The sequence below is a fragment of the Streptomyces sp. NPDC002669 genome, from assembly GCF_042889165.1.
Taxonomy (GTDB): domain Bacteria; phylum Actinomycetota; class Actinomycetes; order Streptomycetales; family Streptomycetaceae; genus Streptomyces.
Genome location: NZ_JBIAQQ010000032.1, coordinates 1 through 103,678, shown reverse-complemented (window position 1 = coordinate 103,678; position 103,678 = coordinate 1). Strand labels below are relative to the sequence as shown.

The following is a 103,678-nucleotide window of genomic DNA, read 5'->3' as shown; positions in this document are numbered from 1 at the left end:
TCGGGGTCCACCTCTCCGAAGAGTTCCAGCTCCACCCCGAACAGTCCACCGACGCGATCGTCATCCACCACCCCGAGGCCAAATACTTCAACGCGCGGTAAGACGATGTTCGACGCGCGGTAGCAGGACAAGTCGTACACTTGTCGGCCCAGTGCAGGCCGGTCGTCCTTTCCACGGGGAAAGGACGACCGGCCTCTCGTCCCTCACGGAGGTGTGCCGATGACCAGTACGGTCCCCGCGTCCTTGACCCGCACGGCCGAAGACGCCGCGCTCCAGGCCGTTCTGCTCGACATGGACGGCACCCTCGTCGACACCGAGGGCTTCTGGTGGGATGCCGAGGTGGAGGTCTTCGCCGAACTCGGGCACCGGCTCGACGAGGCGTGGCGGGACGTGGTGGTCGGCGGCCCGATGACCCGCAGTGCCGGCTACCTCATCGATGTCACCGGCGCGGACGTCACCCTCGACGAACTCACCGTGCTGCTCAACGACCGCTTCGAGAAGCGCATCGGCCGGGGTGTGCCGCTGATGCCGGGCGCGGCCCGGCTCCTGGACGAACTGGCCAGGCACGAGGTCCCCACCGCCCTGGTCTCCGCCTCGCACCGGCGGATCATCGACCGGGTGCTGGACTCGGTGGGCCACCACCACTTCGCCCTCACCGTCGCGGGCGACGAGGTCTCCCGCACGAAGCCGCACCCCGAGCCCTACCTCACCGCCGCCGCCGGCTTCGGCGCCGACCCCGAGCGCTGCGCCGTCATCGAGGACACCGCGACCGGCGTCGCCGCCGCGGAGGCCGCCGGATGCCGGGTGGTCGCCGTGCCGTCCGTCGCCCCCATTGCCCCCGCGTCCGGCCGGGTGGTCGTGAGCTCGCTGGAGGAAGTCGACCTCGCTTTCCTCCGGGAGCTGGTCACGGGAATGCAGTGATTTGCGCACCGAGAGTGTTTCTGTGAACGAAAGGAAAAGCTCTCGGCGGTGAATGTGTGCTTTCTGTCGCGCGCACGTGTGTGAGAGATGTGTGCGCGGCAGGGATTGCATATACAGGAAAGCGTGAGCTTTATCACTCGATAAATCCTGAAAATTGTTCAAGATCCACCTGAGTGCCCGTTTTGTGGTGGTGAAAAGTCCCGATTGCCGCCAGTTCGGAGGAAGCCTTCCGGATGCAGGGAAACGGTGCGTGGTCATTCCCTTCCGCCGCCCGATCATGCGGCGGAACTTCTCTGCGCGGCATTGCCGACCGTGCCTACTAATGTCGCTCTCTCGATACCGGGATGAGGGAGAGCGTCCAAGATGAACCGCAAGACTCTGGTGCTGCCGGCCGTCGTCGGCCTGCTCGCACCCGTACTCGCCGCCTGCGGCGCGTCGGGCGGGGGCGGCGGCGGGGACGCCGTCGTCGTCGGCACCACGGACCAGTTCGTCGCCTCGAAGGACAACCCCGCGCCGTTCGACCCCGCCGTCGCCTACGAGGCCGGTGCGTGGAACGTGCTCCGGCAGACCGTGCAGACCCTGATGCACGTGCCGCGCGGCGGTGGCCTGCCGGTGCCCGAGGCGGCCAGGAGCTGCTCCTTCACGGACACCCAGAACGAGAGTTACCGCTGCGAACTGCGCAGCGACCTCAAGTTCACCAACGGCAGGAGGATCACGTCCGACGACGTGAAGTACTCCATCGACCGGGCCATCCGCATCGACACCCCCAACGGGCCCGGCGCCCTGCTCGCCAACGTCGACACGGTCGAGACGCCGAACGAGCGGGAGGTCGTCTTCCACCTCCGTACGCCGGACGCCACGTTCCCCTACAAGCTCTCCACCCCCGTCGCGGGGATCGTGCCGCGGAGCGAGTACGACGCGAAGTCCGCGCGGACCGGGTTCCAGGTGAGCGGCTCCGGCCCGTACACCATGAAACCGGAGGTCGAGCACGACAGGGTGGTCAAGGTCGTCTTCACCAGGAACCCCCTCTACCGGGGAGACCTGAAGGTGCGGAACGAGGAGATCGAGCTGGCCCTCCTCCCCGACGCGAAGGCGATGGAGAAGGCCTTCGACCGCAAGAAGATCGACATGATGACCCGCACCATGACGCCCGAGCAGGCCCAGCGGATGCTGGAGAAGCCGGAGGAGGGCGTCAGGCTCACCGAGATGCCGGGGCTCGCCATCCGCTACCTCGGCTTCGACACCGACGACGAGACCGTGAAGAACAAGGCGGTCCGCCAGGCCATGGCGCAGGTCGTCGACCGCGGCGAGATCGCGGGCGGGGTGTACGGCGCCACGGCCGAGCCGCTGTACTCGCTGATCCCGTCCAGCATCGCCGGGCACTCCAACTCGTTCTACAACAAGTACGGCGAGCCCAGCACCGCCAGGGCGGCGAAGATCCTGCGGGCCGGGCGCATCGACACCCCGGTGAAGCTCACCCTGCACTACACGACCGACCACTTCGGCACCGGGACGGCCGAGGAGTTCCGGGCGCTGAAGAAGCAGCTCGACGACACCGGGCTGTTCGACGTCACCATCAAGGGCACCCCCTGGGCGAAGTTCCGCCCCGCCCAGGTACGCGGCGACTACGCCGTCTACGGCATGGGGTGGTTCCCCGACTTCCCGGACCCGGACAACTACACGGCGCCGTTCCTCGACAAGAACAACTTCCTCAACTCGCCCTACAAGTCGACCCTGGCGCAGAAGAAGCTCATCCCGGAGTCCCGGCGCGTGGCCGACCGCAGCGCCGCGGCGGGAACCTTCGAGAAAATCCAGGACCTCGTCGCCACCGACGTCCCCGTACTGCCGATCTGGCAGGGCAAGCAGTACGCCGCCTCCCGCGAGAGCCTCACCGGGGTGGAATGGGCGCTCAACTCCTCCGGCGAACTCCAGCTCTGGGAACTGGGGAAGGACACCGGCTGAGCCCCCGCCGCCCGGACACCCCACGGGGGCGTCCGGGCGGCGGCACGTTCACTGGGCGCCGGGGCGCACCAGACCGCTCTCGTACGCGTACACGGCCGCCTGCACCCGGTCGCGCAGCCCCAGCTTGGTCAGCACGTGCCCGACGTGCGTCTTCACCGTCGTCTCGCTGACGAACAGATCCGCGGCGATCTCCGCGTTCGACAGACCGCGGGCCACCAGCTTCAGCACCTCGACCTCGCGGTCGGTCAGCGTGTGCAGCGTGTCGGGCACGGGATCCTCGCCGGACGGCAGGTGGTCCGCGTACTTGTCGAGCAGCCTGCGGGTGATGCTCGGGGCGAGCATCGCCTCGCCCGCCGCGACCACCCGGATGGCCTGCACCAGCTCATTGGCCGGGGCGTCCTTCAGCAGGAAGCCGCTGGCCCCCGCGCGCAGCGCCTCCACCACGTACTCGTCGAGGTCGAACGTGGTCAGCACCAGCACCTTCGCCGGGCCGTCCCGCCCGGGACCGGTGATCTGGCGCGTCGCCTCCACACCGTCCATCCGCGGCATGCGGATGTCCATCAGCACCACATCGGGCTGCAGCGCCCGCACCTGGTCGAGAGCCTGGAGGCCGTCACCGGCCTCGCCCACCACCGCGAGATCCCCCTCCGCCTCCAGAATCATCCGGAAGCCGGTGCGCAGCAACGGTTGATCGTCGACCAGTAGGACGCGGATAGCCACAGGGTCTCCTTCAGGGTCCTTCGGGGGCCGCAGGCCGGCCGGCCTCAGCACGGACCGGATCCATTCTGCCCTGCCCCTCCGGCTCCGACTCGGGCGGGCGGACCGACAGCGGATACACCGGGGGAGTGCCACCGAATTCGGGACAGACCGACTGGTGGTCGCACCAGCCGCAGAGCTTCGTCGGCCGGGGCCGCCACTCGCCCGTCTCCGTGGCCAGCCGGATCGCGTCCCAGAGGGCCAGCAGCTTGCGCTCCACCCGCTCCAGATCCGCCACCACCGGGTCGTACGTCAGGATGTCCCCGCTGCCGAGGTAGACGAGCTGGAGCCGGCGCGGCACCACGCCCTTCAGCCGCCAGATCACCAGGGCGTAGAACTTCATCTGGAACAGCGCGCCCTCCGCGTATTCCGGACGCGGTGCCTTGCCCGTCTTGTAGTCGACGATCCGGACCTCGCCCGTCGGCGCGACGTCGATCCGGTCGATCACCCCGCGCAGCCGCAGCCCGGACTCCAGCTCCGTCTCGACGAACAGCTCCCGCTCGGCGGGCTCCAGCCGCGTCGGGTCCTCCAGCGAGAACCACCGCTCCACCAGGCTCTCCGCCTCCGAGAGCCAGCGCGCCAGCCGCTCGCCCCCGGCGTCCCCGGCGAACAGCTCGGCCAGCTCCGGCTTCGACTCCAGCAACCGGTCCCACTGACCGGGCACCAGCGCCGTGGCCCGGCCGGCCGTGCGCTCCGCCGCGGGATTGTCGAAGAGCCGCTCCAGCACGGCATGCACCAGCGTGCCCCGGGTAGCCGCCTCGCTGGGCTTCTCCGGCAGCTTGTCGATGACCCGGAAGCGGTACAGCAGCGGACACTGCATGAAATCGCTCGCCCGCGACGGCGAAAGGGACGAAGGCGGCTGGGGGGACCGCGACAGGGAGGTCATGTCGAAGACCCTACGACCCGCCACCGACAGTCGGCGGCATACCATCGACCACACACCCTCGAACACTGCATGACCGTGCCGCAGGGCACCGACCGAAGGGACCCCGTGGACGAGAGCGGCGACAGCGGGCGGCCGCAGCCCGGTGCCGGGGGAACGGCACCCGGGACCGGCCCCGACGGAGGCCGGCCGCAGCGCCCCGAAGAGCCCGGAGGCGGCCTTCTCATGGGCCGCCCCTTCGGCGTGCCCGTGTACGTGGCGCCCAGCTGGTTCCTCGTGGCCGCACTGATCACCTGGGTCTTCGGCGGGCAGCTCGACCGGGTGCTGCCGGAGCTCGGCGCGGCGCGCTACCTGGTCTCCCTCTTCTTCGCCATCGCCTTCTACGCCTCCGTGCTCGTCCACGAACTCGCGCACACGGTCATGGCGTTGCGCTACAAGCTCCCGGTGCGCCGCATCCAGCTCCAGTTCTTCGGCGGCGTATCCGAGATCGAGAAGGAGTCCGAGACCCCCGGCCGGGAGTTCCTGCTCGCCTTCGTCGGCCCGCTGCTCTCCCTGGTGCTCGCCGGCCTGTTCTACGTCGGGATGATGTTCGTCGAGCCCGGCACCGTGCCCGGCGTCCTGCTCGCCGGCCTGATGATCTCCAACCTCCTGGTGGCCGCCTTCAACCTCCTGCCCGGCCTCCCGCTCGACGGCGGACGCATGCTCCGGGCCGTCGTATGGAAGATCACCGGACGCCCGATGAGCGGCACCGTCGCCGCCGCCTGGGTCGGCCGCGCCCTCGCCGTCGTCACCCTGATCGGCCTGCCGCTGCTCACCCACAGCGGGTCCTTCGGCAACGACCCCGCCGAGCTCAGCGGCATGGACACCGTCACCGACGCGCTGCTCGCCGCCATCCTCGCCGCGATCATCTGGACCGGGGCGGGCAACAGCCTGCGCATGGCCCGGCTGCGCGAGCACCTCCCCGAACTGCGCGCCCGCACCCTTACCCGCCGCGCCGTTCCGGTGGAGGCGGACACCCCGCTCTCCGAGGCCCTGCGCAGGGCCAACGAGGCGGGCGCCCGCGCCCTGGTCGTCGTCGACGGCCACGGCGAGCCGAAGGGCCTCGTCCGCGAGACCGCCATCGTCTCCGTGCCGGAACACCGCCGCCCCTGGGTCGCCGTCGGCGGCCTCGCCCAGGACCTCACCGAAGGCATGCGGGTCTCCGCCGAACTGTCCGGCGAAGCACTCCTGGACCGGCTCAAGGCCACCCCGGCGACCGAGTACCTCGTCGTCGAGGAGACCGGCGAGATCTACGGAGTGCTCTCCACGGCCGACGTGGAGCGGGCCTTCGTCGCCGCGCTGGCCCGGCCCGCCGCCTGAACGCCCGCCGTCCGCCCCTGGCTCGCGGTCGGAGGCCGGGGAAACACCGGTACGCTGGTCACATGTCTGAACCGACCGGTGCCGCCCGCCGACGCGGGCCCTTCAAGGTCGGGGACCAGGTCCAGCTCACCGACCCCAAGGGACGCCACTACACCTTCACGCTCGAAGCAGGGAAGAACTTTCACACCCACAAGGGTTCTTTCCCGCACGACGAGCTGATCGGTGCCCCCGAGGGCAGTGTGGTCCGAACCACGGGAAACGTCGCCTACCTCGCGCTGCGCCCCCTGCTCCCCGACTACGTCCTGTCCATGCCCCGCGGCGCCGCCGTGGTCTACCCCAAGGACGCGGGGCAGATCCTGGCCTTCGCCGACATCTTCCCCGGCGCCCGCGTCGTGGAGGCCGGTGTCGGCTCCGGCTCGCTCTCCACCTTCCTGCTGCGCGCCATCGGCGACCAGGGCATGCTGCACTCCTACGAGCGCCGCGAGGACTTCGCCGAGATCGCCCGGCAGAACGTGGAGCGCTACTTCGGCGAGCCGCACCCCGCCTGGCAGCTCACCGTCGGCGACCTCCAGGACAACCTCTCGGACACCGACGTCGACCGGGTCATCCTCGACATGCTCGCCCCCTGGGAGTGCCTGGAGGCCGTCTCCAAGGCGCTGGTGCCCGGCGGCATCCTCTGCGCCTACGTCGCCACCACCACCCAGCTCGCGCGGACCGTCGAGTCCATCCGTGAGATCGGCTGCTTCGCCGAACCGCAGCCCTGGGAATCGATGATCCGCAACTGGCACGTCGAGGGCCTGGCCGTCCGCCCGGACCACCGCATGATCGGCCACACCGGCTTCCTCGTCACCGCCCGCCGCCTGGCCGACGGAGTGGAGCCCCCGCTGCGCCGTCGCCGGCCCGCCAAGGGCGCCTACGGCGAGGACTACGACGGTCCCGGCAGCCAGAGCGGCTCCTCGTCGCGCGGCTGACCCGTACAGGGCCGACCCGCCACAACGCACCGGCGCCGCCGCCGAGTTCCCGGAGCGACCCGGGAACCGGACGGCGGCGCCTCTTCGTTGTCCGGGGGGCAACCGCCCGTGGGGGCAACCGCCCCGCGGGTCCGGATCCGTACCGACCCCACCGTTCCTCCGCCCTGTGAGGTGTGGCACGATGCTGGCCCACCCACGCCACCGCAGAAGACCCACCGGCGCACCGCCCGTCCAGGCATCCTCCAACCACAGGAACCACAGGAGACATCCCGCGTGCAGACCTCCGAGCTCCCGGACCTCGCGCACACCGACACCAAGCCGCTGCACTGGCTCGCCACCGCGACGGCCATGGCCGCCGTCATAGCGGCCGCAGGCGCGCTCCAGCCGGACCCCGTGGCCTCGGCATCGGCCTCCACCCCCCACCGCACGGCGACGCAGCACGGCACACCGGCCGTCACCGCCCCCGACCCGGCGCGGGCGACCTTCCCCCTGGACTGCGCGGGACTGGACAGCACCGTGGCCAAGCAGGCCACCGGCGATCTCGACGGCGACGCACGCCCCGAGACCGTCGCCGTGGTCCACTGCGCGGCCGGCTCCGGCACCCCGCCCAGCGGCGTCTACGTCCTCACCAACGGGACCGGGGCCACACCCCGGGTCGTGGCGACCCTGGTGGACCCCGGTCAGAAGATGAGCGTCGGTGATTTCGGGGTGCGTGAGGGAATCATTTCCGCCACTCTGCTCGGCTATTCCTCGACAGAGGTGCCGCGCTGCTGCCCCGACCAGAGGGAAGAGGTCACGTGGCAGTGGCGGGGCGGCGCGTTCGTCCGTGCCACCGTCCCGGCCCCGGCCGGTGCCTGAGCGGTCACCGCGCGTGCCCCCGGGGCCCGATCCACCGGATCAGGCGGCCTCGGGGCCGTACACCTCGACCCTGTCCGAAACGCGACGCACATGGATGCAGTCGCCCGGGCACTCCTTGGCCGAGTCGACGACGTCCTGGAGCAGCGGCAGCGGCACCGGCGTCGTCGCCCCCCTGTCCTGCAGCAACTCGTCGTCGGCGCTCTTCACGTACGCCAGGCCGTCGATGTCCAGCTCGAACACCTCGGGGGCGTACTGGACGCAGATGCCGTCTCCCGTGCAGAGGTCCTGATCGATCCAGACCTCCAGATCCTGTGCGTCGCCACCGTTGGGCGCGTCCTGCTGCACGGTCATTTCTCCTGCCGTTCCCTGCGTATCCGAACCAAAAGAAGCCAGCCCCGACGGGTGTTGGACGGTTCGACGATACAACTGGCCGCTTTCCGATGTTGAAGGGTGGGTATTCCCCTGTACACGAGGGGGAACGCAAGGGTGAAGATCGGACACACCCCGCAGTCTTTGTGATCTAGGGGTTTCAATCATCACCCACCCAGGTAGGGTCAGGAAGCGTCCAGCTCCCCTTGGAGGAGGTGAGGACCGTGGCAGCCCACGACGACGACATCAACCGCGGCATCCGGCCCGGACGGGGGTCCGAAGACCCAGCCGGCCAGGTCGCCTATCTCGAGCAGGAAATCGCCGTCCTGCGACGTAAGCTCGCCGACTCTCCGCGCCATACGAGGATTCTCGAAGAGCGGATCGTCGAGTTGCAGACCAACCTGGCGGGCGTGTCCGCGCAGAATGAGCGGCTCGCCAACACACTCCGTGAGGCCCGCGACCAGATCGTGGCCCTCAAGGAAGAAGTCGACCGGCTCGCGCAGCCGCCGGCCGGATTCGGTGTGTTTCTGCAGGGCAATGAGGACGGCACCTGCGACATCTTCACCGGAGGCCGGAAACTCCGGGTGAACGTCAGTCCCAGCGTTGAGCTCGACGACCTCCGGCGCGGTCAGGAAGTCATGCTCAACGAAGCGCTCAACGTGGTCGACGCCATGGAATTCGAGCGGGCCGGGGACATCGTCACCCTCAAGGAAGTCCTTGAGGACGGCGAGCGGGCCCTGGTCATCGGGCACACCGACGAGGAGCGGGTGGTACGGCTCGCCGAGCCGCTGCTGGACATGACCATCCGCCCCGGTGACGCCCTGCTGCTCGAACCCAGGTCGGGCTACGTCTACGAAGTGGTCCCCAAGAGCGAGGTCGAGGAACTCGTCCTCGAAGAAGTGCCGGACATCGACTACGACAAGATCGGTGGTCTGGGCGACCAGATCGAACTGATCCGGGACGCGGTCGAACTCCCCTATCTCCACCCCGACCTCTTCAAGGAACACGAACTGCGGCCGCCGAAGGGCATTCTGCTCTACGGTCCGCCCGGTTGCGGCAAGACGCTCATCGCCAAGGCCGTCGCCAATTCCCTCGCCAAGAAGGTCGCCGAAGTCACCGGCCAGCCGGCGGGCAAGAGCTACTTCCTCAACATCAAGGGTCCGGAGCTCCTCAACAAGTACGTCGGCGAGACCGAGCGGCACATCCGACTGGTCTTCCAGCGTGCTCGTGAGAAGGCGAGCGAGGGCACTCCCGTCATCGTCTTCTTCGACGAGATGGAGTCCCTCTTCCGCACCCGCGGGTCCGGTGTCAGCTCGGACGTGGAGAACACCATCGTCCCCCAGCTGCTCGCCGAGATCGACGGTGTCGAGGGCCTGGAGAACGTCATCGTCATCGGCGCCTCCAACCGCGAGGACATGATCGACCCCGCGATCCTGCGCCCCGGCCGCCTCGACGTGAAGATCAAGATCGAGCGTCCGGACGCGGAGGCCGCGAAGGACATCTTCGCGAAGTACCTCACGCCTTCGCTGCCCCTGCACGCGGACGACCTCGCGGAGCACACCGGCTCCAAGGAGGCGGCGGCGCAGGCCATGATCCAGTCCGTCGTCGAGCGGATGTACACCGAGTCCGAGGAGAACCGCTTCCTCGAAGTCACGTACGCCAACGGCGACAAGGAAGTCCTGTACTTCAAGGACTTCAACTCCGGAGCGATGATCCAGAACATCGTCGACCGGGCCAAGAAGATGGCCATCAAGGCCTTCCTCGAACAGGGACAGAAGGGCCTTCGGGTCTCCCACCTCCTCCAGGCATGCGTGGACGAGTTCAAGGAGAACGAGGACCTGCCGAACACCACCAACCCGGACGACTGGGCCCGCATCTCCGGCAAGAAGGGCGAGCGGATCGTCTTCATCCGCACGCTCGTCACCGGAAAGCAGGGCGCGGACACCGGCCGTTCCATCGACACGGTGGCGAATACCGGCCAGTACCTGTAGAGCGCGGTCCGGCTGCGGATGCCCGGCCCGGGCATCCGCAGCCGGTTGCTTTTCCGGACAGCTCGCGCGACACCGCGGCAATGACGTAATTGATCTCCCCGTCGGCACAGCGGCGCTCTAGGCTCTTGCATACCGCCCGGTCGCGCAGCGCGTGGGCGGGCCGTGCACGCGCACCGACAAGCAGCGGTATTTGAGCGCCGCCCCCCGAGGGGAGCGCCGCCGGGCAAGGAGGGCCGCATGACCGTACGTCGAGTAATGGGCATCGAGACGGAGTACGGGATCTCCGTCCCCGGCCACCCCAATGCCAATGCCATGCTCACCTCGTCCCAGATCGTCAACGCCTACGCGGCGGCGATGCACCGGGCGCGCCGTGCCCGCTGGGACTTCGAGGAGGAGAATCCGCTGCGGGACGCGCGGGGCTTCGACCTCGCGCGCGAGTCCGCCGACTCCAGCCAGCTCACCGACGAGGACATCGGTCTCGCCAACGTCATCCTCACCAATGGCGCCCGCCTCTACGTCGACCACGCGCACCCGGAGTACAGCTCCCCGGAGGTCACCAATCCGCGGGACGCCGTCCTCTGGGACAAGGCCGGCGAACGGATCATGGCCGAGGCGGCCGAACGGGCGGCCCAGCTGCCCGGTGCCCAGCCGATCCACCTCTACAAGAACAACACCGACAACAAGGGCGCCTCCTACGGCACGCACGAGAACTACCTGATGAAGCGGGAGACGCCGTTCTCCGACATCGTGCGCCACCTGACCCCGTTCTTCGTCTCCCGCCAGGTGGTCACCGGGGCGGGGCGCGTGGGAATCGGCCAGGACGGCCACGAGCACGGCTTCCAGATCAGTCAGCGCGCCGACTACTTCGAGGTCGAGGTCGGCCTGGAGACCACCCTCAAGCGCCCCATCATCAACACCCGCGACGAGCCCCACTCCGACGCGGAGAAGTACCGCCGGCTCCATGTGATCATCGGCGACGCGAACCTCTCGGAGATCTCCACCTACCTCAAGCTCGGCACCACCGCCCTGGTCCTGTCCATGATCGAGGACGGCTTCATCAACGTGGACCTCGCGGTGGACCAGCCGGTGCGCACCCTGCACCACGTCTCCCACGACCCGACCCTGCAGTACCTCGTCACGCTGCGCAGCGGCCGCACCCTCACGGCGGTCCAGTTGCAGATGGAGTACTTCGAGCTGGGTCGCAAGTACGTCGAGGAGCGGTACGGGGCGGACGCCGACGAGCAGACCAAGGACGTCCTGGCCCGTTGGGAGGACACCCTCAACCGGCTGGAGAACGACCCGATGAGCCTGTCCGGCGAGCTGGACTGGGTCGCCAAGCGGGAGCTCATGGAGGGCTACCGCCACCGCGACGGCCTGGACTGGGACGCGGCGCGCCTGCACCTGGTGGACCTCCAGTACGCCGACGTGAGGGCCGAGAAGGGGCTCTACAACCGCCTGGCGGCCCGCGGGAAGATGAAGCGCCTGCTGGACGAGGCCGAGGTCGAGAAGGCCCGTACGAAGCCTCCGGAGGACACCAGGGCCTATTTCCGGGGCCGCTGCCTGGAGCAGTACGCCGACGACGTGGCCGCGGCCTCCTGGGACTCGGTCATCTTCGACCTCCAGGGGCACGACTCGTTGCAGCGGGTGCCCACCATGGAACCGCTGCGCGGGACCCGTGAGCACGTCAAGGACCTCCTGGACCGCTGCCGCACGGCGGAGGAGCTGGTCCAGGTGCTGTCCGGCGGCTGAAAGGGCCGGGATCGGGGAATCATCGGGATGACCCCCGGACGTTGAGGAAAGTACCGGGCCGATGTCGGAGCCCGTGGGTAGGGTCTGATCAAGTGCTTCGAACCGAGCGGGGTGAGCTATATGGCGACCAAGGACACCGGCGGCGGACAGCAGAAGGCGACGCGTTCCACCGAGGAGGTCGAGGAGCAGGCGCAGGACGCGCAGGCGTCCGAGGACCTCAAGGAACGCCAGGAGAAGCTGAGCGACGACGTCGACTCGGTCCTGGACGAGATCGATGACGTGCTCGAGGAGAACGCCGAGGACTTCGTGCGTTCGTTCGTTCAAAAGGGCGGTCAGTAGTTCATAAGTGTGAACGCGGGGGAGTGGAAGGCGGTACGCGCGGTACGGGCCGGTCGGCCCGTACCGCGCGGCCACAAGCGGCACCGCGAGCCGTGCAGCCGCCCCCGCGGTTCATGTGGATCACCGCCACGGGACGGGTAGGGTCCGTGGCGTAACCGCATCAACTGCAATTCGGCCGTCGGCGAGTTGGGAGACGATCCCGACCTCCGGTTCGGGGCCGTCGCTTACCTGGAGGGAAACGCGTGGAAGCCAACACTCGTAGCACCGGGCGTCTACCAGCTGCCTTCCTGACGCCGGGATCCTCTTCGTTCATGGACTTCCTGTCCGACCAGTCCCCGGAGCTGCTCCCGGGCAACCGCAACCTGCCGCCGCTGCAGGGAGCCGTCGAGGCGCCGCACGGGACGACCATCGTCGCGGTGACGTTCCCCGGCGGGGTGGTCCTGGCCGGTGACCGGCGGGCGACCATGGGCAATGTGATCGCACAGCGCGACATCGAGAAGGTCTTCCCGGCCGACGAGTACTCCTCGGTGGGCATCGCCGGCACGGCCGGACTGGCCGTGGAGATGGTCAAGCTGTTCCAGCTGGAGCTGGAGCACTTCGAGAAGGTCGAGGGCGCCCAGCTCTCGCTGGAGGGCAAGGCGAACCGGCTCTCCACGATGATCCGCAGCAATCTGGGGATGGCCATGCAGGGCCTCGCCGTCGTGCCGCTCTTCGCCGGCTTCGACATCGACCGCGAGAAGGGCCGGATCTTCTCGTACGACGTGACCGGCGGGCGCTCGGAGGAGCACGGCTACGCGGCCACCGGCTCGGGATCGGTCTTCGCCCGCAGCTCCATGAAGAAGCTCTACCGCGACGACCTGACGGAGCGGGAGGCGCTCACCCTGGTCGTGCAGGCGCTGTACGACGCGGCCGACGACGACTCGGCGACCGGTGGTCCGGACGTGGGCCGGCGGATCTATCCGATCGTCACCGTCATCACCGACGAGGGCTACCGGAGGCTGGACGACGCGGAATCCTCCGAGGTCGCCCGCTCGGTCCTCGAACGCCGGATGGAGCAGCCCGACGGCCCGCGCGCCGCGCTGCTCTGACCACCGTTCCGCTGCCTCTTCGATGCTCTCGTCACTGACAGAAAGGGACGGATAACCGGTGTCGACGCCGTTCTATGTCTCACCCCAGCAGGCCATGGCCGACCGGGCGGAATACGCCCGGAAGGGCATCGCCCGTGGTCGCAGCCTGGTTGTGCTGCAGTATGCCGACGGCATTGTGTTCGTCGGCGAGAACCCGTCCCGCGCGCTGCACAAGTTCAGCGAGATCTACGACCGGATCGGCTTCGCCGCCGCCGGCAAGTACAACGAGTACGAGAACCTCCGCATCGGCGGCGTGCGCTACGCCGATCTGCGCGGATACACCTACGACCGCGACGACGTGACGGCCCGTGGGCTGGCCAACGTCTACGCACAGACGCTGGGCACCATCTTCTCCAGTGCGGCCGAGAAGCCGTACGAGGTGGAGCTGGTGGTCGCCGAGGTGGGCACCGAGCCCGAGGGCGACCAGATCTACCGGCTGCCGCACGACGGCTCGATCGTCGACGAGCACGGCTCGGTCGCGGTCGGCGGCAACGCCGAGCAGATCAGCACCTTCCTGGACCAGCGGCACCGGGACGGGATGACGCTGGCCGAGGCGCTCAAGCTGGCGGTGCAGGCGCTGTCGCGCGACCCCAACGGCAGCGAGCGGGAGATCCCCGCCGAGCGGCTGGAGGTCGCGGTCCTGGACCGTACGCGGCCGCAGCAGCGCAAGTTCAAGCGGATCGTCGGGCGGCAGCTGGCGCGGCTGCTGGAGGCGGACGGCGGCTCCGCGCCGACGGACGCCCCCTCCGACACCGAGGACGGGGCCGCCGCGGCCCCGACGGACACCACCGGATCCGCCGACTCCGGCGGGGACGTGGAGTCCTCCGAGAAGTAGCCCGTCGCGGTGACGCACGCCCCGGTCCGCCTCCCGGCGGGCCGGGGCGCGGTCATGGGCGGACGGCCGCCGAGGAGCCGCGGGCGACCAGGCGCACCGGCAGGCTGCCGGGCTCGGCCGGGCGGTCGTCCAGGACCGCCAGCAGGGCCGCCATGCCGCGCTCGCCGACCTGCTCGGCGGGCAGCCGCACGGTGGTGAGCTCCGGCTCGACGGCCGTGGCCAGGGCCAGGTCGTCGAAGCCGGTGACCGAGAGGTCGCCGGGCACCCGCAGACCCAGCCTGCGGGCGGCCTTGCAGGCACCCGCGGCCAGGATGTCGTCGTCGCAGACGATGGCGGTGGGCCGGGGCCCCGGGGCGGCGAGGGCCTGCTCGGCCGCCGTACGGCCCGCGTGCACGTCGAGTGCCGCGGGGACGGTCCGCACCGAGGTGCCGGGGACCGCCCGCAGGGTCTCGTGCAACGCCCGGCCGCGCACCACGAAGGTCCAGGAGTCGACCGCCGACGCGAGGTGGACGAAGCGGCGGTGGCCGAGGGCGAGCAGGTGCTCCGCCACCTGGCGCATGCCGTCGGCGACGTCGAGATTGACGTGGGCCGCGACCCCGCCGTCCGCCGGGTCGCTGTCGATCATGACCAGCGGCAGGGCCGCACCGCGCAGCGCGTCCAGGGCGCCGGCGGCCATGGAGGAGGCGATCACGCCGTCCAGGGAGGCGCTCGCCGAGGCGAAGGGGTCCCGGGCCGGGCCGGTGCCCTCGGGGGACGGGTAGAGGACCACCCCGAAATCGTGTTCGGCGGCTACCGCGGCGGCCCCCGTGTAGACACGGGCGAAGAACTCGTTGGTGAGCGCGGGGACGACCAGCAGCGCGGTCCTGGTACGGCCGAGACGGAGGTTGCGGGCGGCGAGGTTGGGCCGGTAGCCGAGCCCGTGGGCGGTGTGCCGAACGCGCTCCGCGGTGGCCGCGGAGACCCGGCCCCGCCACTTGCCGCCGAGCACGAGGGAGACGGTGGCCTGCGAGACGCCCGCGGCCCGGGCGACGTCGCGGCTGGTGGGCCGGGTCGGTACGGGCTGTGGTGCGCTGGTCACTCGGGCCTCCCGGCCGATCGGGGCAGGCGCTGTGCGGTGGACCTGCGGACTGGGCACATGGTACGTATGAGCCTCGAAGTTATACGTAAAACCTCTGGGTGGCCGAAGAGCGCCCGAGGGAGAGGGGCGACGGAACATGGCCGCGGGATATCTGGACATCCTCCGGGCGAAACACGCCGCGCGGCTGCTGGCGGGGACCCTGCTGGGACGGCTGCCGAGCGGTACCGGCCACATCGCGATCGTGCTCTTCACCCGGGCCGAGGGCGGCAGCTACACCCTCGCCGGCGCGCTCGCGGCCGTGTACGGGCTGTCCACCGCCGTCGGCCAGCCGCTGCTGGGCCGCGCCGTGGACCTGTACGGCCAGCCGCGCGTCCAGCTGCCGGCCTCGGTGGTCTCGGCGCTGGGCATGGTCCTGTTGGCCGCGGTGGGCCTCGGTTCGCTGCCCCTGGCCTACGGGGCGGTCGTCGTGGCCGGACTCTTCACGCCGCCGCTGGAGGGCGGCCTGCGGGCCCTGTGGCCGAGCGTCCTGGGCGGCGAGGACCGGGTGCACCGGGCGTACGCCATGGACGCCGTCGCCCAGGAGGTCATGTTCACCCTGGGCCCGCTCCTGGTCACGGTGCTCGTCTCGCTCTGGTCGCCCGCCGCGGCCCTGCTCGTCATCAACGTGCTGGGGGTGCTGGGGGCGCTCTCCGTCGTCCTCTCCGAGCCGTCCCGCACCTGGCGCTCCGCCCCCCGCGAGGCGCACTGGCTGGGCGCGCTGCGCTCGCCGGGGCTGCTGGCGCTGCTCGGCTCGTTCTTCTTCGTCGGGCTGGCGCTGGGCTCGATCACGGTGGCCGGCGTGGCCTACGCCGACGACCACGGCCGCGAGTCGGTGTACGGCTGGCTGATGGCCGCCCTCGGGCTGGGCGCCCTGATCGGCGGCGCGGTGTACGGGGCGCGGCAGTGGGCCGGGGCCCCGGAGCGCCGGCTGCGGGTCATCGTCGCCCTGCTGGCGCTGGGCTACCTGCCGCTGATGCTGACGCCGGGCGTGGTCGCCATGACCGCGCTGGCGGCACTGGCCGGGGTCTTCCTGGCCCCCGCGATCGCCTGCTCGTTCATCGTGGTCGACCGGCACGCCCCGCGGGGCACCGTGACCGAGGCGTTCTCCTGGCTGGTGACGACGTTCGGGGTGGGCGCCGCGGTGGGAACGGCCGTGGCCGGCCCGGCCGTCGAGCTGGGCGGCACGGCGTGGAGTTTCGCCGTCGCTGCGGCCGGTGGAGTGGCGGCACTCCTCGTTCTGCTGACCACCGGACGGGTACTGGCAGTTCCCGGCCGCACCGCAGTTGCAGTACAGGGATCGGAAAATGATCGAAACGGTGCTGTCGAACCCGGTTTCAGCTCAGGCCATCAGGCGTAATGTTCAGTCATGGACCGCCGCATTTTCGGGCTGGAGAACGAGTACGGCGTCACGTGCACGTTCAGGGGACAGCGCCGACTGTCCCCTGACGAAGTGGCGCGCTACCTCTTCCGCCGTGTTGTGTCATGGGGCCGCAGCAGCAATGTCTTTCTGCGGAACGGCGCCCGCCTCTACCTCGACGTGGGATCGCATCCGGAATATGCAACCCCCGAATGCGACAACCTGACCGAACTGGTCACCCACGACAAGGCCGGTGAGCGCATTCTCGAAGGTCTGCTCGTCGACGCCGAACGCCGCCTGCACGAGGAGGGAATCGCGGGCGACGTCTATCTCTTCAAGAACAACACCGACTCCGCGGGGAATTCCTACGGCTGCCACGAGAACTACCTGGTGGCCCGGCACGGTGAATTCTCCCGGCTCGCGGACATCCTCATTCCCTTCCTCGTCACGAGGCAACTGATCTGCGGCGCGGGCAAGGTGCTGCAGACCCCCCGGGGCGCCGTCTACTGCGTCAGCCAGCGTGCCGAGCACATCTGGGAGGGCGTCAGTTCCGCGACGACGCGTTCCCGTCCGATCATCAATACCCGCGACGAACCGCACGCGGACGCGGAGCGGTACCGCCGCCTCCACGTCATCGTCGGTGACTCCAACATGTCCGAGACGACCATGCTGCTCAAGGTCGGTGCGACCGACCTGGTGCTCCGCATGATCGAAGCGGGCACGGTGATGCGGGACCTGACGCTGGAGAACCCGATCCGGGCGATCCGCGAGGTCAGCCACGACACCACCGGGCAGCGCAAGGTGCGCCTGGCCAGCGGCCGCGAGGCGTCGGCCATCGAGGTCCAGCGCGAGTACTACGAGAAGGCCGTCGACTTCGTCGACCGCCGCGGCATCCGCACCGGCACGGTCGCCCGGGTGCTGGAGCTCTGGGGCCGTACGCTCGACGCGATCGAGGCCGAGGACCTCGACCGGATCGAGACCGAGATCGACTGGGTGATGAAGTACAAGCTCATCGAGCGGTACCGGGCCAAGCACAACATGACCATGTCGCACCCGCGGGTCGCCCAGATAGACCTCGCGTACCACGACATCCACCGTCGTCGCGGTCTGTACTACCTGCTGGAACGCAAGGGACAGGCCGCCCGCGTCTGCAACGACCTGAAGATCTTCGAGGGCAAGTCCGTGCCCCCGCAGACGACCAGGGCGCGGCTGCGCGGCGACTTCATCCGCAGGGCGCAGGAACAGCGGCGGGACTTCACCGTCGACTGGGTGCACCTCAAGCTCAACGACCAGGCGCAGCGCACCGTGTTGTGCAAGGACCCGTTCCGTTCGGTGGACGACCGTGTCGAGAAGCTGATCGCGGGTATGTGAACCGGCGCGGGAGAAGCCCGGCCGACGACGCGACGCGGGGCCCCGTACGTTCCTCGTACGGGGCCCCGCGTACGCCCTAGAGTGTCGGGGACCCAACCAAACGTGCCGTCTGAGATCTGAGGAACCAGTGCGCCGACTTGCCGGCCTTCTCGTCGTCCCCCTGTTGCTGCTGGCAGCGGGCTGCGGCGACGAGAAGGGCTCCGCTTCCGATTCAGTTTCCGCCTCCGCCCCGTCGAAGGACGGCTTCCCCGCGATCACCGCGGGCGCGAAGTTCGGGGAGAAGCCCACCCTGGCCAAGGGCACGGGCAACCCGCCCAAGGAGCTGAAGACCAGAGTCGTCAGCAAGGGCGACGGCGCCACGCTCAAGAACGGCGACGCGATCCAGGTCAACTACCTCGGCCAGTCCTGGGACTCGGACAAGCCGTTCGACAACAGCTTCGACCGCAAGCAGCCGTTCGACCTGACCCTCGGCGCCGGCATGGTCATCCAGGGCTGGGACAAGGGACTCGTCGGCCAGAAGGTCGGCAGCCGGGTCCAGCTGGTCATCCCGCCGGACCTCGGTTACGGGGACCGGGGGCAGGGCGACATCAAGCCCAACGCCACGCTCGTCTTCGTCGTCGACGTCCTGAAGGCGACGCAGATCCCGGCCTCCGCCAAGGGCACCGAGGTCGCCCAGGACAACATCGACCTTCCGAAGGTCGGCACCAACACGGACGGCAAGGCGCCCAAGGTCACCATCCCGGCCAAGAGCGACCCGCCGAAGAAGCTGGTCTCCAACTACGTCCTGGAGTCCGAGGGCGAGGTCGTGAAGGACACCGACAGCGTCGTCGTGAACTACGTCGGGCTGACGTGGAAGGACGGCAAGACCTTCGACAGCACCTACGCGGCGGGCAAGACCCAGACCTTCCCGCTCGCCCAGGTCACCCTGAAGGGCCTGAAGAACGGTCTGGTCGGCAAGAAGATCGGCAGCCGGGTGCTGCTCGTCATCCCGCCGGACCAGGGCTTCGGCGACAAGGCCCAGCAGACCATCCCCGCCAAGTCCACGCTGGTCTTCGCGGTGGACCTGCTGGCGAAGATGTAAGACTGTCCCGGTTGCCCAGTTCATCATCAAGAGGAGCAAGTCAGTGAGCATCGAGAAGCCCGAGATCGATTTCCCGGGTGGCGAGCCGCCGGCCGAGCTGGAGATCAAGGACATCTGGGAGGGCGACGGCGCGGTCGCCGAGGCCGGCGCCACGGTCTCCGTCCACTACGTGGGCGTGGCCTTCTCCACCGGGGAGGAGTTCGACGCCTCCTGGAACCGCGGGGGCCCGCTGGAGTTCCAGCTCGGTGCCGGTCAGGTCATCGCCGGATGGGACCAGGGCGTGCAGGGCATGAAGGTCGGCGGCCGTCGCCAGCTGATCATTCCCGCGCACCTCGCGTACGGCGACCGCGGCGCCGGTGGCGGCCGCATCGCGCCCGGCGAGACGCTGATCTTCGTCTGCGACCTGGTCGCCGTCTGATCCGCATCCACGCGATGCGAGGGCCCGTGCCGAGAGGCACGGGCCCTCGCTTTTGTCCGGACAGCGCGGAGCGGTACGGTCGACCGTCGTAGAGCGAAACAGAAAGGGCGCCGATGGCGATTGCCAAGGCCGAGCGGCTGATGAACCTGGCGCTGTGCCTGCTGGGGACCCGCCGCCCGCTCAGCAAGCGCGAGCTGCGCGGATCCATCGAGGCCTACCTGGAAGCGGGCTCCGACGACGCCTTCAACCGGATGTTCGAGCGCGACAAGGACGATCTGCGCGAGCTCGGCCTCGTCATCGAGACCGTGGAGAACCTGGACGGCGACACCGGGTACCTCGCCCGCCGGGACAGCAACCGGCTGCCCCCGATCACGCTGGACGCCGAGGAGGCCGCCGCGCTCGGACTGGCCGCCAAGGTCTGGCAGCAGGCCCGGCTGGCCGGTGCCGCCAGCGGTGCGCTGCAGAAACTGCGGGCCGCCGGCATGCCGGAGACCGAGGAGACGTACGAGGTGCACAGCGCCCTCGAACCGCGCATCCCCGTCCGCGAGGCCGCCTTCGAACCGCTGATGCTGGCCTGCCGGGACCGCCGCCCGGTGATCTTCGACTACCGCAAGGGCAACGCGGCCCGCTCCGAACAGCGCCACGTCGAACCGTGGACGCTGGAATGCTGGCGCGGCCACTGGTACCTGGCCGGCTGGGACCGCGACCGGGGGGCCGAGCGGGTGTTCCGGCTCTCCCGGATCACCGGCCGGGTCCGCTCCCGGGCCGGGGCGTTCACCAGGGAGGTGCCCGACGTGGTGACCGTCCGCGAGACCGTCGAGAGCTGGGCGGGGGAGACGGCGACCAGGACCGCGCTGATCAGGCTGCGCACCGGAGCCGGCTACCCGCTGCGCTCGCGCGCCGTATCGGTCCGGGAACTCGGGAACGGGTGGGACGAGTTGGAGATTCCGTACGGACACGGTCTGGACGCCTGGCTCGTCGAGTTCGGCCCGGACGTGGTCGTCGAGGAACCCGCCGATCTGCGGGCCGACGTGGTGGAACGGCTGCGCGCCGTGGCCAAGGACTGAGGGGGAGGAGCGTACTGATGGCGACGAACGCGATCGACCAGACCCGCCGGATGCTCTCCCTGGTGACGTACCTGCGCGAGCGCCCCGGCGCCCACGTCCAGGACGTGGCCCGCGCCTTCGGGATCACCGAGGACGAGCTGATCTCGGACCTCGACGTCCTGCCCATGTGCGGGACGAGCTTCCGCGGCGGGGACCTGCTGGACATCGACACCGACGGCGACCGCATCTGGTGGCACAACCCGGACGACGTCGCCGCGCCGCTGCGGCTCGCCGCCGACGAGGCGACGGCGCTCCTGGTGGCCGCCCGCGCCGTGGCCACGCTGCCCGGGCTGCGCGAGAGCGACCGGCAGGCGCTGCTGCGGGCCACCGCGAAGCTGGAGACCGCGGCCGGTGAGACGGGCGCGGCGAGCTCCCGGCTCTCGGTCACCTTCGAGTCGGAGGGCGGCGTCTTCGCCGATGTCGACCGGGCGATCTCCGAGCGCCGCAGGCTCTGGCTGCGCTACTACTCGCCCGCCCGCGACGAACTCACCGAGCGCGAGGTGGACCCGATCCGGCTGTTCGCCGTGGGGCACACGTACATGGAGGCGTGGTGCCGGTCCTCCGAGGACCGGCGCACCTTCCGGCTCGACCGGGTGGCCGAGATCCGGCTCCTCGACGAACCGGCCGCCCCGCCCGAGCTGGAACTGCGGGACCTGTCCGAAGGGCTCGTCCACCCGGCGGCCGAGGACCCCGAGGTCGTGGTCGAGGTGGGCCCCGGCGGCCGATGGGTCGCCGAGTACTACCCGCACGACAGCGCGCAGGAACTGCCCGACGGCGGGCTCCGCATCACCCTGCGCACCCCCGATCCGGCCTCGCTGCGCAGACTCGCGCTGCGGCTGGGCGGGGAGGGCCGCATCGTCTCCCCACCGGAACTGGCACAAAGCGCGCGGGAGGCGGCCCGTGCGGCGCTCGCCGCGTACGACGGCCCGGCCTGAGCGGATACCGAGGGAGACATGAGTCATATGTCCGTGGTGTCGGACGTTCCGACCGTGGTGGTGCCCGAGTCCGTGCGGTTCAGGGCCGCCTGCCCGGACTGCCGCGAACGGTTCGAGCTGGCGGCGGGCGCCCTGCGCCTCGCCGTCGGCGCCAGCCGCCGCACGACGTTCTACTCCTTCACCTGCCCCCGGTGCGGCACGGCCGTGCGCAAGCCCGCCGGGGAGCGGATAGTCGAACTCCTCACCGGCGGCGGGGTCCGGACGCTGCGCCTCCACACCTAGGGCGTGACGAAAACCCCGGCCCCGCCCTCCACATCCGTCACCGGAACGCCTCCCGCCGCACCGGCTCCGAGACTCCGCCCCCTAGACACATCGAGGCTCTGCGCATGTTCTGGCCCATGCTCGCCATCGCCCTGGGATTTCTCGGCATCGCCGTCCTCGGCGTGCTGGCCGTCAAGGTCTTCGTCGAAACCCAGCGCCTCGGGCGCCAGGTGACGCTGACCACCCAGCGCATCAACCGGGCTGCGGAGGACCTCGAAAGGGCGGCGACCGACCTGGCCGCCACCGGCGAGGCGCTGCGCTGACGGACCCCGCGCCCCGGGTGCTCCGTCGGCTCCCATTCGCCCTGTGAGCAGGGCGAATGGATCGGGACGGGCGCGGCCTCCAGTTTCTCGGGCCGGAGGGGTACGCTGCTGAAGCGGCCCGGAGAGCGAGGCATGGGCCGTAACCGCAAGGATGCGTGGGTATTGCCCTGTGTTTACTCCTGCGGGATACGATCGCTGACAGTACGAAGGTCGGACGTCCGGTCCGAGGTTCGATCCGCCCGCCCCTGCTGCCTCGGTGAGAAGGTACACGCATATGTTCGGAAAGCTTGGCGCTCCCGAGATCATCCTGATCCTCGTCGTCGTCATTCTGCTGTTCGGCGCGAAGAAGCTTCCTGACATGGCTCGCTCGCTCGGCAAGTCGGCCCGCATCCTCAAGAGCGAAGCCAAGGCGATGAAGTCCGAGGGCTCCCCGTCGGCGACCCCGGCCGAGCCGGCCGCCAACGACGCGGCCCAGGACCAGACCGCCCAGCGCACGATCAAGGCCGCCCCCGGCGACGTGACCAGCTCGCGTCCGGTCGCGGAGCCGACCGACTCGACCAAGCGCTGACAAGAAACGGGCCGACGCAGGCGCCCTGATCATGAGGGCCTGCTGCACGAGATGAGGACGTGGGTTGCTCAAGTCTGCCCGCAAGCAGGAGACGGACCCAGAGGGCCGCATGCCCCTGGTGGAGCACCTGCGTGAGCTGCGTAACCGGCTGGCCAAGGGGCTGCTCGGGATCGTCGTCGTCACGATCGTGGCCGCGTTCTTCTACAAGGACATCATCGAGGTCTTCACCAACCCCGTGTTGAAGGCGGTCGGTTGTGAATCCAGCTTCGCCGAACTCGCGAAGAAGGAAGACGGCACCTGTGCGCGCATCGTTCTGAACGGTCTGCTCACCCCGTTCACCCTCGCCCTCAAGGTCTCCTTGATGGCGGGCATCACCCTGTCCTCGCCGCTCTGGCTCTACCAGCTGTGGGCGTTCGTCGCCCCGGGGCTGCACAAGCACGAGAAGAAGTACTCCCTCGCCTTCGTCGGCGCGGGCTTCCCGCTCTTCCTCGCGGGTGGTTTCTTCGCGTACAAGACCCTGCCCACGATGTCCCGGGTGCTGCTGGAGTTCTCGCCGGAGGACCTCGACAACCAGTTGCCGCTGGACGAACTGCTGGACCTGATCACGCGCATGGTCGTGGTCTTCGGCCTCTCCTTCGAACTGCCCCTGCTGCTCGTCATGCTGAACTTCGGCGGGGTCATCACCGGCAAGCGGATGCTGGGCTGGTGGCGGGGCATGATCATGGGCATCACGGTCTTCGCCGCGGTGGCCACTCCCAGCACGGACCCGGTGAGCATGCTGGGGCTCGCCGTACCGATCTGGGTGCTCTACTTCGTGGCCACGGCGATCGCGCTCCTCAACGACCGCCGCAAGGCGCGGATCGCGGCGGCGGGCCCGGCCGACGACGAGGCGTCGGACCTGGACCTCACCCCCGAGGACATCGGTGAGATCGAACCGGTCTCGTCCCCCCGGTCGCTGCCCTCGCAGGCGAACTCGGACCGTGACCGGCTGAACGGTTACGACGACATCACCTGACCTTGTAGGGTCCCCGGGTGACCAGCGAGATCACCCTTTTCGTCAATCCCACCGCGGGAAGCGGCCGGGGCGCGCATGCCGCGCAGCCGGCCGCTTCCGCGTTGCGGGACGCCGGATTCTCCGTCCGCACGGTTCTCGGCGAGGACGCCGACGACGCCCTGCGAAGGGCCCGCCGGGCCGTCGCGGACGGGACCGGCGCACTGGTCGCGGTGGGCGGGGACGGCATGATGTCCCTCGCCCTGCAGGCCGTCGCCGGGACGCGGACCCCGCTCGGGATCGTCGCCGTCGGCACCGGGAACGACTTCGCCCGCGCGCTCGGGACGCCGATACGGGACCCCTCCGCCGCCGGGCGGCTGGCCGCCGAACTGCTCAAGGGCGGTGCCGTGCGCGAGATCGACCTCGGCCGGGTCGGCGAGCGGTGGTTCGGTTCCGTGCTCGCCTCCGGCTTCGACTCCCGGGTCAACGACCGCGGCAACCGGATGCGCTGGGTCGGCGGACGGTTCAAGTACGACCTCGCGATCCTCGCCGAACTCGCCGCGTTCAGGCCCATCCCGTACCGGATCCGGCTGGACGGCGGCCCCGTGCGGGAGATCGAGGCCACCCTCATCGCCGTGGGCAACGGCTCCACGTACGGCGGGGGCATGCGGATCTGCGCGGACGCCGTCATGGACGACGGGCTGTTCGACGTGACCGTCGTCGGGAACTGCAGCCGCACCACCCTGCTCAAGGTCTTTCCCCGCGTCTACAAGGGAACGCACCTCGGCCACCCCGCGGTCACCGTGCACCGGGTCTCCTCCGTCGAGCTGGCCGCGGCCGGTGTCACCGCGTACGCGGACGGTGAGCAGCTCGGGGCGCTGCCGCTCACCGCGCACTGCGTGCCGGGCGCGGTACGGGTGCTCGCGCCGGGTCCCTCCGGCGGGATTTAAAGATCGCGCCTGCTGTCAGAGGGGGCGGGTAGTCTCGAAAGCACGATGACAGAGGACCTCTCACCAGCTGAGCGATACCAGGCTTCTCGGATCCGTGCCGCCGAGCAGGCCACCGCACTCGCACCCTTCCGCGAGCTGTACGAATTCGATCTGGACGCCTACCAGATCGAGGCCTGTGAGGCCCTGGAGGCCGGCAAGGGCGTACTCGTCGCCGCCCCCACGGGGTCGGGCAAGACGATCGTCGGTGAATTCGCCGTGCACCTCGCCCTCTCGCAGGGCCGGAAGTGCTTCTACACCACGCCCATCAAGGCCCTGTCCAACCAGAAGTTCACCGATCTGGTCAAGCGGTACGGACCGGACAAGGTCGGCCTGCTGACGGGCGACAACAGTGTCAACGCCGATGCCCCGGTGGTCGTCATGACCACCGAGGTGCTGCGGAACATGCTGTACGCGGGCTCGCAGGCGCTGCGCGGCCTGGGCTACGTGGTGATGGACGAGGTGCACTACCTCTCCGACCGCTTCCGGGGCGCCGTCTGGGAGGAAGTGATCATTCACCTCCCGGACTCCGTGACCCTGGTGTCGCTGTCGGCGACGGTGTCCAACGCCGAGGAGTTCGGCGACTGGCTGGACACCGTCCGTGGCGACACCCAGGTGATCGTCTCCGAGCACCGGCCCGTGCCGCTCTGGCAGCACGTGCTGGCGGGCCGCCGGATGTACGACCTCTTCGAGGAGGAGACCGACCACGGCGGCCGGGGCACCGGACGCCGCGAGGTCAACCCCGATCTCGTCCGGCTGGCCCGGATGGAGAACCAGCGGGGGTACAACCCGCGCGAGCGCCGCCGCGGCAAGATGGTGCGCGAGGCGGACCGGGAGCGCGAGCGGCGCCAGCGCAGCCGGATCTGGACCCCGGCCAGGCCCGAGGTCATCGACCGGCTGGACGCCGAAGGGCTGCTCCCCGCCATCACGTTCATCTTCAGCCGGGCCGGCTGCGAGGCCGCCGTGCAGCAGTGCCTGCACGCCGGACTGCGGCTCAACGACGAGGAGAAGCGGCGGCTGGTCCGCGAGATCGTCGAGGAGCGCACGGCCTCCATCCCCGGCGAGGACCTCCACGTCCTGGGCTACTACGAGTGGCTCGAAGGACTGGAGCGGGGCATCGCGGCCCACCACGCGGGCATGCTGCCGACGTTCAAGGAGGTCGTCGAGGAACTCTTCGTGCGCGGGCTGGTCAAGGCCGTCTTCGCCACGGAGACCCTCGCCCTCGGCATCAACATGCCCGCGCGTTCGGTGGTGCTGGAGAAGCTCGTCAAGTGGAACGGCGAGCAGCACGCCGACATCACCCCCGGCGAGTACACCCAGCTGACCGGGCGGGCAGGGCGCCGCGGCATCGACGTCGAGGGCCACGCCGTGGTGCTCTGGCAGCGCGGCATGGACCCGGGCGCGCTGGCCGGCCTGGCGGGCACCCGCACGTACCCGCTGCGCTCCAGCTTCCGGCCCTCGTACAACATGGCCGTCAACCTGGTGCAGCAGTTCGGGCGGCACCGCTCGCGCGAGCTGCTGGAGACCTCCTTCGCGCAGTTCCAGGCGGACCGGTCGGTGGTCGGCATCTCCCGCCAGGTCCAGAGGAACGAGGAGGGACTGGCGGGCTACCGGGAGGGCATGACCTGTCACCTCGGCGACTTCGAGGAGTACGCGCGGCTGCGCCGCGAGCTCAAGGACCGCGAGACGGAACTGGCCAAGCAGGGCGCGGCGCAGCGGCGGGTGGCCGCGGCGGCCTCGCTGGAGAAGCTCAAGCCCGGTGACATCATCCACGTGCCCACCGGCAAGTTCGCCGGGCTGGCACTGGTCCTCGACCCCGGGCTGCCCGCCGGGCGGACCAACGGGCACGGCCATCGCGGGCTCGAATACCACGACGGGCCGAGGCCGTTGGTGCTGACGGCCGAGCGGCAGGTCAAGCGGCTCGGCTCGATCGACTTCCCGGTGCCGGTGGAGGCGCTGGAGCGGATGCGGGTGCCGAAGTCGTTCAACCCGCGCTCGCCGCAGTCGCGTCGCGACCTGGCCTCCGCGCTGCGGACCAAGGCCGGCCACATCGTGCCGGAGCGGCACCGCAAGGGGCGGTCCGTCGCGGCCGACGACCGGGAGATCGCCCGTTACCGGGCGGAGCTGCGGGCGCACCCCTGCCACGGGTGCGACGAGCGCGAGGACCACGCGCGGTGGGCCGAGCGCTACCACCGACTGCAGCGGGACACGAAGCAGTTGGAGCGACGGATCGAGGGGCGGACGAACACGATCGCCCGCACCTTCGACCGGATCGTCGCGCTGCTCACCGAACTCGACTACCTGCGGGGCAACGAGGTCACCGAGCACGGGCGCCGCCTCGCGCGGCTCTACGGCGAACTGGACCTGCTGGCGAGCGAATGCCTGCGGGCCGGGGTGTGGGAGGGCCTGAACCCCGCCGAACTCGCGGCGTGCGTATCGGCGTTGGTGTTCGAGGCGCGGCAGGCCGACGACGCGGTGGCGCCCAAGCTGCCGTCGGGACCGGCGAAGACCGCGCTGGGCGAGATGGTCCGGATCTGGGGCAGGCTCGACGCCCTGGAGGAGGACTTCAAGATCAACCAGGCGGAGGGGGTCGGACAGCGCGAGCCCGACCTGGGGTTCGCCTGGGCGGTCTACATGTGGGCGTCGGGCCGGACGCTGGACGAAGTCCTCGGCGAGGCGGACATGCCGGCGGGGGACTTCGTGCGGTGGTGCAAGCAGGTGATCGACGTGCTGGGACAGATCGCGGCCGCCGCGCCGAGGGAGGGGAGCTCCGTGGCGCGCAGCGCGCACAAGGCGGTGGACGCGGTGCTGCGGGGGGTCGTGGCGTACAGCTCCGTGGGGTGAGGTCTCCCCGCGGGGCGGGGCCCGTTTCGCGAGTGCCGCACGAGGCGCCGGACGGGCCGGGGTGTTCTGCGGGGCCCCCGGTGCCGCACGGCCGTCGACCGGTCCGCTCCGCGCGGACCGGTCGACGGTCCCTGCTCCGGCCGGTTGCCGCTCCGGCCGGTTCCCATTTCGGCTTTCGGCTCCCGGGCGGCCTCCGCTTCAGGTGGTGCGGCTGCCGCTCTTCATGGACACGCCCGCACAGACCAGTCCCAGCAGCACGGTCAGGCCGCCGACGATGACGTTGCTGAGGACGATGCCGAGGTCGGGACTGCTGCCGACGATCCACGTCGAGAGGATCGTCCAGGCCCCCATGGCGCAGATGGCCCAGCTCAGGCCGTACATGCGCTCGGGCATGGCGGTGAACCCGAGGCCCAGGGCGGCGATCGCGAGACCCATGATCAGGTTGTGCGTCGCGAGCGTGGGCTGACTCGCCGTGAAGTGGAGCACCCACGGCGATATGGCGCAGTAGAGACCGGCGAGGAACACCGGCGCGTCCACCAGGGCCACATCGCGGCCGCCGAGCATGCGGGCATAACGATCGCGCATTTCGGAGACATCGGGGTGACTGGCCATGTCACGGCCGGTGTGCGAGAGGTTTGTCATGAGGTTCGTCTCCTTCCCTCGTGCAGCACCGCCACCACGTGCCGTGTGATGAACAGCCTGCTCTGTCATTCTGCTCTTATATGCCCCTTATGTGTAGGTTCTGGGCCGGTCAATGTCCGCGGGAATCGCGTGGGGCGGCCCCGTCCAGCCGCCGGGCCAGGTCCACCAGGTCGGCGGTGCCCAGCACCCGGCCCCCGTACCCCGGCAGCGGTACGTGCAGGGGTTCCGTCCAGCGGGGCGGGATCGCGCCGAAGCCGTGCACGGCACCCGCCAGGCCGCCGGTCACCGCCGCGACCGTGTCGGTGTCGCCGCCCACGTCGACGGCGGCCGCCACGGCCTCCTCGTACGTGCGGCCGGTGCGCAGCGCCCAGAGCGCGGTGCCCAGGCAGGGCCACACCGCGCCGTTGAACTCCGTCGCCGCGTCCGGGTGCCAGTCCGGCGCCAGGACGACGGCCCAGCGCCCGCGGTGGTCCTCGTGCACCAGCTCCAGGGCGGCGGGTACGGCCCCGAGCGGATCGCCCCCGTCGAGCGCCACCCGGAGCAGCTCGTGGAGCACGGCGGTGCCCTCCCAGGCGGCCCGGTCGCCATGGGTCAGCGCGGCGATCCGGCGCGCCGCGTCCATGGTCGCCGCTTGTCCCAGGGGCGCGAAGTACACGGCGGAGCCGGCCGCCCGCATCAGCGAACCGTTGCCCGCCGCACGTCCGTTGACCTGGAAGTGCAGCGCGGCGGCGAGGTCCCAGGGCGCGCCGTCCGTCAGGACCTGCTCGGTCTGCAGCCCGATGTCCTTCGGCTCGGCCGCCGCCCACCGGCGGAATCGGTCGAACACGTCGGGGAGATCGAGTCCGCCGCGCTCCAGCAGGGACTCCGCGACCAGAACGGCCATCTGGGTGTCGTCCGTGGCCTCGCCCGGGTCCCAGCCCCCGCCCCCGCACATCGTGCCGACGCCGTCCGGGAAGCGGGCCGTGTACACACCGGCGGGGCCGAACTCGAACGGCGCCCCGAGCGCGTCGCCCACCGCCGATCCGACGAGGGCGCCCGCCACCCGGTCGTGCCGGTCCGTCCCGCTCACAGAATTCATCCGGTCAGGGTATTCATCCGGCCGGGGCGCGGAGCGCGGCCCGGTCCGGCTCCCCGCTCCCGGTGCGGGCCCTCGGCCCCCGTACCGCCCGCAGGACGAGGAAGACCAGCAGGCCGAACGGCGACAGCAGGATCGTCAGCACCAGCAGCGGACCCATCGCCCACGGGGAGATCCCCAGTCGGCGCCCCTCCAGGAACATCCACTGGCCCAGCAGCAGATCCCAGGCGATCACCTGGGCCCAGACCGCCCCGGCCCCGTTCGCCAGGGCCGTCAGGTCGCGGAAGGTGTCGATGTCGGGGCTGCGCACCGCGTCCCAGAGTTCGGGCAGGACGGGCAGCGCCATGAGCAGGTAGACCGCCAGCACCGGCAGCACGGTGAAGGGGGAGGCGGCGACGCGGGCCGTGAGGCGCAGGCCGGGCGCCAGGATCATGAGCAGCCAGAAGGGGGCCGCCAGGAGGAACGAGATCTCGAAGAGCGCACCGGTCATGTCACGAGCTCCTTCGTTTCCGTGGAATCGGACTTCGGGTCGGGAACGGGATTCGGGCCGGGGTGGTGCTTCGGGGCGGGGCCGGACCGCGGCCGCCGGTCCGCGCGGGCCGTCCGCAGGGCGAGCAGGCCGCCGGCGGCGGTCGTCGCCACGAGCAGGGCGGCGGCGCCGAGCGTCGCGCCGTCCGGGTGGACCAGGGGCTGGCCGCGCAGCGCCTGCCAGGTGACGAGCGCGACGAGTGCCGCGTACGACGCCGAGGCGACTTGTACCAGCCGCAGCCGGACCCGCGGATCGCGCAGTCGCGCGAAACGCGGGGCGAGGGAGATCAGGACGAGCAGGAGGAGCGGCAGCAACTGGAGCGCGTGCATCCCGACGAAGTGCGGTATGCGCAGGTCGCCGCCAGTGGTGGACCAGCCGGTGAGCGGCATCGACGGGCCGCCGTCCGGTACGCCCACGGCGTGGGCGCCGATCACGTCGGCGGTGTCCAGGTTTCCGGCCGCCCGCTGCTCGGGGGTGGGCTGTGTCATCAGGAAACCGAAGGCGGCACCCACCAGGGCGAGCAGCACGCCCGAACGTATCGCCCAGGCGGCGGCGCGGTCGGCCATGCGGGCGCGCAGCAGCAGGACCGCGATGACCAGCGTGCCGGTCCACAGGACGACGACCGTGACGGCCATCGCGTTGAACAGCGCTTCGTCGAACGGCGTGGCGTGGTTGAAGTGGCTGCGCTTCCCGCGGATCACCTGACCGGTGATGATCGCCATCTCGGCCAGGCAGGCCGCAGCGACCACCGTGCCCGTCCACCAGCCGACCCGCCGGCCACGGGTGACCAGCGTCAGCATCCAGGCGAGCGCGAGCGCGTACACGACGAACGAAACCGCGAACTTGAACGGCTTGAACCATATCGCCGCGCCCGCGAGAACCCGGTCGTCGACCATCAGCCCCACGGCCGAGACGACCGACATGACGGTCATCGCCGCGGCGAAGAGCACCAACGGCCGGTGCCAGGAACGCCAGGAGGGCAGGAGCGGGGCGGATAAGAGCCGGGAAGACATGGAACCCCCAGGGAATTATGGATAGCGGTACTCTCTGCTATCCGATAGTGGAACTATCTATGATGGCTCCGGGGGTTGGCAAGAGCGGAAGGATGAACGCGCGGTGCGCATCGGAGAGTTGAGCCGCAGGTCCGGGGTCCCGGTACCGACGATCAAGTACTACGTACGGGAAGGGCTGCTGCCGGCCGGGCAGTTGACCAGCCCGAACCAGGCCAGTTACGACGACGGGCACGAGCGCAGGCTGCGGCTGATCCGCGCCCTGCTGGACGTCGGCGGGCTCTCGCTGGCGGCCATCGGCGATGTGCTGCGGGTGATCGACGACCCCGAGCGGCCGGTGCACAAGGTGCTGGGCTTCGCGGCGAAGCGCCTCGCCCAGTCGGCGGGCGACGATCCCGGTCCCGAACTGGACGACGCCCGCGACGAGGTGGCGGAACTGGTGGAGCGGCGCGGCTGGCGGGCGGACGCGGCCGGCCCGGCCGGTGAGTCCCTGGCCGAGGTGATCGTCGCGCTGAGGCGGGCCGGGCACGGCGGTTTCGTCGAACTGCTCGACGCCTACGCGGCGGCCGCCGAACCGGTCGCGCGGGCCGACCTCGACTACGTGGGGCGCCGGGTGGCGCGCGAGGACCTGGTGGAGAGCGTGGTTGTGGGCACGGTGCTGGGGGAGGCGATGTTCGGCGCGCTGCGGCGGCTCGCGCACGTGGACGCCTCGGCGCGCGCGTACGGGGGCGGGAGGGGCGCGGACGGTGGGGGCCCTGGTGGTGCGGATGGCGCAGGTGGTGCGGATGGCGGGGGCGGGACGGGGGCGGCTGCCGGGGGATGACGGCCCGCGTCCCGGTCCCGTCCCGACGCGCGTGTGCCCCGGCCGGGGCCGGGGCACACGTACGGGGGCGACGGGGGCGGGACCCGCCCGGTCCCGGTCCGGCGGAGGGGCCTACGCGGCGCCCTCCTGCTCGCGCTCCACCTGCTCGTTCCACTCGCGCTTGACCGAGCGCCAGGCGTCGTCGTTCTGGCCGAGCCGCCAGTAGCCCGATATCGACAGCCGGGAGAGCGGGATTTCGCGGTCCAGGCGCAGGTGGCGCCGGATCTCCTTGACGAAACCGGCCTCGCCGTGGACGAACGCCTGGACGTCGCCCGCCGGGAACTCCAGCTCCTGCACGGCCGCGACCAGTGCCTCGCCGACCGGCCGCTCCCCGCGGTGCAGCCAGGTCACCCCGACGCCCTCGGGCGTCACGATCTTCTGCTCCTCCTCGGCGTCCGCCACCTCGACGAAGGCGTGCACCACCGCGCCCGCGGGCATCTGCTCCAGCGCCGCCGCGACGGCCGGCAGGGCGCTCTCGTCGCCCACCAGGAGGTGCCAGTCCGCCGAGGCGTCCGGGGCGTAGCCCCCGCCCGGCCCCAGGAGGGTCACCTGCTCGCCCGGCGTGGCCCGCGCCGCCCAGGGCCCGGCGAGCCCCTCGTCGCCGTGCACCACGAAGTCGATCGCCAGCTCGCGGGCGGCCGGGTCCCAGGACCGCACCGTGTACGTACGGGTCGTGGGCCACAGCTCCCGCGGCTGCTCCTCGCGGATGCGGGCCATGTCGAAGGGGTGCGGGTAGTCGGCGCCCTCGGGGGCGAAGCAGATCTTGACGTAATGATCGGTGCACCCGGAGAGCTCGAAGTCGGCGAGGCCCTCGCCGCCGAACACCACGCGCACCATGTGAGGTGTGATCCGCTCGGTGCGCAGCACCTGCGCCCCCTGCGCCTTGGGTGCCTGCCGCGCCGGTCGCTCTGCCACGAGGTTCTCCCTGCTCCGATTACTTAGGTTTACCTAAGCTAGCACTTCATCCGGGCAGAGTGGAGAGCAGGCGCTGCAGCGAACCGCCCAGCCCCCACCGCTTCGCGAGCTCCTCCAGTGCGGCGGGATCGCGCGGCGCGGCGGGCAGTGCGGGATCGAAATCCGGCAGGGGCACGTCGCCCGCGACCCGGACCACCTTCGGCGCGACGGCCACGTAGTCCCGCGCCTCGTCGAGCCGCCTGCGCTGCGACGGCGTGAGCGCCGACCCCGGATCGTCGACGGCGGCCATGATCCCGGCCAGATCGCCGAAGGCGTCCAGTAGCTTCGCCGCGGTCTTCTCGCCGATGCCGGGGACGCCCGGCAGCCCGTCGCTCGGGTCGCCGCGCAGCAGGGCCAGGTCCGCGTACCCGGAGCCGTCCACCCCGTACTTCTCCCGCAGCCACGTCCCGTCCGTCGGCTGGAGCGAGCCGACCCCCTTCAGCGGGTAGAGGACCCGCACCCCGCGGGCGTCGTCGACCAGCTGGTAGAGGTCGCGGTCGCCGGTGACGATGTCCACCGGCCCGGTGGCCCGGCCGGTGAGCGTGCCGATCACGTCGTCCGCCTCGTAGTCCGCGACGCCGACCCGGGCGATGCCGAGCGCGTCGAGCACCTCCTCGATCACCGGCACCTGCGGGCCCAGGGTGTCGGGGGTCTCCTCCTCGTCGGGCAGCCCCTCGGCGGTCTCCACCGCCACCCGGTGCGCCTTGTACGAGGGGATCAGCTCGACCCGCCAGTGCGGCCGCCAGTCGGCGTCCATGCAGGCGACCAGGTCGTCCGGCCGGTGGTCCTGCACCAGGCGGGCGATGAAGTCGAGCAGGCCGCGCACGGCGTTGACCGGCGTGCCGTCCGGGGCGCGCACCGAGTCGGGGACCCCGAAGTAGGCGCGGTAGTAGAGGGAAGCGGTGTCGAGGAGCATCAGGCGTCGCGTCACACCCCGATGATGCCGCACCCCACCGACACCGCCCGCCGCGGACGCCGGGGAGGGCGAACCATGGAACCGATCATGCAAATATGACCTGGGTCACTCTTGTGTTTGGGTTGGATAAGCGGGGGCAGGCGCGCAGCCGGAGCGGATCACGTCGCGATTTCAACCAATGCGCGTGCCGTGCGGACCGGATCCGCGTCGCTCCACGGTCTGCCGGAGGGGGTGGCAGACCGTTTTCGGTTCAACCCGCGAGGTGTATGTGTCAAGGCTGCAGGCCGAGCACTTGTACAAGGTGTTCGGCAGACGACCCGATCAAGCAGTGCGAAGGCTCGAGGACGGTGCCGACCGCGACGAGCTGCGCGCCGACGGAACGACCGCAGCGGTGATCGACGCCTCGTTCACCGTCGAGCCGGGGCAGATCTTCGTCGTGATGGGTCTGTCCGGGTCCGGCAAGTCCACGTTGCTGCGCATGCTCAACGGACTTCTGGAGCCCACCGCCGGACGCGTGCTGTTCGACGGGCAGGACCTGACCGCCCTGGCCCCCGCCGAGCTGCGCCACGTCCGGTCCTCGAAGATCAGCATGGTGTTCCAGCACTTCGCGCTCTTCCCCCACCGCAGTGTGCTGGAGAACGCCGCGTACGGCCTCGAAGTACAGGGCGTACCGCGTGCCGAACGCGAGAAGCGTGCCGCGGAGGCGCTGGAGCTGACCGGTCTCGCCGGCTGGGAGAAGTCCTGGCCCGACGAGCTCTCCGGCGGCATGCAGCAGCGCGTCGGCCTGGCCCGCGCCCTGGCCACCGACGCCGACCTGCTGCTGATGGACGAGTCCTTCAGCGCGCTCGACCCGCTGATCCGCCGCGACATGCAGGACCAGCTGCTCGAACTGCAGAAGCGGCTGAAGAAGACGATCGTCTTCATCACCCACGACCTCAACGAGGCCATGCGCCTGGGCGACCGCATCGCCGTGATGCGCGACGGGCGGATAGTCCAGCTCGGCACCGCCGAGGACATCCTCGTCACCCCGGCCAACGACTACGTCGCCTCCTTCACCCAGGACGTCGACCGGACCCGGGTGCTGACCGCGGGGGCCATCATGGCCGAGCCGCACACCGTCATGGGCACCAGCACGGACGACGGCAAGGAGCTGCGCACCGCCGCCGACGTGATCGCGGCCGCCCCGGCCACCGTCACCGAGTCCACGCCGATCGCCGAGCTCTTCACGCCCTGCTCGCAGAGCGGGGTCGCGGTCGCCGTGACCGACGCCGGGGGCAAGCTCGTCGGCGTCGTCCCGCGCGCCCGGCTGCTCGCCGTCCTCGGCGAACCGATGACCCCCGCCGAGGCCCCGAAGGACGCCCCGGCCGACCTGAAGAAGGTGGCCAGTGTTTAGGCTCCCTCTCGGTGACTGGGTCGACTCGGCCGTCGACTGGCTGCAGGCCCACCTGGCCTGGTTGTTCGACGCGATCAGCTCCGTCGTCAGCGGCATGTTCGACGGCATAGCCGCCGTGCTCTCCGCCCCCGCCCCGCTGCTCTTCGCGGGCATCGTCGCCGTCATCGCCTGGTGGCTGCGCGGTCTGCTCGCGGGCGCGCTCGCCTTCGTCGGATTCGCCCTCATCGACTCCGTCGAGCTGTGGGACGAGGCGATGGACACCGTCACCCTGGTGCTCGTCGCCACCATCATCGCGCTGGTGCTGTCCGTGCCGCTGGGCATCTGGGCGTCCCGCTCCAAGGCCGTCAGCGCGGTCACCCGCCCGGTCCTGGACTTCATGCAGACCATGCCCGCCATGGTCTACCTGATCCCCGGCGTCATCTTCTTCGGCGTCGGCGTGGTCCCCGGCATCATCGCCACCATCATCTTCTCGCTGCCCCCGGGCGTCCGGATGACCGAACTCGGCATCCGCCAGGTCGACGGCGAGCTCGTCGAGGCGGCCGAGGCGTTCGGCACCACCCGGCGCAACACCCTGCTGCGGGTCCAGCTCCCGCTCGCCCTGCCCACGATCATGGCGGGCATCAACCAGGTCATCATGCTGGGCCTGTCCATGGTGGTCATCGCCGGCATGGTCGGCGGCGGCGGCCTCGGCGGCGCCGTCTACCGCGCCATCGGCAACGTGGACGTCGGCCTCGGCTTCGAGGCGGGCATCTCCATCGTCATCGTGGCGATGTACCTGGACCGGATGACCAGCGCGCTGGGCCGCGAGGTCTCCCCGCTCGCCCGGCGCGCGCTCGCCAAGGCGCAGTCGATGGCCGGCGGCCCGAAGGTCTGGAACCACCGCCCGCAGCCCGTGGTCGCGGTCGTCGGCGTCGTCGTCCTCGCGCTCGTCGCGGGCGGCATGGGGATCTTCGGCTCGTCCGGCCCGGACAAGGGCACCGCCGCCGACGGTTCGGACATCGGCGCCGGCAAGAAGATCAGCATGGGTTACATCCCGTGGGACGAGGGCATCGCCTCCACCTTCCTCTGGAAGGAGATGCTGGAGCGGCGCGGCTTCCAGGTCGACGTCAAGCAGTACGAGGCCGGCGCGCTCTACACCGGCATGGCCAACGGCCAGATCGACTTCGAGACCGACTCCTGGCTCCCGGTCACGCACGCCAGCTACTGGAAGAAGTACCAGGACAAGCTGGAGGACATGGGCTCCTGGTACGGCCCCACCTCGCTGGAGCTGGCCGTCCCGGCGTACCTGGAGGACGTCAAGTCCCTGGAGGACCTCAAGGGCAAGGGCTCGCGGTTCAAGAACCGGATCGTCGGCATCGAGCCGAGCGCCGGTGAGACGGGCCTGCTCAAGGACAAGATCCTGCCGGGCTACGGCCTGGACGAGGAGTACAAGGTCATCGACGGCTCCACGCCCTCGATGCTGGCCGAGCTGAAGCGCGCGTACGCCAAGAAGGAACCCATCGTCGTTCCGCTCTGGTCGCCGCACTGGGCGTACAACCAGTTCGAGCTCACCAAGCTCAAGGACCCCAAGAACCTCTGGGGCAAGGGCGACGGCATCCACACCCTGGCCCGCAAGGGCTTCTCCGCCGACAACCCCGAGGTCGGCCGCTGGCTCAAGAACTTCAAGATGAGCGAGGACCAGCTCACCAGCCTGGAGGCGGAGATCCAGAAGGCCGGCTCCGGCAAGGAGCAGGAGGCCGTCCGCACCTGGCTGAAGGCCAACCCGGGCGTCGCCGACCGATGGACCCCGGTCACCGGGGCGAAGGCCGCCGCCGCGAAGAAGAGCGGCAAGGACGAGCGCGACCGCCCCGTCGAGATGGCCTGGTTCCCCTGGGAGGAGGACATCGCCGCCACGTACCTGTGGAAGGCGGTCCTGGAGGAGCGCGGCTACAGGATCAACCTCAAGCAGTTCGAGGTCGGCCCGATGTACACCGCAATGTCGCGCGGCCAGATCGACGTGCAGTTCGACGGCTGGCTGCCGTACACCCAGAAGAACTACTGGGACAAGTACGGTTCCCGGCTGACCGACCTCGGCTCGTGGTACGGCCCCACGTCGATCGAGATCGCGGTGCCCTCGTACGTGAAGGACGTCAAGTCCCTCGCCGACCTCAAGGGCAAGGGCTCGCGGTTCAAGAACCGGATCATCGGCATCGAGCCGGGCACCGCCACGATGGAGAACCTCAAGAAGAACGTGCTGCCGACGTACGGCCTCGACGAGGAGTACGAGGTCCTCGACTCCTCGACGCCCGGCATGCTGGCCGAGCTGAAGCGCGCGTACGCCAAGAAGGAGCCCATCGCGGTGCTGCTCTGGACGCCGCACTGGGCGTACAGCGAGTACGGCATGACCAAGCTGAAGGATCCCGAGAAGGCCTTCGGTGACGGCGACCGGCTGCACACCATCGCGTCCAAGGACTTCCCGAAGCAGTACCCGCAGCTGACGAAGTGGTTCAAGGAGTTCAAGCTGAGCGAGGACCAGCTCGCCGGCCTGGAGAACCAGATCCAGAAGCTCGGTACGGGCCACGAGGAGGAGGCCGTGAAGGCCTGGATGGCGAAGAACCCGGGCATCGCGGACAAGATGGCCCCGCAGTAGGGCCCGGAAGCACCCGAAGGGGTGGGTACCGCCGACGGCGGTACCCACCCCTTCCCGCTGCCTCGGTGTTCATCGACGGGCCGACTTGTGCAACCGTGTGCGTAACACGTCGGCAACCGGAAGGATGGCGAGTCGGGAGGGAGCCGGACATGGACGAGAAGGAAGCACTCCGCGTGGGTGCCGCGGTCCGCCGCAGACGCAGGTCCCTGGGGCTCACGCTGGCCGCGGTCGCCGGGCGCAGCGGCCTGTCCGTGCCGTTCCTCAGCCAGATCGAGAACGAGCGGGCCCGGCCCAGCGCCCGGTCCCTGGACCTGGTCGCCGAAGCCCTGGAGACCACCACGGCGAAGCTGCGCGCCGCCGCGGACTCCGCGCGCGCCGTCGACGTGGTGCGCGCGGGCGAGAGCGACGGGGTGCGCCGGGTGGTGCGCGGGCGCCACCAGCTCAGCGCCCTGGAGTTCACCGGGGAGATCGACCTCGGGCGGGAGTTCCAGCACCGCAACGACGAGGTGATGTACGTGACCCGGGGCGGCGTCGAGGTGGAGGCCGAGGGGCAGGCGTACCGGCTGGAGGAGGGCGACACGCTGTTCCTGTCCGGCGGGGTGCGGCACCGCTGGCGGGCCACGGAGCCCGGCACCCGGCTGCTGGTCGTCTCGGTCGCCGAGCACATCGACGCCACCTTCGACCCGCGCCGCTGACCGGAGGCCCCGTGCGCGTCGTCTCCCTGGTGCCCTCGCTCACCGAGGCCGTCGCCACCACCGACCCCGGCCGGCTGGTCGGCGTCACCGACTGGTGCACCCACCCGGCCGGCCTGACCGCCGCCCGGATCGGCGGGACCAAGAACCCCGACGTGGCGGCGGTCCTCGCGCTCCGGCCCGACCTCGTCCTCGCCAACGAGGAGGAGAACCGGGCCGCCGACATCGCCGCGCTCCGGGCCGCCGGGACCGAGGTGCTCGTCACGGAGATCCGCACCCTCGACCGGGCCTTCGCGGAACTCGCGCGCGTCCTGGCCGCCTGCGGCCGGTCCCGGCCGCGCTGGCTGGACGAGGCCGAGGCGGCCTGGGCCGCGCTCCCGCCCCCCTCGGCCCCGCGCCGAGCGGTGGTGCCCGTGTGGCGCAGGCCGTGGATGGTGCTGGGCCGCGACACCTTCGCCGGGGACCTGCTGGCCCGGCTCGGGGTGGAGAACGTCCACGCGGACCACGCCGAACGCTACCCCCGCATCCCCCTCGACGAGCTCAACGCGGCGGGCGCCGAGCTGGTGGTGCTGCCCGACGAGCCGTACCGCTTCACCGCGACCGACGGACCCGAGGCGTTCCCCGCGCTGCCCGCCGCACTCGTCGACGGGCGGTACCTCACGTGGTACGGACCGTCACTGGTGCGGGCGCCCGCGGTGCTGCGAGCAGCGCTCCGTCGAGCAGCCCGCGCAGCGTCCTGACCCCGGCCACCGCCCACGCGGTCACCAGCAGCGCGTACAGGGCGACGGCCAGCCAGGTGAACGCCGTGAGGCCGGTGTGCCGGGCCAGGCCCGCGGCGCCCGTGACACAGGTGCCGACGGGGAAGGTGAAGCCCCACCACGTCATGGCGAAGGTCATGCCGTTGCGCAGGGCCCGCACCACCAGCGCCGCGGACAGGGCCAGCCACAGCAGCGCGAACCCCATCACCGGCACCCCGTACAGCACGGCGAACATCCCGAACCCCGCGACGTACGGTTCCGGGACCGCGCCCGGCGCCGCGTCGGCGATCTGGCCGACCGCGGTCGTCGACTGCCCCAGCGGACCGAGGACCAGGAACAGCGTGGGCGTCAGCGCGAGCGGCAGCGGCCCCCGGTGGACGAGCCGGGCGAAGACCAGCGGCAGCATCACCAGCGTGGCCAGCAGGCTCAGACCGAACATCGCGTAACAGGCCAGCAGCATCGCCTCCCGCCACTGCCCGGCGGGCAGATGGGGCACCAGCTGCGGACCGAGCGCCGCGGAGACCATCGGCGCCACCACCGGGAGCAGCCACACCGGAGAGGCGTTCCCCGGCTCGATCCGGTGGCGCACGACCATCAGGTACGGGACCGCGGCCGCGACGACGAGACCGATCACCGTGCCCGCCGTGTACAGCACCACGTCCAGCGCCAGGGCCGCCGACTCCCCGATGAGATCCCGGCCCACCACGAGCGAGGAGCCGCCGACGGCCAGCAGCGCCATCGAGAGGCAGCCGTAGAACGGGGCGACGGCGGGGTCGAGCAGATGCCCGCGGGCCTGGTCGCGATGGGCGATCCAGTGCCCGGCGCGGGCCGTGAGCAACACCGCGAGCGCGAGTGCCGAGAGCGCCCACACGAACACGCAGACGGTCCGCAGCCCCGGTACGCGCACGGGCAGCGCCACCCCCGCGCTCGCGACGATCGAGGTGCCCATGACGGTGGCGTACCAGTTGGGACCGAGATGCCGCAGGGAGGGCAGGCGGGGGGCGGTCGGGTTCGGGCACGGGGCTGGGGACTGCTGCGTCCGCGGAAGGGTGGCCATGCCAACGATTTTTGCCGCGGGGGCACGACCCCACCAGGGAGTCCGCTTCTATGAGGTCATAAGCTGGCTTTATGGCCGGTGAAGCGCATGTCCCGTCCCCGCTGTCCCACCGGGTCCCCGACCTCGGGGCGCTGGAGCTCCTGCTCGCCGTCGCCCGGCACGGCAGCCTGGGGCGCGCGGCGCGGGACGTCGGCGTCACCCAGCCCGCCGCCAGCAGCCGCATCCGGTCCATGGAGCGGCAGCTCGGCGTGGCCCTGCTGGACCGCTCCCCGCGCGGCTCCCGGCTCACCGACGCGGGAGCCCTGGTCACCGACTGGGCGCGCAGGATCGTCGAGGCGGCCGAGGCGTTCGACGCGGGCGCCCAGGCGCTGCGCGACCGGCGGGACTCACGGCTGCGGGTCGCCGCCTCCATGACCATCGCCGAGTACCTGCTGCCGGGCTGGCTGATAGCACTGCGCGCCGAACGGCCGGACACCGCCGTCTCGCTGCTCGCCGGGAACTCGGCGGCCGTCGCGGGGCGGCTGCTCGTCGGCGAGGCCGACCTCGGATTCGTCGAGGGCCTGTCCGTCCCGGAGGGGCTCGACGGCACGGTCGTCGCCCACGACCGCCTCGTCGTCGTGGTCGCCCCCTCCCACCCCTGGGCCCGCCGCCGCGCCCCCCTGGCGCCGGGGGAGCTCGCCGCGACCCCGCTGATCCTGCGCGAACACGGCTCCGGCACCCGTCAGGTGCTGGGCGCGGCCCTCGCCGTGCACGGCGGCCTCGCCCAGCCGCTGCTCGAACTCTCCTCCACCACGGCGGTGAAGGGCGCGGCGGAGAGCGGCGCCGGGCCGTGCGTCCTGAGCGAACTCGCCCTGGGCGAGGAGCTGTCCTCGCGACGCCTGGTCAAGATCCCGGTCGCCGGAGTGCGCCTGCGGCGCCAGCTGCGCGCGGTGTGGCCCTCGGGCCACCGCCCCACGGGCCCCGCCCGCGACCTGCTGTCCCTGACGGGGCGGGACGGCGCGGCCGGCAGGGCGGGGCGGGACGGCTGACGGGGCGGGGCGAGGCGAGGCGGTATGGCCGGCGGGGAGGTGCGACGCGGCCGGCGGGGCACCGTCGGTCACGGCACCGGGTCCGCGGCCGCCGTCCGGACCGTCGCCGGGCGCGGCACCCGGTCCCGGGCCGCCGCGACCAGTGCCTCCAGCAGCCGCGGGTCGTCACCCATCTCGGGATGCCACTGCACCCCCAGCACCCATGGGGCGCCCGGGAGTTCGACCGCCTCGACCGTGCCGTCCGCCGCATGGGCGCCGATCACCAGGCCCGGCGCCGGGCGCTCCACGCACTGGTGGTGATAGGTGGGTACGTCGCACGGCTCGGGCGCCACCGACGCGTAGCGCGTGCCCGGCACCGGCGTCACCCGGTGCGTGCCGAAGACGCCGGTCGTGCCCGGCGGGCCGGTGTGTCCGTCGAGGTGCTGGACCAGGGTGCCGCCGAGCGCCACGTTGAGCAGCTGCATGCCGCGGCAGATGCCGAGCAGCGGAGTGCCGGACTCCAGGGCGGCCCGGATCAGGGCCAGTTCCCAGTCGTCGCGCTCCCGCGCGGGCGGACCGCACCCGGGATCGCGCTCCGCGCCGTACCTGCCGGGATCCACGTCGGCCCCGCCCGCGATCACGAGCCCGTCCAGCCTGGCCACCGTCGCCCCGGCCCGGCCGGGATCGTCCGGCGGGAGCATCGCGGCCAGGCCGCCGGCCCGCTGGACGATGCGCGGGTACCCGGCCGGCAGGAGGGCGGCGGGCAGCTCCCAGACCCCCCAACGGGCGGCGGGCTCCAGATAGGTGGTGATGCCGATGAGGGGTTCGGGCACGGGGTGGTCGAGAGGTTCGGGCACGGCGGTCCCTCCGGTCGGCCGCCCGCGGGGCGGGGACGGTCCCAGGAATTCAAAGGTCGACACGAATACCTTTGCGTTCCCCGGGGCTCCGCACAAGGGGCCGGGGCGAACCGGCCGCAGGCCGGTTCAGGCCAGGAACCCGCGCAGGAGCGCGGCCGTGCCCGCGCAGTGCTCGCGCATCACCGCACGCGCGGCCTCGGCGTCCCCGTCCAGGATCGCCTCGATGAGACTCGTGTGCTGGTGCTGCGAATGCTCCAGGTTCCGCACGAGCAGCGGTATGCAGTCCAGCAGGTCGTTCAGGGAGGCCCGGACGGCCGCGTACTGCGTGGTCAGCGACGCGGAACCGGAGAGCTCGGCCAGGGTCAGGTGCAACAGGGTGTCGCGCCTGCGGTAGTCCGACAGGGGCGCCTCGTGGGTCGCGGTCAGGGCCGCGCGCAGCCGGTCCGCGCCCTCGTCGTCGAGCCCCTGCGCGGCGCACAGCTCGGCCGCCCCGGCCTCCAGCACCTCGCGGAAGCGCAGCACGTCCTCGATGTCGACGGCGGCCCCCCTCCGGCGCAGCTCGTCCTCGCCGGCGCTGCCGGTGCGCGCCAGCACGAACGTGCCGCCGTACCGGCCGCGCCTGCTCTCCACCAGGCCCTGGTCCTGGAGGACCTTCAGCACCTCGCGCAGGGTGACCCGGCTGATCCCCAGCAGCTCGGCGAGGTCGCGCTCGGCCGGCAGCCGCCCGCCGCCGGGCACCAGCTCCAGCCTGACCACCTGGAGGATCTGCTCCAGCGCCTCCTCGAAGCCGTTCCCGGCGCGGACGGGTCGCAGCACCGGCAACAGACGGTCGATGAACTCGCTCTCCCCGGCCACGCCCCGCCTCCCTTTCGATCAATGGTCGGCCACCACACCTTAAGTCCCGCGGCTGAACGCAGAAGTGGCGGACCGGCGATCGGCGGACTTCCGCCGATGGGCGAACCCTAGAGTGGGGGGATGAGCAACGCGACACCGCCCGGCTGGTACCCGGACGCCGCGATACCGGGCACCGAACGCTGGTGGGACGGTGCGGCATGGACCGCGCACACCCGCCCGACCGCCCCCGCTCCACAGCAATTCGGGCCGCCCGCCCCGCAGTTCGGGCAGCCCGTGCCGCCCGACGAGGCGCTCGCGCGGACCGGCGGGGCCTCCGGCGGCAGGGGCGGTCCCGGCGCCACCCGGATCGTCGCCCTCGCCGTCGCCGGGCTGGTCGTCGTCGGCGCGGCCGTCACCGGGGCGCTCCTGCTGCGCGGGGGAGACGGCACCCCGGAGGCCGGCCCCGCCAGTTCCGCGCCGAAGCCCACCACGACCGCGACCGCGACGGGCACCCCGTCCTCCGGGGGCTCACCGGCCGAGGACGACCCGAAGGTCCTCGTCGACCAGCTCAACGGCATCACCCTGCCGATCCCCGCCGGCTGGGAGAAGCCCGAGCGAACCGTCGACAAGGTCCTCACGATGCGCACCGTCGACTCCTACCGGTGCCCCGGCGACTCCGGCCGCTACTGCTACCACGGCACGGTGACCAGCCGCACCGCGAGCGCCACGGACATCACCTCCGCCGAGGAACTCGCCAAGCAGGACATCGCCGCCGCGGCCGACGCCGCCTACGGGAAGGACCTCATCGGCAACCGGTTCCACGGCGGCATCACCTCCCACGAGGAGCTCGCCTCCGAGTCCGTCAGCGTCGCCGGACGCACCGGCCACCGGGTGCGCTGGCGGGTCGAAACGGGCAAGGGGCCCGGCGGTTACGTGCAGTCGCTCGTCTTCCCGTCCACGGTCGGCAGCGAGACGCTGGTCATCGTGCGCTACGCCTTCGACGCGGGCCCCGACGGGCCGTCGCTCCCGCTCATGGACACCATCACCAAGGGCATCCGGCCGATCGGCGACAGCGCGACGAGCGGCGGCGTGGGCAGCTCGGTCGGCCCCTGACGCGCCGTCGGCCGGTCCGATGGCGCGTCAGGGGCCGGGCGGCGCACCGGCTCCGGGATCAGAGGAACGTACGGCCCTCGCCCCGGTACGTCGGCACGGTCGCGGTCACCCGGTCGCCCTCGATCAGCTGCAACTCGTCGAAGCGCTCGCACAGTTCACCGGCCTTCGCGTGCCGGAACCACACCTTGTCGCCGATCAGCAGATCGTCGGCCGGGGCGCCGAGCAGCGGGGTCTGCACCTCGCCCGGCCCCTCCTGCGGGTCGTAGCGCAGCCCCTCCGGCAGATACGGGACCGGCAGCCGGTCCGGTCCCGCGGGGCCGGACGCCGGATAGCCGCCGCCCAGCACCGTCACCACGCCCACACCGGGCCTGCGCACCACGGGTTGGGCGAACAGCGCGGCCGGACGGGCCGTGAACGACGTGTAGTTGTCGAACAGCCGCGGCACGTAGAGCCCCGACCCGGCCGCGATCTCGGTCACCGCGCGCTCCGCCGCCGTGTGCTGCACGCTGCCGGTGCCGCCGCCGTTCACGAACTCCAGGTCCGGGGCCACCGCCCGGACCGCGCGCACCACCTCGGCCCGCCGCGCGGCGAGTTCCCGGCGGCCCGCGGCCTGCATCAGCCGGATCGCCCGGGAACGCAGCGGCCGGCCCGCGAGCGAGTCCCCGACCCCGGCGATGTGCCCCTCGTACGCCATCAGACCGACCAGCCGGAAACCCGGCCTGCGCGCCACCGAGCGTGCCAGATCGGCCAGTTGGGCGGGGGAGCGGAGCGGGGAGCGCAGGGCACCGACCCTGACCCGGCCGCCGAGCAGCTGGAGCGAGGTGTCCAGCTCCAGGCAGACCCGGATCTCCTCGTGGCCGCCCGCCCGCGCCGCGTCGATCAGCTCCAGCTGCGCGTGGTCGTCCACCATCACCGTCACCGCGGCGGCCAGTTTCGGGTCGGCGGCCAGTTCCGCGAGGGCGGCCCGGTCGGCCGTCGGATAGGCCAGCAGCACGTCGTCGAAACCGGCCCGCGCCAGCCACAGCGACTCGGCGAGCGTGAACGACATGATCCCGGCGAAACCGGGCCGCGCGAGCACCCGTTCCAGCAGCGCACGGCAGCGCACCGACTTGCTGGCCACCCGGATCGGCTTTCCGGCGGCCCGCCGGACGAGGTCATCGGCATTGGCGTCGAACGCCTCGAGATCGACGACGGCGATCGGGGCGTCCAGGTGGGCAGTGGCCCGGTTGTACCGGGTCCGGTCAGCGGCGCGGGCAGTCATGGCCGCAGCTTGCCAGACGTCCGTACCGATGGGTAAGGGCTGTTCCGCATCCCGGTCGCACCGGTGCCACCGGACGGCACGTGCCCGCGTACGGGCCCGCCCCCACAGGGATGATCTGCGCAGATCATCAGGGGTCGGGCGGCCTGCTCCCGCCAGGGGTGCCCCACCCCGTAGAGTGACGGACACGCGGCAATCAGCGGCAATCGAACGGGCCTGCCCGTGAAGCCGATCCGCGCGCGGTACGGAACGGGATCAGGGGGGCGGATGAGTACCGAGGCGCAGCGGGCTCCTGTTCCACCCCGCCCCACGCCCCCGGCACAGGGCACGGATCCGATGCCCCCGGCCTCCGCCGCCCGCCAACCGGAGCCGGTTCCCCCGACAGGGGCGACGAACACGGCACCCCCGGTACGGGAGACGGGCCCCGTGGCTTCCGCTCCCGCTCCCGTGGCTTCCGCTCCCGCTCCCGGAAACCAGGGGCCGGCGCGGGCCCAGGGAGGCGCACCGGCCGCGAGCCCGCCGTCCCCGGCGCCCGTCCGTCCGGCGGAGCCCGCACAGCCGACGCGGAACCCGGCCCCGGCACCCGCCGCCGCGCCCGTTCCGCCGCGCCCGGCGACCCCGCCGCCCGCGACGGCCGTCCCGCCCGTGGAGACCACGGCCCGACTCCGGCCCGTCCCCCCGGCCCCCGCTCCGAGTACGCCCCCGCCCCCGGCGCCCGCCCAGGGCGCGCCCATGCCTCCCGCGCCCGCGCCGGGCGTCCCCGTGCCCCCGGCGGCCACCGCTCCGCCCCGTCCCGGGCAGCCGCCCGCCACGACCCGGCGGCGGCCCGTCGGCGCCGTGGACCTCACCCCGCGCCCGGGGACGGGACCGCCGCCCGTGCCGCCCCCGTACCCGTACCGGCAGCCACAGCCGTACTACGGCCCGCGCCCCGAGACGCCCGCCGAGACCACCACCCGGCTGCGCCCGATCCGCACCCGCCGCCCCGCCCGGACCGCGGCCGCGGCGGCCTGCGTCGTGCTCGGCCTCGGGCTGATCGGCGGTGCGGCCACCGGTACCTGGCTCACCAGCGACTCCTCGGCCGACCCCGCCGCCCGCAACGCCTACGCCGTGGGCCGTTCCGCCTGGCACAACGTCCCCGTGGACACCCTCTTCCCGCGCACCCTGGCCGGTGACGGGGCGGGCCCCGGCGGTGCCGACCGGGTCTGGACCCGGCTCGCCGTCGCCCCGGACGGCGGCTGCACGAAGGCGCTGGACCCGTTGCTGGCGAGGACGCTCGGCCCGGTCGGCTGCGAGCGGATGCTCCGGGCCACCTACACCGACGCCACGACCAGCAGCGTCACCACCGTCGGGATGATCTTCACCGAGGGCGACGAGGCGGCCATGCGGGCGCTCGGCACCCGCTTCACCGACCAGCACCTCGACCGGCGCACCGACCTGATGCCCCGCACGTACCCCGTCCGGGGCACCGTCGCCGCAGGGTTCGGCGACCGGCAGCGGGCCGGCTGGACCGTCCACGTACTGACCGAGGTGCCCGTCGTCGTGTTCGCCGTCTCCGGATTCGCCGACGGGCGCGCCGTCACCGATCCGCAGCCCGCGGCGAAGGCCATGGACCCGAAGTCGACGACCGCGGCGGCACAGGCCGGACTCGGCCACGAGGCCAAGGGCATCGCCGACCGGATCGAGCGCGGTCTGCGCCGGGCCGTCACCGACCTCACGGAGAAGCCGGAATGAGCCGCCGCACCCGCCGACACCGTGCCCTGGGCGCGGTCTGCGCCGCCACCGCGCTGGCGCTCCTGCCCGCCGCACCGGCCCGGGCCGATGCCATCCGGGACCAGCAGTGGGGGTTGCAGGCGCTCCACACCGAACAGGCGTGGCGGACCACCAAGGGCAAGGGCATCACCGTCGCCGTCGTCGACACCGGGGTCGACGGCAGCCTCCCCGACCTGGCCGGACAGGTGCTGCCCGGCAAGGACATGATCGGTTTCGGCGCGGGCCGCGGCGACCGTTCCTGGGCCCGGCACGGCACGGCGATGGCGGGCATCATCGCGGGGCGCGGCCACGGGACGGGAGGCGACGAGGGGGTGCTCGGCATCGCGCCGGAGGCGAAGATCCTTCCGGTCCGGGTGATCCTCGAAGCCTCCGACCCGGCCCGCTCCAAGGCCCGCAAGTCGCGCGGCACGGCCCTCGCCGACGGCATCCGCTGGGCCGCCGACCAGGGCGCCGACGTCATCAACCTCTCACTCGGCGACGACAGCAAGTCCGCGCACCCCGAACCGGGCGAGGACGCGGCCATCCAGTACGCCCTGAAGAAGGGCGCCGTCGTCGTCGCCTCCGCGGGCAACGGCGGCGAGAAGGGCGACCACATCTCGTACCCCGCCGCCTACCCCGGGGTGATAGCGGTCACCGCCGTCGACCGGTACGGCACCCACGCGGCGTTCTCCACCCGCCGCTGGTACGCCGCGGTCAGCGCCCCAGGCGTCGACATCGTCGTCGCCTCGCCCGACCGCCAGTACTACGTGGAGTGGGGCACCTCCGCCGCCGCCGCGTTCGTCTCGGGCGCGGTCGCGCTGGTCCGCGCCGCGCACCCGGACCTGACGCCCGCCCAGGTCAAGAAGCTCCTCACGGACACCGCCCGCAGCTCCCCGGCGTCCGGCCGCGACGACGCCCGGGGGTATGGCATCGTCGATCCCGTCGCGGCGATCGAGGCCGGGGCGAAGCTCCGCCCCGCCGACCTGCGGGCCGGGGCCGGGTACCGCAAGCAGTACTTCGGCCCCGGCCCCAGCCCCGCGCGGCACGAGAACATCCCCGCGGGCTGGCTCGCCGCCGGTGCGGGCGCCCTCGGCGCGCTCCTGCTGGCACTGGCCGTGGTGCTCTGGCGCGGCAGGGGCCGCGGCCCGGCCACCGGCCGGAACTGACCGCCCCGCCGACCGCTCCCGCAGCGTCCGGCGGGGGCTTCCGGGAAACGGCCGGTCCGCCCCGTCGACGGGGCGGGCAGGGCCAGGGACTACGCTCGCCCCGTGGCGCTGAAGAACATTCCGGACCCCGGTTACTCCGACGACGACGGCACGGCCGACCCGGCCCTGACCGCGGCACTCGCCGCGTGGGCCGCGGACCGGAAGGCGGTCGGCCCGGTGCTCGAAGCCCTCAGGGGTGCCCGGCTGCTGGTCCCGGTCGTCGCCGTGCTGGGGGAGGTGGAGGAGGACGAGAACGGATTGCGTCGCGAGAAGACCAGCGACATGGCCGTCCCCACCCTCCGGGCGGGGGGCCGCCGGGCCCTGCCCGCCTTCACCTCGACCGCGTCGCTGGCCCGCTGGGACCCGCAGGCCCGCCCCGTGGCCGTCCCCCTCCACCAGGCGCTCCAGGCCGCCGCGCACGAGAAGGCGGACACGGTCGTCCTCGACCTCGCGGGACCGGTCGCCTTCGAACTGACCGGCTCCGCGCTGCTCGCCCTCGCCGAGGGCCGCACCAGCGCCGACCCGCTGGACGACCCGGCCGTCGCCTCGGCGGTGCGGGCCGCGGTCGCCGCCGAGCCCGCGGTGCTCCGCGCCCACCTCGGCCCCGGCTCCGCCGACGGCACCCTCGCCCTCGTCCTCGCCCCCGACGCGAACCCCGCCGACGTCGCCCGCCGGGTCGCGGGGACGCTGGCCGCCGACGAGGTGCTGCGCGCCCGGCTGGTGCGCGGCCTGGACCTGGCGCTGCTGCCGGCCGACACGGCCGCACCGGGCGAGCCCCTGTTCACCCGCTGACCGCGAAGCGGGCACCGGCACGGCCGCATGACACAGGTGAGCCCCCGCCCGGCATGGGCGGGGGCTCACCTGTTCGACAGGGGACGAGAGGCGCGGGCTCAGCCGAAGACGGGGCCGGTGTACTTCTCGCCGGGGCCCTGGCCGGGCTCGTCCGGGACGAGCGACGCCTCGCGGAACGCGAGCTGCAGCGACTTCAGCCCGTCGCGCAGCGGGGCCGCGTGGAAGGAGCTGATCTCGGTGGTGCTCGCGTCCAGCAGACCGGCCAGCGCGTGCACCAGCTTGCGGGCCTCGTCGAGGTCCTTGTGGTCGGCGCCGTCCTCGGTCAGTCCGAGCTTCACGGCGGCGGCGCTCATCAGATTGACCGCGACCGTCACGATCACCTCGACCGCGGGCACCTCCGCGATGTCGCGGGCCATGTCGTCGAAGCCGGGGGAATCACTGGTGGGGGTCGCGTCACTCATGCGCCATACGATAGGCCCACGCCGGACCCGTCCCGTCCGCGGGAGCGGGGGCGGCGGCCGGTTGGTACGCGCACCGGGGAGCTGCTAGCCTGGTGTGACGACCGGCTGGGCAGCTATGTGCCCGGCCCACAAGTGGAGGCTCCGATCTCCCACCTGGCCGTCCTTGCAGGACGGCGGGTCATCCGGTCAGGCGGTAACCATCGTTCCGTACGGACGATGGGACCGCCCGATGCGCCCCGCGGTTGACCGCGGCGGTGTTCCGGTTGTTCCAGGAGCCCCGCCTGTGTCCCGTCCGGGGCATTTTTCTTGCCCGTGTGCGGTTGGTCCCAATGAAACAGACGTTACGTGGCTGTCCGCCAGGCGGCCGCGTGGTGCTACCGAGGAGGATCCATCAGCGCCGAGCCCCGCATCAACGACCGGATTCGCGTTCCCGAGGTGCGACTTGTCGGTCCCAGCGGCGAGCAGGTCGGGATTGTTCCGCTTGCCAAGGCCCTGGAACTCGCGCAGGAGTACGACCTCGACCTGGTCGAGGTGGCGGCGACCGCCCGTCCGCCCGTGTGCAAGCTCATGGACTACGGGAAGTTCAAGTACGAGTCGGCCATGAAGGCCCGTGAGGCGCGCAAGAACCAGGCGCACACGGTCATCAAGGAGATGAAGCTCCGGCCGAAGATCGACCCGCACGACTATGACACCAAGAAGGGTCACGTCGTCCGGTTCCTCAAGCAGGGCGACAAGGTCAAGATCACGATCATGTTCCGTGGTCGTGAGCAGTCCCGCCCCGAGCTGGGCTTCCGTCTGCTCCAGCGTCTGGCTTCGGACGTGGAGGAACTCGGCTTCATCGAGTCCAACCCGAAGCAGGACGGCCGGAACATGATCATGGTTCTGGGCCCGCACAAGAAGAAGACCGAGGCGATGGCCGAGGCCCGTGAGGCCCAGGCCGCCCGCAAGGCGGGGCGTCAGGGCTCCACCCCCGACGCCGCAGCGGACCAGGTTGCCGACGAGCAGCCCGAGACACCTTCCGAGGCGTGACCTCAGGGGTCGCCATCCAGGCGGCCCCGGGTCCCCCCGGAATTCCCATCAAGATCTGACGCCCCTGCTGTCCGGTGCCCACACCGAGAGGGGCGCCACTGACGAGGAGAGAACGGCGCGATGCCGAAGAACAAGACGCACAGCGGTGCCAGCAAGCGCTTCAAGATCACCGGCTCCGGCAAGGTGCTCCGTGAGCGCGCCGGCAAGCGCCACCTGCTTGAGCACAAGTCGTCCAAGAAGACCCGCTCGCTGACCGGCACGGTCGAGCTGGCCCCGGCCGACGCCAAGAAGGTCAAGAAGCTTCTCGGCAAGTGAGCCCGCGGTCCCCGGTGCGTCCGGGGGCGGCGACCTCGACTTCAGACCGGGACCAATTCGTTTCCGGGCCGTGTGAGTCCAACCACGGCCCCGCTACAAGGAGTTAACAAGTGGCACGCGTCAAGCGGGCAGTAAACGCTCACAAGAAGCGTCGGGCGATCCTCGAGCAGGCCAGCGGTTACCGGGGCCAGCGCTCCCGTCTGTACCGCAAGGCGAAGGAGCAGGTCACCCACTCCCTCGTCTACAACTACAACGACCGCAAGAAGCGCAAGGGCGACTTCCGTCAGCTGTGGATCCAGCGCATCAACGCCGCTGCCCGCCAGAACGGCATGACGTACAACCGCCTCATCCAGGGTCTGAAGGCCGCCAACATCGAGGTGGACCGCAAGATCCTGGCCGAGCTCGCGGTCAACGACGCCAACGCGTTCGCCGCCCTCGTCGAGGTCGCCCAGAAGGCCCTCCCGAGCGACGTCAACGCCCCGAAGGCCGCCTGACCCAGGCAGCACTTCCTGCTTTTCCGAGCCGGACCCGCAGGCGCCCGCCGTCTGCGGGTCCGGCGCGTTGCACGGCACGTTCCGCACGTCCGTCCGTCGCTCCCGCACCCGCCAGCCCCGTACGCAGAGAGGCCCGCCGCCGACCATGGGCACCCCCGAACTGATCTCCCCGCGATCGCCGCGCGTCACCGCCGCCCGCCGGCTGGCCAAGCGCAACTTCCGCGGCAAGGAGCGCAGGTTCATCGCCGAGGGGCCGCAGGCTGTGCGGGAGGCCGCCGAGCACCGCGGCAGCGACGGCGAACCGACCCTGATCGAGCTGTTCGCCACCGTCGAGGCGGCCGAGCGGTACGCCGACATCGTCGCCGCCGCCCACGCGGCCGGCGCCCGGGTGCACCTCGCCGACGGGAACGTGCTCGCCGAGGTGTCCCAGACCGTCACCCCGCAGGGCCTGATCGGGGTCTGCCACTTCCTCGACTCGCCGTTCGACGAGATCCTCGCCGCGAAGCCCAGGCTGGTCGCCGTCCTGGCCCATGTGCGCGACCCGGGGAACGCGGGCACGGTGCTGCGCTGCGCCGATGCCGCGGGCGCCGACGCCGTCGTGCTCACCGACGCCTCGGTGGACCTCTACAACCCCAAGTCGGTCCGGGCCTCGGTCGGCTCGCTCTTCCACCTGCCGGTCGCCGTCGGCGTCCCGGTCGAGCAGGCCGTGCGGGGGCTGCGGGAGGCGGGCGTACGGATCCTCGCCGCCGACGGCGCGGGCGCCGACGACCTCGACGACGAGCTCGACGCGGGGACCATGGGCGGCCCGACCGCCTGGATCTTCGGCAACGAGGCGTGGGGCCTGCCGGAGGAGACCCGGGCACTGGCCGACGCCGTCGTACGCGTGCCCATCCATGGCAGGGCGGAGAGCCTCAACCTGGCGACCGCCGCGGCCGTCTGCCTGTACGCCTCCGCAAGGGCCCAGCGCCCGCGCCGCTGACGGACCACCGCACGGCCCTCCGGGGCCCGCCGGGCCCACCAGGGCCGGGCGGGCCCCGCTGCCGCTTCCTGCACCGCCCCGCCACCACCCCGCAAAGGCAAAGAGGGAGAGCCGCTTCCGGTACGCCCGAGGGGGGCGTACGCGGGCGGGTGCCCGGGATCACGGGCGCACCGGGGGCGCTGTCCGGCGGCGCTCGTGCCGCACCCGCCGGACCGCGGGCCGCAGCAGTGCGCCCCCGCAGGGTGTCGCTCCGTCACCGACGACTAGTAGGGTGGCGAACTCGGGGGCCCACTGCACCGGTTCGAGAGGTGGGGTACGGGATATGGCTGTCGGCATGAGCAGGCCGCGCGAGACGCACACCGCAGTCGTGCGCGGATGCGAACGCCCGGACGGGGCGGACGAGCCGACCGGGGAGTCGGACCTCGTCACCACCGCCATCGGCGTCGACCCCGACGACCTGCCCGACGGCCTCGTCGTCGCCGACGAGAACGGCCGGGTCGTCTGCTTCAACTCCGCCGCGGTCCGGATCACCGCCGTGCCCCGCGACGCCGCCCTCGGCCTGCCCCTGGAACAGGCACTGCCGCTGGAGGACCTCAAGGGCCGCCGCTGGTGGGCGCTGACCGATCCGTACGGCGGTCTCGCCACCCGGGTCGGCCAGCCCGAACGCAATCTGCTGCTGCCCGGCGGCCGGGAGGTCCTGGTCTCCGCCCGGTACGTGCGCGAGCACCCCACCGGCCCCGTGCGCCGGCTGGTCGTCTCGCTGCGCGGCACCGAGGCCCGCCGCCGCACCGAGCGCAGCCACGCCGAGCTGATCGCGACCGTCGCCCACGAGCTGCGCTCCCCGCTGACCTCGGTCAAGGGCTTCACCGCGACCCTCCTCGCCAAGTGGGAGCGGTTCACCGACGACCAGAAGCGCCTGATGCTGGAGACCGTCGACGCCGACGCCAACCGCGTCACCCGGCTCATCACCGAACTGCTCGACATCTCCCGGATCGACTCGGGACGGCTGGAGCTGCGACGCCAGCCCGTGGACCTCTCCGCGGCCGTCGAACGCCACGTCCAGGCCCTCACCGCGAACGGCCAGACCCCCGACCGCTTCCTCGTGCGCACCTGCCAGCCGCTGCCCGTGGTCTGGGCCGATCCGGACAAGGTCGACCAGGTCCTCGGCAACCTGCTGGAAAACGCGGTGCGCCACGGCGAGGGAACCGTCACCATCGAAGTCGCACCCGCACCCGCGAAGAGCGACGAGAAGGGAACGGCCGTCACCGTGAGCGACGAAGGTCCCGGCATCCCCGAGGAGTCGATGGGCCGTGTCTTCACCCGCTTCTGGCGGGGGAGCAAGCGCGGCGGCACCGGACTGGGCCTCTACATCGTCAAGGGCATCGTCGAGGCGCACGGCGGCACGATCACGGTCGGCCGCGGCCCCGGCGGCGGGGCGGAGTTCCGATTTATCCTGCCCGTGAGCACGCCGGCCTACCTGGTCTGAGCAGCCCACGGGCCTCTCACACGTTCCACGGCCCTTAGACTCGACTTTTGGCACCTTTGCGTCCGCCTGCCGTCGAGCAGCCGGGCCGCGGGGTCCGGGGCGTACCCGGTTCAGAGCATTACCAGCCAATCGGAAGCACGGGAAGAGATGTCGGCACCGAACAAGTCGTACGACCCAGTCGAGGTCGAGGCACTGAAACCGGAAGAGATCGAGCGCATGCGGGACGAGGCGTTCGCCGCCTTCGCCGCCGCCGGTGACCTCGACGCGCTCGCCCAGGCGAAGACCGCGCACACCGGTGGCACCTCGCCCCTCGCGCTCGCCAACCGCGAGATCGGCGCGCTGCCGCCGCAGGCCAAGGCCGAGGCGGGCAAGCGCGTGGGCCAGGCCCGCGGCGCCGTGAACAAGGCCCTCGCCGCCCGCCAGGCGGAGCTGGAGGCCGAGCGGGACGCCCGCGTGCTGGTCGAGGAGGCGGTGGACGTCACGCTGCCCTACGACCGCACCCCGGCCGGTGCCCGTCACCCGCTGACGACCTTCATGGAGCGCGTCGCGGACGTCTTCGTGGCCATGGGCTACGAGGTCGCCGAGGGCCCCGAGGTGGAGGCGGAGTGGTTCAACTTCGACGCCCTGAACTTCGTGCCCGACCACCCGGCCCGGCAGATGCAGGACACCTTCTTCGTCCAGGGCGCCGACGGTGCGAAGACCGACGAGTCCGGCGTCGTGCTGCGCACGCACACCTCGCCCGTCCAGGCCCGCTCCCTGCTCGACCGGGAACCCCCCGTCTACGTCGTCTGCCCCGGTCGCGTCTACCGCACCGACGAGCTGGACGCGACGCACACCCCGGTCTTCCACCAGATCGAGCTGCTGGCCGTCGACGAGGGCCTCACCATGGCCGACCTCAAGGGCACCCTCGACCACATGGTCCAGGCGCTCTTCGGACCGGACATGAAGACCCGGCTGCGGCCGAACTTCTTCCCGTTCACCGAGCCGTCCGCCGAGATGGACATGGTCTGCTACGTCTGCCGCGGCGCGTCCGTCGGCAACCCCGACCGCCCCTGCCGCACCTGCGGCAGCGAGGGCTGGATCGAGCTCGGCGGCTGCGGCATGGTCAACCCCAAGGTGCTCGTCGCCTGCGGCGTCGACCCCCAGAAGTACAGCGGATTCGCCTTCGGGTTCGGCATCGAACGGATGCTGATGTTCCGCCACAACGTAGAAGACATGCGAGACATGGTCGAGGGTGACGTCCGGTTCACCCGGCCGTTCGGGATGGAGATCTGATGCGGGTCCCGCTTTCCTGGCTGCGGGAGTACGTCGACCTGCCGGCGACGGAGACCGGCCGGGACGTACAGGCCAAGCTCATCGGTGTGGGGCTGGAGGTCGAGACCGTCGAGCAGATCGGCGCCGGCCTCAAGGGCCCGCTGGTCGTCGGGCAGGTACTGACCATCGAGGAGCTGGAGGGCTTCAAGAAGCCCATCCGTTTCTGCACGGTCGACGTCGGCAACGCCAACGGCACCGGTGAGCCGCAGGAGATCGTCTGCGGCGCCCGCAACTTCGCCGTCGGCGACAAGGTCGTCGTGGTCCTCCCGGGCGCCGTGCTGCCCGGCGACTTCGCGATCGCCGCCCGCAAGACGTACGGCAAGACCTCGCACGGCATGATCTGCTCCACCGGCGAGCTCGGCATGGGCGACGACGGCACGCACGGCATCATCGTGCTGCCGCCGGAGCACGAGGCCGGCACCGACGCGATCGAGCTGCTCCAGCTCGTCGACGAGGTCCTCGACATCGCCGTCACGCCCGACCGCGGCTACTGCCTCTCCATGCGCGGCGTCGCCCGCGAGACCGCCATCGCGTACGGGCTGCCGCTGCGCGACCCGGCGCTCCTGGACGTGCCCGCGCCGAACGCCTTCGGCTACCCGGTCAAGGTCGCCGACCCGCTGGGCTGCGACAAGTTCACCGCGCGCACCGTCGTCGGCCTGCAGCCCGAGGCCCGTTCCCCGATCTGGCTGCAGCGCAGGCTGCAGAAGGCCGGGATGCGCCCGATCTCGCTCGCCGTCGACATCACCAACTACGTGATGCTGGAGCTCGGCCAGCCGCTGCACGCCTACGACCGCACCCGCATCGAGGGACCGATCGGGGTGCGTCGCGCCCAGCAGGGCGAGAAGCTCACCACCCTCGACGGCACGGTCCGCGTCCTGGACGCCGAGGACCTGGTCATCACCGACGACCGCGGACCGATCGGCCTCGCGGGCGTCATGGGCGGCGCCAACACCGAGATCGCCGACCTCCAGGAAGGCGCCGGGACCACCGAGGTCGTCATCGAGGCCGCGCACTTCGACGCGATCTCGATCGCCCGGACCGCGCGCCGCCACAAGCTGTCCTCCGAGGCGTCCAAGCGCTTCGAGCGCGGCGCCGACCCGCAGGCCGCGGCCGCCGCCGCGCAGCGCACCGTCGACCTGCTGGTGCTGCTGGCCGGCGGCACCGCCGAGAGCGGCGTCACCGAGATCAGCGCGCCCTCCGCGCCCCGCACCATCGCGATGCCGGCGAACCACCCCGACCGGGTGGCCGGTGTCGAGTACGGCCGCGAGACCGTCGTGCGCCGCCTCCAGGAGGTCGGCTGCGACGTCTACGGGCAGGACGAGCTGATCGTCACCGTGCCGTCCTGGCGTCCCGACCTCGGCGAGCCGAACGACCTCGCCGAGGAGGTCATCCGGCTGGAGGGCTACGAGAACCTCCCCTCCACCCTCCCGACCCCGCCCTCCGGCCGCGGGCTCACCGACCGCCAGCGGCTGCACCGCAGGATCGGCCGGGCGCTCGCCGGGGCCGGTTACGTCGAGGCGCTGAACTACCCGTTCATCGGCGACGCCGTCCTCGACCGGCTCGGGCTGGAGGCCGACGACGCCCGCCGCCGCACCGTCAAGATCGTCAACCCGCTCTCCGACGAGGAACCGGCGCTGCGCACCACGCTGCTGCCGGGCCTGCTCGGCGCACTGCGGCGCAACGACGGCCGCGGCAGCCACGACCTCGCGCTCTTCGAGACCGGCCTGGTCTTCAGGCCGACCGGCACCGAGACGAAGGCCGTACGGCTGCCCGTCGACCGCCGTCCCACCGACGAGGAGATCGCCGGGCTCGATGCCTCGCTGCCGCGTCAGCCGCGCCGTGCCGCGGTCGTCCTCGCGGGCGCCCGCGAGCAGGCCGGCTGGTGGGGCAGGGGCCGCCCGGCCGACTGGGCGGATGCCATCGAGGCCGCCCGCACCATCGCCCGCGAGGCCGGTGTCGAGGTGACCGTCCGCAGCGACCGGCACACGCCGTGGCACCCCGGCCGGTGCGCCGCGCTGTACGTCACGGTCGACGGCGAGGAGACCCTCTTCGGGCACGCCGGCGAGCTGCACCCGCGGGTCGTCAAGGAGTTCCACCTGCCCGAGCGCACCTGCGCCATGGAGGTCGAGCTCGACGTCCTGGAGCAGGCCGTCGACGGCGTGCTCCGGGCGCCCCGGATCTCCACCTTCCCGGTGGCGACCCAGGACGTCGCGCTGGTCGTCGCGCAGGACGTCCCGGCCGCCGACGTGGAGCGGGCGCTGCGCGACGGCGCGGGCGAGCTCCTCGAATCGGTGCGGCTGTTCGACGTCTTCACCGGTGAGCAGATCGGCGGGGGGAACAAGTCCCTGGCGTACGCGCTGCGGTTCCGCGCCGCGGACCGCACGCTGACCGTCGACGAGGCCACGGCCGCGCGCGACGCCGCGGTGGCGCTGGCCGCCGAGCGCACCGGCGCGGTGCTGCGGGGCGCGTGACGGGAAACGGCCGTACGGCCCCCGCCACCGGGTGATCCGGCGGCGGGGGCCGTACGGGTGTGAGGAGGGGCGCGTCCGGCCGGACGCGCCCCTCCTGCGTGCTCGCGGGCGGCGGGATCGCACCCGGGCCCCGGCGCGGCCCGGGGAGGACCCGGCCCCGTGCCGACCCCGTGGCCACCCTCCGATCCGTGGGCAGTGGGTCGTGCGATCCGGCGCCGTCCGGGCTGCCACGGAGTGCCGGGCAGGTCGGCAGGACGGACGGCGCGGGTGCGGGTCGTCGTGCTGTACGAGGGGGAGCGGACGACCCGTCCGCCTCTTGCGAGGCGACTGATTCAACCGACCCGCGCACCGGCGCGACAGGGTGCGCAGCGGGACGGTTCGGGCATTCCGTTCACACCCCGTGTGAATCGTGCTCCACTGGTGCGACACGTCTCGGCGTGCCGAACCACCGGAGGGGCACATGGGAGCGACGGAGCCCAACATTCTGCTGGCGGCCCTGATCGAGGAAGCGGGCGTCTCCCGGGCGGGCCTCGCCGCACACGTCAACCGGGCCGGTGACTCCCGAGGGCTCCCGCTGCGGTACGAACACACCGCGGTGGCCCGCTGGCTGAAGGGGCAGCGCCCGCGCGGCCGGGTGCCGGACCTGATCTGCGAGGTGCTCGGGAGCCGGCTGGGCCGGCCCGTCTCGCTGGACGACATCGGCATGGCGGAGGCGGGCACCGGCTCGCCCGGCCCCGGCTGCCCGTTCACCGGGTTCGTCGAACGGGCCACCGCGCTGTGGCGCTCGGACGAACAGGGGCGCCCCCGTCCGCCCGCCCCGGCCCCCGTCGCGGGAACCGCGGCGGTGATGCCCGTCTGGGAGTGGGAGAACCCGCCCGAGGACGCCGACGTCTCCCGCGACGGCCCGGTCCGCGTCGGCGCGGCCGACCTGGTGACCCTGCGCGCGGCCCGCACCCACTACGAACTGATGTACCGCAGGACCGGCGGAATAGCGGCCAGGCCCCGGGTCGCCGGCTTCCTGAACTCCGTGGTCGCCCCGCTGCTGCGCGGCGGGTACGACGACGCCACCGGCCGACGGCTGTACCGGGCGGCGGGCGGGCTGGTCGCGATGGCGGGGATCTGCGCGTACGACTGCGACCTGCACGGTCTGGCCCAGCGCCACTTCCACCAGGCGCTGCGGCTGGCCAAGGCGAGCGGGGACCGGGGGTTCGGCGGCTATGTGATCGCCCTGCTCGTCAACCAGTCGCTGTTCCTCGCCGAGTACCGGCAGTCCGTCGCCTTCGCACAGGCGGCGCTGCGGGCCGCCGGGGGACGGCTCGGCCCCGCCCTCACCGCCGACCTGTACGCGATGCAGGCCAAGGCGTACGCCCGCCTCGGCGACGCGGGCGGCGCCGGGGAGTGCATCCGGCGCGCGGAGGCGGAGGCGGCGCGCATGCGGCCGGGGCAGGAGCCGGCCGAGGCGGGATACGTCCAGCCGGGCCTGGTCGACGTGCAGGTCGCCGAGGCGCTGCTCGTCCTCGGCGACCTGGCGGGGGCCGGGGAGCACGCGGCGGCGGCGGTACGGCACCCGGCGCACGACCGGGGCCGGGTGCACCGGCTGGCGGTGCTGGCCCAGGTCGAGCTGGGCCGGGGCGAGGCGGACCGGGCGGCGGCCACCGCGGTGGAGATGGCCGCACTGGCCGGGGGGATGGAGTCGCGGCGGCTGCGCGACCGGCTGCGTACCGTGCGCGAGGGCCTGGCCGCGAGCGGTGGCGCCGAGGCGGGCCGGGCCGCCGAACTGATCGACGGGGCCCTGTGCGTACCGCTGTGAGCCCGTGGCCCGTGGCCGGTGGGGCGGGGCCGGGAAAGCGGACGGGGCCGGCCGGGGGATCGCCCCGGCCGGCCCCGTCGGGCACAGCGGTGAGGAATCAGGAGTACGGGTAGAAGCCCGACCCCGTCTTGCGGCCGAGCCGGCCCGCGTCGACCATCCGCTGGAGCAGCGGCGGCGCGGCGTACAGCGGCTCCTTGAACTCCGCGTACATCGAGTCGGCGACCGAGGCCACCGTGTCGAGCCCGATCAGGTCGGAGAGCTTGAGCGGGCCCATGGGGTGGGCGCAGCCGAGCTCCATGCCGTTGTCGATGTCCTCACGGCTGGCGATCCCCGACTCGAACATCCGGATCGCCGAGAGCAGGTACGGGATCAGCAGCGCGTTGACCACGAAGCCGGAGCGGTCCTGGGCGCGGATCGGGTGTTTGCCGAGGACCTCCTGCACCAGCGCCTCGGAGCGCTTGACCGTCTCGTCGGACGTGGTCAGCGCGGGGATCAGCTCGACGAGCTTCTGCACCGGCGCCGGGTTGAAGAAGTGGATGCCGATGACCTGGTCGGGGCGGGAGGTCGCCACGGCCAGCTTCACCAGCGGGATGGAGGAGGTGTTCGAGGCGAGGATCGCGTCCTGCCGGGTCACCACCTGGTCGAGTACCTGGAAGATCTCGGTCTTGACCTGTTCGTTCTCCACGACGGCCTCGATGACGAGATCGCGGTCGGCGAACTCCCCGAGGTCGGTGGTGAAGCTCAGACGGGCGAGTGTCCCGTCCCGCTCCTCCGGAGTGATCTTGCCGCGTTCGGCGGCCTTCGAGAGGGAGTTGTGCAACCGGGTGCGGCCGATCTCCAGCGCCTCACCGGTGGTCTCGGCCACCAGGACCTCGAGACCACTGCGGGCGCACACTTCCGCGATGCCCGCGCCCATCTGGCCGCAGCCCACCACTCCGACGCGTGCAATGTCGGCCATAGAGTCCGTCACCTCGTGCCTTTCGCTGTTCTCCGTGTCGCAGGTTCCCGTCTGATTCCGGTGCCCGCCCCGACCCCCCGACGTTACTCCGCGTCCTGCGGGTCATTGCGGGCCGGGGCGGGCATGCTCTGCGTTACGCCCGAATACGGGGGCGACGGATGATGACGACGATGCCAAAGAGACGGCAGGTGCAACAAATGCGGCAGATGGCCAGAAGAGGCTTCGTGGCGGGTGCGGCCGGGGTGGTCGCGGGCGCGGTGGGCGGTGTCGCCGCGGCGGGCGACGCCTTCGCGGGCCCCTCCAGGGGGGTCGGTGACTCCCTCGCCGCCCCGTCCGGCGGCCCCGACGCGACGGAGCACGCCGGACGGGGCCGGGTCGTCCGGCGCGAGCTGCGCGGGATGTGGGTCGCCACCGTCGCCAACCTCGACTGGCCCTCGGCACCGGGCCTGACGGCGGCCGCGCAGCGGGCCGAGCTGATCGCGTACCTCGACGAGGCCGTCGACCGGCGGCTGAACACCGTGATCCTCCAGGTGCGGCCGACCGCCGACGCGCTGTGGCCCTCGCCCTACGAGCCGTGGGCCCAGTACCTCACCGGCGTCCAGGGCAAGGACCCCGGCTGGGACCCGCTGGGCACCGCCGTCCACGAGGCGCACCGCCGCGGCCTGGAACTGCACGCCTGGTTCAACCCCTACCGGGTCGCCAACCACACCGACCCGTCCCGGCTGGCACCAGGGCACCCGGCCAGGGTGCACCCCGACTGGGTGCTGCCGTACGGCGGGAAGCTCTACTACAACCCCGGCATCCCCGAGGTCCGCCGCTTCGTCCAGGACGCGATGCTCGACGCGGTCCGCCGCTACGACATCGACGCGGTGCACTGGGACGACTACTTCTACCCGTACCCGGTGGCGGGGCAGGTCTTCGACGACGACGCCACGTACGAGAAGTACGGTGCGGGCTTCCCGGACAAGGCCGCCTGGCGGCGGGACAACACCGACCGGCTGGTGCGGGAGACCGCCGAGAGGATCAAGCAGATCAGGAAGAACGTCCAGTTCGGGGTCAGCCCGTTCGGCGTGTGGCGCAACGCCGCCACCGACCCGCTCGGCTCCGACACGAAGGCCGGTGTGCAGACCTACGACGACCTGTACGCCGACACCCGTGGCTGGGTGAGGAAGGGCTGGATTGATTACATTTGCCCGCAGATCTACTGGAACATCGGCTTCGCCGCCGCCGACTACGCCAAGCTGCTGCCCTGGTGGGCCGAGACGGTCCGGGGTACCGGCGTCGACCTGTTCGTGGGGGAGGCGCTCTACAAGGCGGGCGACCCCGCCCAGCCCGCCGCCTGGCAGGACCCGGCCGAACTCTCCCGCCACATCGCCTTCGCCGCCGGCTACGACCAGGCGCGCGGCCATGTCTACTTCTCGGGGAAGAGCGTGGTGAACGACCCGATCGGGGCCATGGACCGGGTGGTGGCCGACCACTACCGCAACCGGGCGCGCCCGCCCCGCTGAGGGAAGGCCGCGTCCGCCCCGCCGACAGCAGGGGCGGGGCGGACGCGACGAGCACCGTGGCCGGGCCGGCCGGTTTCCCGGCGGCCCGGCCACGGGCGTCCCGGGGCGAAGGGAAGCGTCGGGCCACTGGTGGCCGTTACGGAGTCTTCCGGGGGTCGGTGTGCTGTACGACGCTGTCGGGACCGGGTGAAATCAGGTGCTCGTGTCCGTCCTCGAAGCGGACGCGGTAGGGGGGAGTGCCCCCGGCCCCGAGCACTTCGACGATCTCTGCGACCTTGTCGTGCTGCCCCACGGTCCTGCCGTGTGTCAGCAGCCGGTCGCCCGCGTGTGCCTCCATCGCGACTGACCTCCTCACGGGTGGCGGTCCATGTCGACAAGTCTATGTCCGCAGGGCGACTTCGCCCGGTGGGGAGCGGCGGGCCCCGGTACCGGCCGGGCGGAGGGGCGGGTGGGGGAGCCGTCGGGGAAGGAATCGAGTGTTCCGGAGCCCCGAACCGCACTGGTGGGCCCAACTTGCTTGTGGATCAGGCGAGTTCAAGCCATCGGGCGGACGTGGCGCGGTCGGGTCCGGGCGCAGGTTGACCCGCGTAGACCCTCTTGACCGAAAGGACGTTCGGCCCCACGATCACGGCCATGACTTTTCGAGTCTCGCTCGTGACCGCGGCGCGTGGCTCCGCGCTGCTCGCCGAACGTTTCGACGACGACCGGCCGCTCGACGAGGCCGGCTGGCACGAGGTCCAACTCGCCGCGCGCGCCCTGATGCCCCTGGGCGCCGCCGAGTTGCGCTACTGCTCGCCCACCCCGCGCAGCCGTGCCACCGGGGACGCGCTCGGCTTCGCCCCGCTCGTCCAGCCGGCCCTGCGCGACTGCGACATGGGCCGCTGGCGCGGGTACACCCTCGCCGACATCACGGCGTGCGAACCGGCGGCGGTCGATGCCTGGCTCGCCGACCCGCGCTCCGCCCCGCACGGCGGGGAACCGCTGCTCGCGTTCATCTCGCGGATAGGGGGCTGGCTGGACACCCGGCCCGCGTGCGACGGGGCCATCGTCGCCGTCGCCGAACCCGCGGTGGTCCGGGCCGCGCTCGTCTACGCGCTCAAGGCCCCGCCCGCGACGTACTGGAGCGTGGACGTCGGGCCGCTCTCCATGGTCACGCTCACCGGTGTGCCGGGCCGCTGGAGCCTGAGGCTCGAAGCGGGGACCCACTGACCGTCCGGCTCCGCCGGGCGGGACCCTTCCCGCCGGTCCGGCCGGTCGGTGCGTTGCGTGTCCAGGCCGTCCGGCGCGTCCGACGGGTGCCGTCCGGGCGGGAGGAGCCGCCGTGCCACGGGTCCACGACCGGTGCGACGACCGTTTCTCCGCGGTGCGGGCCGCGTTCGAGGAAAATTTTCGGGAGCGCGGGGAGCCGGGCGCGGCCGTCTCCGTACTGATCGGTGGGTGGCCCGTGGCCGACCTCCGGGGCGGCTGGGCCGACGGCGCCCGCACCCGTCCCCGGGAGCGGGAGACGCTGGTCAACGTCTGGTCCACGGCCAAGGGCCCGACCGCGCTGTGCGCCCGCCTCCTCGCCGACCGGGGCCTGCTGGACCTCGATGTGCCGGTCGCCGCGTACTGGCCGGAATTCGCCGCGGTGGGCAAGGGGGCCGCGCTCGTGTGTCATTTGTTCTCGCACCGCGCGAACCGCACACCCTGGCCGAGCTCTGCGACGGGGACCTGACCACCGCCCGGCCGACGGCGGCCGAGCGCGTCCGCGAGGGGCAGGGCGTCTGCCGGGACCTGGTGCTCGGCGAGGGCTTCGGCCGCGACACGGAGATCGCCCTCGGGGTCCGGCCGAGCGGACCCGAGGGTTCGTACGGGCCCGATCCGCGGGCCTTCGGCCATGACGGCGCCGATGGCTCCTGCGGCCTGGCCGGCCCGGAGGCCGACCTCGCCCTCGGGTACGTGATGAACCGGATGGGGTTGGCGATCTCGGACGACCCGCGCAAGATGGCCCTGGTCGAGGCGGTGTACGGGGCGCTCGGCGGCCGTACGGGGTGGAGCCCGTCGGTGCGTACGGCGACGGCTCGACGGGTCGGCCCCGGACGCCCGGCTGCCCCGCGCCCCGAACGCGCCGGGTCACCGGCGCGCCCGGGGCGCGGGGGATGCTCACTTCCTCCGGCTCACTCCTTCCCCGGGGCCTCCTGGGGGGAGACGGAGACGATGGCGAGGGCCTCGGCGATGGCCGTCTCGGCAGTCGCCTTGTCGATACCGAGACCGGTCAGCACACCCTCCCCGTCCTCCTGCTCCAGCAGGGCCAGCAGGATGTGCTCGGTGCCGATGAAGTTGTGGCCCATCCGCAGGGCTTCCCGGAACGTCAGCTCCAGCGCCTTGCGGGCCCCGGCGTCGTACGGGATGAGGTCGGGCACCTCGGCGGCCGGGCCGGGCAGCGCCTCGGCCGCGGCCCGCCGGATGTCCTCGGCCGTGACGCCCTGGGCCTTGATGAACACGCCGGCCAGCCCCTCCGGCTCACTGAGCAGCCCCAGTACGAGGTGCTCGGGGCGGATCTCGTCGTTGCCCGCTTCGCGGGCCTCGTTCTGCGCGGCCATCACCACGTTCCGGGCCCGCGGGGTGAAGCGGCTGAAGCCCTGGCTGGGGTCGAGGTCCGAGACCTCGCCCGGGTCCTTGGCGACGAACCGCTTCTGGGCCGCCTGCCTGGTCACCCCCATGCTCTTGCCGATCTCCGTCCAGGAGGCGCCCGAGCGCCGGGCCTGGTCCACGAAGTGCCCGATCAGGTGGTCGGCCACGTCGCCGAGGTGGTCCGCGGCGATGACGGCGTCGGCGAGCTGGTCGAGGGCGTCGGTGTGCACCTTCTTGATGGCCTCGATCAGGTCGTCGAGGCGTACGGGGTTGCTCATGCGTACGGGATTCTCCATGTGTCAACCGTAGGTTGACAGTGTTCTGATGTCAACCCTCGGTTGACAGTCCGTGGACGGGTCCCTTCGCCGGGCTCCTTCACCGGTTCGAGAGGCAGAAGACGCAGTCCTCCCACCAGGCCGGTGCGGACAGGACCCGGTGCCGTACGCACATGGCCGTGGCGGCCTCCTCGGGGGTGGGGAAGAGGGAGGGGCCCCGCTCGTCGGCGTCGACGCCGGCGGGGACGAACGTCTCGACCATCTCCCGGTAACGCCGCAGGCTGTTCTCGATGAACGGCGGGTCGTAGCCCAGCTCGTCCCACCGGTGCCTGCGCAGCGCGAGGTCGAGCACCCGCAGCACGAAGTCCTTCGCCGCGTCCCGTTCCTGCGGGGAGCGGCCCCAGTCGATGTCCTCCAGGTCGAAGCCGACCGCTCCACGTCCCATGGCCGACTGGTCCTGCCGGCACAGCAGCGCGGCGAAGCGGTGCTCCCAGAGGGTGTCGGCGAGTTCGGACACGGCCAGCATCAGCACGTCGACGAAGACTTCCGTGCCCCCGTTGGTCAGGTACAGCGTGCGGTCCCCGACGCCGAAGGTGTTCCCCATGCCCGTCACCGTACCGAGGGTGACGGAGCCCGTGCGGGGAGGCGGAAAGCAGCAGGCCCCCGACGGGGACCGTCGGGGGCCTGCTGCGTTTCAGCGGTTCGGGGTGCGGGTCAGAGGACGCCGCTGTCCGCGATGGTGATCTTCGCCTTGGGGCGGCCGCTCTGCGAACCGAGGGCCTCGATCTTCTTGACCAGGTCCATGCTCTCCTGGTTGTCGACCTCGCCGAACACCACGTGCTTGCCGTCCAGCCACGACGTCACGATCGTCGTGATGAAGAACTGCGAACCGTTGGAGTTCGGGCCGGCGTTGGCCATGGACAGCAGACCCGGCTTGGTGTGCTTGAGCTCGAAGTTCTCGTCGGCGAACTTGGCACCGTAGATGCTCTTGCCGCCCGTGCCGTCGCCACGGGTGAAGTCGCCGCCCTGCAGCATGAACTCCGGGATGATGCGGTGGAAGGACGACCCCTTGTAGCCGAAGCCCTCCTCGCCGGTCGCCAGCTTCCGGAAGTTCTCCGCCGTCTTCGGGACGACGTCGTCGAACAGCTTGAAGGTGATCCGGCCCGCGGGCTGGTCGTCGATGGTGATGTCGAAGTAAACCTTGCTCGTCATGGGGACCATCCTGACATCGACCGGCCCGGTGTCGACAATCGGGAGTCCCTTGCGGTGCCGTGCCCGGCAGCCCGTACCGTCCCGCGGCCGCGCACGCCCTTCCCCTCGCCCCTTCCCGCCCCCTCGGACCCCTGCCCGCTCCCGCGCCCGGTCCTTCCCCGTCCGGCTCGATCCGGGCGGAGGATCTAGCCTGGTGGAGGGGCTGCCCGAGGAGGTCCGACGTGACGGTGGAGACCGAGACGGCGGCCGGGACACGGCGGGTTCCCGGCGGTTTTCCGGGTGCCGAGGACATCCGCTACCCGCCCGTCGCCGAGCACGGCCTGATCGGCGACCTGCGCAGCGCGGCGCTGGTGGACACCCGGGGCACCATCGACTGGTACTGCTGTGCGCGCTTCGACGCGCCCAGTGTCTTCGCCTCGATCCTGGACGCGGACCGGGGCGGTTCCTTCGAGCTGGCCGCCGACACCCCCGCCCGCACCAAACAGTTCTACTTCCCCGACACCAACGTGCTGATCACCCGCTTCTTCGCCGAGGACGGCGTCGGTGAGATCCAGGACTTCATGCCCGTCGTCGACGACTCGCGCGAGGCAGACCGGCACCGGCTGATCCGCCGCGTGGTGTGCGTACGAGGATCGCTGCCGTTCCGCGCCCGGGTGGCACCCCGCTTCGAGTACGGGGCCCGACCGCACACGGTACGGGCCGGGCACGGCCAGGCGGTCTTCGAGACGCCCGCGCTCACCCTCGCCCTGACGGCCAGCGTGCCCCTGGAGGTCGCCGGGCCGGACGTGTGGTCGCTGTTCAAACTGCACGAGGGCGAGTCCGCCGTCTTCGCCCTGGACCGGATCGGCGGCGACGTGGCTCCCCGCTTCTGCCCGCTGTCCGAGGCGGAGCAGCAGTTCAACGCCACCGTCGGGTACTGGAGACGGTGGCTGTCCCGGTCGCGCTACCGCGGCCGCTGGCGGGAGATGGTGCACCGCTCCGCCCTCACTCTGAAGCTCCTCACCTACGCCCCGACCGGCGCCATCATCGCCGCACCGACCACCAGCCTGCCCGAACGCATCGGCGGCGAACGCAACTGGGACTACCGCTACGTGTGGATCCGCGACGCCGCGTTCTGCGTGTACGCGCTGCTCAGGCTCGGCTTCACCGAGGAGGCCGAGGCGTTCATGGGCTTCCTCTCCGAGCACGTCCAGCTGGAGGTGCCGACGGGCGACGGGGCGGCGGGGACGAGCCGCGGCGCCGGCCCGCTGCAGATCATGTACGGCATCGACGGGCGCCGCGAGCTGCCCGAACGCGAGCTGTCCCATCTGGAGGGCTACCGGGGCTCGGCCCCCGTGCGCGTCGGCAACGGCGCCGTCGGCCAGCTGCAACTGGACATCTACGGGGCGCTGATCGACGCCCTCTACCTCTACGACAAGTGGGGGCAGCCCATCTCCAGCGCGCACTGGGAGAGCATCGGAGAGGTGGTCGACTGGGTGTGCAACCACTGGGACCAGCCCGACCAGGGGATCTGGGAGAGCCGGGGCGCCGGCGAGAACCACCTCTACTCGCGGCTGATGTGCTGGGTGGCCGTCGAACGCGCCATGCGGCTGGCCCAGCACCGCGGACTGCCCGTCGACATCGTGCGGTGGGGGCGGGCCCGCGACGCGATCTACCGCCGGATCATGGACCACGGCTGGTCCGCCGAACGCAATGCCTTCGTCCAGTACGAGGGGGGCCAGGTCCTCGACGCCTCCCTGCTGATGATGCCGCTGGCGAAGTTCATCTCCCCCACCGACCCGAAGTGGCTCGCCACGCTGGACGCGCTGGGGGAGGACCTGGTGTCCGACTCGCTGGTCTACCGCTACGACCCGCAGGCCAGCCCGGACGGCCTGCGCGGCGACGAGGGCACGTTCTCGATCTGCTCGTTCTGGTACGTGGAGGCGCTGACCCGGGCCGGCCGGCTCGACGAGGCCCGGCTCGCGTTCGAGAAGATGCTCACCTACGCCAACCACCTCGGCCTGTACGCGGAGGAGATCGGCCGCACCGGCGAGCAGACGGGGAACTTCCCGCAGGCGTTCACCCATCTCGCACTGATCAGCGCGGCCTTCAACCTCGACCGCGCCCTCGGCTGAGAGCCGGCCCCACGGGAAAAGGAGTGCGCCCCGCGAGCGCGCCTCGGGCAGGATGGCCGCCGTGCATGAGGACGGGAGACGCCGCGGCCACGGGCGGTACACGCTGACGGAGACGGAGCACGGCCGGGCCTGGGGGGTGTGCGACGCGGTGGACGGGTTCTTCGGGGAGCCGCGGCGAGGGACGTACGAACTGTTCGGCTGGGTGCCGGAGGGCCCCGAGGTGCGGGGCTGGATCGGCAACCGGACGTGGCTGGTGCCGGACGACGGGACGATCGACCCCTGGCTGCTGGAGGACGCGCAGAGCCCGGGGCGGCTCCCCGGGGCGGACAGCCTCGTGCTCACCGGTGCGGACGACTACGAGGGCCCGCCCGAAGGGCACCGGGGCCGCGTCCGGGTGCACGACGGCCACCGATGGCTGGGCTCCTGCCGGGAGTTCACCCGCATCCTGCCGCGGGAACGGCCCGCACCCCCGTTCGTCCTGCGGGGACTCGCCCCGGACGACCGGCTGCGGGCGGCCCTGGCGAAGGGCACCCGGCGGGCCCTGGACCTGGAGCAGGCCGCCCTGGAGATACGGGACGACGGGGGCCGGCCGCTCACCGAACGACTGCTCTGGGCCAGGATCACGGACTGGCGCCCGTCCTCCGTCGGGGGCGATCTGATCGACCTGGAACTCGACGGGTACTTCTTCGAGCCCGCCCCCGAACACGTCCGGCCCGTCTGGGAGCGGTGGCTCGCCGGGCCGCCGGACGCCCCGGGCGCCTGGGCGGGCCTCGACACCCGGCGCCGCTGGGCCTGGCACGACCTGGTCCGGGAACGGGCCGCCCACCGCCCCGCCGGTGACCGGCCGGCCGGTCACACCTACGAACTCGACGGCCGGTACGTCACCGACGAACCGGGCTTCTACCTGGCGCTCGGCGAGGCGGTGAACGGGCCGGGCGGCTACTTCGGCGGCTGTCTGCCCGCCCTCGACGACTGCCTGGGCGGCACCTTCGGCTACACCGCACCCGCGACCCTGCTCTGGCGGGACTCCGCGACCGCACGCGCGCACCTGTCCCGGACCCTGACGCCGGAGGGTCTGCCCTGCGACCTGTTCGCCGTCCTCCTCGACGCCCTCGCCCGGGGCGGCATGCGCGTCATCCGGGCGTGAGCCGGGGCCGCCGGCCCGAAAACCCGTCGAACCCCGCGCGGCGCGCTGTCTACGCTGCGCCCCATGGCTGATCCGGAGACCATCACGGGCGCCTGCGACCGGCTGGTCCGGCTCGTGGCGCCACCGGCCGCTCCCGTGGACGCCCACGGGGACTGGGCCGCGGCGGAGGCGGCGGCCGGGACCCGGCTGCCCGGCGACTACGTGCGACTGGTCGGGACCTACGGCTGGGGGGAGTTCTGCGACTTCCTCTACCTCCGCACGCCCTTCGGCACGAGCGAGCACAACACCGTCGAGTGGCAGGGCGCCCGTCTCACGGGAGTCGCCGAACGGGACCGCGAGAGCTACCCGTACCCGCTGCACCCGGCCCCCGGCGGGCTGCTGGTCTGGGGTACGACCATGGACGCCGACCGGCTGTGCTGGCTGACCGTCGGGCACCCCGACGACTGGCCCGTGGTGGTGTGGTGCAGCGAGGGCCGGTACGAGACCCACGACATGGGGGCGGCCGCCTTCATCGAGGGCTGGGCCGCCGGGCGGATCGAATCCCGGCTGCTCGTGGAGATGGAGCCGGACCTGGCACCGTGGTTCAACGCCTTCCGTCCCCGTGTCCACCGCTGCCTGCGCCTGTCCGAGGGCTCCGTGCCCCACGCCGAACGCCTGCGGCTGCTGCGCGAGGCGCTGGCCCCCACCTCGGACCGGGGCACGTGGCGCTCCGAGGACGGCCGCATGGGGCAGGACCACTTCGCCACCGTCGACACCGACTGGCTGCTCACGTACGACCTGTCCTGCCCCCACCAGATCCGGGTCGACTTCCCGCCCGAGGACGGCGAGCGGGCCCGTCGGCGCCTCTTCGCCGCCGCCCGGCTCATGGGATGCGAGGTCCTCCGGATCACGGGCGCGCCGGGAACGCCCCTGCCGTCCTGGGACGCGACCGAGGACGGGTGAGGCCCGCCGCGCCGACGTACGTGGTCTCCCTGCCGCGCGGCGGCCCCGCGTCAGCCCGTCGCCGGGCTGCGGGCCCCTTCGTCGAAGGTGAGGACCGACACCGCGGTGTCGTACTCCTCGCGCAGGTACCCGGCGTATCCGGAGCCCTCGACGTGGGGCGCCAACAGGTCCATGACCGTGGTGAGTTCACCGATGTCGTCGTCCAGCCAGAGGTTCCGGGTGAACAGGCCCCAGGCGTCCTGGCTCCCGAGGGACTGGTACCGCAGGGACGCGAATTCCCCGCCCGGCAGCCGGCTGTCCGGGTCCGGGGCGAGCAACTGGTACGGGTGCTCGTCCTCGTCGAGGTGCGGCGGTCGCTCCTCGCTCGCGCCCGTGTGCCACCGCAGTGCCTCCAGGACGGGTTCGGGCGTCCCGTCCCGGAGGAAGCAGGTGAAGACCACTTCGTAGTGAAGGCTCACGTCCGTGTTCTCCCGGCCCGGCTCAGCCCCTGACCGCCTCGGCGATCCGCAGGGCGGCCTGTTCGGGCGTGAGGTGCGTGGTGTCGACGACCTCGGCCTCGGCGTGCAGCCAGGTGCGGGCCGCCTCGGCGTAGGGCTCCAGGTGGTCGAGCCGGAAGGTGGAGGGGCCCATGACGGTATCCCCCTCGATCCGCCCGCGGAGGGTGCCCTGGTCGGCGTGGAGGACGAAGTGCCGCACCGGGATGGAGTGCCGGGCGAGGCCCGCGCCGATCTCGCGCCAGTACTCCTCGACCAGGACGGTCATGGGGACCACCAGGGTGCCGCCGGTGTAGTCGAGCACATGGCGGGCGGTCTCGACGACGAGCGGCCGCCACGGCGGCCAGTGCTGGAAGTTGCCCGTCCAGGGAAGGGCCGGCCTGATGTCCATGAGCGTCTCGCCGACCTTCTCGGCGTCGAACACCCGTGAGTCCGGGATCAGCTGTTGCACGAGCGCACTGGTCGTCGTCTTGCCCGCGCCGTGGGTGCCGTTGAGCCATACGATCATGGGCCCCAACGGTAGTTCCTCCCCGGCCGGACCCGCCCGACGCTTCCGAGCCATTGACCGTCAGCCATCGGTCCTCGGCGTCGGCCGGCCGCGGCGAACCCGTCAGACGGCCACGGGGCCGTCGTCCTCGGCCGGTTCGTCCCGGGCCGTCAGACCGGCCACCCACAACGGCATCAGCCAGTGCACCACGAGGACCGCGACGAGCACCGGCGCCGCGTACGCGGTGGGGGCGTCGCCGTCGATCGCGCCCGCGGTCAGCAGACCGGCCGCGGCCGCGACCAGGAGGAGGGTCATCGTCCGGTGGGCGCGGGCCTGCACCCGGACGCGTTCGGCGGACTGACGCTCGTCCAGCGCCCGTTCGCGCAGTTCGAGCAGGCCGCGGGTGGCCGCGTTGATCGCCCCGGTCGCGACCATCCACGGCAGCAGCAGCACCGCCATGACGGCGACGGCCGAGACCGTTTCCCCCTCCGCGAGGTAGAGGTGGGCCATGAATCCGCCGATGGCCGCGGTCAGCACCACGTGCGCGGCGACGACCAGGCGTCGCCGGGCGGCCGTGGCGTACAGCGGCTGGGCCCGGCGGTCGTTCATGAGCCGCAGCATCCTGCGGTCGTAGCGCGTCAGCGGCGTGGTGGTCATGACGTCTTCCTCCCGTAGATCTCATCCGTGAGCGGCCGGAACGGTTCGAGCGAGAACAGCGCCTCCACCGGCAGACCGAAGAACTTCGCGATCTTCAGTGCCAGGTCGAGGCTCGGGTTGTACTGCCCCCGCTCGATGTAGCCGATGGTCTGGTAGTGCGCTCCCACGGCCTCGGCCAGGTGCTGGCGTGACACCTTCCGCTCGGCACGAACCACGGCCAGTCTGTTGTGCACCTGCTCGCTCATGTATAAGAAGTACTACATTCAGAGGGACGGCTGCAACGTTGTGCAGCACTTCCGTGGATCCGGAGGCCCGATCGGCTCCCGGGGCCGGTCGGGCCGGGCGCCCGGCATCGGCTGCCCGCCCGCGCCGGACCGGTGGTCGTCCGGGCCGGCGGGCGGGGCGCCGTCAGTCGGGGGTGCCGAGCGGCGGGTGTTCGAGCACGCGGGGCTTGTACTCGACCAGCTGGATGCGGCCGTCGAAGGTGCGGTGCTCGATCATTTCGAGGGCGACGTCCGGATAGCCGTCGTAGATGTGTTCCTCGCCGGTGGCCCCGGTGATCACCGGGAACATCACGACCCGGAAGCGGTCGACGAGCCCGGCCCGCAGCAGGGACCGGCACAGGGCGAGGCTGCCGATCGTGCTGAGGAGCCCCGAGCCGCTCGACTTCATGGCGCGGACCGCCTCGACGGCGTCGTCGCGGACGAGCGTGGAGTTGGCCCATGTCAGCGGCTCCTTGAGCGAGGAGGAGAACACCACCTTGGGAGCCCGGGTGAGCTCGTCGACGGACGCCTCCTCCTCGGGCCTGAACTCGTCCTGGCCGTCCGGGACCCGGCCCGCGGCGAAGCCCGACATCAGGCGGTAGGTGTTCGCTCCCATCAGGTAGGTGGCCCCGGGCTGCTCGCCGAGCCATGCGAGGTACTCCGGGCCCTCGAGACCCCAGAACCCGGGCCACCCCTCTCCCGATGCGCAGCCGTCGAGGGAAGTGATGAAGTCGACGAGAAGCTCCGGCATGGCGGTGTCCTTTCCTCGGGTGTCACGAGCTTGGACCGGCCGGGAGCTGCAAACTCATCGGTTCCGCACCGGCCCCGCGCGGGACGCGCAAGTCTTTGCATAAAAGTGCAGTGATGCGTATAGTCATGCCATCGACGAGGAGGCTTTCGATGGTGGTACGTGCAGCGGTGGCAGGGGCGAGCGGATACGCCGGCGGGGAGCTGCTCCGCCTCCTGCTGGTCCACCCCGGGGTCGAGATCGGTGAACTCACCGCCAACTCCAACGCGGGACAGAAGCTCGGCGCGCTCCAGCCGCACCTGAGGCCGCTCGCCGACCGGGTGCTCCGGCCGACCACCCCCGAGGTGCTCGCCGGGCACGACGTGGTCTTCCTCGCCCTGCCGCACGGGCAGTCCGCCGCCGTCGCCGAGCAGCTCGGGGACGAGGTGCTCGTCGTGGACATGGGCGCCGACTTCCGGCTGGAGAACGCCGCGGACTGGGAGAAGTTCTACGGTTCGCCGCACGCCGGCACCTGGCCCTACGGGCTGCCCGAGCTCCCCGGCCGACGCGCGGCGCTGGCCGGTTCCAAGCGGATCGCGGTGCCCGGCTGCTACCCGACCGCGGTGTCGCTCGCGCTCTTCCCGGCGTACGCGGCCCGGCTGGCCGAGCCCGAGGCCGTGATCGTCGCGGCGTCCGGCACCTCCGGGGCCGGCAAGGCGGCCAAGCCGCACCTGCTCGGCTCCGAGGTGATGGGCAACATGTCCCCCTACGGTGTCGGCGGCGGACACCGGCACACCCCCGAGATGATCCAGAACCTCAGCGCGGCGGCCGGTGAACGGGTCACGGTCTCCTTCACCCCGACCCTGGCGCCGATGCCCCGCGGCATCCTCGCCACCTGCAGCGCGAAGGCGAGGCCCGGGGTGAGCGCCCGGTCCCTCCGCGACGTGTACGAGAAGGCGTTCGCCGACGAGCCGTTCGTCGACCTGCTCCCCGAGGGGCAGTGGCCCGCGACGGCGGCCGTCCAGGGTTCCAACGCCGTACAGATCCAGGTCGCCCACGACGAGGCGGCGGACCGGATCATCGTCATCAGCGCCATCGACAACCTCGCCAAGGGCACCGCGGGCGGTGCCCTGCAGAGCATGAACATCGCCCTCGGACTTCCCGAGGACACAGGTCTTTCCACGATCGGAGTCGCACCGTGAGCGTCACGGCAGCACAGGGGTTCTCCGCGGCGGGCATCGCCGCGGGAATCAAGCAGAACGGCAACCCGGACCTGGCCCTCGTCGTCAACCGCGGTCCGCGCCGCGCCGCCGCGGGCGTCTTCACCTCCAACCGCGTCAAGGCCGCCCCCGTCCTGTGGTCGGAGCAGGTGCTGAAGGGCGGCGAGGTCACCGCGGTCGTCCTCAACTCCGGCGGCGCCAACGCCTGTACCGGACCGAGGGGCTTCCAGGACACCCACGCCACCGCCGAGAAGGCCGCCGAGGTCCTCACCGGCCACGACGCCGGCGAGATCGCGGTCGCCTCGACCGGTCTGATCGGCACCCTGCTCCCGATGGACAAGCTGCTGCCCGGCATCGAGCAGGCCGCGGCCGCCCTCAGCGAGCACGGCGGCGAGAAGGCCGCCATCGCGATCAAGACCACCGACACCGTCCACAAGACCGCCGTCGCGGGCGGCGAGGGCTGGACCGTCGGCGGCATGGCCAAGGGCGCGGGCATGCTCGCCCCCGGCCTCGCGACCATGCTGGTCGTCCTCACCACTGACGCCGACGTCGACGCCGCCGGACTCGACTCCGCGCTGCGCGCCGCCACCCGCACCACCTTCGACCGGGTCGACTCCGACGGCTGCATGTCGACCAACGACACCGTGCTGCTGCTGGCCTCCGGGGCGAGCGGGATCACCCCGGAGCAGGACGAGTTCGCCGAGGCCGTACGGACCGTCTGCGCGGACCTCGCCCGGCAGCTGATCGGGGACGCCGAGGGCGCCTCCAAGGACATCCGGATCGAGGTCATCAACGCCGCGAGCGAGGACGACGCCGTCGAGGTGGGCCGCTCCATCGCCCGCAACAACCTCCTCAAGTGCGCCATCCACGGCGAGGACCCCAACTGGGGCCGGGTGCTCTCCGCGATCGGTACGACGAAGGCCGCCTTCGAGCCCGACCGGCTGAACGTCGCGATCAACGGGGTGTGGGTCTGCAAGAACGGCAGCGTCGGCGAGGACCGCGACCTGGTCGACATGCGTTACCGGGAGGTCGCCATCACCGCCGACCTGTCCGCCGGCACCGAATCGGCCGTCATCTGGGCCAACGACCTCACCGCGGACTACGTCCACGAGAACAGCGCGTACAGCTCATGAGCACGGCGCGGAAGCACACCGCACTCCCGAAGGCGCAGATCCTCATCGAGGCGCTGCCCTGGCTGACCCGGCACAACGGCAAGACCGTCGTCATCAAGTTCGGCGGCAACGCCATGGTCGACGAGGAGCTGAAGGCGGCCTTCGCCCAGGACGTCGTCTTCCTGCGCCAGGCCGGCCTCAAGCCCGTCGTCGTGCACGGCGGCGGACCGCAGATCAGCGCCCAGCTCGACAAGCAGGGCCTGGTCAGCGAGTTCAAGGCGGGGCTGCGCGTCACCACGCCCGAGGCGATGGACGTCGTACGGATGGTGCTGGCCGGACAGGTCCAGCGCGAACTCGTCGGCCTGCTCAACCAGCACGGCCCGCTCGCCGTCGGCATGACCGGCGAGGACGCCCGCACGATCACCGCCGTCCAGCACCGGCCGACCATCGACGGCGAACTCGTCGACATCGGCCGGGTCGGCGAGATCACCGCCATCGACACCGGGGCGATCCAGGCGCTGCTGGACGACGGCCGGATCCCGGTGGTCTCCTCCATCGCCCGCTCCGCCGACGACGACCACGTCTACAACGTCAACGCCGACACCGCGGCCGCCGCGCTCGCCGCCGCGCTGAACGCCGAGACGCTGATGGTCCTCACCGACGTCGAGGGCCTCTACGAGGACTGGCCCAACAGCGACGACGTGATCAGCCGCCTCACCGCCACCGAGCTGGAGAAGCTGCTGCCCGAGCTGTCCAGCGGCATGGTGCCCAAGATGCAGGGCTGCCTGCACGCCGTGCGCAACGGCGTCGAGACCGCCCGCGTCATCGACGGCCGGGTCCAGCACTCGATCCTGCTGGAGATCTTCACCGACGAAGGAATCGGCACGATGGTCGTGCCCGACGCGCAGCCCGCGCAGGGGGAGTCATGAGCAACCAGGAGCTCGTCCGGCGCTGGAACGACGCGCTGATGGACAACTACGGCACCCCCCAACTGCCCCTGGTGCGCGGCGAGGGGGCCAGGGTGTGGGACGCCGACGGCACCGAGTACCTCGACTTCGTCGGCGGCATCGCGGTGAACGCGCTGGGCCACGCCCACCCCGCCGTCGTCGAGGCGGTCTCCGCCCAGATCGCCTCGCTGGGCCACGTCTCCAACCTCTTCGTCGCCGAGCCGCCCGTCGCGCTCGCCGAACGGCTGCTCCAGCTCTTCGGCCGCACCGGCCGGGTCTACTTCGCCAACTCGGGCGCCGAGGCCAACGAGGCCGCCTTCAAGATCGGCCGGCTGACCGGGCGCACGCACATGGTCGCCACCGACGGCGGCTTCCACGGCCGGACCATGGGCGCCCTCGCGCTGACCGGCCAGCCCGCCAAGCGCGACCCCTTCCTCCCCCTGCCCGGTGACGTCACGCACGTCCCGTACGGCGACGCCGAGGCGCTCCGGGCGGCCGTGACCACCGACACCGCGCTGGTGATCATCGAGCCGATCCAGGGCGAGAACGGGGTGGTCGTGCCGCCCGTCGGCTACCTGGAGGCCGCCCGCGAGATCACCCGGGCCACCGGCACCCTGCTCGTGCTCGACGAGGTGCAGACCGGTATCGGCCGCTGCGGCCACTGGTTCGAGCACCAGGCCCACCAGGGCGTCGAGCCCGATGTCGTCACCCTCGCCAAGGGCCTGGGCGGCGGACTGCCGATCGGCGCGACCGTCGCGTTCGGCCCGGCGGCCGAGCTGCTGGGGCCGGGGCAGCACGGCACGACGTTCGGCGGCAACCCGGTCGCCTGCGCCGCCGGACTCGCCGTCCTGGACACCCTGGCGGCCGACGGTGCCCTGGACCGGGTGAAGCGGCTCGGCGAGAGGATCCGCGAGGCCGTGGAGGGTCTGGGCCACCCGCTGGTCTCCCATGTCCGCGGCTCCGGGCTGCTGCTGGGTATCGTGCTCACCGAGCCCCTTGCGCCCCAGGCGCAACAGGCGGCTCAGAGAGCCGGAATCCTGGTGAACGCACCCGCCCCCGATGTCCTGCGGCTGATGCCGCCGCTGATCATCGGCGACGCGGAGGTGGACGCGTTCCTCCGGGCACTGCCCGGTGTTCTCGACGCGGCAAGAGGGGACGGACGATCCGGAGAATGAGGCGACGACGATGACCGAGGCGCAGGAGACCGAGCACGGGGGACCGGCCGTGCCGCAGACCCGCACCGCGCGCCACCGCCGGATCGTGGACATCCTGAACCGGCAGCCGGTGCGCTCGCAGAGCCAGCTGGCCAAGCTCCTGGCCGACGACGGGCTGAGCGTCACCCAGGCGACGCTCTCCCGGGACCTGGACGAGCTGGGCGCGGTGAAGATCCGCAACACCGGCGGCGAGCTGATCTACGCGGTTCCCAGCGAGGGCGGCTTCCGCACCCCGCAGGCACCGCTGGGCGGCTCCGCCAAGGAGGAGCGGATGCGGCGCCTCTCCGCCGAACTGCTCATCTCGGCGGAGGCCTCGGCCAACCTCGTGGTGCTGCGCACCCCTCCGGGCGCGGCCCAGTTCCTCGCCTCGGCCATCGACCAGGCCGAACTGCACGACATCCTCGGCACCATCGCGGGCGACGACACCCTGATGCTGATCAGCCGCGACCCGGCGGGCGGCCAGGCGCTCGCCGACCACCTGCTGCGGCTGGCCCAGAACGAACGCTGAGAACCGGCCGGGTCCGCCGGCCGCCCGGGGCTCCGGGACGGCCGGCGGCGCGTGACGGGATCCCGGACCGTCAGTAGCGCGTGATCGCGGTCGGGCCCGACCGGGTCCCGATCGCGATGTGCGGACGGCGGGCCGGGTTCACCCAGTCGAGGATCCGGTCCATCGCGGACGCCGGTACGGAGACGCAGCCGGCGGTCGCGCCGCGCCCGTCGACGTGCAGGAAGATCCCGGCGCCGCGCCCGCGCACCGGCCGTTCGTAGTTGAACCCGATGACGAGCGCGCGGGCGTACTGCGTCGGGTACGCGATCAGGTGCTCCGCCTCGCCGGCCCGGCAGTCCGCGGGGCGCGGCTCGACCCAGCGGTTGTAGTCCCGCGCCGCGTTGTCCTGACACCACCACGACCGGTCGTTGATCCGCCGGTAGGGGTGGGTGGTGCCGGCCGGTGCGGCTTTGGTCCCGAAGGCGTACGGCAGGTCGTACAGGCCGGTGGGGGTGGTGTTCGTGCCCTGCTCGCGCGAGGCGCCCTCGGCCAGGCCCTTCGCGCCGAAGCGGGCCGGTGCGGAGCCGGCCTTCACCCAGACGCCCCGGCGCAGGTTCCACCAGGTGACGGTGCCCGTGGTGGAACCCGCGTCCGGCGCCTCGGCCGTGATCAGCTGGGTGCCGCCGCCGGTGTCGGCCAGCCGTCCCGGAGGGGTCGGCGCGGGGGCGGGCCGGGCCGCGACCGAGCCCGCCAGCGCGAGCAGTACCGACACGGTCACCACGGATCTGCGCATGCCCCGGACGTTAGACGCTCCGCCCGGCCCTCACCCCCGGATCTGCTCCGTACGGCTCAATCCTTCTCCTCCTGCGGCATGACCGGCAGCGGGAGCGGCAGCCCGGGCAGCCCGTCGATGCTGGTCGCTATGTGCTCCTTCTTCTCGAAGTAGGCGCCGAGCGAGGCGTCGTCCTCCCGGGCGAAGCGCCGGGCGTGCAGTGGCCGGTCCTCGTCGTACGACATGAAGGGCACCCCGTAGCCGCAGGTGTCCCGGATCAGTTCGGCCCGCACCACGATGATCGCGCGCAGTCCGTGGAGGCCGGGGTCCACGTCCGGGAAGTGGGCGAGCAGCGGGCCGAAGCGGGGGTCGTCCCGGAAGACCGGCTCGCCGCGGCCGTGCACCCGCACGATGTTCGGCGGGCCCTGGAAGGCGCACCACATCAGCGTGATGCGGCCGTTCTCGCGCAGGTGGGCGACGGTCTCGGCGTTGCTGCCGGCGAAGTCCAGATAGGCCACGGTCAGCTCGTCGACGACGGCGAACGAGCCGCTGATCCCCTTGGGGGAGAGGTTGACCGTGCCCTCGCCGTCCAGGGGCGCGGTCGCCGTGAAGAAGATGCGCTGCTCCTCGATGAAGGTCCTGAGCCGTCCGTCGATGCGTTCGTACGTTTTTCCCATGCGGGCCATTGTCGTCGCCGATTCCGCGGTGGACAGGGGCGTTTCGGGGGTCGGGACGCGGGCGGGGGAGCCCTGTCGGCACGCCGCCCACCCGCACTTTTGACAAAACATACGGAGGACTGCATAGTTATACCCATCAGTGATTGCACCGTAAGGAGAAACCCGTGACCGAGCGCGTCGTACTCGCCTACTCGGGCGGCCTGGACACCTCCGTCGCCATCGGCTGGATCGCCGAGGAGACGGGCGCCGAGGTCATCGCCGTTGCCGTGGACGTCGGCCAGGGCGGCGAGGACCTGGACGTCATCCGCAAGCGCGCGCTCGCCTGCGGTGCCGTCGAGGCCGAGGTCGCGGACGCCAAGGACGAGTTCGCCGAGGAGTACTGCCTCCCCGCGATCAAGGCCAACGCCCTCTACATGGACCGCTACCCGCTGGTCTCGGCCCTCTCCCGGCCGACCATCGTCAAGCACCTCGTCGCCGCCGCCAACAAGCACGACGCCGGCATCGTCGCCCACGGCTGCACCGGCAAGGGCAACGACCAGGTCCGCTTCGAGGCCGGCATCTCCGCGCTCGGCCCCGACCTGAAGTGCATCGCCCCGGTCCGCGACTACGCGATGACCCGGGACAAGGCGATCGCCTTCTGCGAGGAGAAGAACCTCCCGATCGCGACCACCAAGAAGTCCCCGTACTCCATCGACCAGAACGTCTTCGGGCGCGCCGTCGAGACGGGCTTCCTGGAGGACATCTGGAACGCGCCGATCGAGGACATCTACGAGTACACCGAGAACCCCGCCACCCCGCGCGAGGCCGACGAGGTCGTCATCTCCTTCAAGGAGGGCGTGCCGGTGGCCATCGACGGCAAGCCCGTCACCGTCCTCCAGGCCATCCAGCAGCTCAACCAGCGGGCCGGCGCCCAGGGCATCGGCCGGATCGACATGGTCGAGGACCGGCTCGTCGGCATCAAGTCCCGCGAGGTGTACGAGGCCCCGGGCGCGATCGCGCTGATCACCGCCCACCAGGAGCTGGAGAACGTCACCGTCGAGCGCGAGCTGGCCCGCTACAAGCGGCAGGTCGAGCAGCGCTGGGGCGAGCTGGTCTACGACGGCCTGTGGTTCTCGCCGCTCAAGCGCGCCCTGGACGGCTTCATCGACGAGGCCAACCAGCACGTCACCGGTGACATCCGGATGACCATGCACGCGGGCCGCGCCGTCGTCACCGGCCGCAGGTCCGAGCAGTCGCTCTACGACTTCAACCTCGCCACCTACGACTCGGGCGACACGTTCGACCAGTCCAAGGCGCAGGGCTTCATCGAGATCTTCGGCCTCTCGACGAAGATCGCCGCCAAGCGTGACCTGGCCTGACCCCCAGCAGTTACGTCACCGCCTCCCCGGACCCTCCGTGCGGGGAGGCGGTCGCACATCCACCCCTTGTCCTTCCGAGGAGCACGCAGTGAGCAACGGCAACGGCACCAGCGACGTACGCCTCTGGGGCGCCCGCTTCGCCGACGGTCCGGCCGAGGCGCTGGCCAGGCTGTCCGCCTCCGTCCACTTCGACTGGCGGCTCGCGCCGTACGACATCGCCGGCTCCCGCGCCCACGCGCGCGTCCTGAACAAGGCGGGCCTGCTCACCGACGACGAGCTGAGCCGCATGATCGAGGGCCTCGACCAGTTGGAGGCGGACGTCGCCGACGGCTCGTTCACCGGCACCATCGCCGACGAGGACGTGCACACCGCGCTGGAGCGCGGACTGCTGGAGCGTCTCGGCCCGGACCTCGGCGGCAAGCTGCGGGCGGGCCGGTCCCGCAACGACCAGATCGCCACGCTCTTCCGGATGTACCTGCGCGACCACGCCAGGATCATCGGCGGCCTGATCGCCGAGCTCCAGGGCGCCCTGGTCGGCCTCGCCGAGGCGCACCCCGACGTCGCGATGCCCGGCCGCACGCACCTCCAGCACGCCCAGCCGGTGCTCTTCGCCCACCACGTCCTGGCCCACGCGCAGGCCCTGTCCCGGGACGCCGAGCGGCTGCGCCAGTGGGACGAGCGGACCGCGGTCTCCCCGTACGGCTCCGGCGCCCTGGCCGGATCGTCGCTCGGCCTGGACCCGGAGGCGGTCGCCGCCGACCTCGGCTTCGAGCGCGGCTCCGTGGGCAACTCGATCGACGGAACGGCCTCCCGCGACTTCGTCGCCGAGTTCGCCTTCGTCACCGCGATGATCGGGGTGAACCTCTCCCGGATCGCGGAGGAGGTCATCATCTGGAACACGAAGGAGTTCTCCTTCGTCACCCTGCACGACGCCTTCTCCACCGGCTCCTCGATCATGCCGCAGAAGAAGAACCCGGACATCGCGGAGCTGGCCCGGGGCAAGTCCGGCCGGCTGATCGGCAACCTGACCGGCCTGATGGCCACGCTGAAGGCCCTCCCGCTCGCGTACAACCGCGACCTCCAGGAGGACAAGGAGCCGGTCTTCGACTCCTGCGACCAGCTGGAGGTCCTGCTGCCCGCCTTCACCGGAATGATGGCCACCCTCACCGTCAACCGCGAGCGGATGGAGGAGCTGGCCCCGGCGGGCTTCTCGCTCGCCACCGACGTCGCCGAGTGGCTGGTCAAGCAGGGCGTGCCGTTCCGGGTCGCGCACGAGGTGGCCGGCGAGTGCGTCAAGGAGTGCGAGCAGCACGGCATCGAACTCGACGAACTGACCGACGAGCAGTTCGCCAAGATCTCCGAACACCTCACGCCCGAGGTCCGCACGGTCCTCGACGTGGCCGGTGCGCTGGCCTCCCGCAGCGGACGAGGCGGCACCGCCCCGTCGGCCGTGGCCGTCCAGCTCGCCGAGGTGAAGGCCGACCTCGCGGCCCAGCAGGCCTGGGCCACCGCGAGGAACTGACCGCCGCGGGGGCGGATGCCGGGGGCGGGGAGCGTTCGCGCGCTCCCCGCCCGCCGGTCCTCGTGGGCCGGGGCACGACCCCGGGCGCGACAGGGAGTCCATCCCCTGTCGCGCTCCGGGTTGTTACGTTGACGGGGGAGAGCACCCGACCGACGAGGAGCCCACGATGCCTTTCGCCAGGCTGGCCGCAGCGACGACTCCGACCGCCCACATCGGGTTCGGGCTGGCGGCGGTCGGCAGGCCCGGTTACATCAACCTCCACCGCGACCGGGACCTGCCCGCGGACCGCGGCGTCGAGGCCCTGCGCGCACGCACCCACGAACTGCTCGACGCCGCCTACGCCCAGGGCGTCCGCTACTTCGACGCGGCCCGCTCCTACGGCCGGTCGGAGGAGTTCCTCGCCGACTGGCTGACGGCGCACCCGGAGGCGGACGACGTCGTCGTCGGCAGCAAATGGGGCTACACCTACACCGCCGACTGGAGCGTCGAGGCCGAGGAGCACGAGGTCAAGGACCACGGCCTCGCCACGTTCCTGCGCCAGCGGGCCGAGACCGGCGCGCTGCTCGGCGACCGCCTCGACCTCTACCAGATCCACTCGGTGACCGCCGACAGCCCGGCCCTGACCGACCGGGAACTGCACACCCGGCTCGCCGCGCTGGCCGGCGAAGGGGTCAGTGTCGGCCTGAGCACCAGCGGACCCGCCCAGGCCGACGCGATCCGGGCCGCCCTCGCCGTCACCGTGGACGGCGAACCGCTCTTCCGTACGGTGCAGGCCACCTACAACGCGCTGGAGACCTCGGCCGGGGCCGCGCTCGCCGAGGCCCATGCCGCCGGGCTCACCGTGATCGTCAAGGAGGCCGTGGCCAACGGGCGGCTCGCCGGTACGGAGGCCCCCGCGGTGCTCCAGGAGATCGCCGCCGGGGCCGGTGTCGGCAGCGACGCGGTGGCCCTGGCGTTCGTGCTGCACCAGCCCTGGGCCGGGGTGGTGCTCTCCGGCGCGGCGACCGTCGGCCAGCTCGCCGGGAACCTGCACGCGCCCGTGGTCGACCTCGACGAGGAGCTGCGCTCCCGGCTCGACGCGCTGGTGGAGGAGCCCGAGGCGTACTGGCGCCACCGTGCCGGGCTGCCGTGGAGCTGACCGGCCGGGACGCGGAACCCGGAAGGTGTCCCGGAAGTCCCGCGTCCCGGCCGGGAACGCCCGTCACATCCGTGCGGTCCGAACCGTCAGTACGGTGACGGACTACGATCCGCCGGCGCACCGGGCCACCCGGCCGTCGGTGCGGTGACGGAACACGACGGAGGAAACACGACCGTGGACGGACACGAGTTCCTGGCGGAGCGCTTCGAGGCGAACCGGCCCCGGCTGAGGGCCGTGGCCCAGCGGATGCTCGGCTCGACGGGCGAGGCGGAGGACGCCGTCCAGGAGGCGTGGATCAGGCTCGGCCGTGTCGACGGCGGGACGATCGAGAACCTGGACGGCTGGCTGACCACGGTCGTCGGGCGGGTGTGCCTGGACATGCTCCGCTCCCGCCGCTCCCGGCCCGAGGCGCCCCTGGAGACCGGGGCGCCCGAGGAGAGCACCCCCGGCGACCGGCCGGAGGCCGACCCCGAGCAGCAGGCGCTGCTGGCCGACTCGGTCGGCCTCGCGCTGCTCGTCGTGCTGGAGACGCTCGACCCCGCCGAGCGGCTCGCCTTCGTGCTGCACGACATGTTCGCCGTGCCCTTCGACGAGATCGCCCCGGTCGTGGACCGCACCCCGGCCGCGGCCCGGCAGCTCGCCAGCCGGGCGCGCCGCCGGGTACGGGGCGCGGAGCCGGTCGCGGACCCCGGCCTCTCCCGCAGGCGGAAGGTGGTCGACGCCTTCCTGGCCGCCGCCCGCGACGGCGACCTCGACGCCCTCGTGGCCGTGCTCGACCCGGACGTGGTGGTGCGGTCCCTCACCGGTACGCCGTCCCTGGTGCGGGGCGCCGAGACGGTGGCCCGCCGGGCGATGATGTTCGCGCCGTTCGCCCGGTCGTCGCAGCCGGCCATGGTCGGCGACCGGCCGGCGGTCCTCTCGTCCCTCGACGGCGGGAAGTTCTCGGTCCTGGTCTTCACCGTCGAGCGGGGGAGGGTCGTCGAAATGCTCGCGATCGACGACCCGGCCGGTCTTCCCGGCCTGGACCTGGTGGTCCTCGACGCCTGAGCCGCGGCACGCCGGTCACCGGGCCCCGGTGACCGGCCCCGCCCGACGGGCTCAGCCCCCGTCGCCGGCCCGGCCGTCCGCCCACGCGGCGAGCGCCGTGAAGTCGTCCGGCAGCAGTCCGAGCCCCGGATCGACCCATCGCAGCAGCGCATCGGCGACCCCGTGCCCCAGGACCCACTCCCGGTCCCGCGGGGTGATTTCGTCGTCGATCCAGGCGAACGGCCGACCGGCCGCGTACTCCACGACGTACTGCGTCTTCCAGTACGTACCGGCGGGAGCGGTGCCGTGCATCGCCGGCCAGTCGATGTACGGCAGCGGGGGCAGCCCGAGGCGCGGTCCGACCCACTGGTTGGCCTCGTCCTTCCAGGTCGTCGCCCAGACCAGTTCGTAGCGGCCGGACAGCGCCCGCAGGGCCCGCCCGTGCTCCGGGTTGAGCAGGACCGGCAGCGGCGGCCCCTGCTCCCACCCGGTCGGCCGCATCGGGTGCCTCGTGTATCCGTCCGGCGCCCCGGGGCGCACGAGCGCGAGGTAGGGGTTGAGCGGGCCGTCGATGTCGATCAGCAGGAGCGGCTTCCCGGCGGCATACGTCATGCACGCCATGGTCCTCCCGTGCCGGGCCCGGGGGCGACACCTTTCCGGTGAGACACTGGTGTCTCAAATGGTCTATGGTTGTCTCATGACTCTCGACCGTGAGCAGGTGCTGCGCAGCGCCGCCGCCCTGTTGACCCGCAAATCGACCGCCACCATGGACGAGGTCGCCAGAGCCGCGGGCATCGGCCGCGCCACCCTGCACCGGCACTTCGCCGGGCGGGACGCACTGGTCAGGGCGCTGGAGGAGCTGGGCATCCAGGAGTTCGAAGCGGCACTGGACGCCGCCGCGCTCGACGAGGGGACCTCGGAGGAGGCACTGCGCCGACTGATCGCGGCCGTCGAACCGGGCGCCGGACTGCTCTCCTTCCTCGTCACCGAGAACCAGCTCTTCGAGGGCGAACAGGTCAACGAGGGCTGGAGCCGGCTCGACGCCCGCGTCGCCGCCTTCTTCCGGCGCGGCCAGGAGCGCGGCGAGTTCCGGATCGACCTCACCCCCGCCTGGCTGACCGAGGCCCTCTACGGGCTGATCTCCAGCGGAGCCTGGACCGTCCAGACGGGCCGGGTCGCGAGCAAGGACTTCCAGTACATGATCGCCGAGTTGCTGCTCGGCGGCGCACGCCGGAGCGTGGAGCAATGAGCCGTATCGAACAACGGGTGAAGAACTCGGACGAGCTGTACCGTCCCGGGCGGTGGATCGCCCTGGCCGTACTCGTCCTCGCCGTGTTGCTCGTGGCGATCGACGCCACCGTCCTCGGCCTGGCGACCCCGTTCCTCACCGAGGACCTCGAACCGACCGGCACCCAGCTGCTGTGGATCGGCGACGTCTACTCCTTCGTCATCGCCGGCCTCCTCGTCTCCATGGGCAGCCTCGGCGACCGCATCGGGCGCAAGAAGCTGCTGCTGTGCGGCGCGACCGCGTTCGGCGCGGTCTCCGTGCTCAACGCCTACGCGCACACCCCCGAGATGATGATCCTGGCGCGGGCACTGCTCGGTGTCGCGGGCGCCACCCTCATGCCGTCCACGCTCGCCCTGATCCGGAACCTCTTCCACGACCCGCGCGAGCGCAGCCTGGCCATCGGCATCTGGGGTGCGATGGCCTCGGCGGGCGCGGCCGTCGGACCCGTGGTCGGCGGGTTCCTGCTGGAGCACTTCTGGTGGGGCTCGGTCTTCCTGATCAACCTGCCCGTCATGGTGATCCTCGTGATCGTCGGCGCGAAGATGATCCCCGAGTCGAAGAACCCGGCCCCGGGCCCCTGGGACCTGGGCAGCGTCGCGCTCTCCTTCGTCGGCATGATCGGCGTCGTCTACGCCGTCAAGGAACTGGCGGCGCACGGCCCGAGCTGGGAGATCGCCGTCGTGGGCATCGGCGGCCTGGCCGCGCTCTGCTGGTTCGTGCGCAGACAGCTCACCCTCCAGTCGCCGCTGCTGGACATGCGGCTCTTCCACCACCGGGGCTTCTCGGGCGCGGTCCTGGCCGACCTGCTGACCATCCTCGGTCTGTCCGGACTGGTCTTCTTCCTCTCCCAGTTCCTCCAGCTGGTGCAGGGGCGCGGGCCGCTGGAGGCCGGTCTCGCCGAACTCCCGGCGGCCATCGGCGCGGTCGTCGCGGGCCTGCTCGCCGGAAGGGCGGCCCGGCGCTTCTCGGTGCGCTCGGTGGTGACCGGCGGCCTCGGGGCGGTCGGCCTGGCGCTCGCCGCGGTCACCCTGATCCACCAGCAGACCGCGTACCCGCTGATCGGCGCGGTGCTCCTGGTGGTCGGCCTCGGCGCGGGTTTCGCCTTCACCGTCACCTCCGACGTGATCCTCTCCAGCGTTCCGAAGGAACAGGCGGGTTCCGCCGGAGCGGTCTCGGAGACGGCGTACGAACTCGGCGCGGCCCTCGGCATCGCCCTGCTCGGCTCCATCGTCACCGGCGTCTACCAGAACTTCGAATCGCCCGCGGGCGTCCCGGTCGACCGTGCCGCGGCCGCCCACGAGTCACTGGGCGGCGCGGTCGAGGCGACCCACGGGATGCCCGCCCAGCAGGGGCAGGAACTGCTCGCCGCGGCACAGGAGGCGTTCGTGGACGGGCTGCGGCTCGCCGCGGGCGTCGGCGCCGCGGTCCTGCTGGCGACGGCGGTCGCCGCCTGGTTCCTGCTGCGGGGCCAGAAGCTGGAGGAGGGCATCGTCCATCAGTGACCGCGCCCGCCGGCCCGGCGCGCGGGAACCCGGAAGGGCCCGTACCCCCGAGGTACGGGCCCTTCCCACGTCATGGACGGCGCGGCGCGCCCCGGCTCACGCGGCCTTGGCCTTCGTGGCGTACATGTCGACGTACTCCTGGCCGGACAGCCGCATCACCTCGGCCATCACGGAGTCGGTCACCGCCCGCAGCACGTAGCGGTCGCGGTCCATGCCCTCGTAGCGGGAGAACTCCATCGGCTCGCCGAACCGGACCGTCACCTTGCCGGGGCGGGGCAGACCGGCCCCGCCGGGCTGCAGCTTGTCCGTGCCGATCATCGCGAACGGCACCACCGGCGCGCCCGTCATCAGCGTCAGCCGGGCGATGCCCGTACGGCCCCGGTACAGCCGGCCGTCCGGGGAACGGGTGCCCTCCGGGTAGATGGCGAACGCCTTGCCCTCCTCCAGCACCCGACGGCCCGTCATCAGCGCCGCGACACCGCCGCGTCCGCCGTCCCGGTCCACCGGGATCATGCCGCAGCCGGTGAAGAACCAGGCCATCGCCCGGCCCTTGAGGCCCTTGCCCGTCACGTACTCATCCTTGCCGATGTAGAACACCGGCCGGTCGCAGCAGATCGGCATGATCATCGAGTCGATGAAGGTCAGATGGTTGCCCGCGAGGATCACCGGACCGTCCCCGGGGATGTTCTCGGCACCCTCCACCTGGGGGCGGAACATCAGGCGCAAGATCGGTCCGAGCACTGCCTTGATGAGTGCGTGTCGGGACAACGGTTCCTCCGGTGTAGTGGCCGGGCCGGCCGAGGTGCGGGATCGTGACGGTCCATGCAGGTGAGGACGATACTCGCGGCTTCTCGCTGATCGCACATCGGGTTCAACCGGCGGACACGGGGCGTTGACACGAGTTTCCGCCATGTTCGTCCAGGAGCTGCCTCCACGACCGTACTGCTGCTTACGCTCGGGCCGCGCCCGACAGGTGCCAGACATCACACGCGAGGAGCATTCATGACAGAGCGCGCGCAGACCGGTCCCGCCCGCAGAACCATGCTGGGAGCGGGCGCCGCCGTACTGGGCACGGCCGCCCTCGGGCTGGCCGGCGGCCCGGCCGACGCTGCCGACAACCCGGCGGCGAGCGCCTCCGGGCGGCCCGGCGGGCACGGCTTCCGCCTCGACCTGCCGGTCCCCACCGTCATCGGGCACCGCGGCGCCAGCGGCTACCGGCCGGAGCACACGCTCGGCTCCTACCAGCTGGCCCTCGACATGGGCGCGCACGTCATCGAGCAGGACCTGGTGCCGACCAAGGACGGTCACCTCGTCTGCCGCCACGAGAACGACATCACCGCCACCACCGACGTCTCCGAGCACCCCGAGTTCGCGAGCCGCCGGACGACGAAGAAGGTCGACGGCGTCTCGCTCACCGGCTGGTTCACCGAGGACTTCACCCTCGCCGAGCTGAAGACGCTGCGGGCCAAGGAGCGCATCCCCGGCACCCGCCAGGAGAACACCCTCTACGACGGCCGCTGGGAGGTCCCCACCTTCGAGGAGGTGCTGCGCTGGGCCGACCGCGAGGGCCGCAGGCGGGGCGAGCCCGTCTGGCTGTACGTCGAGACCAAGCACCCCACCTACTTCCGCGGCCTCGGTCTCGGCCTGGAGGAGCCGCTCGCCAAGCTGCTGCGCCGCTACGACCGCCACCGCGCGCACTCGCCGCTCATCCTCCAGTCCTTCGAGCCCGGCAGCATCCAGCGGCTGGCCCGGCTCGTCCGGACTCCGCGCGTGGTGCTGCTCTCGGGCGCCGGCGAGCGCCCCTGGGACTTCGTGACCTCCGGGGACCCGCGCACCGTCGCGGACCTGGTGAAGCCCGAGGGCCTGAAGTGGATGGCCTCCTTCGCGCAGGGCATCGGCCCCACCCTGGACCTGATCATCCCCAAGGACGCCTCGGGCCGGCTCACCCAGCCGACCTCGCTGGTGAAGGACGCGCACGCGCAGGGCCTGGTACTGCACCCCTACACCATGCGCAACGAGAACACCTTCCTGCCCGCCGACTTCCGGCGCGGCACGGACCCGGCCGCCTACGGCGACGCGTTCGGCGCGCTGCGGACGTACTTCGGGACAGGCATCGACGGGATCTTCTCCGACAACCCGGACACGGCCCTGCTCGCCGCGGCGGACTTCGCCGGACGCTGAGCCGGCGCCGGGCGCTTCGTGACACCGGCCGTCAGCACCCGGCCGGGTGTGCCCCGGTCGGGTGGTGACCGCCCGTCACGGCAACCGGCCGCCGCCGTACGGGCGTCGGCCGGGGCATGACGCTTCTCGATCATGTTCCCGCAGCGGCGGCCCCCGGCGCCCCGGCGGTCGTCCGGGCCCTGTACCCGCTGGTGAGCGCCGAGGCCCTGGCCGAGGCGGCCGCCTCGGCGACGGGCCCGGCGATCGAACCCGCCGACCTCGAACAGTCCGTCTGGCTGCGGCTGCTGGAACGGCTCGCGGGGGAGGGGCCGCCGACGGACACGGCCCGCTGGGTGCGCGACTGCGTACGGGCCGAGGCCCGCAGGGCCCGCCGCACCGCCCGGCACGAACGCCCCTACCGCGACGAGACCGCCGCGGATCCGGCCGGCTGCCCCGAACGGATCGCCGTCGGCGCCGACGAACGCCGGGCACTGCGCGCGGCGGTGGACCGGCTGCCCGCCCGGTGCGCCCGGCTGCTGTCGGCGATGCTGGCGCCGAGCGACCCCACCTACCGGGAAATCGCAGGAAAGTTGGGTATGTCACAGGGGAGTTTGGGCCCCGTCCGTTCCCGATGCCTTGGATGTCTGCGCAGAATGCTCGCGGCGGAGGTTGCGGCTCCTGAACCGTGGGGAAAGGAGCGATAGACAACCGGTGGATCAGGTGGGCGGAGGCATGCGCAGATGGGCATGAGCGTGATCATCTCGGCGGCGACGGAACAGGACGCCGAACAGATCTTGAAACTCCAGTACCTCAGCTTCCAGAGCGAGGCGGAGCTGTACGGGAACTACCGGATCGACCCGCTCACCCAGACCCTCGACTCGATGCGCACCGAGATCGCCACGAACCTGGTGTTCGTGGCACGCCTCGGCGACGAGATCGTCGGTTCGGTCCGGGGAACCCTCGAAGGGGACGGGGTCGGGGAGATCGGCCGGCTCTGCGTCCACCCGCGGCTCCAGGGGCACGGCCTCGGCGCCCGGCTGCTCGGGGCGGCCGAGTCGGGCCTGGCCGCCGAGCGGTCGGCGACCCGTTTCCGGCTGCACACCGGACACCGCAGCGAGGGCAACCTGCGGCTCTACCGGCGGGCGGGATACACCCCCGTGGGCAACGAGACCGGCGGGGACGGCGTCCTGATGATCCTGCTGGAGAAGGACGCCGGCGCGCCCGCGGCGTACGTCGCCAGCGCCTAGAACCGGCTGGACCCGACCACGAACGGAACGTGCGACCGGCCGCGAGCGGAACCGGCCGGGCGCCCGTTCCCGGCACGGGGCCCGGGGCGACGGGCCACCCGCCTTCGCGTACGGGGCGGCCCGTCAGGCGGTCCTGGACCGGCGCAGCCACATCATCCCGGTGACCGGCAGGATCACCGGGATGAACAGGTAGCCCATGCCGAAATCCGACCAGACGGTGTCGTCCGCGAACGCCGAGGGCTCCACCATCGTCCAGGTCCCGACGACCAGCACCCCCAGAAGCTCGGCGGCGCAGCAGACCAGCGCCGTCCTGCGGGCCCGCTCGCCCCCGCGCACCAGCGAGTACGTGATGAACCCGTACACGAGCGCGGAGGCGGCCGACAGCACGTAGGAGAGCGGCGCCCGGCCGAAGTCCAGGATCATCTGGACGATCGCGCGGGAGGCCGCCGCGACGGTGAACACCCCGTAGAACCAGACCAGGACCCGGCCGGGGCCCGTGCCGAGATCGAAGGGCTGCTTCTCGCCGGTGGCCGCCGAGGGGGAGCGGTCGGTGTCGGTCACGGTCAGTTTCCCCAGATGTCGTGGAGCCGTACTTCGAGGACGGCCAGCACGACCGCACCCGCCGCCACCGTCACCGAACCCCACCGGGTCCGCTCGGTCAGCGACAGGAAACCCGCGGCGGGCACCGCGAAGAACGCCCCGATCAGATACGCGATGAAGATCGTCATGCCCTGCTCGGGCCGCTCGCCCCGGGACAGCTGCACGATGCCCACCACCAGCTGGGCCAGCGCCAGCAGGGAGACCACGGCCATCCCGATGAAGTGCCAGTCCTTGGTCGGCTGGTCCCGGTAGGCGGCGAAACCGCACCAGGCGGCGAGGGCGAGCGCGGCCACGGAGACCGCGACCGTCAGGGCGACAAGCATGAGGCCGAGGGTATTACGGACCGTGCCGCTCCCCGCGTGCGCCCCCGCCCGGGCCGCGGACCGGAGGACCGGGGGCGGTCCGGGCCCGGAACCGGGGCCGGCCGTGGCCTTGACCACAACCGGAGGCCGGTCCGGTCCGGCCGCAGAAGCGGCCCGCACCCCCGTCCGAGATGTGTTTGTGCAGGTCACAGCCTTGATGCTCGGGATCGGAGTCAGCGGCCGGATCGGTCCGGACCGGTGTCCATGACTGTCCGCCATCCGGACAATCGGGTCGTGAGGACCGTTACGTCTGTTTTACTTGGGGCATGACCACGACGAGCAGCCGCATCCTTGCGACCGAGGCGATCACGACGCCCGGTGCTCGTTGTATGTGTCGAATGCGCACCTTCTGAGGGCCCCCGCCCGATCCTCGCGCCCCGAAGCGAGACCGAGCCCGCGCCGTCCGCACCCAGCGGAACGAGCCCGCCTCGACGCCACCGCCCGGCCCCCCGCCGCGCCGGCCCGCGCCGAGACCTCCCGCTCGGAACATCCGATCGAAGCGTCCCGACAGTCTCATTCGGACGCATGCCCCGTGCCCGGCGGACACCGCGCCGCGCACTCGACAGTGACGGAAACCCCCTGTGATCACCACTACGGGCCTCACGAAGGTCTACCAGTCGCGCGGCCGGGAGGTCACCGCCCTCGACGGCGTCGACCTGCACGTCCGCGAGGGCGAGGTGTACGGCGTCATCGGACAGAGCGGCGCCGGCAAGTCCTCCCTGATCCGCTGCGTCAACCTCCTGGAACGCCCCACCTCCGGCACCGTCACCGTGGCCGGTCAGGACCTCACCGCCCTCGCCGGGCGCGGCCGACGGGCCGGCAGGGAACTGCGCGAGGCGCGCAGCCGCATCGGCATGGTCTTCCAGCACTTCAACCTGCTGTCCTCCCGCACCGTCCAGGGCAACGTCGAACTCCCGCTGGAGATCCTCGGCGTCTCCGGCCGGGACCGCTCCCGCAAGGCCCTCGAACTCCTCGACCTGGTCGGCCTCGCCGACAAGGCCAGGGCCTACCCGGGCCAGCTCTCCGGCGGCCAGAAGCAGCGCGTCGGCATCGCCCGCGCACTCGCCGGGGACCCCAAGGTGCTGCTCTCCGACGAGGCGACCTCCGCCCTCGACCCGGAGACCACCCGCTCCATCCTCCAGCTGCTGCGCGACCTCAACCAGCAGCTGGGCCTGACCGTCCTGCTCATCACCCACGAGATGGACGTCGTCAAGACGGTCTGCGACTCCGCCGCACTGATGCGGAAGGGACGCGTCGTCGAATCCGGAACCGTCGGCGACCTGCTCGCCACCCCCGGCTCCGAACTGGCCCACGAGCTGTTCCCGGTCGGCGGTACGGCCTCCGGCCCCGACAGCACGGTCGTCGACGTCACCTTCCGCGGCGAGGCCGCCACCCAGCCGGTCATCTCCCAGCTCTCCCGCACGTACAACATCGACATCTCGATCCTGGGCGCCGCGATGGACACCGTCGGCGGCAACCAGATCGGCCGGATGCGCATCGAGCTGCCCGGCCGCTTCGAGGAGAACGTCGTCCCGATCGGCTTCCTGCGGGAGCAGGGCCTCCAGGCCGAGGTCGTGGAGGACGCGGCCACCCCCATTCCCGTACAGACCCCCGCCCCGCTCACCAAGGAGGTGGCGAAGTGACCTGGTCCGAAATGCAGCCGCTGCTCACCCAGGGGACCGTCGACACCCTCTACATGGTGCTCTGGTCCGCGGTCGTCACCATCCTGGTCGGGCTGCCGCTCGGCGTCCTGCTGGTCCTCACCGACAAGGGCGGACTGCTCCGGAACGCCCCCGTGAACAAGATCGTCGGGGCGATCGTGAACGTCGGCCGCTCGTTGCCGTTCATCATCCTGCTGATCGCCCTGATCCCCTTCACCACCTGGGTCGTCGGCACCTTCATCGGCCCGACCGCGATGATCGTCCCGCTCTCCGTCGGCGCCATCCCGTTCTTCGCCCGGCTCGTCGAGACGTCCGTCCGCGAGGTCGACCACGGACTCGTCGAGGCCGTCCAGTCGATGGGCGGATCCGTCCCGACGATCGTCCGCAAGGTCCTGCTGCCGCAGGCGCTGCCCTCGCTCGTCTCCGGCGTCACCACCACCGTCATCGTGCTCATCGGCTACTCCGCGATGGCCGGGGCCGTCGGCGGCGAAGGGCTCGGATCCAAGGCCGTCACCTACGGATTCCAGCGCTTCGACAACCAGTTCATGCTCATCACCGTCGCGCTGCTCGTCGTCATCGTGACCGCGGTCCAGCTGATCGGCGACGTGGCCGTACGCCTGCTGGCCCGCCGGGGCCGCACCGCCACCTGAGACTTCCTCCCCTCACAAGCCCGCACTCCTTGTCCGGGCGCACCACCCTCACCACCGGAAAGAGGCACTTTTCGTGCGCAAGAACATCAAGATCACCGCGGCTGCCGCCGCCACCGCCGCCCTCGCCCTCGGCCTCAGCGCCTGCGGAACGGACTCCGACCCGTCCGCCAAGAGCGACACCGGCGCCAAGGCCGACACCTCCAAGGCGCTCGTCGTCGCCGCGTCCCCCACGCCGCACGCCGACATCCTGGAGTTCGTCGCGAAGAACCTGGCGGCGAAGGAGGGCCTCAAGCTGGAGGTCAAGGAGTTCACGGACTACGTCCTGCCGAACACCGCCACCGAGACCGGCCAGGTCGACGCCAACTTCTTCCAGCACCAGCCGTACCTCGACGACTTCAACAAGAAGAAGAACACCCACCTCGTCTCCGTCGGCGCCGTCCACCTGGAGCCCCTCGGCCTCTACTCCAAGAAGGCCGAGGACCTCAAGGACATCAAGGCCGGCCAGACCATCGCCGTCCCCAACGACACCACCAACGAGGGCCGCGCCCTCCAGCTGCTCGCCGAGAACGGCCTCATCACCCTCAAGGACGGCGTCGGCACCAGCGCCAAGCTGAGCGACATCACCGACAAGAAGGGCCTGGAGTTCAAGGAGCTGGAGGCCGCCACCGTCCCCCGCGCCCTGAACGACGTCGACGCGGCCGTCATCAACGGCAACTACGCGATCGAGGCCGACCTCAAGCCCGGCAAGGACTCCCTGGTCCTGGAGAAGGCCGACGGCAACCCCTACGCCAACATCATCGCCGTGAAGGAGGGCAACGAGAAGGACGCCCGCGTCCAGAAGCTCGTGAAGCTCCTGCACTCCGACGAGGTCAAGAAGTTCATCGAGGACACCTACCGGGGCTCGATCGTCCCGGCCTTCGGTACCGCGACCAAGTCCTGACCCCCGCACGGCATTTGTCCGAAGAGCCCCGCGCACCCCGTCAAGGGGGCGCGGGGCTCCGCCGTGCCGGACCCGACCATGCGCACCGGTGCCCCGATGCTGCATGCTGTGCATTCACACGGCCTTCGGCATGGAGCTGCGCATGACTTCCACCTTTCCGGACATCTCCATCAGCACGGACAGGTTGGTGATGCGTCCCTTCGACATGGTGGACATCCCCGCGTACATCGAGATGATGAACGACGAACTCGTCGTCGCCTGGACCGACGCCCCCCACCCCTACACCCGGATCGACGCCGAACGCTGGGTCCGCAGGATCGCCCCCGCCCGGCGCACCGGCGGTGACGGCATCGTCCTCGCCGTCACCGAGTTCCTCACCCAGCGACTCGTCGGCTCCGTCCGGCTGGGCAACACCGACTGGCGCACCCGGGCCACCGAGGTCTCGTACATCACCGCCCCCTGGGCGCGCGGCGAGGGCTACGCCACCGAGTCCGTGCTGGCACTGGCCCAGTGGCTCTTCGACGACCAGGGCTTCGAACGCATCGAGCTGCGCACCGCGGCCGACAACACCGCCGCCCAGCAGGTCGCCCAGAAGCTCGGCTGCATCAGCGAGGGCGTCCTGCGCAACGCCCGCATAGCGCGCACCCGGACCGAGAACGGCACGGCCGGCGGCTGGACCGACATCCGGACCGACCTGATCGTCTGGGGGCTGCTCCCCGAGGACCTCGAAGGCGTCGCCGAGCAGCTCGCCGACGCGGGCGGCTACGGTGCCTACAACGACTGGAACTGACCTCCCGGAGGGGTCCTGACGCTCCGTGGGCACGGACCGGGTAACCTCGCCCTGCCCCCCTTCGCGAACATCCCCACCTGCGACGATTCCAGGAGACTGACGACACATGGCCGATCGGGTCACCGTGATCGGCTGGGACGGCTCACCACTGACCGGAGCGGCCACGGCCGCCCTCTCGGCCGCCACGCTCGTCGCCGGAGCCGCCCACCACCTCGCACTGCCCGAAGTACCGGCACGGGCCGAGCGCATCCGCCTGGGCTCCATCGACCTGGCCGCCCGCCGGATCGCCGGACACCGCGGCAGCGCCGTGGTCCTCGCCGACGGGGACCCCGGCTTCTTCGGAGTCGTACGCAACCTCCGCGCACCCGAGCACGGCCTGGAGGTGGAGGTGGTCCCGGCGGTCTCCTCCGTCGCCGCCGCGTTCGCCCGCGCCGGAATGCCGTGGGAGGACGCCCGGATCGTCGTCGCCCACCCCCGCACCCTGCGCCGCGCCGTCAACGTCTGCCGCGCCCACCACAAGGTCGCCGTCCTCACCTCGCCCGGGGCGGGCCCCGCCGAACTGGCCCTGCTCCTCGAAGGCGTCCACCGCACCTTCGTCATCTGCGAGGAACTCGGGACCGACCGCGAACAGGTCACCGTCGTCACCTCCGACAAGGCCGCCGACCACGTCTGGCGCGACCCCAACGTCGTCATCGTCATCGGCGGCGGCCCCGAACCGCAGGCCACCGGAGGATGGATCGCGGGCGGTCACCCCGCCCGCCCCCGCGGGGTACGCGGCTGGGCCCTGCCCCCGGAGGCGTACCCGGACGGGGGCGCGGGCGACGGGACGGCGAGCGGCGAAGGAGGCTCCCCTGGGCTGCGCGCCGCCCAACTGGCCCGCCTGGGCCCCCGCACCGGCGACCTCCTGTGGGACATCGGCTCCGGCGGCGGCGCCCTGGCCGTGGAGGCGGCCCGCTTCGGCGCGGCGGTCCTGGCGGTCGACAGCGACCCGGCCGCCTGCGCCCGCACCGCGGCGGCGGCCCGGGCCTTCGGGGTCCAGATCCAGGTCGTCGAGGGCCGAGCCCCGCACGTACTGGAACGGCTGCCGGAACCCGACGTCGTCCGGATCGGCGGTGGCGGGGTTCCCGTCGTCACCGCCGTCACCGAACGCCGGCCGGAACGCATCGTGACCCACGCCTCGACGCGCGACGAGGCCGAGGCGCTCGGCGCCGCGCTCACCGGGAACGGATACGCCGTCCGGTGCTCGCTCCTCCAGTCCGTCGAACTCGACACGACCGCATGGTCGGAGCGTGAACGCTCGGTCGTGTTCCTGCTCTCCGCGACGCGTTCCGACCTCGCCCCCTGACCCGGCCGCGTGCGGCGGGAGGTAGGCTGGCCGATCGTTGTACCGCGGTCGGACGTTCGTCGTTTCGCTCGTCAATGTCCGGAAAAGGGGACTGTTTTGGTCCCCGTTGTGGTACGGCGGAACCGGGGGATGCGCAACGTGGCGCAGTCCACAGCGGGCCGTGGCGAAATGGGCTGCCGCGGCGGCGAACGGACGTGAGAATGCAGTATGTCCACGACCGTTTCGTGCCGCGCGGCGAGCCCGCTCGTTCTTGTTGACGAGCACCGGGGCGCCGTGTTCGGACGTTCCGGACGAAGGGCCGAAGGAGCACTGACGATGGGCGAGGGGTACGCATGAGTGACACCGGCCAGATCCCGGTCGAGGGACTGCCGGAGAACGCGGGCACGGTGGAGCAGCCGGGCATCGCCGTCCCGGACGCCTACGCCTACCCCGCCCCCTCCGAGCACGTGCCCGAGGACGACGACCTCCTGCTGATGCCGAGCCCGCAGGGCGCCTGGAGCGACCCGCAGACCGTACCGGCCCCCGGCCAGTACCCCGAGCCCGTCGCCGTCCCGGCACCGGTGCCCGGACAGGGCGTCCACCCGGCCCAGGCCGCGGCCCAGCCCTACGCCCAGCCGGCCGCCGAGGCTTCCGCCCAGCCGCAGGGGCCCGTGCAGGTCCAGGTCCAGGAGCCCGTGCAGGCACCGGCCGCGGACGTGTACGCCGCCGCTCAGCAGGCGGTGGCGGAGTCCCCGGCCGTGACCGGCCAGGGAACGCATGAATCCGGTGGCCGCGACTCCGGTTCGGTCGACCTGAGCGGCGTGCGCATTCCCTCGCCCGCGCAGGTTCCCGCCCAGGCGGCACAGTCCCAGACCCCGACGCGCCGGCCGCTGCACCGCGGCCCGGCCGTGGCCGACGCAGCCCCGTCGTACGGCGGGGCGTCGACCGGCGGCGTGGTCCGTTCGCTCGCCGACCGGGGGCCCGCGGGCGCGCCCCAGGCCCCGGTCCAGCCCCAGGCCCCCGTGCCGGCCCAGGCCCCCGCGCCGCAGGCCGCCGGCCCCGACTACTTCACGCCGGGCGACGACGCGGCCGTGCTGCCGGGCCCGCAGCTCGGCGAGATCCTTCCGCAGGGCGGCAGCCCGTGGGCGGCGCAGCCGGCGGCGGTTCCGGTGGCGACGGAGGCGACCGCAGAATCGGTCGTTCCGGAGCAGGGCGCCGAGCCGGCCGCGGAGTCGGTCGCCGAGCCGGTGGCCGTGGCGCAGCCGGTGCAGGCCGTTCCGGCCGTGGTGCCGGAGGCCGTGGCGGCTCCGGTGGCCGAGCCGGTGCCGGGGGCGGTCGAGGCTCCCGCCGGGATTCCGGCCGAGGGCTTCGTCGAGGCCGCGGTGCCCGTGGAGGCCGTAGCGCCCGTGGAGGCTGCGGCACCCGTCGCGGCCGCAGGGCCCGTCGAAGGCGTCGTGCCTCAGGAGGCCCAGGGGGCCCCGGAGGCGCAGGAGATCCAGGCAGCCCCGGAGACCCAGGGGGGCCAGGGGGCTCAGGAAGCCGTTCCCACGGGGCAGTTCGTGCCCGTGGAGGGTTCGGTCCCGACGACCCCGCACCTGGCCCCGACACCCGTCGCGGAGCAGGTCCCGGTGGACCGGGGTGCGGAACAGATCCCGGTACAGGTCGCCGAGCAGACCCCCGAAGCCGGGGGCACGGAGGCCGGGCCCGAGCACGGGGCCATCGCGGTGGAGCCCGCCCAGGACCCTCGGCCGGACGCCGAGGCGGCGCCGGCCGGTGCCGCCGGGGAGCCCGTCGCGCCCGCCGAGGCCGTCGTGCCCGTGGAGAGCGCCGAAGCGGTCCCGGCGGCCGAGGACGTCCACGGTGCCGCGCCCGTCGAGGTGCCCGAGCAGGTTCCCGGCCCCGTCGCGGACACCGGGGCGCCGAACCCGGACGTGCCCGGACCGGAGGCCGAGACGGGCCCGGAGATCATCGAGACCCCGGACCCGGCCGCCCCCGCGGACGTGGCGGAGGCCGCCCCCCTCGCGGAGCCGGTGGCGGCCGCACCCGTGCAGGAAACGGGGACCGAGCACGACGAGATCGTCTTCGCGCAGTCCGTGGACCGGTCGCGGGAGACGCCCGGAGCGACCCGGGCCCCCGGCACCGAGCCCCTCGTGGCGGAGGCTCCCGAGGCGGCGGAAGACCCCGGGACGGCCGAGGTTCCGGAGACGGTCGAGGACCCCGAGGCGCGGGCCGCCGAAGTACCGGTCGCCGAAGCCCCCGTCGTGGAGGAGCCCCGGGCCCCCGGAGCGCCCCCGGCCCCCGTGGCGGAGACCTCCGAGGCGCAGCCCCCCGCGGCCGAAGCTTCTGGGGCGGAGGCGCCGGAGTCCGACGAGGCCGCGGCCCCCGTCGGCCCGCCGGCCCCCGGCTACGACGACGCCGAGCGCGAGGCGGTGCTCCGCGTCATGCGCGAGCGGCGCGACATCCGCAACGGCTTCCGCAACGACCCCATCCCGCACGAGGTCCTGCTCCGCGTCCTCGAAGCCGCGCACACGGCGCCCAGCGTCGGCCACTCGCAGCCCTGGGACTTCGTCGTCATCCGCTCCGCGGAGACCCGCCGCGCCATGCACGAACTGGCGCAGCGTCAGCGCGACGCCTACGCCAAGTCGCTGCCCAAGGGCCGGGCCAAGCAGTTCAAGGAACTGAAGATCGAGGCCATCCTCGACACCCCGGTGAACATCGTCGTCACCGCCGACCCCACCCGGGGCGGCCGTCACACCCTCGGCCGGCACACCCAGCCGCAGATGGCCCCCTACTCCTCCGCGCTCGCCGTCGAGAACCTCTGGCTCGCCGCCCGCGCCGAGGGCCTCGGCGTCGGCTGGGTCAGCTTCTTCGACGAGCGCGAGATGGTCCGCGCCCTGGGCCTGCCCGAGCACCTCGAAGTCGTCGCCTACCTGTGCGTCGGCTACGTCGACGAGTTCCCCGAGGAGCCCGAGCTGATGCAGGCGGGCTGGTCCAAGCGCCGCCCGCTGTCCTGGGTCGTCCACGAGGAGACGTACGGGCGGCGCGCCCTGCCCGGCGAGGAGCCGCACGACCTGCTCCAGGAGACCATCGCCAACATCCGTCCGCTGGACGCCAAGGCGCTCGGCGAGGCGTGGGAACGCCAGAAGCGGATGACCAAGCCCGCCGGGGCCCTCGGCATGCTGGAGATCATCTCCGCGCAGCTGGCCGGGCTCTCCCGGGTGTGCCCGCCGCCGATCCCGGAGCCCGCGGCCGTCGCGATCTTCGCGGGCGACCACGGCGTGCACGCCCAGGGCGTGACCGCCTGGCCGCAGGAGGTCACCGGCCAGATGGTCGCCAACTTCCTCGGCGGCGGCGCGGTCTGCAACGCGTTCGCGTCCCAGGTCGGGGCCGAGGTGTGCGTGATCGACGTCGGCGTGGCCGCGGAACTGCCCGCGACGCCCGGCCTCCTGCCCCGCAAGGTCCGGGCCGGGACGGCCGACTTCACCACCGGTCCCGCGCTGACCCGCGAAGAGGTGCTCGCGGCGATCGAGGTCGGCATCGAGACCGCCCGCGACCTGGTCGCGGCGGGCAACAAGGGCCTGCTCACCGGTGAGATGGGCATCGCCAACACCACGGCGTCGGCCGCGCTGATCTGCGTGTACACGGGCATGGACCCGGCCGAGGTGACCGGTCGCGGCACCGGCATCAACGACGAGATGCACGCCCGCAAGGTCGACGTGGTCCGCCGGGCCCTCGAATTCCACCAGCCGGACCCGACCGACCCGATCGGTGTCCTGGCCGCGGTCGGTGGCCTCGAACACGCGGCGATGGCCGGCTTCCTGCTGGGCGGCGCCTCGCTGCGCACCCCCGTCATCCTCGACGGCGTCAGCGCGGGTGCCGCGGCCCTGGTCGCCCGTGCGATCGCTCCCGAGGCCCTGGCCGCCTGCATCGCGGGCCACCGCAGCGCCGAGCCCGGCCACGTCGCAGCCCTCAACAAGCTGGGGCTGCGCCCGCTGGTCGACCTCGACCTCCGCCTCGGCGAGGGCACGGGCGCGCTGCTGGCACTGCCGATCGTGCAGAGCGCGGCGCGGGCGATGCACGAGGTGGCGACCTTCGACGCGGCGGGCGTCACGGAGAAGTAGCCCCGGGGCCGGGGGAGCGGACGGGGCGGGAAACCGCCCGTCCGCTCCCCGACGCGCCGCGGCCACCCCACCGCGTATCGTTGACCCGCCCCGCGAACCCGCACGTCACAGCCGCTCCACCGCCGCAGCGGCCTCCGCATTCAGTCCCCTGCACGAGGAGTCCGCACCGCCATGGCCGAGCACGCAGAGCGCACCGATCACCCCGCGTACCCCGTCGGACTGCGGCTCGGCGGCCGCCGCGTCGTCGTGATCGGCGGCGGCCAGGTCGCCCAGCGCCGCCTGCCCGCGCTCATCGCGGCGGGCGCCGACATCGTCCTCGTGTCCCCGGCCGCGACCCCGTCCGTCGAGGCGATGGCCGACGCCGGCGAGATCCGCTGGGAGCGCCGCGGGTACGCCGACGGGGACCTGGCCGGCGCCTGGTACGTCCTCGTCGCGTCCGACGATCTCGCCGCGAACGACGCCGCGTCGGCCGAGGCCGAACGCAACCGGATCTGGTGCGTCCGCAGCGACGACGCCGATGCCGCCACCGCATGGACCCCGGCCACCGGCCGCGGCGAGGACGTCACCGTCGCCGTCCTCACCGCCGGCGGTCACGACCGCGACCCGCGCCACTGCGCCGCCGTCCGCGACGCCATCGTCGAGGGCCTGCGCGACGGCAGCCTCGCCGCGCCCCACCACCGCACCAGGGTTCCCGGCGTGGCCCTGGTCGGCGGCGGCCCCGGGGACCCCGACCTGATCACGGTGCGCGGCCGCCGTCTCCTCGCCGGGGCCGACGTCGTCATCGCCGACCGGCTCGGCCCGCGCGACCTGCTCGACGAACTGCCGCCGCACGTCGAGGTGATCGACGCCGCGAAGATCCCGTACGGCCGCTACATGGCCCAGGAGGCGATCAACCAGGCGCTCATCGACCACGCCAAGGCGGGCAAGGCCGTCGTCCGGCTCAAGGGCGGCGACCCGTTCGTCTTCGGCCGCGGCATGGAGGAGGCCCAGGCGCTCGCCGCCGAGGGCATCGCCTGCACCGTCGTCCCCGGCATCTCCAGCTCGATCTCCGTGCCCGGCGCGGCCGGAATCCCCGTCACCCACCGGGGGGTGGCCCACGAGTTCACCGTCGTGAGCGGTCACGTCGCCCCCGACGACGAGCGCTCGCTGGTCGACTGGGAGGCCCTCGCCAAACTGCGCGGCACCCTGGTGCTCCTGATGGCCGTCGACAAGATCGGCGCCATCGCCCGCGCCCTCATCGCCCACGGCAAGGCCCCCGGCACACCGGTCGCGCTGGTCCAGGAGGGCACCACTGCCGCCCAGCGCCGGGTGGACGCCACCCTGGAGACCGTCGCCGAACGGGCCGCGGCCGAGGAGGTGCGACCCCCGGCGGTCATCGTCATCGGCGAGGTCGTCGCGGTCGGCGCGGACACCGCGCCGCTCCCCGCCGAATGACCGGCACGGACCTCTCGCGGACCCCATCGAGTAACCGGCGGTAACGGAACTTCTTCCCATCCGTTGGCACCACACACCGGACAAGGCAGTATCGAACCCGTGGCCGACCTCATCACCATCGACGACCCCGACGACCCCCGTCTGCACGACTACACCGGGCTGACCGACGTCGAGCTCCGGCGCAGACGGGAGCCCGCCGAGGGGCTGTTCATCGCCGAGGGCGAGAAGGTGATCAGACGCGCCAGGCACGCCGGGTACGAGATGCGGTCCATGCTGCTCTCGGCGAAGTGGATCGACCTGATGCGGGACGTCATCGACGAGGTCCCTGCCCCGGTGTACGCCGTCAGCCCCGAACTGGCCGAGCGCGTCACCGGCTACCACGTCCACCGGGGCGCCCTCGCCTCGATGCAACGCAGGCCGCTGCCGACGGCGGACGAACTGCTGACGACGGCCCTCGGCACGGCGGACGCGGAGACGGCGGCCGACGACCGCACCGGCCCCGCGGCGGCTCCCCCGGGCCCGGGGGACCGCACGGTCCGGCGCGTCGCCGTCTTCGAGGACATCGTCGACCACGCCAACCTGGGCGCCGCGTTCAGGAACGCCGCCGCCCTCGGCATCGACGCGGTCCTGCTCACCCCGCGCTGCGCCGACCCCTTCTACCGGAGGTCCGTGAAGGTCTCGATGGGGGGCGTCTTCCAGGTGCCGTGGACCCGCCTGGAGTCCTGGCCGAAGGACGTCGGGATCCTGCGTTCCGCGGGGTTCACGCTCGCCGCCCTCTGCCTGAGCGAACGGGCGATCACCCTCGACGAACTCGCCGCGCGCGACGACGAGAAGCTCGCGCTGGTCTTCGGTACGGAGGGCGCCGGACTCACCCCCGGCACCCTTGCCGCGGTCGACGAGCACGTCCGCATCCCGATGGACGCCGGCGTCGACTCCCTCAACGTGGCGGCCGCCTCGGCCGTGGCCTTCTACGCCACCAGGCCGCGAACGGCCTGACCCCGGGAGCGCTGCGCCCGTCCTTCCCGCCCGAGCCGCCCGTACGTCCCGCCCCCGCGGAACGTACGGGCGGACGTCGTCGGGGCGGGCCCGCGTGCCCGCACCCCTTTCCGGACCGATGGGCTGGGAAGCCCGGAAGGCGGGGAAGCCCGGGAGGTCCGGGGGTCAACCGATCGGATGACCCCCGGGTCAGCTTTCCCGCTCGGCACATGGAGCCGGTACGTCGACGGGACGGGCGGATGTCCGGCCCCACTCTTGATCCGAGCGGGACGGCAGGAGCCGGCGGGCCCGGAAGCCGGATTCCCCGGGCGGCCGGGGCCGCTCCCCCCATCCATCACAGGAGTGACCGCAATGAAGCACGCCAGGAAGACCTCGAAGCGCACCCGCGTCGTCATCGGCGGTACGGTGGCCGGCGCCGTCGCGCTCGGGACCTTCGCCGTGGTGACGGCCAACGCGGGCTCGTCCGAGACCGCCGCCGTCGCGGCCGACGCCGCGGACGGCAACCTCATGCAGAGCACGCACCTGACGATCGAGGCGGCGACGAAGGCCGCGCGGGCGACGCTG

At 72.1% G+C, this 103,678-nt stretch carries 98 protein-coding genes and 3 pseudogenes; 70 read left to right on the top strand and 31 right to left on the bottom strand.

The annotated features are described in order from the left end of the window. Positions 1 to 219 precede the first annotated feature (219 nt). Both ACFYW1_RS33675 and ACFYW1_RS33670 read left to right on the top strand, forming a co-directional pair. The gene (locus tag ACFYW1_RS33675) at positions 220 to 921 is read left to right on the top strand and encodes an HAD family hydrolase (RefSeq protein ID WP_389001970.1); all 702 of its coding nucleotides are present in this window, start codon (positions 220 to 222) and stop codon (positions 919 to 921) included. A gap of 363 nt (positions 922 to 1,284) precedes the next feature. After that, entirely contained in the window at positions 1,285 to 2,883 is a 1,599-nt protein-coding gene (locus ACFYW1_RS33670; RefSeq protein ID WP_389001967.1) for an ABC transporter substrate-binding protein, read from the top strand. A gap of 48 nt (positions 2,884 to 2,931) precedes the next feature. Here ACFYW1_RS33670 and ACFYW1_RS33665 read toward each other — a convergent pair whose 3' ends face one another. Next, positions 2,932 to 3,603: a response regulator transcription factor gene (locus ACFYW1_RS33665; RefSeq protein ID WP_148833656.1), complete on the bottom strand. Its 672-nt coding sequence runs from the start codon at positions 3,601 to 3,603 to the stop codon at positions 2,932 to 2,934. Between the two features lie 10 nt (positions 3,604 to 3,613). After that, complete coding sequence (locus ACFYW1_RS33660) at positions 3,614 to 4,459, bottom strand: RecB family exonuclease (RefSeq protein WP_389001963.1); 846 nt, start codon at positions 4,457 to 4,459, stop codon at positions 3,614 to 3,616. 171 nt (positions 4,460 to 4,630) lie between these two features. Here ACFYW1_RS33660 and ACFYW1_RS33655 point away from each other — a divergent pair, with 171 nt between their 5' ends. The 3 genes from ACFYW1_RS33655 to ACFYW1_RS33645 all read left to right on the top strand — a co-directional run bounded on the left by ACFYW1_RS33655 (position 4,631) and on the right by ACFYW1_RS33645 (position 7,710). Continuing rightward, on the top strand, positions 4,631 to 5,881 hold the full coding sequence (locus ACFYW1_RS33655; protein WP_148835570.1) for a site-2 protease family protein: 1,251 nt from the start codon (positions 4,631 to 4,633) through the stop codon (positions 5,879 to 5,881). Between the two features lie 62 nt (positions 5,882 to 5,943). Continuing rightward, entirely contained in the window at positions 5,944 to 6,852 is a 909-nt protein-coding gene (locus ACFYW1_RS33650; RefSeq protein ID WP_384230933.1) for a tRNA (adenine-N1)-methyltransferase, read from the top strand. A gap of 273 nt (positions 6,853 to 7,125) precedes the next feature. Then, positions 7,126 to 7,710, top strand: coding sequence for a hypothetical protein (locus ACFYW1_RS33645; RefSeq protein ID WP_389001959.1), 585 nt, complete (start codon positions 7,126 to 7,128; stop codon positions 7,708 to 7,710). A 39-nt stretch (positions 7,711 to 7,749) separates the two neighbouring features. Here ACFYW1_RS33645 and ACFYW1_RS33640 read toward each other — a convergent pair whose 3' ends face one another. Beyond that, complete coding sequence (locus ACFYW1_RS33640) at positions 7,750 to 8,061, bottom strand: ferredoxin (protein WP_356936310.1); 312 nt, start codon at positions 8,059 to 8,061, stop codon at positions 7,750 to 7,752. A gap of 242 nt (positions 8,062 to 8,303) precedes the next feature. On the opposite strand from ACFYW1_RS33640, the gene arc reads away from it, so the two are divergent. The 6 genes and pseudogenes from arc to prcA all read left to right on the top strand — a co-directional run bounded on the left by arc (position 8,304) and on the right by prcA (position 14,120). Continuing rightward, a complete protein-coding gene (gene arc, locus ACFYW1_RS33635) occupies positions 8,304 to 10,070 on the top strand; it encodes a proteasome ATPase (RefSeq protein ID WP_389001955.1) in 1,767 nt (588 codons plus the stop codon). Between the two features lie 237 nt (positions 10,071 to 10,307). Then, positions 10,308 to 11,819, top strand: a complete 1,512-nt coding sequence (gene dop, locus ACFYW1_RS33630; RefSeq protein ID WP_389001952.1) for a depupylase/deamidase Dop — start codon at positions 10,308 to 10,310, stop codon at positions 11,817 to 11,819. A 120-nt stretch (positions 11,820 to 11,939) separates the two neighbouring features. Then, positions 11,940 to 12,158: a ubiquitin-like protein Pup gene (locus ACFYW1_RS33625; protein ID WP_016325855.1), complete on the top strand. Its 219-nt coding sequence runs from the start codon at positions 11,940 to 11,942 to the stop codon at positions 12,156 to 12,158. Positions 12,159 to 12,258: 100 nt separating this feature from the next. Next, positions 12,259 to 12,449: pseudogene (locus ACFYW1_RS33620) on the top strand (endonuclease domain-containing protein); the annotation flags it as partial. Next, positions 12,401 to 13,246: a proteasome subunit beta gene (gene prcB / locus ACFYW1_RS33615; RefSeq protein ID WP_389001948.1), complete on the top strand. Its 846-nt coding sequence runs from the start codon at positions 12,401 to 12,403 to the stop codon at positions 13,244 to 13,246. The pseudogene ACFYW1_RS33620 and the gene prcB, both read left to right, overlap by 49 nt. Positions 13,247 to 13,304: 58 nt before the next feature. Beyond that, a complete protein-coding gene (gene prcA / locus ACFYW1_RS33610; RefSeq protein ID WP_148833640.1) occupies positions 13,305 to 14,120 on the top strand; it encodes a proteasome subunit alpha in 816 nt (271 codons plus the stop codon). Between the two features lie 52 nt (positions 14,121 to 14,172). Here the strand turns inward: prcA and ACFYW1_RS33605 are convergent, their stop codons facing one another. Beyond that, the gene (locus ACFYW1_RS33605) at positions 14,173 to 15,198 is read right to left on the bottom strand and encodes a LacI family DNA-binding transcriptional regulator (protein ID WP_389001943.1); all 1,026 of its coding nucleotides are present in this window, start codon (positions 15,196 to 15,198) and stop codon (positions 14,173 to 14,175) included. A gap of 136 nt (positions 15,199 to 15,334) precedes the next feature. Here ACFYW1_RS33605 and ACFYW1_RS33600 point away from each other — a divergent pair, with 136 nt between their 5' ends. The 12 genes from ACFYW1_RS33600 (at position 15,335) to ACFYW1_RS33545 (ending at position 27,478) form a co-directional block, all read left to right on the top strand. Beyond that, positions 15,335 to 16,594 carry an MFS transporter gene (locus tag ACFYW1_RS33600; protein WP_389001939.1) on the top strand — a complete coding sequence of 420 codons (1,260 nt, stop codon included), beginning with the start codon at positions 15,335 to 15,337 and terminating at the stop codon, positions 16,592 to 16,594. A 9-nt stretch (positions 16,595 to 16,603) separates the two neighbouring features. Continuing rightward, entirely contained in the window at positions 16,604 to 17,965 is a 1,362-nt protein-coding gene (gene pafA / locus ACFYW1_RS33595) for a Pup--protein ligase (RefSeq protein ID WP_351079195.1), read from the top strand. A 127-nt stretch (positions 17,966 to 18,092) separates the two neighbouring features. Then, on the top strand, positions 18,093 to 19,046 hold the full coding sequence (locus ACFYW1_RS33590) for an FKBP-type peptidyl-prolyl cis-trans isomerase (RefSeq protein WP_389001936.1): 954 nt from the start codon (positions 18,093 to 18,095) through the stop codon (positions 19,044 to 19,046). Between the two features lie 43 nt (positions 19,047 to 19,089). Then, complete coding sequence (locus ACFYW1_RS33585) at positions 19,090 to 19,464, top strand: FKBP-type peptidyl-prolyl cis-trans isomerase (protein ID WP_389001933.1); 375 nt, start codon at positions 19,090 to 19,092, stop codon at positions 19,462 to 19,464. Between the two features lie 113 nt (positions 19,465 to 19,577). Continuing rightward, on the top strand, positions 19,578 to 20,531 hold the full coding sequence (locus ACFYW1_RS33580) for a helix-turn-helix transcriptional regulator (RefSeq protein ID WP_389001930.1): 954 nt from the start codon (positions 19,578 to 19,580) through the stop codon (positions 20,529 to 20,531). A gap of 17 nt (positions 20,532 to 20,548) precedes the next feature. After that, complete coding sequence (locus tag ACFYW1_RS33575) at positions 20,549 to 21,505, top strand: helix-turn-helix transcriptional regulator (RefSeq protein WP_389001927.1); 957 nt, start codon at positions 20,549 to 20,551, stop codon at positions 21,503 to 21,505. An 18-nt stretch (positions 21,506 to 21,523) separates the two neighbouring features. Next, positions 21,524 to 21,787, top strand: a complete 264-nt coding sequence (locus ACFYW1_RS33570) for a hypothetical protein (protein ID WP_389001924.1) — start codon at positions 21,524 to 21,526, stop codon at positions 21,785 to 21,787. A gap of 104 nt (positions 21,788 to 21,891) precedes the next feature. Continuing rightward, positions 21,892 to 22,089 (top strand): hypothetical protein, encoded by a 198-nt coding sequence (locus tag ACFYW1_RS33565; protein WP_389001922.1) that lies wholly within the window; start codon positions 21,892 to 21,894, stop codon positions 22,087 to 22,089. Positions 22,090 to 22,363: 274 nt separating this feature from the next. Next, positions 22,364 to 22,657 carry a Sec-independent protein translocase subunit TatA gene (gene tatA / locus ACFYW1_RS33560; RefSeq protein WP_389001919.1) on the top strand — a complete coding sequence of 98 codons (294 nt, stop codon included), beginning with the start codon at positions 22,364 to 22,366 and terminating at the stop codon, positions 22,655 to 22,657. A 64-nt stretch (positions 22,658 to 22,721) separates the two neighbouring features. Continuing rightward, positions 22,722 to 23,672 (top strand): twin-arginine translocase subunit TatC, encoded by a 951-nt coding sequence (tatC, locus tag ACFYW1_RS33555; protein WP_389001916.1) that lies wholly within the window; start codon positions 22,722 to 22,724, stop codon positions 23,670 to 23,672. 17 nt (positions 23,673 to 23,689) lie between these two features. Beyond that, positions 23,690 to 24,598 (top strand): diacylglycerol kinase, encoded by a 909-nt coding sequence (locus tag ACFYW1_RS33550; protein WP_389001912.1) that lies wholly within the window; start codon positions 23,690 to 23,692, stop codon positions 24,596 to 24,598. A gap of 45 nt (positions 24,599 to 24,643) precedes the next feature. Further along, positions 24,644 to 27,478 carry a DEAD/DEAH box helicase gene (locus ACFYW1_RS33545; protein ID WP_389001909.1) on the top strand — a complete coding sequence of 945 codons (2,835 nt, stop codon included), beginning with the start codon at positions 24,644 to 24,646 and terminating at the stop codon, positions 27,476 to 27,478. A 198-nt stretch (positions 27,479 to 27,676) separates the two neighbouring features. Here the strand turns inward: ACFYW1_RS33545 and ACFYW1_RS33540 are convergent, their stop codons facing one another. The 4 genes from ACFYW1_RS33540 to ACFYW1_RS33525 all read right to left on the bottom strand — a co-directional run bounded on the left by ACFYW1_RS33540 (position 27,677) and on the right by ACFYW1_RS33525 (position 30,656). Further along, positions 27,677 to 28,120 (bottom strand): SPW repeat protein, encoded by a 444-nt coding sequence (locus ACFYW1_RS33540; protein WP_389001906.1) that lies wholly within the window; start codon positions 28,118 to 28,120, stop codon positions 27,677 to 27,679. A gap of 109 nt (positions 28,121 to 28,229) precedes the next feature. Next, a complete protein-coding gene (locus ACFYW1_RS33535) occupies positions 28,230 to 29,198 on the bottom strand; it encodes an ADP-ribosylglycohydrolase family protein (protein ID WP_389001903.1) in 969 nt (322 codons plus the stop codon). Positions 29,199 to 29,211: 13 nt separating this feature from the next. After that, positions 29,212 to 29,685, bottom strand: coding sequence for an ABA4-like family protein (locus ACFYW1_RS33530; protein ID WP_389001900.1), 474 nt, complete (start codon positions 29,683 to 29,685; stop codon positions 29,212 to 29,214). Then, positions 29,682 to 30,656 carry a hypothetical protein gene (locus tag ACFYW1_RS33525; RefSeq protein ID WP_389001985.1) on the bottom strand — a complete coding sequence of 325 codons (975 nt, stop codon included), beginning with the start codon at positions 30,654 to 30,656 and terminating at the stop codon, positions 29,682 to 29,684. The genes ACFYW1_RS33530 and ACFYW1_RS33525 overlap by 4 nt, the downstream gene beginning before the upstream one ends. Before the next feature lie 184 nt (positions 30,657 to 30,840). Here ACFYW1_RS33525 and ACFYW1_RS33520 point away from each other — a divergent pair, with 184 nt between their 5' ends. After that, the gene (locus tag ACFYW1_RS33520; protein ID WP_389001897.1) at positions 30,841 to 31,557 is read left to right on the top strand and encodes a MerR family transcriptional regulator; all 717 of its coding nucleotides are present in this window, start codon (positions 30,841 to 30,843) and stop codon (positions 31,555 to 31,557) included. Between the two features lie 111 nt (positions 31,558 to 31,668). Here ACFYW1_RS33520 and ACFYW1_RS33515 read toward each other — a convergent pair whose 3' ends face one another. Both ACFYW1_RS33515 and ACFYW1_RS33510 read right to left on the bottom strand, forming a co-directional pair. Next, positions 31,669 to 32,511, bottom strand: coding sequence for a siderophore-interacting protein (locus tag ACFYW1_RS33515; protein WP_389001894.1), 843 nt, complete (start codon positions 32,509 to 32,511; stop codon positions 31,669 to 31,671). 46 nt (positions 32,512 to 32,557) lie between these two features. Beyond that, positions 32,558 to 33,466 (bottom strand): 5'-3' exonuclease H3TH domain-containing protein, encoded by a 909-nt coding sequence (locus ACFYW1_RS33510; RefSeq protein WP_389001982.1) that lies wholly within the window; start codon positions 33,464 to 33,466, stop codon positions 32,558 to 32,560. Positions 33,467 to 33,734: 268 nt separating this feature from the next. On the opposite strand from ACFYW1_RS33510, the gene ACFYW1_RS33505 reads away from it, so the two are divergent. The 4 genes from ACFYW1_RS33505 (at position 33,735) to ACFYW1_RS33490 (ending at position 38,920) form a co-directional block, all read left to right on the top strand. Beyond that, the gene (locus ACFYW1_RS33505; RefSeq protein WP_389001891.1) at positions 33,735 to 34,859 is read left to right on the top strand and encodes a glycine betaine/L-proline ABC transporter ATP-binding protein; all 1,125 of its coding nucleotides are present in this window, start codon (positions 33,735 to 33,737) and stop codon (positions 34,857 to 34,859) included. Continuing rightward, positions 34,852 to 37,488 carry an ABC transporter permease/substrate binding protein gene (locus ACFYW1_RS33500; protein WP_389001888.1) on the top strand — a complete coding sequence of 879 codons (2,637 nt, stop codon included), beginning with the start codon at positions 34,852 to 34,854 and terminating at the stop codon, positions 37,486 to 37,488. Before ACFYW1_RS33505 ends, ACFYW1_RS33500 begins: the two co-directional genes overlap by 8 nt. Before the next feature lie 149 nt (positions 37,489 to 37,637). After that, positions 37,638 to 38,183: a helix-turn-helix domain-containing protein gene (locus ACFYW1_RS33495; RefSeq protein WP_389001883.1), complete on the top strand. Its 546-nt coding sequence runs from the start codon at positions 37,638 to 37,640 to the stop codon at positions 38,181 to 38,183. 11 nt (positions 38,184 to 38,194) lie between these two features. Next, entirely contained in the window at positions 38,195 to 38,920 is a 726-nt protein-coding gene (locus ACFYW1_RS33490; RefSeq protein ID WP_389001880.1) for a helical backbone metal receptor, read from the top strand. Here ACFYW1_RS33490 and ACFYW1_RS33485 read toward each other — a convergent pair. After that, a complete protein-coding gene (locus ACFYW1_RS33485; protein ID WP_389001877.1) occupies positions 38,838 to 39,995 on the bottom strand; it encodes a TDT family transporter in 1,158 nt (385 codons plus the stop codon). The two genes, ACFYW1_RS33490 and ACFYW1_RS33485, sit on opposite strands and share 83 nt — an antisense overlap. 71 nt (positions 39,996 to 40,066) lie before the next feature. Between ACFYW1_RS33485 and ACFYW1_RS33480 the strand changes: the two genes are divergently transcribed. Next, positions 40,067 to 41,023: a LysR family transcriptional regulator gene (locus tag ACFYW1_RS33480; RefSeq protein ID WP_389001874.1), complete on the top strand. Its 957-nt coding sequence runs from the start codon at positions 40,067 to 40,069 to the stop codon at positions 41,021 to 41,023. Positions 41,024 to 41,091: 68 nt separating this feature from the next. Here the strand turns inward: ACFYW1_RS33480 and ACFYW1_RS33475 are convergent, their stop codons facing one another. Both ACFYW1_RS33475 and ACFYW1_RS33470 read right to left on the bottom strand, forming a co-directional pair. Further along, positions 41,092 to 41,835, bottom strand: coding sequence for a gamma-glutamyl-gamma-aminobutyrate hydrolase family protein (locus tag ACFYW1_RS33475; RefSeq protein WP_389001979.1), 744 nt, complete (start codon positions 41,833 to 41,835; stop codon positions 41,092 to 41,094). A 150-nt stretch (positions 41,836 to 41,985) separates the two neighbouring features. Beyond that, on the bottom strand, positions 41,986 to 42,714 hold the full coding sequence (locus ACFYW1_RS33470; protein ID WP_389001871.1) for a FadR/GntR family transcriptional regulator: 729 nt from the start codon (positions 42,712 to 42,714) through the stop codon (positions 41,986 to 41,988). A 120-nt stretch (positions 42,715 to 42,834) separates the two neighbouring features. Between ACFYW1_RS33470 and ACFYW1_RS33465 the strand changes: the two genes are divergently transcribed. Next, entirely contained in the window at positions 42,835 to 43,806 is a 972-nt protein-coding gene (locus ACFYW1_RS33465) for a DUF2510 domain-containing protein (protein WP_389001869.1), read from the top strand. A 58-nt stretch (positions 43,807 to 43,864) separates the two neighbouring features. On the opposite strand, the gene ACFYW1_RS33460 is transcribed toward ACFYW1_RS33465, so the two are convergent. Beyond that, positions 43,865 to 45,067 (bottom strand): amino acid deaminase/aldolase, encoded by a 1,203-nt coding sequence (locus tag ACFYW1_RS33460; protein WP_389001866.1) that lies wholly within the window; start codon positions 45,065 to 45,067, stop codon positions 43,865 to 43,867. Positions 45,068 to 45,901: 834 nt separating this feature from the next. Between ACFYW1_RS33460 and ACFYW1_RS33455 the strand changes: the two genes are divergently transcribed. The 3 genes from ACFYW1_RS33455 (at position 45,902) to ACFYW1_RS33445 (ending at position 48,810) form a co-directional block, all read left to right on the top strand. Then, complete coding sequence (locus tag ACFYW1_RS33455) at positions 45,902 to 46,795, top strand: hypothetical protein (protein ID WP_389001976.1); 894 nt, start codon at positions 45,902 to 45,904, stop codon at positions 46,793 to 46,795. Further along, positions 46,792 to 47,979, top strand: coding sequence for a type VII secretion-associated serine protease mycosin (mycP, locus tag ACFYW1_RS33450; RefSeq protein WP_389001863.1), 1,188 nt, complete (start codon positions 46,792 to 46,794; stop codon positions 47,977 to 47,979). Before ACFYW1_RS33455 ends, mycP begins: the two co-directional genes overlap by 4 nt. 102 nt (positions 47,980 to 48,081) lie before the next feature. Next, complete coding sequence (locus ACFYW1_RS33445; RefSeq protein ID WP_389001860.1) at positions 48,082 to 48,810, top strand: SseB family protein; 729 nt, start codon at positions 48,082 to 48,084, stop codon at positions 48,808 to 48,810. 98 nt (positions 48,811 to 48,908) lie between these two features. On the opposite strand, the gene ACFYW1_RS33440 is transcribed toward ACFYW1_RS33445, so the two are convergent. Further along, positions 48,909 to 49,271, bottom strand: coding sequence for a DUF1844 domain-containing protein (locus ACFYW1_RS33440; RefSeq protein ID WP_389001857.1), 363 nt, complete (start codon positions 49,269 to 49,271; stop codon positions 48,909 to 48,911). A gap of 345 nt (positions 49,272 to 49,616) precedes the next feature. Between ACFYW1_RS33440 and infC the strand changes: the two genes are divergently transcribed. The 8 genes from infC (at position 49,617) to ACFYW1_RS33400 (ending at position 59,169) form a co-directional block, all read left to right on the top strand. After that, positions 49,617 to 50,300, top strand: a complete 684-nt coding sequence (gene infC, locus ACFYW1_RS33435; protein WP_389001854.1) for a translation initiation factor IF-3 — start codon at positions 49,617 to 49,619, stop codon at positions 50,298 to 50,300. Between the two features lie 120 nt (positions 50,301 to 50,420). After that, positions 50,421 to 50,615: a 50S ribosomal protein L35 gene (rpmI, locus tag ACFYW1_RS33430; protein ID WP_114243588.1), complete on the top strand. Its 195-nt coding sequence runs from the start codon at positions 50,421 to 50,423 to the stop codon at positions 50,613 to 50,615. A gap of 110 nt (positions 50,616 to 50,725) precedes the next feature. Continuing rightward, a complete protein-coding gene (gene rplT / locus ACFYW1_RS33425) occupies positions 50,726 to 51,109 on the top strand; it encodes a 50S ribosomal protein L20 (RefSeq protein WP_018103794.1) in 384 nt (127 codons plus the stop codon). A gap of 145 nt (positions 51,110 to 51,254) precedes the next feature. After that, a complete protein-coding gene (locus tag ACFYW1_RS33420) occupies positions 51,255 to 52,088 on the top strand; it encodes a TrmH family RNA methyltransferase (RefSeq protein ID WP_389001849.1) in 834 nt (277 codons plus the stop codon). 322 nt (positions 52,089 to 52,410) lie between these two features. Then, entirely contained in the window at positions 52,411 to 53,574 is a 1,164-nt protein-coding gene (locus tag ACFYW1_RS33415) for an ATP-binding protein (protein ID WP_389001846.1), read from the top strand. Positions 53,575 to 53,721: 147 nt separating this feature from the next. Then, positions 53,722 to 54,849: a phenylalanine--tRNA ligase subunit alpha gene (pheS, locus tag ACFYW1_RS33410; RefSeq protein ID WP_389001843.1), complete on the top strand. Its 1,128-nt coding sequence runs from the start codon at positions 53,722 to 53,724 to the stop codon at positions 54,847 to 54,849. Then, entirely contained in the window at positions 54,849 to 57,359 is a 2,511-nt protein-coding gene (pheT, locus tag ACFYW1_RS33405; protein WP_389001840.1) for a phenylalanine--tRNA ligase subunit beta, read from the top strand. The genes pheS and pheT overlap by 1 nt, the downstream gene beginning before the upstream one ends. A 460-nt stretch (positions 57,360 to 57,819) precedes the next feature. Continuing rightward, positions 57,820 to 59,169 carry a transcriptional regulator gene (locus ACFYW1_RS33400; RefSeq protein WP_389001837.1) on the top strand — a complete coding sequence of 450 codons (1,350 nt, stop codon included), beginning with the start codon at positions 57,820 to 57,822 and terminating at the stop codon, positions 59,167 to 59,169. 97 nt (positions 59,170 to 59,266) lie between these two features. On the opposite strand, the gene ACFYW1_RS33395 is transcribed toward ACFYW1_RS33400, so the two are convergent. After that, entirely contained in the window at positions 59,267 to 60,127 is an 861-nt protein-coding gene (locus ACFYW1_RS33395) for a 3-hydroxybutyryl-CoA dehydrogenase (protein ID WP_148833550.1), read from the bottom strand. Between the two features lie 197 nt (positions 60,128 to 60,324). On the opposite strand from ACFYW1_RS33395, the gene ACFYW1_RS33390 reads away from it, so the two are divergent. Continuing rightward, complete coding sequence (locus tag ACFYW1_RS33390; RefSeq protein ID WP_389001973.1) at positions 60,325 to 61,635, top strand: glycoside hydrolase family 10 protein; 1,311 nt, start codon at positions 60,325 to 60,327, stop codon at positions 61,633 to 61,635. 136 nt (positions 61,636 to 61,771) lie between these two features. Here the strand turns inward: ACFYW1_RS33390 and ACFYW1_RS33385 are convergent, their stop codons facing one another. Further along, entirely contained in the window at positions 61,772 to 61,972 is a 201-nt protein-coding gene (locus ACFYW1_RS33385) for a DUF1918 domain-containing protein (protein ID WP_389001834.1), read from the bottom strand. A 296-nt stretch (positions 61,973 to 62,268) separates the two neighbouring features. Here ACFYW1_RS33385 and ACFYW1_RS33380 point away from each other — a divergent pair, with 296 nt between their 5' ends. Both ACFYW1_RS33380 and ACFYW1_RS33375 read left to right on the top strand, forming a co-directional pair. After that, positions 62,269 to 62,844 carry a histidine phosphatase family protein gene (locus tag ACFYW1_RS33380; RefSeq protein WP_389001831.1) on the top strand — a complete coding sequence of 192 codons (576 nt, stop codon included), beginning with the start codon at positions 62,269 to 62,271 and terminating at the stop codon, positions 62,842 to 62,844. A 112-nt stretch (positions 62,845 to 62,956) separates the two neighbouring features. Then, positions 62,957 to 63,651: pseudogene (locus ACFYW1_RS33375) on the top strand (serine hydrolase); the annotation flags it as partial. Between the two features lie 140 nt (positions 63,652 to 63,791). On the opposite strand, the gene ACFYW1_RS33370 reads toward ACFYW1_RS33375, so the two are convergent. The 3 genes from ACFYW1_RS33370 to ACFYW1_RS33360 all read right to left on the bottom strand — a co-directional run bounded on the left by ACFYW1_RS33370 (position 63,792) and on the right by ACFYW1_RS33360 (position 65,735). Beyond that, positions 63,792 to 64,544 carry a Clp protease N-terminal domain-containing protein gene (locus tag ACFYW1_RS33370; protein ID WP_389001828.1) on the bottom strand — a complete coding sequence of 251 codons (753 nt, stop codon included), beginning with the start codon at positions 64,542 to 64,544 and terminating at the stop codon, positions 63,792 to 63,794. A 79-nt stretch (positions 64,545 to 64,623) separates the two neighbouring features. Then, entirely contained in the window at positions 64,624 to 65,127 is a 504-nt protein-coding gene (locus ACFYW1_RS33365; protein ID WP_389001825.1) for a hypothetical protein, read from the bottom strand. Between the two features lie 110 nt (positions 65,128 to 65,237). Beyond that, a complete protein-coding gene (locus tag ACFYW1_RS33360) occupies positions 65,238 to 65,735 on the bottom strand; it encodes a peptidylprolyl isomerase (RefSeq protein WP_389001822.1) in 498 nt (165 codons plus the stop codon). Positions 65,736 to 65,956: 221 nt separating this feature from the next. Between ACFYW1_RS33360 and ACFYW1_RS33355 the strand changes: the two genes are divergently transcribed. The 3 genes from ACFYW1_RS33355 to ACFYW1_RS33345 all read left to right on the top strand — a co-directional run bounded on the left by ACFYW1_RS33355 (position 65,957) and on the right by ACFYW1_RS33345 (position 69,938). After that, complete coding sequence (locus ACFYW1_RS33355; RefSeq protein WP_389001819.1) at positions 65,957 to 67,849, top strand: glycoside hydrolase family 15 protein; 1,893 nt, start codon at positions 65,957 to 65,959, stop codon at positions 67,847 to 67,849. A 52-nt stretch (positions 67,850 to 67,901) separates the two neighbouring features. After that, entirely contained in the window at positions 67,902 to 68,996 is a 1,095-nt protein-coding gene (locus tag ACFYW1_RS33350; RefSeq protein ID WP_389001816.1) for a hypothetical protein, read from the top strand. Positions 68,997 to 69,059: 63 nt separating this feature from the next. Next, positions 69,060 to 69,938 (top strand): SMI1/KNR4 family protein, encoded by an 879-nt coding sequence (locus ACFYW1_RS33345; RefSeq protein ID WP_389001813.1) that lies wholly within the window; start codon positions 69,060 to 69,062, stop codon positions 69,936 to 69,938. A 50-nt stretch (positions 69,939 to 69,988) separates the two neighbouring features. On the opposite strand, the gene ACFYW1_RS33340 is transcribed toward ACFYW1_RS33345, so the two are convergent. From ACFYW1_RS33340 to ACFYW1_RS33320, 5 genes are all read right to left on the bottom strand, one after another. After that, positions 69,989 to 70,396 carry a hypothetical protein gene (locus ACFYW1_RS33340; protein WP_389001810.1) on the bottom strand — a complete coding sequence of 136 codons (408 nt, stop codon included), beginning with the start codon at positions 70,394 to 70,396 and terminating at the stop codon, positions 69,989 to 69,991. Between the two features lie 22 nt (positions 70,397 to 70,418). Continuing rightward, positions 70,419 to 70,940 (bottom strand): ATP-binding protein, encoded by a 522-nt coding sequence (locus ACFYW1_RS33335; RefSeq protein WP_389001807.1) that lies wholly within the window; start codon positions 70,938 to 70,940, stop codon positions 70,419 to 70,421. A 102-nt stretch (positions 70,941 to 71,042) separates the two neighbouring features. Further along, positions 71,043 to 71,576, bottom strand: a complete 534-nt coding sequence (locus ACFYW1_RS33330; protein ID WP_389001804.1) for a hypothetical protein — start codon at positions 71,574 to 71,576, stop codon at positions 71,043 to 71,045. Next, positions 71,573 to 71,821: a helix-turn-helix transcriptional regulator gene (locus ACFYW1_RS33325; RefSeq protein ID WP_389001801.1), complete on the bottom strand. Its 249-nt coding sequence runs from the start codon at positions 71,819 to 71,821 to the stop codon at positions 71,573 to 71,575. Before ACFYW1_RS33325 ends, ACFYW1_RS33330 begins: the two co-directional genes overlap by 4 nt. A 163-nt stretch (positions 71,822 to 71,984) precedes the next feature. After that, positions 71,985 to 72,590 (bottom strand): dihydrofolate reductase family protein, encoded by a 606-nt coding sequence (locus ACFYW1_RS33320; RefSeq protein WP_389001798.1) that lies wholly within the window; start codon positions 72,588 to 72,590, stop codon positions 71,985 to 71,987. 149 nt (positions 72,591 to 72,739) lie between these two features. Between ACFYW1_RS33320 and argC the strand changes: the two genes are divergently transcribed. From argC to ACFYW1_RS33295, 5 genes are read left to right on the top strand one after another with little or no spacing between them, the layout of a single operon-like run. After that, on the top strand, positions 72,740 to 73,768 hold the full coding sequence (gene argC, locus ACFYW1_RS33315; protein WP_389001795.1) for an N-acetyl-gamma-glutamyl-phosphate reductase: 1,029 nt from the start codon (positions 72,740 to 72,742) through the stop codon (positions 73,766 to 73,768). Continuing rightward, a complete protein-coding gene (gene argJ, locus ACFYW1_RS33310) occupies positions 73,765 to 74,919 on the top strand; it encodes a bifunctional glutamate N-acetyltransferase/amino-acid acetyltransferase ArgJ (RefSeq protein WP_389001791.1) in 1,155 nt (384 codons plus the stop codon). The genes argC and argJ overlap by 4 nt, the downstream gene beginning before the upstream one ends. Beyond that, entirely contained in the window at positions 74,916 to 75,827 is a 912-nt protein-coding gene (argB, locus tag ACFYW1_RS33305; protein ID WP_389001788.1) for an acetylglutamate kinase, read from the top strand. Before argJ ends, argB begins: the two co-directional genes overlap by 4 nt. Then, a complete protein-coding gene (locus tag ACFYW1_RS33300; protein ID WP_389001785.1) occupies positions 75,824 to 77,020 on the top strand; it encodes an acetylornithine transaminase in 1,197 nt (398 codons plus the stop codon). The genes argB and ACFYW1_RS33300 overlap by 4 nt, the downstream gene beginning before the upstream one ends. Positions 77,021 to 77,030: 10 nt before the next feature. Then, a complete protein-coding gene (locus tag ACFYW1_RS33295) occupies positions 77,031 to 77,567 on the top strand; it encodes an arginine repressor (protein ID WP_148833497.1) in 537 nt (178 codons plus the stop codon). Positions 77,568 to 77,637: 70 nt separating this feature from the next. On the opposite strand, the gene ACFYW1_RS33290 is transcribed toward ACFYW1_RS33295, so the two are convergent. Together ACFYW1_RS33290 and ACFYW1_RS33285 are read right to left on the bottom strand one after the other, a co-directional pair. Then, entirely contained in the window at positions 77,638 to 78,339 is a 702-nt protein-coding gene (locus ACFYW1_RS33290) for a L,D-transpeptidase (protein ID WP_389001782.1), read from the bottom strand. 56 nt (positions 78,340 to 78,395) lie between these two features. Continuing rightward, positions 78,396 to 78,995, bottom strand: a complete 600-nt coding sequence (locus ACFYW1_RS33285) for a pyridoxamine 5'-phosphate oxidase family protein (RefSeq protein ID WP_389001779.1) — start codon at positions 78,993 to 78,995, stop codon at positions 78,396 to 78,398. 164 nt (positions 78,996 to 79,159) lie between these two features. On the opposite strand from ACFYW1_RS33285, the gene ACFYW1_RS33280 reads away from it, so the two are divergent. The 4 genes from ACFYW1_RS33280 to ACFYW1_RS33265 all read left to right on the top strand — a co-directional run bounded on the left by ACFYW1_RS33280 (position 79,160) and on the right by ACFYW1_RS33265 (position 84,060). Continuing rightward, positions 79,160 to 80,353, top strand: coding sequence for an argininosuccinate synthase (locus ACFYW1_RS33280; RefSeq protein WP_389001776.1), 1,194 nt, complete (start codon positions 79,160 to 79,162; stop codon positions 80,351 to 80,353). 88 nt (positions 80,354 to 80,441) lie between these two features. Then, positions 80,442 to 81,875: an argininosuccinate lyase gene (gene argH, locus ACFYW1_RS33275; RefSeq protein WP_389001772.1), complete on the top strand. Its 1,434-nt coding sequence runs from the start codon at positions 80,442 to 80,444 to the stop codon at positions 81,873 to 81,875. A gap of 166 nt (positions 81,876 to 82,041) precedes the next feature. Then, positions 82,042 to 83,013, top strand: coding sequence for an aldo/keto reductase (locus ACFYW1_RS33270; RefSeq protein ID WP_389001769.1), 972 nt, complete (start codon positions 82,042 to 82,044; stop codon positions 83,011 to 83,013). A gap of 174 nt (positions 83,014 to 83,187) precedes the next feature. Then, the gene (locus tag ACFYW1_RS33265) at positions 83,188 to 84,060 is read left to right on the top strand and encodes a sigma-70 family RNA polymerase sigma factor (RefSeq protein WP_389001766.1); all 873 of its coding nucleotides are present in this window, start codon (positions 83,188 to 83,190) and stop codon (positions 84,058 to 84,060) included. A gap of 51 nt (positions 84,061 to 84,111) precedes the next feature. Here ACFYW1_RS33265 and ACFYW1_RS33260 read toward each other — a convergent pair whose 3' ends face one another. Beyond that, positions 84,112 to 84,651 (bottom strand): hypothetical protein, encoded by a 540-nt coding sequence (locus ACFYW1_RS33260; protein ID WP_389001763.1) that lies wholly within the window; start codon positions 84,649 to 84,651, stop codon positions 84,112 to 84,114. Between the two features lie 85 nt (positions 84,652 to 84,736). Between ACFYW1_RS33260 and ACFYW1_RS33255 the strand changes: the two genes are divergently transcribed. Both ACFYW1_RS33255 and ACFYW1_RS33250 read left to right on the top strand, forming a co-directional pair. Beyond that, complete coding sequence (locus ACFYW1_RS33255) at positions 84,737 to 85,288, top strand: TetR/AcrR family transcriptional regulator (protein ID WP_389001760.1); 552 nt, start codon at positions 84,737 to 84,739, stop codon at positions 85,286 to 85,288. Then, positions 85,285 to 86,829 (top strand): MFS transporter, encoded by a 1,545-nt coding sequence (locus tag ACFYW1_RS33250; protein WP_389001757.1) that lies wholly within the window; start codon positions 85,285 to 85,287, stop codon positions 86,827 to 86,829. Before ACFYW1_RS33255 ends, ACFYW1_RS33250 begins: the two co-directional genes overlap by 4 nt. Before the next feature lie 96 nt (positions 86,830 to 86,925). Here the strand turns inward: ACFYW1_RS33250 and ACFYW1_RS33245 are convergent, their stop codons facing one another. After that, complete coding sequence (locus ACFYW1_RS33245; protein ID WP_148833480.1) at positions 86,926 to 87,597, bottom strand: 1-acyl-sn-glycerol-3-phosphate acyltransferase; 672 nt, start codon at positions 87,595 to 87,597, stop codon at positions 86,926 to 86,928. A 234-nt stretch (positions 87,598 to 87,831) separates the two neighbouring features. On the opposite strand from ACFYW1_RS33245, the gene ACFYW1_RS33240 reads away from it, so the two are divergent. The 3 genes from ACFYW1_RS33240 (at position 87,832) to ACFYW1_RS33230 (ending at position 90,236) form a co-directional block, all read left to right on the top strand. Beyond that, positions 87,832 to 89,010: a glycerophosphodiester phosphodiesterase gene (locus ACFYW1_RS33240; protein WP_389001753.1), complete on the top strand. Its 1,179-nt coding sequence runs from the start codon at positions 87,832 to 87,834 to the stop codon at positions 89,008 to 89,010. A gap of 116 nt (positions 89,011 to 89,126) precedes the next feature. Next, positions 89,127 to 89,693, top strand: a complete 567-nt coding sequence (locus ACFYW1_RS33235; protein ID WP_389001750.1) for a sigma-70 family RNA polymerase sigma factor — start codon at positions 89,127 to 89,129, stop codon at positions 89,691 to 89,693. 36 nt (positions 89,694 to 89,729) lie between these two features. Further along, positions 89,730 to 90,236 (top strand): GNAT family N-acetyltransferase, encoded by a 507-nt coding sequence (locus ACFYW1_RS33230; protein WP_389001747.1) that lies wholly within the window; start codon positions 89,730 to 89,732, stop codon positions 90,234 to 90,236. A 123-nt stretch (positions 90,237 to 90,359) separates the two neighbouring features. Here ACFYW1_RS33230 and ACFYW1_RS33225 read toward each other — a convergent pair whose 3' ends face one another. Together ACFYW1_RS33225 and ACFYW1_RS33220 are read right to left on the bottom strand one after the other, a co-directional pair. Next, on the bottom strand, positions 90,360 to 90,797 hold the full coding sequence (locus ACFYW1_RS33225) for a hypothetical protein (RefSeq protein ID WP_389001744.1): 438 nt from the start codon (positions 90,795 to 90,797) through the stop codon (positions 90,360 to 90,362). Between the two features lie 2 nt (positions 90,798 to 90,799). Further along, positions 90,800 to 91,159, bottom strand: coding sequence for a hypothetical protein (locus tag ACFYW1_RS33220; protein ID WP_389001741.1), 360 nt, complete (start codon positions 91,157 to 91,159; stop codon positions 90,800 to 90,802). Between the two features lie 620 nt (positions 91,160 to 91,779). Between ACFYW1_RS33220 and ACFYW1_RS33215 the strand changes: the two genes are divergently transcribed. From ACFYW1_RS33215 to ACFYW1_RS33175, 9 genes and pseudogenes are all read left to right on the top strand, one after another. After that, positions 91,780 to 92,841: a methionine ABC transporter ATP-binding protein gene (locus ACFYW1_RS33215; protein ID WP_389001738.1), complete on the top strand. Its 1,062-nt coding sequence runs from the start codon at positions 91,780 to 91,782 to the stop codon at positions 92,839 to 92,841. Then, positions 92,838 to 93,509, top strand: coding sequence for a methionine ABC transporter permease (locus ACFYW1_RS33210; RefSeq protein ID WP_389001735.1), 672 nt, complete (start codon positions 92,838 to 92,840; stop codon positions 93,507 to 93,509). The genes ACFYW1_RS33215 and ACFYW1_RS33210 overlap by 4 nt, the downstream gene beginning before the upstream one ends. A gap of 73 nt (positions 93,510 to 93,582) precedes the next feature. Then, complete coding sequence (locus ACFYW1_RS33205) at positions 93,583 to 94,449, top strand: MetQ/NlpA family ABC transporter substrate-binding protein (RefSeq protein ID WP_389001732.1); 867 nt, start codon at positions 93,583 to 93,585, stop codon at positions 94,447 to 94,449. Positions 94,450 to 94,552: 103 nt separating this feature from the next. Beyond that, positions 94,553 to 95,239 carry a GNAT family N-acetyltransferase gene (locus ACFYW1_RS33200; RefSeq protein WP_389001729.1) on the top strand — a complete coding sequence of 229 codons (687 nt, stop codon included), beginning with the start codon at positions 94,553 to 94,555 and terminating at the stop codon, positions 95,237 to 95,239. A gap of 106 nt (positions 95,240 to 95,345) precedes the next feature. Beyond that, entirely contained in the window at positions 95,346 to 96,584 is a 1,239-nt protein-coding gene (gene cbiE / locus ACFYW1_RS33195) for a precorrin-6y C5,15-methyltransferase (decarboxylating) subunit CbiE (protein WP_389001726.1), read from the top strand. Between the two features lie 332 nt (positions 96,585 to 96,916). Next, the gene (cobT, locus tag ACFYW1_RS33190; RefSeq protein ID WP_389001723.1) at positions 96,917 to 100,684 is read left to right on the top strand and encodes a nicotinate-nucleotide--dimethylbenzimidazole phosphoribosyltransferase; all 3,768 of its coding nucleotides are present in this window, start codon (positions 96,917 to 96,919) and stop codon (positions 100,682 to 100,684) included. 171 nt (positions 100,685 to 100,855) lie between these two features. Continuing rightward, positions 100,856 to 102,118, top strand: coding sequence for a uroporphyrinogen-III C-methyltransferase (cobA, locus tag ACFYW1_RS33185; protein ID WP_389001720.1), 1,263 nt, complete (start codon positions 100,856 to 100,858; stop codon positions 102,116 to 102,118). Positions 102,119 to 102,217: 99 nt separating this feature from the next. After that, positions 102,218 to 103,114 carry a TrmH family RNA methyltransferase gene (locus ACFYW1_RS33180; RefSeq protein WP_389001717.1) on the top strand — a complete coding sequence of 299 codons (897 nt, stop codon included), beginning with the start codon at positions 102,218 to 102,220 and terminating at the stop codon, positions 103,112 to 103,114. Between the two features lie 351 nt (positions 103,115 to 103,465). Beyond that, positions 103,466 to 103,678, top strand: a pseudogene (locus ACFYW1_RS33175) (heme-binding protein); the annotation flags it as partial.

Bases quoted from the DNA above. Each gene is read 5' to 3' on its own strand.
- ACFYW1_RS33250 (WP_389001757.1), top strand. From the start codon at position 85,285: ATGAGCCGTATCGAACAACGGGTGAAGAACTCGGACGAGCTGTACCGT.
- ACFYW1_RS33545 (WP_389001909.1), top strand. From the start codon at position 24,644: ATGACAGAGGACCTCTCACCAGCTGAGCGATACCAGGCTTCTCGGATC.
- ACFYW1_RS33415 (WP_389001846.1), top strand. From the start codon at position 52,411: ATGGCTGTCGGCATGAGCAGGCCGCGCGAGACGCACACCGCAGTCGTG.
- ACFYW1_RS33330 (WP_389001804.1), bottom strand. From the start codon at position 71,576: ATGACCACCACGCCGCTGACGCGCTACGACCGCAGGATGCTGCGGCTC.
- ACFYW1_RS33670 (WP_389001967.1), top strand. From the start codon at position 1,285: ATGAACCGCAAGACTCTGGTGCTGCCGGCCGTCGTCGGCCTGCTCGCA.
- mycP (WP_389001863.1), top strand. From the start codon at position 46,792: ATGAGCCGCCGCACCCGCCGACACCGTGCCCTGGGCGCGGTCTGCGCC.
- ACFYW1_RS33390 (WP_389001973.1), top strand. From the start codon at position 60,325: ATGCGGCAGATGGCCAGAAGAGGCTTCGTGGCGGGTGCGGCCGGGGTG.
- ACFYW1_RS33480 (WP_389001874.1), top strand. From the start codon at position 40,067: ATGGCCGGTGAAGCGCATGTCCCGTCCCCGCTGTCCCACCGGGTCCCC.
- argB (WP_389001788.1), top strand. From the start codon at position 74,916: ATGAGCACGGCGCGGAAGCACACCGCACTCCCGAAGGCGCAGATCCTC.
- ACFYW1_RS33335 (WP_389001807.1), bottom strand. From the start codon at position 70,940: ATGATCGTATGGCTCAACGGCACCCACGGCGCGGGCAAGACGACGACC.
- ACFYW1_RS33535 (WP_389001903.1), bottom strand. From the start codon at position 29,198: ATGAATTCTGTGAGCGGGACGGACCGGCACGACCGGGTGGCGGGCGCC.
- ACFYW1_RS33255 (WP_389001760.1), top strand. From the start codon at position 84,737: ATGACTCTCGACCGTGAGCAGGTGCTGCGCAGCGCCGCCGCCCTGTTG.
- ACFYW1_RS33285 (WP_389001779.1), bottom strand. From the start codon at position 78,995: ATGGGAAAAACGTACGAACGCATCGACGGACGGCTCAGGACCTTCATC.
- tatA (WP_389001919.1), top strand. From the start codon at position 22,364: ATGTTCGGAAAGCTTGGCGCTCCCGAGATCATCCTGATCCTCGTCGTC.
- ACFYW1_RS33530 (WP_389001900.1), bottom strand. From the start codon at position 29,685: ATGACCGGTGCGCTCTTCGAGATCTCGTTCCTCCTGGCGGCCCCCTTC.
- pheS (WP_389001843.1), top strand. From the start codon at position 53,722: ATGTCGGCACCGAACAAGTCGTACGACCCAGTCGAGGTCGAGGCACTG.
- cbiE (WP_389001726.1), top strand. From the start codon at position 95,346: ATGGCCGATCGGGTCACCGTGATCGGCTGGGACGGCTCACCACTGACC.
- ACFYW1_RS33295 (WP_148833497.1), top strand. From the start codon at position 77,031: ATGACCGAGGCGCAGGAGACCGAGCACGGGGGACCGGCCGTGCCGCAG.
- ACFYW1_RS33395 (WP_148833550.1), bottom strand. From the start codon at position 60,127: ATGGCCGACATTGCACGCGTCGGAGTGGTGGGCTGCGGCCAGATGGGC.
- ACFYW1_RS33360 (WP_389001822.1), bottom strand. From the start codon at position 65,735: ATGACGAGCAAGGTTTACTTCGACATCACCATCGACGACCAGCCCGCG.
- ACFYW1_RS33240 (WP_389001753.1), top strand. From the start codon at position 87,832: ATGACAGAGCGCGCGCAGACCGGTCCCGCCCGCAGAACCATGCTGGGA.
- ACFYW1_RS33290 (WP_389001782.1), bottom strand. From the start codon at position 78,339: ATGCGCAGATCCGTGGTGACCGTGTCGGTACTGCTCGCGCTGGCGGGC.
- ACFYW1_RS33625 (WP_016325855.1), top strand. From the start codon at position 11,940: ATGGCGACCAAGGACACCGGCGGCGGACAGCAGAAGGCGACGCGTTCC.
- ACFYW1_RS33580 (WP_389001930.1), top strand. From the start codon at position 19,578: ATGGCGATTGCCAAGGCCGAGCGGCTGATGAACCTGGCGCTGTGCCTG.
- cobA (WP_389001720.1), top strand. From the start codon at position 100,856: ATGGCCGAGCACGCAGAGCGCACCGATCACCCCGCGTACCCCGTCGGA.
- dop (WP_389001952.1), top strand. From the start codon at position 10,308: ATGACCGTACGTCGAGTAATGGGCATCGAGACGGAGTACGGGATCTCC.
- ACFYW1_RS33370 (WP_389001828.1), bottom strand. From the start codon at position 64,544: ATGGAGAATCCCGTACGCATGAGCAACCCCGTACGCCTCGACGACCTG.
- ACFYW1_RS33365 (WP_389001825.1), bottom strand. From the start codon at position 65,127: ATGGGGAACACCTTCGGCGTCGGGGACCGCACGCTGTACCTGACCAAC.
- ACFYW1_RS33465 (WP_389001869.1), top strand. From the start codon at position 42,835: ATGAGCAACGCGACACCGCCCGGCTGGTACCCGGACGCCGCGATACCG.
- ACFYW1_RS33200 (WP_389001729.1), top strand. From the start codon at position 94,553: ATGCTGTGCATTCACACGGCCTTCGGCATGGAGCTGCGCATGACTTCC.
- ACFYW1_RS33640 (WP_356936310.1), bottom strand. From the start codon at position 8,061: ATGACCGTGCAGCAGGACGCGCCCAACGGTGGCGACGCACAGGATCTG.
- ACFYW1_RS33565 (WP_389001922.1), top strand. From the start codon at position 21,892: ATGTTCTGGCCCATGCTCGCCATCGCCCTGGGATTTCTCGGCATCGCC.
- ACFYW1_RS33540 (WP_389001906.1), bottom strand. From the start codon at position 28,120: ATGACAAACCTCTCGCACACCGGCCGTGACATGGCCAGTCACCCCGAT.
- ACFYW1_RS33675 (WP_389001970.1), top strand. From the start codon at position 220: ATGACCAGTACGGTCCCCGCGTCCTTGACCCGCACGGCCGAAGACGCC.
- cobT (WP_389001723.1), top strand. From the start codon at position 96,917: ATGAGTGACACCGGCCAGATCCCGGTCGAGGGACTGCCGGAGAACGCG.
- ACFYW1_RS33420 (WP_389001849.1), top strand. From the start codon at position 51,255: ATGGGCACCCCCGAACTGATCTCCCCGCGATCGCCGCGCGTCACCGCC.
- ACFYW1_RS33660 (WP_389001963.1), bottom strand. From the start codon at position 4,459: ATGCAGTGTCCGCTGCTGTACCGCTTCCGGGTCATCGACAAGCTGCCG.
- ACFYW1_RS33575 (WP_389001927.1), top strand. From the start codon at position 20,549: ATGGCGACGAACGCGATCGACCAGACCCGCCGGATGCTCTCCCTGGTG.
- ACFYW1_RS33385 (WP_389001834.1), bottom strand. From the start codon at position 61,972: ATGGAGGCACACGCGGGCGACCGGCTGCTGACACACGGCAGGACCGTG.
- ACFYW1_RS33235 (WP_389001750.1), top strand. From the start codon at position 89,127: ATGACGCTTCTCGATCATGTTCCCGCAGCGGCGGCCCCCGGCGCCCCG.
- ACFYW1_RS33400 (WP_389001837.1), top strand. From the start codon at position 57,820: ATGGGAGCGACGGAGCCCAACATTCTGCTGGCGGCCCTGATCGAGGAA.
- ACFYW1_RS33600 (WP_389001939.1), top strand. From the start codon at position 15,335: ATGGCCGCGGGATATCTGGACATCCTCCGGGCGAAACACGCCGCGCGG.
- ACFYW1_RS33650 (WP_384230933.1), top strand. From the start codon at position 5,944: ATGTCTGAACCGACCGGTGCCGCCCGCCGACGCGGGCCCTTCAAGGTC.
- ACFYW1_RS33230 (WP_389001747.1), top strand. From the start codon at position 89,730: ATGGGCATGAGCGTGATCATCTCGGCGGCGACGGAACAGGACGCCGAA.
- ACFYW1_RS33300 (WP_389001785.1), top strand. From the start codon at position 75,824: ATGAGCAACCAGGAGCTCGTCCGGCGCTGGAACGACGCGCTGATGGAC.
- ACFYW1_RS33510 (WP_389001982.1), bottom strand. From the start codon at position 33,466: ATGCTCCTCGACACCGCTTCCCTCTACTACCGCGCCTACTTCGGGGTC.
- ACFYW1_RS33485 (WP_389001877.1), bottom strand. From the start codon at position 39,995: ATGGCCACCCTTCCGCGGACGCAGCAGTCCCCAGCCCCGTGCCCGAAC.
- ACFYW1_RS33270 (WP_389001769.1), top strand. From the start codon at position 82,042: ATGCCTTTCGCCAGGCTGGCCGCAGCGACGACTCCGACCGCCCACATC.
- ACFYW1_RS33260 (WP_389001763.1), bottom strand. From the start codon at position 84,651: ATGACGTATGCCGCCGGGAAGCCGCTCCTGCTGATCGACATCGACGGC.
- argC (WP_389001795.1), top strand. From the start codon at position 72,740: ATGGTGGTACGTGCAGCGGTGGCAGGGGCGAGCGGATACGCCGGCGGG.
- ACFYW1_RS33380 (WP_389001831.1), top strand. From the start codon at position 62,269: ATGACTTTTCGAGTCTCGCTCGTGACCGCGGCGCGTGGCTCCGCGCTG.
- ACFYW1_RS33495 (WP_389001883.1), top strand. From the start codon at position 37,638: ATGGACGAGAAGGAAGCACTCCGCGTGGGTGCCGCGGTCCGCCGCAGA.
- pafA (WP_351079195.1), top strand. From the start codon at position 16,604: ATGGACCGCCGCATTTTCGGGCTGGAGAACGAGTACGGCGTCACGTGC.
- ACFYW1_RS33320 (WP_389001798.1), bottom strand. From the start codon at position 72,590: ATGCCGGAGCTTCTCGTCGACTTCATCACTTCCCTCGACGGCTGCGCA.
- ACFYW1_RS33460 (WP_389001866.1), bottom strand. From the start codon at position 45,067: ATGACTGCCCGCGCCGCTGACCGGACCCGGTACAACCGGGCCACTGCC.
- ACFYW1_RS33345 (WP_389001813.1), top strand. From the start codon at position 69,060: ATGGCTGATCCGGAGACCATCACGGGCGCCTGCGACCGGCTGGTCCGG.
- ACFYW1_RS33570 (WP_389001924.1), top strand. From the start codon at position 21,524: ATGAGTCATATGTCCGTGGTGTCGGACGTTCCGACCGTGGTGGTGCCC.
- ACFYW1_RS33525 (WP_389001985.1), bottom strand. From the start codon at position 30,656: ATGACCGTCATGTCGGTCGTCTCGGCCGTGGGGCTGATGGTCGACGAC.
- ACFYW1_RS33325 (WP_389001801.1), bottom strand. From the start codon at position 71,821: ATGAGCGAGCAGGTGCACAACAGACTGGCCGTGGTTCGTGCCGAGCGG.
- ACFYW1_RS33350 (WP_389001816.1), top strand. From the start codon at position 67,902: ATGGCCGCCGTGCATGAGGACGGGAGACGCCGCGGCCACGGGCGGTAC.
- rpmI (WP_114243588.1), top strand. From the start codon at position 50,421: ATGCCGAAGAACAAGACGCACAGCGGTGCCAGCAAGCGCTTCAAGATC.
- ACFYW1_RS33220 (WP_389001741.1), bottom strand. From the start codon at position 91,159: ATGCTTGTCGCCCTGACGGTCGCGGTCTCCGTGGCCGCGCTCGCCCTC.
- ACFYW1_RS33440 (WP_389001857.1), bottom strand. From the start codon at position 49,271: ATGAGTGACGCGACCCCCACCAGTGATTCCCCCGGCTTCGACGACATG.
- pheT (WP_389001840.1), top strand. From the start codon at position 54,849: ATGCGGGTCCCGCTTTCCTGGCTGCGGGAGTACGTCGACCTGCCGGCG.